The 114,422-nt window shown below is 64.2% G+C and carries 102 protein-coding genes and 1 tRNA gene (2 of these 103 cut by a window edge); 52 read left to right on the forward strand and 51 right to left on the reverse strand.

The genetic code is table 11. The features are described from left to right. From mctP to PPGU16_RS11780, 5 genes are all read right to left on the reverse strand, one after another. Positions 1-241, reverse strand: partial view of a monocarboxylate uptake permease MctP gene (gene mctP / locus PPGU16_RS11760; RefSeq protein ID WP_180720138.1) — the 5' end (the start) only. It extends 1,310 nt beyond the left edge of the window; the window shows 241 of its 1,551 coding nt (coding positions 1-241); it begins with the start codon at positions 239-241; its stop codon lies off the left edge, out of view. Then, complete coding sequence (locus PPGU16_RS11765) at positions 238-465, reverse strand: DUF3311 domain-containing protein (RefSeq protein WP_036003627.1); 228 nt, start codon at positions 463-465, stop codon at positions 238-240. The genes mctP and PPGU16_RS11765 overlap by 4 nt, the downstream gene beginning before the upstream one ends. 360 nt (positions 466-825) lie before the next feature. Next, a complete protein-coding gene (locus tag PPGU16_RS11770) occupies positions 826-1,743 on the reverse strand; it encodes a class I SAM-dependent methyltransferase (protein WP_180720139.1) in 918 nt (305 codons plus the stop codon). Beyond that, positions 1,740-2,213 carry a DNA-deoxyinosine glycosylase gene (locus PPGU16_RS11775; protein ID WP_180720140.1) on the reverse strand — a complete coding sequence of 158 codons (474 nt, stop codon included), beginning with the start codon at positions 2,211-2,213 and terminating at the stop codon, positions 1,740-1,742. Before PPGU16_RS11775 ends, PPGU16_RS11770 begins: the two co-directional genes overlap by 4 nt. Then, complete coding sequence (locus tag PPGU16_RS11780; protein WP_180720141.1) at positions 2,213-2,890, reverse strand: chorismate--pyruvate lyase family protein; 678 nt, start codon at positions 2,888-2,890, stop codon at positions 2,213-2,215. Before PPGU16_RS11780 ends, PPGU16_RS11775 begins: the two co-directional genes overlap by 1 nt. Positions 2,891-3,086: 196 nt before the next feature. Here PPGU16_RS11780 and PPGU16_RS11785 point away from each other — a divergent pair, with 196 nt between their 5' ends. Then, positions 3,087-3,353: a hypothetical protein gene (locus PPGU16_RS11785; protein ID WP_180720142.1), complete on the forward strand. Its 267-nt coding sequence runs from the start codon at positions 3,087-3,089 to the stop codon at positions 3,351-3,353. 74 nt (positions 3,354-3,427) lie between these two features. Here PPGU16_RS11785 and PPGU16_RS11790 read toward each other — a convergent pair whose 3' ends face one another. The 4 genes from PPGU16_RS11790 to PPGU16_RS11805 form a co-directional block, all read right to left on the reverse strand. Beyond that, positions 3,428-3,721: an addiction module antidote protein gene (locus tag PPGU16_RS11790; RefSeq protein WP_180720143.1), complete on the reverse strand. Its 294-nt coding sequence runs from the start codon at positions 3,719-3,721 to the stop codon at positions 3,428-3,430. 3 nt (positions 3,722-3,724) lie between these two features. Further along, entirely contained in the window at positions 3,725-4,024 is a 300-nt protein-coding gene (locus PPGU16_RS11795) for a type II toxin-antitoxin system RelE/ParE family toxin (protein ID WP_180720144.1), read from the reverse strand. A 158-nt stretch (positions 4,025-4,182) separates the two neighbouring features. Beyond that, positions 4,183-6,075, reverse strand: coding sequence for a molecular chaperone HtpG (gene htpG / locus PPGU16_RS11800; protein ID WP_180720145.1), 1,893 nt, complete (start codon positions 6,073-6,075; stop codon positions 4,183-4,185). 136 nt (positions 6,076-6,211) lie between these two features. Further along, the gene (locus PPGU16_RS11805) at positions 6,212-7,672 is read right to left on the reverse strand and encodes an aminotransferase-like domain-containing protein (protein WP_180720146.1); all 1,461 of its coding nucleotides are present in this window, start codon (positions 7,670-7,672) and stop codon (positions 6,212-6,214) included. 393 nt (positions 7,673-8,065) lie between these two features. Between PPGU16_RS11805 and PPGU16_RS11810 the strand changes: the two genes are divergently transcribed. The 7 genes from PPGU16_RS11810 (at position 8,066) to PPGU16_RS11840 (ending at position 16,871) form a co-directional block, all read left to right on the forward strand. Further along, positions 8,066-8,746 carry a VOC family protein gene (locus PPGU16_RS11810; RefSeq protein WP_180720147.1) on the forward strand — a complete coding sequence of 227 codons (681 nt, stop codon included), beginning with the start codon at positions 8,066-8,068 and terminating at the stop codon, positions 8,744-8,746. Positions 8,747-8,779: 33 nt separating this feature from the next. Continuing rightward, entirely contained in the window at positions 8,780-9,685 is a 906-nt protein-coding gene (locus tag PPGU16_RS11815) for a DMT family transporter (protein WP_180720148.1), read from the forward strand. A gap of 63 nt (positions 9,686-9,748) precedes the next feature. After that, positions 9,749-10,945, forward strand: a complete 1,197-nt coding sequence (locus PPGU16_RS11820; RefSeq protein ID WP_180720149.1) for an aminotransferase-like domain-containing protein — start codon at positions 9,749-9,751, stop codon at positions 10,943-10,945. Positions 10,946-10,982: 37 nt separating this feature from the next. After that, on the forward strand, positions 10,983-11,447 hold the full coding sequence (locus PPGU16_RS11825; protein ID WP_054929978.1) for a RidA family protein: 465 nt from the start codon (positions 10,983-10,985) through the stop codon (positions 11,445-11,447). Between the two features lie 220 nt (positions 11,448-11,667). After that, positions 11,668-12,558, forward strand: coding sequence for a PhzF family phenazine biosynthesis protein (locus PPGU16_RS11830; protein WP_180720150.1), 891 nt, complete (start codon positions 11,668-11,670; stop codon positions 12,556-12,558). Between the two features lie 525 nt (positions 12,559-13,083). Beyond that, on the forward strand, positions 13,084-15,450 hold the full coding sequence (locus tag PPGU16_RS11835; protein WP_180720151.1) for a bifunctional diguanylate cyclase/phosphodiesterase: 2,367 nt from the start codon (positions 13,084-13,086) through the stop codon (positions 15,448-15,450). A 185-nt stretch (positions 15,451-15,635) separates the two neighbouring features. After that, a complete protein-coding gene (locus tag PPGU16_RS11840; RefSeq protein ID WP_434064396.1) occupies positions 15,636-16,871 on the forward strand; it encodes a chromate transporter in 1,236 nt (411 codons plus the stop codon). A gap of 81 nt (positions 16,872-16,952) precedes the next feature. Here the strand turns inward: PPGU16_RS11840 and PPGU16_RS11845 are convergent, their stop codons facing one another. The 3 genes from PPGU16_RS11845 to PPGU16_RS11855 all read right to left on the reverse strand — a co-directional run bounded on the left by PPGU16_RS11845 (position 16,953) and on the right by PPGU16_RS11855 (position 21,984). Beyond that, complete coding sequence (locus PPGU16_RS11845) at positions 16,953-17,411, reverse strand: CopD family protein (RefSeq protein WP_054929974.1); 459 nt, start codon at positions 17,409-17,411, stop codon at positions 16,953-16,955. Positions 17,412-17,591: 180 nt separating this feature from the next. Then, entirely contained in the window at positions 17,592-19,913 is a 2,322-nt protein-coding gene (gene parC, locus PPGU16_RS11850; protein ID WP_180720152.1) for a DNA topoisomerase IV subunit A, read from the reverse strand. 85 nt (positions 19,914-19,998) lie between these two features. After that, entirely contained in the window at positions 19,999-21,984 is a 1,986-nt protein-coding gene (locus PPGU16_RS11855) for a DNA topoisomerase IV subunit B (protein ID WP_180720153.1), read from the reverse strand. A gap of 384 nt (positions 21,985-22,368) precedes the next feature. Between PPGU16_RS11855 and PPGU16_RS11860 the strand changes: the two genes are divergently transcribed. Further along, positions 22,369-22,659, forward strand: coding sequence for a nucleotidyltransferase family protein (locus PPGU16_RS11860; RefSeq protein ID WP_180720154.1), 291 nt, complete (start codon positions 22,369-22,371; stop codon positions 22,657-22,659). Beyond that, a complete protein-coding gene (locus tag PPGU16_RS11865; RefSeq protein WP_180720155.1) occupies positions 22,656-23,015 on the forward strand; it encodes a HepT-like ribonuclease domain-containing protein in 360 nt (119 codons plus the stop codon). Before PPGU16_RS11860 ends, PPGU16_RS11865 begins: the two co-directional genes overlap by 4 nt. 19 nt (positions 23,016-23,034) lie before the next feature. Here PPGU16_RS11865 and PPGU16_RS11870 read toward each other — a convergent pair whose 3' ends face one another. Both PPGU16_RS11870 and PPGU16_RS11875 read right to left on the reverse strand, forming a co-directional pair. Next, positions 23,035-24,960 carry an ATP-binding cassette domain-containing protein gene (locus PPGU16_RS11870; RefSeq protein ID WP_180720156.1) on the reverse strand — a complete coding sequence of 642 codons (1,926 nt, stop codon included), beginning with the start codon at positions 24,958-24,960 and terminating at the stop codon, positions 23,035-23,037. A 274-nt stretch (positions 24,961-25,234) separates the two neighbouring features. Continuing rightward, complete coding sequence (locus PPGU16_RS11875; RefSeq protein WP_180720157.1) at positions 25,235-25,636, reverse strand: DUF4399 domain-containing protein; 402 nt, start codon at positions 25,634-25,636, stop codon at positions 25,235-25,237. A gap of 273 nt (positions 25,637-25,909) precedes the next feature. Between PPGU16_RS11875 and PPGU16_RS11880 the strand changes: the two genes are divergently transcribed. Continuing rightward, positions 25,910-26,092 carry a rubredoxin gene (locus PPGU16_RS11880; protein WP_274599968.1) on the forward strand — a complete coding sequence of 61 codons (183 nt, stop codon included), beginning with the start codon at positions 25,910-25,912 and terminating at the stop codon, positions 26,090-26,092. Positions 26,093-26,190: 98 nt separating this feature from the next. Here PPGU16_RS11880 and PPGU16_RS11885 read toward each other — a convergent pair whose 3' ends face one another. After that, complete coding sequence (locus PPGU16_RS11885; protein ID WP_180720158.1) at positions 26,191-26,931, reverse strand: class I SAM-dependent methyltransferase; 741 nt, start codon at positions 26,929-26,931, stop codon at positions 26,191-26,193. Positions 26,932-27,054: 123 nt separating this feature from the next. On the opposite strand from PPGU16_RS11885, the gene PPGU16_RS11890 reads away from it, so the two are divergent. After that, a tRNA-Arg gene (locus PPGU16_RS11890) sits at positions 27,055-27,129 on the forward strand. 116 nt (positions 27,130-27,245) lie between these two features. Here the strand turns inward: PPGU16_RS11890 and PPGU16_RS43065 are convergent. Next, the gene (locus tag PPGU16_RS43065) at positions 27,246-27,371 is read right to left on the reverse strand and encodes a hypothetical protein (RefSeq protein ID WP_007587913.1); all 126 of its coding nucleotides are present in this window, start codon (positions 27,369-27,371) and stop codon (positions 27,246-27,248) included. A 232-nt stretch (positions 27,372-27,603) separates the two neighbouring features. On the opposite strand from PPGU16_RS43065, the gene PPGU16_RS11895 reads away from it, so the two are divergent. The 7 genes from PPGU16_RS11895 (at position 27,604) to PPGU16_RS11925 (ending at position 33,685) form a co-directional block, all read left to right on the forward strand. After that, positions 27,604-27,873 carry a hypothetical protein gene (locus PPGU16_RS11895; RefSeq protein WP_180720159.1) on the forward strand — a complete coding sequence of 90 codons (270 nt, stop codon included), beginning with the start codon at positions 27,604-27,606 and terminating at the stop codon, positions 27,871-27,873. A 464-nt stretch (positions 27,874-28,337) separates the two neighbouring features. Then, complete coding sequence (locus tag PPGU16_RS11900; RefSeq protein WP_180720160.1) at positions 28,338-28,661, forward strand: hypothetical protein; 324 nt, start codon at positions 28,338-28,340, stop codon at positions 28,659-28,661. 295 nt (positions 28,662-28,956) lie between these two features. Beyond that, complete coding sequence (gene dcm, locus PPGU16_RS11905; protein ID WP_180720161.1) at positions 28,957-30,234, forward strand: DNA (cytosine-5-)-methyltransferase; 1,278 nt, start codon at positions 28,957-28,959, stop codon at positions 30,232-30,234. Beyond that, positions 30,234-30,680 (forward strand): very short patch repair endonuclease, encoded by a 447-nt coding sequence (locus PPGU16_RS11910; protein ID WP_180720162.1) that lies wholly within the window; start codon positions 30,234-30,236, stop codon positions 30,678-30,680. Before dcm ends, PPGU16_RS11910 begins: the two co-directional genes overlap by 1 nt. 158 nt (positions 30,681-30,838) lie before the next feature. Next, the gene (locus tag PPGU16_RS11915; RefSeq protein WP_180720163.1) at positions 30,839-31,348 is read left to right on the forward strand and encodes a YbhB/YbcL family Raf kinase inhibitor-like protein; all 510 of its coding nucleotides are present in this window, start codon (positions 30,839-30,841) and stop codon (positions 31,346-31,348) included. A 171-nt stretch (positions 31,349-31,519) separates the two neighbouring features. Beyond that, positions 31,520-32,962: an MFS transporter gene (locus tag PPGU16_RS11920; protein WP_180720164.1), complete on the forward strand. Its 1,443-nt coding sequence runs from the start codon at positions 31,520-31,522 to the stop codon at positions 32,960-32,962. A 132-nt stretch (positions 32,963-33,094) separates the two neighbouring features. Then, complete coding sequence (locus PPGU16_RS11925) at positions 33,095-33,685, forward strand: glycine zipper domain-containing protein (RefSeq protein ID WP_180720165.1); 591 nt, start codon at positions 33,095-33,097, stop codon at positions 33,683-33,685. 103 nt (positions 33,686-33,788) lie between these two features. On the opposite strand, the gene otsA is transcribed toward PPGU16_RS11925, so the two are convergent. From otsA to PPGU16_RS11955, 6 genes are all read right to left on the reverse strand, one after another. Further along, complete coding sequence (gene otsA / locus PPGU16_RS11930) at positions 33,789-35,210, reverse strand: alpha,alpha-trehalose-phosphate synthase (UDP-forming) (protein ID WP_180720166.1); 1,422 nt, start codon at positions 35,208-35,210, stop codon at positions 33,789-33,791. A 201-nt stretch (positions 35,211-35,411) separates the two neighbouring features. Further along, positions 35,412-35,624, reverse strand: coding sequence for a hypothetical protein (locus PPGU16_RS11935; RefSeq protein WP_180720167.1), 213 nt, complete (start codon positions 35,622-35,624; stop codon positions 35,412-35,414). Between the two features lie 195 nt (positions 35,625-35,819). Beyond that, a complete protein-coding gene (locus PPGU16_RS11940; RefSeq protein ID WP_180720168.1) occupies positions 35,820-36,041 on the reverse strand; it encodes a hypothetical protein in 222 nt (73 codons plus the stop codon). Between the two features lie 151 nt (positions 36,042-36,192). Beyond that, positions 36,193-37,599: a sigma-54-dependent transcriptional regulator gene (locus PPGU16_RS11945; protein WP_180720169.1), complete on the reverse strand. Its 1,407-nt coding sequence runs from the start codon at positions 37,597-37,599 to the stop codon at positions 36,193-36,195. A 336-nt stretch (positions 37,600-37,935) separates the two neighbouring features. Further along, a complete protein-coding gene (locus PPGU16_RS11950) occupies positions 37,936-38,196 on the reverse strand; it encodes a hypothetical protein (RefSeq protein ID WP_180720170.1) in 261 nt (86 codons plus the stop codon). 70 nt (positions 38,197-38,266) lie between these two features. Continuing rightward, on the reverse strand, positions 38,267-38,584 hold the full coding sequence (locus PPGU16_RS11955) for an ElaB/YgaM/YqjD family protein (RefSeq protein WP_180720171.1): 318 nt from the start codon (positions 38,582-38,584) through the stop codon (positions 38,267-38,269). 432 nt (positions 38,585-39,016) lie between these two features. Here PPGU16_RS11955 and PPGU16_RS11960 point away from each other — a divergent pair, with 432 nt between their 5' ends. From PPGU16_RS11960 to PPGU16_RS11970, 3 genes are all read left to right on the forward strand, one after another. Continuing rightward, positions 39,017-40,072 (forward strand): sigma-54 interaction domain-containing protein, encoded by a 1,056-nt coding sequence (locus PPGU16_RS11960; protein WP_180720172.1) that lies wholly within the window; start codon positions 39,017-39,019, stop codon positions 40,070-40,072. A gap of 419 nt (positions 40,073-40,491) precedes the next feature. Continuing rightward, entirely contained in the window at positions 40,492-41,031 is a 540-nt protein-coding gene (locus PPGU16_RS11965; RefSeq protein ID WP_238269559.1) for a hypothetical protein, read from the forward strand. Further along, positions 41,028-41,582: a hypothetical protein gene (locus PPGU16_RS11970; RefSeq protein ID WP_180720174.1), complete on the forward strand. Its 555-nt coding sequence runs from the start codon at positions 41,028-41,030 to the stop codon at positions 41,580-41,582. Before PPGU16_RS11965 ends, PPGU16_RS11970 begins: the two co-directional genes overlap by 4 nt. Positions 41,583-41,666: 84 nt before the next feature. Here the strand turns inward: PPGU16_RS11970 and PPGU16_RS11975 are convergent, their stop codons facing one another. Both PPGU16_RS11975 and PPGU16_RS11980 read right to left on the reverse strand, forming a co-directional pair. Further along, the gene (locus tag PPGU16_RS11975) at positions 41,667-43,010 is read right to left on the reverse strand and encodes an ABC transporter ATP-binding protein (RefSeq protein ID WP_180720175.1); all 1,344 of its coding nucleotides are present in this window, start codon (positions 43,008-43,010) and stop codon (positions 41,667-41,669) included. Between the two features lie 22 nt (positions 43,011-43,032). After that, positions 43,033-44,787: an ABC transporter permease gene (locus PPGU16_RS11980; protein ID WP_180720176.1), complete on the reverse strand. Its 1,755-nt coding sequence runs from the start codon at positions 44,785-44,787 to the stop codon at positions 43,033-43,035. A 719-nt stretch (positions 44,788-45,506) separates the two neighbouring features. On the opposite strand from PPGU16_RS11980, the gene PPGU16_RS11985 reads away from it, so the two are divergent. Continuing rightward, a complete protein-coding gene (locus PPGU16_RS11985; protein WP_180720177.1) occupies positions 45,507-47,186 on the forward strand; it encodes a sensor domain-containing diguanylate cyclase in 1,680 nt (559 codons plus the stop codon). A 176-nt stretch (positions 47,187-47,362) separates the two neighbouring features. Further along, the gene (locus PPGU16_RS11990; protein WP_036003535.1) at positions 47,363-47,629 is read left to right on the forward strand and encodes a double-stranded DNA-specific endonuclease; all 267 of its coding nucleotides are present in this window, start codon (positions 47,363-47,365) and stop codon (positions 47,627-47,629) included. Positions 47,630-47,737: 108 nt separating this feature from the next. Here the strand turns inward: PPGU16_RS11990 and PPGU16_RS11995 are convergent, their stop codons facing one another. Then, entirely contained in the window at positions 47,738-49,066 is a 1,329-nt protein-coding gene (locus PPGU16_RS11995) for an ATP-binding protein (protein WP_042310402.1), read from the reverse strand. Beyond that, the gene (locus PPGU16_RS12000) at positions 49,050-49,775 is read right to left on the reverse strand and encodes a response regulator (RefSeq protein ID WP_007587938.1); all 726 of its coding nucleotides are present in this window, start codon (positions 49,773-49,775) and stop codon (positions 49,050-49,052) included. The genes PPGU16_RS11995 and PPGU16_RS12000 overlap by 17 nt, the downstream gene beginning before the upstream one ends. Positions 49,776-49,998: 223 nt before the next feature. Between PPGU16_RS12000 and PPGU16_RS12005 the strand changes: the two genes are divergently transcribed. After that, the gene (locus PPGU16_RS12005) at positions 49,999-50,547 is read left to right on the forward strand and encodes a Spy/CpxP family protein refolding chaperone (protein ID WP_180720178.1); all 549 of its coding nucleotides are present in this window, start codon (positions 49,999-50,001) and stop codon (positions 50,545-50,547) included. 165 nt (positions 50,548-50,712) lie between these two features. Here the strand turns inward: PPGU16_RS12005 and PPGU16_RS12010 are convergent, their stop codons facing one another. Further along, on the reverse strand, positions 50,713-51,420 hold the full coding sequence (locus PPGU16_RS12010) for a pirin family protein (RefSeq protein ID WP_180720179.1): 708 nt from the start codon (positions 51,418-51,420) through the stop codon (positions 50,713-50,715). A 535-nt stretch (positions 51,421-51,955) separates the two neighbouring features. Between PPGU16_RS12010 and PPGU16_RS12015 the strand changes: the two genes are divergently transcribed. From PPGU16_RS12015 to PPGU16_RS12035, 5 genes are all read left to right on the forward strand, one after another. Beyond that, positions 51,956-52,732: an ABC transporter substrate-binding protein gene (locus PPGU16_RS12015; protein WP_180720180.1), complete on the forward strand. Its 777-nt coding sequence runs from the start codon at positions 51,956-51,958 to the stop codon at positions 52,730-52,732. Between the two features lie 301 nt (positions 52,733-53,033). Next, complete coding sequence (locus PPGU16_RS12020) at positions 53,034-53,723, forward strand: ABC transporter permease (protein ID WP_180720181.1); 690 nt, start codon at positions 53,034-53,036, stop codon at positions 53,721-53,723. Beyond that, positions 53,720-54,433, forward strand: coding sequence for an ABC transporter permease (locus PPGU16_RS12025; protein WP_180720182.1), 714 nt, complete (start codon positions 53,720-53,722; stop codon positions 54,431-54,433). The genes PPGU16_RS12020 and PPGU16_RS12025 overlap by 4 nt, the downstream gene beginning before the upstream one ends. A gap of 30 nt (positions 54,434-54,463) precedes the next feature. Then, the gene (locus PPGU16_RS12030; protein ID WP_274599969.1) at positions 54,464-55,249 is read left to right on the forward strand and encodes an ABC transporter ATP-binding protein; all 786 of its coding nucleotides are present in this window, start codon (positions 54,464-54,466) and stop codon (positions 55,247-55,249) included. A gap of 579 nt (positions 55,250-55,828) precedes the next feature. Next, complete coding sequence (locus PPGU16_RS12035; protein ID WP_180720183.1) at positions 55,829-56,977, forward strand: porin; 1,149 nt, start codon at positions 55,829-55,831, stop codon at positions 56,975-56,977. A gap of 247 nt (positions 56,978-57,224) precedes the next feature. Here PPGU16_RS12035 and glnK read toward each other — a convergent pair whose 3' ends face one another. Continuing rightward, positions 57,225-57,563: a P-II family nitrogen regulator gene (glnK, locus tag PPGU16_RS12040; RefSeq protein WP_007587958.1), complete on the reverse strand. Its 339-nt coding sequence runs from the start codon at positions 57,561-57,563 to the stop codon at positions 57,225-57,227. 132 nt (positions 57,564-57,695) lie between these two features. Continuing rightward, positions 57,696-59,753, reverse strand: coding sequence for an NAD(+) synthase (locus PPGU16_RS12045; RefSeq protein WP_180720184.1), 2,058 nt, complete (start codon positions 59,751-59,753; stop codon positions 57,696-57,698). Between the two features lie 319 nt (positions 59,754-60,072). Between PPGU16_RS12045 and PPGU16_RS12050 the strand changes: the two genes are divergently transcribed. The 3 genes from PPGU16_RS12050 (at position 60,073) to PPGU16_RS12060 (ending at position 62,108) form a co-directional block, all read left to right on the forward strand. Further along, positions 60,073-61,245: a GNAT family N-acetyltransferase gene (locus tag PPGU16_RS12050; RefSeq protein WP_180720185.1), complete on the forward strand. Its 1,173-nt coding sequence runs from the start codon at positions 60,073-60,075 to the stop codon at positions 61,243-61,245. A gap of 19 nt (positions 61,246-61,264) precedes the next feature. After that, positions 61,265-61,618, forward strand: coding sequence for a GIY-YIG nuclease family protein (locus PPGU16_RS12055; RefSeq protein WP_180720186.1), 354 nt, complete (start codon positions 61,265-61,267; stop codon positions 61,616-61,618). Positions 61,619-61,781: 163 nt separating this feature from the next. After that, complete coding sequence (locus PPGU16_RS12060) at positions 61,782-62,108, forward strand: H-NS family nucleoid-associated regulatory protein (RefSeq protein ID WP_180720187.1); 327 nt, start codon at positions 61,782-61,784, stop codon at positions 62,106-62,108. A gap of 107 nt (positions 62,109-62,215) precedes the next feature. On the opposite strand, the gene ppa is transcribed toward PPGU16_RS12060, so the two are convergent. Next, positions 62,216-62,743, reverse strand: coding sequence for an inorganic diphosphatase (gene ppa / locus PPGU16_RS12065; protein WP_007587974.1), 528 nt, complete (start codon positions 62,741-62,743; stop codon positions 62,216-62,218). A 252-nt stretch (positions 62,744-62,995) separates the two neighbouring features. Between ppa and PPGU16_RS12070 the strand changes: the two genes are divergently transcribed. The 3 genes from PPGU16_RS12070 to PPGU16_RS12080 all read left to right on the forward strand — a co-directional run bounded on the left by PPGU16_RS12070 (position 62,996) and on the right by PPGU16_RS12080 (position 66,779). Beyond that, a complete protein-coding gene (locus PPGU16_RS12070; RefSeq protein WP_180720188.1) occupies positions 62,996-64,435 on the forward strand; it encodes an aldehyde dehydrogenase family protein in 1,440 nt (479 codons plus the stop codon). A 58-nt stretch (positions 64,436-64,493) separates the two neighbouring features. After that, positions 64,494-65,252 carry an SDR family oxidoreductase gene (locus PPGU16_RS12075; protein WP_180720189.1) on the forward strand — a complete coding sequence of 253 codons (759 nt, stop codon included), beginning with the start codon at positions 64,494-64,496 and terminating at the stop codon, positions 65,250-65,252. Positions 65,253-65,459: 207 nt separating this feature from the next. Continuing rightward, positions 65,460-66,779 (forward strand): MFS transporter, encoded by a 1,320-nt coding sequence (locus PPGU16_RS12080; protein WP_180720190.1) that lies wholly within the window; start codon positions 65,460-65,462, stop codon positions 66,777-66,779. A 788-nt stretch (positions 66,780-67,567) separates the two neighbouring features. Here PPGU16_RS12080 and PPGU16_RS12085 read toward each other — a convergent pair. From PPGU16_RS12085 to PPGU16_RS12100, 4 genes are all read right to left on the reverse strand, one after another. Then, complete coding sequence (locus PPGU16_RS12085; RefSeq protein ID WP_180720191.1) at positions 67,568-68,758, reverse strand: heme biosynthesis protein HemY; 1,191 nt, start codon at positions 68,756-68,758, stop codon at positions 67,568-67,570. A gap of 2 nt (positions 68,759-68,760) precedes the next feature. Next, complete coding sequence (gene hemDX, locus PPGU16_RS12090; protein ID WP_243460591.1) at positions 68,761-70,821, reverse strand: fused uroporphyrinogen-III synthase HemD/membrane protein HemX; 2,061 nt, start codon at positions 70,819-70,821, stop codon at positions 68,761-68,763. Further along, on the reverse strand, positions 70,821-71,804 hold the full coding sequence (hemC, locus tag PPGU16_RS12095; RefSeq protein ID WP_180720192.1) for a hydroxymethylbilane synthase: 984 nt from the start codon (positions 71,802-71,804) through the stop codon (positions 70,821-70,823). The genes hemDX and hemC overlap by 1 nt, the downstream gene beginning before the upstream one ends. A gap of 171 nt (positions 71,805-71,975) precedes the next feature. Then, positions 71,976-72,155, reverse strand: coding sequence for a hypothetical protein (locus tag PPGU16_RS12100; RefSeq protein WP_224032119.1), 180 nt, complete (start codon positions 72,153-72,155; stop codon positions 71,976-71,978). A gap of 114 nt (positions 72,156-72,269) precedes the next feature. Between PPGU16_RS12100 and ppc the strand changes: the two genes are divergently transcribed. Then, positions 72,270-75,365 (forward strand): phosphoenolpyruvate carboxylase, encoded by a 3,096-nt coding sequence (ppc, locus tag PPGU16_RS12105; protein ID WP_180720193.1) that lies wholly within the window; start codon positions 72,270-72,272, stop codon positions 75,363-75,365. 786 nt (positions 75,366-76,151) lie between these two features. Here the strand turns inward: ppc and PPGU16_RS12110 are convergent. Next, positions 76,152-76,904 (reverse strand): class I SAM-dependent methyltransferase, encoded by a 753-nt coding sequence (locus tag PPGU16_RS12110; protein ID WP_180720194.1) that lies wholly within the window; start codon positions 76,902-76,904, stop codon positions 76,152-76,154. A gap of 151 nt (positions 76,905-77,055) precedes the next feature. On the opposite strand from PPGU16_RS12110, the gene PPGU16_RS12115 reads away from it, so the two are divergent. From PPGU16_RS12115 to PPGU16_RS12125, 3 genes are all read left to right on the forward strand, one after another. Next, positions 77,056-77,868 carry a helix-turn-helix transcriptional regulator gene (locus tag PPGU16_RS12115; protein WP_180720195.1) on the forward strand — a complete coding sequence of 271 codons (813 nt, stop codon included), beginning with the start codon at positions 77,056-77,058 and terminating at the stop codon, positions 77,866-77,868. A 117-nt stretch (positions 77,869-77,985) separates the two neighbouring features. Then, positions 77,986-79,392 carry an argininosuccinate lyase gene (gene argH / locus PPGU16_RS12120; RefSeq protein WP_180720196.1) on the forward strand — a complete coding sequence of 469 codons (1,407 nt, stop codon included), beginning with the start codon at positions 77,986-77,988 and terminating at the stop codon, positions 79,390-79,392. Positions 79,393-79,590: 198 nt separating this feature from the next. Next, on the forward strand, positions 79,591-80,511 hold the full coding sequence (locus PPGU16_RS12125; protein ID WP_180720197.1) for a bestrophin family protein: 921 nt from the start codon (positions 79,591-79,593) through the stop codon (positions 80,509-80,511). Between the two features lie 89 nt (positions 80,512-80,600). On the opposite strand, the gene PPGU16_RS12130 is transcribed toward PPGU16_RS12125, so the two are convergent. From PPGU16_RS12130 to apbC, 5 genes are all read right to left on the reverse strand, one after another. Next, positions 80,601-81,347, reverse strand: coding sequence for a lysozyme inhibitor LprI family protein (locus PPGU16_RS12130; protein WP_434064397.1), 747 nt, complete (start codon positions 81,345-81,347; stop codon positions 80,601-80,603). Positions 81,348-81,349: 2 nt separating this feature from the next. Beyond that, entirely contained in the window at positions 81,350-83,632 is a 2,283-nt protein-coding gene (locus PPGU16_RS12135) for an arginine/lysine/ornithine decarboxylase (RefSeq protein ID WP_180720198.1), read from the reverse strand. Positions 83,633-83,714: 82 nt separating this feature from the next. After that, on the reverse strand, positions 83,715-84,284 hold the full coding sequence (gene dcd / locus PPGU16_RS12140; RefSeq protein WP_180720199.1) for a dCTP deaminase: 570 nt from the start codon (positions 84,282-84,284) through the stop codon (positions 83,715-83,717). Positions 84,285-84,592: 308 nt separating this feature from the next. Next, positions 84,593-85,126: a superoxide dismutase family protein gene (locus tag PPGU16_RS12145; protein ID WP_180720200.1), complete on the reverse strand. Its 534-nt coding sequence runs from the start codon at positions 85,124-85,126 to the stop codon at positions 84,593-84,595. A gap of 174 nt (positions 85,127-85,300) precedes the next feature. Then, positions 85,301-86,389 carry an iron-sulfur cluster carrier protein ApbC gene (gene apbC, locus PPGU16_RS12150; protein WP_180720201.1) on the reverse strand — a complete coding sequence of 363 codons (1,089 nt, stop codon included), beginning with the start codon at positions 86,387-86,389 and terminating at the stop codon, positions 85,301-85,303. Positions 86,390-86,658: 269 nt separating this feature from the next. Here apbC and PPGU16_RS12155 point away from each other — a divergent pair, with 269 nt between their 5' ends. The 3 genes from PPGU16_RS12155 (at position 86,659) to PPGU16_RS12165 (ending at position 92,207) form a co-directional block, all read left to right on the forward strand. After that, the gene (locus PPGU16_RS12155) at positions 86,659-87,309 is read left to right on the forward strand and encodes a YiaD family glycine zipper/OmpA-like lipoprotein (RefSeq protein ID WP_180720202.1); all 651 of its coding nucleotides are present in this window, start codon (positions 86,659-86,661) and stop codon (positions 87,307-87,309) included. Positions 87,310-87,828: 519 nt separating this feature from the next. Then, positions 87,829-90,009 carry a methionine--tRNA ligase gene (metG, locus tag PPGU16_RS12160; RefSeq protein ID WP_180720203.1) on the forward strand — a complete coding sequence of 727 codons (2,181 nt, stop codon included), beginning with the start codon at positions 87,829-87,831 and terminating at the stop codon, positions 90,007-90,009. 299 nt (positions 90,010-90,308) lie between these two features. Beyond that, a complete protein-coding gene (locus tag PPGU16_RS12165) occupies positions 90,309-92,207 on the forward strand; it encodes an adhesin (RefSeq protein ID WP_180720204.1) in 1,899 nt (632 codons plus the stop codon). Positions 92,208-92,288: 81 nt separating this feature from the next. On the opposite strand, the gene PPGU16_RS12170 is transcribed toward PPGU16_RS12165, so the two are convergent. Together PPGU16_RS12170 and PPGU16_RS12175 are read right to left on the reverse strand one after the other, a co-directional pair. Continuing rightward, entirely contained in the window at positions 92,289-96,704 is a 4,416-nt protein-coding gene (locus tag PPGU16_RS12170) for a translocation/assembly module TamB domain-containing protein (protein WP_180720205.1), read from the reverse strand. A 31-nt stretch (positions 96,705-96,735) separates the two neighbouring features. Then, the gene (locus PPGU16_RS12175; RefSeq protein ID WP_180720206.1) at positions 96,736-98,583 is read right to left on the reverse strand and encodes an autotransporter assembly complex protein TamA; all 1,848 of its coding nucleotides are present in this window, start codon (positions 98,581-98,583) and stop codon (positions 96,736-96,738) included. Between the two features lie 313 nt (positions 98,584-98,896). Between PPGU16_RS12175 and PPGU16_RS12180 the strand changes: the two genes are divergently transcribed. The 4 genes from PPGU16_RS12180 to panD all read left to right on the forward strand — a co-directional run bounded on the left by PPGU16_RS12180 (position 98,897) and on the right by panD (position 101,540). Next, positions 98,897-99,082 carry a DUF3460 family protein gene (locus PPGU16_RS12180; protein WP_180720207.1) on the forward strand — a complete coding sequence of 62 codons (186 nt, stop codon included), beginning with the start codon at positions 98,897-98,899 and terminating at the stop codon, positions 99,080-99,082. Beyond that, complete coding sequence (locus tag PPGU16_RS12185; protein ID WP_180720208.1) at positions 99,083-99,955, forward strand: segregation and condensation protein A; 873 nt, start codon at positions 99,083-99,085, stop codon at positions 99,953-99,955. Positions 99,956-100,301: 346 nt separating this feature from the next. Further along, positions 100,302-101,135 carry a pantoate--beta-alanine ligase gene (panC, locus tag PPGU16_RS12190; RefSeq protein ID WP_180720209.1) on the forward strand — a complete coding sequence of 278 codons (834 nt, stop codon included), beginning with the start codon at positions 100,302-100,304 and terminating at the stop codon, positions 101,133-101,135. An 18-nt stretch (positions 101,136-101,153) separates the two neighbouring features. Beyond that, positions 101,154-101,540 (forward strand): aspartate 1-decarboxylase, encoded by a 387-nt coding sequence (gene panD, locus PPGU16_RS12195; RefSeq protein ID WP_007588587.1) that lies wholly within the window; start codon positions 101,154-101,156, stop codon positions 101,538-101,540. A 60-nt stretch (positions 101,541-101,600) separates the two neighbouring features. On the opposite strand, the gene PPGU16_RS12200 is transcribed toward panD, so the two are convergent. After that, positions 101,601-102,260, reverse strand: a complete 660-nt coding sequence (locus tag PPGU16_RS12200) for a ParA family protein (protein ID WP_180720210.1) — start codon at positions 102,258-102,260, stop codon at positions 101,601-101,603. Between the two features lie 225 nt (positions 102,261-102,485). Here PPGU16_RS12200 and PPGU16_RS12205 point away from each other — a divergent pair, with 225 nt between their 5' ends. After that, positions 102,486-102,905, forward strand: a complete 420-nt coding sequence (locus PPGU16_RS12205) for a PaaI family thioesterase (RefSeq protein WP_180720211.1) — start codon at positions 102,486-102,488, stop codon at positions 102,903-102,905. A 100-nt stretch (positions 102,906-103,005) separates the two neighbouring features. Here the strand turns inward: PPGU16_RS12205 and PPGU16_RS12210 are convergent, their stop codons facing one another. Further along, complete coding sequence (locus tag PPGU16_RS12210) at positions 103,006-103,440, reverse strand: DoxX family protein (RefSeq protein ID WP_180720212.1); 435 nt, start codon at positions 103,438-103,440, stop codon at positions 103,006-103,008. Between the two features lie 122 nt (positions 103,441-103,562). Then, complete coding sequence (locus PPGU16_RS12215) at positions 103,563-105,023, reverse strand: cobyric acid synthase (RefSeq protein WP_180722619.1); 1,461 nt, start codon at positions 105,021-105,023, stop codon at positions 103,563-103,565. A 152-nt stretch (positions 105,024-105,175) separates the two neighbouring features. Here PPGU16_RS12215 and cobU point away from each other — a divergent pair, with 152 nt between their 5' ends. From cobU to PPGU16_RS12235, 4 genes are read left to right on the forward strand one after another with little or no spacing between them, the layout of a single operon-like run. Then, positions 105,176-105,724 carry a bifunctional adenosylcobinamide kinase/adenosylcobinamide-phosphate guanylyltransferase gene (gene cobU / locus PPGU16_RS12220; protein WP_180720213.1) on the forward strand — a complete coding sequence of 183 codons (549 nt, stop codon included), beginning with the start codon at positions 105,176-105,178 and terminating at the stop codon, positions 105,722-105,724. After that, positions 105,721-106,662, forward strand: coding sequence for an adenosylcobinamide-phosphate synthase CbiB (gene cbiB, locus PPGU16_RS12225; RefSeq protein WP_180720214.1), 942 nt, complete (start codon positions 105,721-105,723; stop codon positions 106,660-106,662). Before cobU ends, cbiB begins: the two co-directional genes overlap by 4 nt. A gap of 3 nt (positions 106,663-106,665) precedes the next feature. After that, complete coding sequence (gene cobD, locus PPGU16_RS12230; RefSeq protein WP_180720215.1) at positions 106,666-107,667, forward strand: threonine-phosphate decarboxylase CobD; 1,002 nt, start codon at positions 106,666-106,668, stop codon at positions 107,665-107,667. A 5-nt stretch (positions 107,668-107,672) separates the two neighbouring features. Continuing rightward, positions 107,673-108,584, forward strand: a complete 912-nt coding sequence (locus PPGU16_RS12235; protein WP_180720216.1) for a cobalamin-binding protein — start codon at positions 107,673-107,675, stop codon at positions 108,582-108,584. A 6-nt stretch (positions 108,585-108,590) separates the two neighbouring features. Here PPGU16_RS12235 and cobC read toward each other — a convergent pair whose 3' ends face one another. From cobC to PPGU16_RS12265, 6 genes are all read right to left on the reverse strand, one after another. Beyond that, positions 108,591-109,181, reverse strand: a complete 591-nt coding sequence (gene cobC / locus PPGU16_RS12240; protein ID WP_180720217.1) for an alpha-ribazole phosphatase — start codon at positions 109,179-109,181, stop codon at positions 108,591-108,593. Next, on the reverse strand, positions 109,166-109,915 hold the full coding sequence (locus PPGU16_RS12245) for an adenosylcobinamide-GDP ribazoletransferase (protein ID WP_180720218.1): 750 nt from the start codon (positions 109,913-109,915) through the stop codon (positions 109,166-109,168). Before PPGU16_RS12245 ends, cobC begins: the two co-directional genes overlap by 16 nt. Before the next feature lie 72 nt (positions 109,916-109,987). Next, a complete protein-coding gene (gene cobT / locus PPGU16_RS12250; RefSeq protein WP_180720219.1) occupies positions 109,988-111,040 on the reverse strand; it encodes a nicotinate-nucleotide--dimethylbenzimidazole phosphoribosyltransferase in 1,053 nt (350 codons plus the stop codon). A 37-nt stretch (positions 111,041-111,077) separates the two neighbouring features. Then, positions 111,078-111,899, reverse strand: a complete 822-nt coding sequence (locus PPGU16_RS12255; protein ID WP_180720220.1) for an ABC transporter ATP-binding protein — start codon at positions 111,897-111,899, stop codon at positions 111,078-111,080. Further along, complete coding sequence (locus PPGU16_RS12260) at positions 111,896-112,945, reverse strand: FecCD family ABC transporter permease (RefSeq protein ID WP_180720221.1); 1,050 nt, start codon at positions 112,943-112,945, stop codon at positions 111,896-111,898. The genes PPGU16_RS12255 and PPGU16_RS12260 overlap by 4 nt, the downstream gene beginning before the upstream one ends. A gap of 6 nt (positions 112,946-112,951) precedes the next feature. Next, on the reverse strand, positions 112,952-114,422 hold the 3' portion of the coding sequence (locus PPGU16_RS12265) for a TonB-dependent receptor domain-containing protein (protein ID WP_243460541.1). Its footprint extends 512 nt past the window's final position; 1,471 of the gene's 1,983 nt are visible here — the last part of the coding sequence; the start codon falls outside the window, past its right edge — the gene reads right to left on this strand; the stop codon is at positions 112,952-112,954.

Here is a 114,422-nt window from a genome sequence, read left to right on the forward strand (position 1 = left end):
GCGCGAAGAAGCCTGTCGCGCCCGCGCCGAACACGAGCGCGGGGACGGCGATGAAGGTGTAGGCGGTGTACAGGTCGCCGCCCAGCAGAAACCACGTGACGATCGTGCCGAAGCGACGGCCGCCGAGGCCCCACTCTTCCAGATGCGCGAGATCGCCTTTACGCCAGTGTGCGGCGATGAAGCCGAGAATCGTGACGCCGATGAAGAACAGTACGAAGACGAAGGTTGCGGTGGCGTTCATCGAGCACCTCCCTTCGAACGGGTTTTGGTCTTGAAGTACACGACGGCCGTAATCACCGCGCTGATCAGCACCCACAGGAGCTGATACCAGTAGAAGAACGGGAAGTCGAACAGTACGGGTTCGATCTTGTTGTAGGACGGCACCCAGATCATCGCGATCCAGGGTAACAGCAACAGCCACAGCCAGTGCTTGCTGGCCTTGTTGGCGTCGGCGTCGTGAGCCATGACGTCTCCTCTTACCTTTTATTGAATTGTGTCCCGCGTCTGGCGGGCAGATGGACCCGGCTGCGGATAGCAGACTGGGCGCCCCGAAAGCCTCGAAAGAGTATCGGAGTCGCGAACGACCGGTCAAGCAGGGGTGACCCTAAACGCAACGGTGTTGTCAATAGACGGAACGTCGCAGAGTGTGAGATCGGATACGAAAGCGGACATCTCCGCTGCTTCGTTGAGACGCGCGGCGTGATGCTGGCTGAGTGAAAGTGGAAGCCGCCATGCCGGCCGGGGCACGGCGGTTGCGCGAGCACGCTGGCGTTGCACCAGCGCGGGGATTGTCAGATCGCGATGCGCTTCGGATCTCGATGCGCTTCAGATCGCAAACGTATCGTTCTGACCCGTCGATTCCTGCAGGCCCTTGACCCATTTGCGCGCGGGCAACGCGAGCTTTGCCTCGATCAGCTTTGCGCGCTCCTGCAACTGCTTGAACGGCACGTCGATTGCCGGGCCCGAGAACGCGAGTGCGATGCGGTTGCCGTCGTGCACTTCGGGCAGCGCGATCACACGTCCATCGAACGCTTCGTTCAGGCGCTTCATGTTGCGCACGAAGCTCGGATGATCGCCGAACAGGTTGACCGTGACGACGCCCGCTTGCGTGAGGCAAGCGCGTGCGGCGCGATAGAACGCGACGCTGTCGAGCACCGGGCCGCGCGCCGTCGCATCGTACAGATCGATCTGCAATGCGCCGATCGTGCCGTGGTTCGCGCGGTCGTTGACGAATTCCCAAGCGTCGGTTTCGCGCACGGTGAGACGCGCGTCGTCGGCGGGCAGGCTGAACATCGTGCGCGCGGCGATCACGACGGCGGGATTCAGTTCGACGGCTTCGACCTGCGCGCGCTTCAGGTAGCGATGCGCGAACTTCGTCAGCGAGCCGGTGCCGAGGCCGAGCTGCACGATGCGTTCCGGCGTTTCGAGGAACAGCAGCCATGCCATCATCTGCTGCGCGTATTCGAGTTCGATGTGATCGGGCTTCGACAGACGCATCGCGCCTTGCACCCATTCCGTGCCGAAGTGCAAGTAGCGCACGCCACCCTCTTCCGAGAACGTGACGGGCGCAAAGCGCGGCTTGCGCGGCGCTTCGATCAGCGACGCCTTCGCGATGTCGTCGAAGTCGTCTTCGTCACGCGACGCACGGGTTTTTGCGCGCGAAATGCGTTGCTTGGGTGCCGCGGATTGCTGGTTGCGGAAAGCACGCGCCTCGGCCGAAGCGCGCTTGATCAGTTTCGTCATGTGAGGATCTCGCGCCACAGGCGCAATTTTTGGTCGAACGAGAGCATAGCATTGGCGGGGCTGGACGACGGCAGCACCAGCGTCTCGTAGCCCGCTTCGGCGATCACAGGCGCGAAGCGCCCCGCCGTCTTGCCGTTGAAACAGACCTTCTTGAGCTTCGGCGCGTACTCGCGAAACGATGCGAAGTCATTGGGTGTCGCGTTGCGGATCGCCACATCGAGACTGCCTTCGCGCGTGCACGCGGCCAGCACGTCCCACACGCCGATGCCATGCTTCAACACGTGTTCGAGCCGCGTCGGGTAATCGAATTCATGCAGCGGCTCGCCGATCACCGCGCCGAGCAATCGCCAGAATTGATTGCGCGGATGCGCGTAGTACTGCGTCGCCGCAAGCGATGCCTCGCCGGGGAAGCTGCCGAGTATCAGCGTGTGCGTGCTTTCGGCGACGACGGGAGGAAAGCCGCGCAGCATCAGCGTGCCTCTGTGTGTTTGCCGACGCGCTTTGCATTGACGTCAGCGCGCGATGCCGTGTGATCGAGCGCCTGTCCATGATCGCGCGGCACCGGTAGCGTCGCTGCATGCCTGTGATCGCGCGTTGAGAGACGCGTCCACAGCGCGGGCAGCATGACTTCCGTGACCATCAATGGCTCGCCGTAGCGCTCGAATACCGAACGTCGCGCGAGCAACGCATGGACACGCGCTTCATCGATTTCTCGCAAAGCAAGCCCATGCAGTGGATGCCGCGCCGTCAAGCGCCGGCTGACCAGCGACGAACGCGACACACTGCTATCGCTATACAGCAACTCGGCGAGCGGCCGCGTGCGCAGACGGCGCATCGCTTGCCACACGCCCGTGCTCGCCGCGAGCGGCACGATACTGTGCGCGGCGACGAACGGCTTGCCGTCCACCGATAGCACGACTTCACGTACCCACACGGGCGTGCGCGGCGCGATGGCGAGCGCGGTGTATTCGTCGTCGAAGGGCAGATCGACGGCCTCGCGTGTGACGCGTACCGCGACCGCGCCGAGCGCGCGCAAGTGCGCCGTCAGCGAACCGCCGCGTGTGAGCCAGTCTTTTTGATCAGGCGAGAACACTGGAAGGGGCGCGACGCGCCAATGCGCGTCGGCAGCATCGAAACGGATAGGCATGGGCCGCATTATAGGATGCGCGGCGTGTCCGCTCCTTTCAGGCAGAAATCTCCGGACCCATGCGCAGACTCATCCGCCGTGCAGTTCAGAACGCGCTGCTACCCGTGCCGCGAGCCGCCGTTGAAGATGAGAGCGAGTCGATCCATCCCGTCGATGGCAATCGCTCACTCAACCCACTTGAACTACGGAGGTTCGTATGACCGCTCACGACAAAGCCACATCGGATCGCATTGCCCATCTCGCCGCTATCGTGTTGAAACGAGCGAACGTATCGGAGACAGAAAAAGAACTCGCGGGTTCGGCGCTCGCGCAGCATCACACCAGCAAACACACGAGCGCGCGGATCGGCAAGGTTGCCGGACACGTGCTCGGCGATCCGCACGCGTGCGCCGAAGCGAAGGAACTGGCGGGCTCGGTGCTCGCGCAGGTGCGTCAGCATGACGGCAGGTCGCCCGAGCGCTGAGTTCGTCGAACGCGAAATCTGATTGCAACAAAGCCCCAAAATGACGCTGTCTGCGAACGCAAACCGCGCCTATTTCATGTAGTCGATGCATGCAGTCGAATACCGAGCGCCCGGACGACCTTCCAGATCGTTGCGAACTCCGGGTTCCCTTCGCCAGACAAAGCGCGGTACAGGCTTTCGCGCTTCACACCGGTTTCGCGTGCAAGTTGCGACATGCCACGGGCACGCGCGATAACACCCAGAGCATGAGCGATGAATCGAGGGTCATCACCCGCTTCTTCGAGGCATGCATCGAGATAGGCCGCCATTTCCTCTTCGGTGCGAAGATGTTCGGCGGAGTCCCAAGCGGTCGTCTTGGTTTTAGGCATGATTCACTCCATATCGAGGTTCGCAGCGAGATCCTTGGCTTGGGCAATGTCGTCCCGTTGGGACGATTTGTCCCCGCCGCACAAGAGGACAACCAGAATCGACCCTCGCTGGGTGTAGTAGACCCGGTAGCCGGGACCGTAATCGATCCGCAATTCGGTGACACCTGCGCCAACGCTCTTATGGTCGCCGGGGTTGCCCATAGCGAGCCTGTCGATCCGCGCCTGCACTCGCACGCGCGCACGTAAATCACGGATGCGAACAAACCAGTGGTCAAATACATCGGTAGTGCGGATGCTCGGCATAGACAAGTGTAATCCATAGGGGACAACATGCCAAGCCTATATCATCTGGCTTGCAACGTCCTTATCGAATGAACGATCCATGACGCAAACCAATATCGCGCCTCACAAACAAAAAAGCCTGGCGCGCAGCCAGGCTTTTTCAGCAACGCTCTAACGCATCACCGCGCCAGCAACAACGCATTCGTCCGCTTCACAAAACTCGCGGGATCTTCGAGCGCACCACCTTCCGCCAGCAGCGCCTGATCGAACAACAGATGACACCAGTCATCGAAATTCGCGTTATCGGTGCTGAGATTCTTGACCAGCGCGTGCTCCGGATTCACCTCCAGAATCGGATGGAACGCGGGCGCGTTCTGCCCTGCAGCCTTCAGCATGCGCTGCAAGTAACCGCTCATATCGCCTTCATCCGCGACGAGACACGACGGTGAATCCGTCAGGCGGAACGTCAGCCGCACGTCCTTCGCCTTGTCCTTGAGCGCTTCCTTCATGCGCTCGACGAGCGGCTTCAGTTCTTCGCCGACCTTCTCCTGCGCCTGCTTTTCTTCATCGTTCAGCTGGCCCAGATCGAGGTCGCCACGCGCGACGCTTTGCAGCGGCTTGCCATCGAACTCATTGAGGAACGACAGCATCCATTCGTCGACGCGATCCGTCAGCAGCAGCACTTCGACGCCCTTCTTGCGGAACACTTCGAGGTGCGGGCTGTTCTTCGCTGCCTGATAGGTATCGGCCGTGACGTAGTAGATCTTCGACTGCTCGGGCTTCATGCGCGCGACGTAATCCGCCAGCGACACGTTCTGCTCGGATGAGTCGTTATGCGTCGACGCGAAACGCGCGAGCTTCGCAATCCGCTCCTTGTTCGAGAAGTCTTCGCCGATGCCTTCCTTCAGCACCTGACCAAACTCCTTCCAGAACGTCGCGTACTTTTCCTTTTCGGCCGCTTCTTCCGAGTTCGCCAGTTCTTCGAGCATCGACAGCGCGCGCTTGGTCACGCCTTCGCGGATCGCCTTCACGTCGCGGCTTTCCTGCAGCAGTTCGCGCGACACGTTCAGCGGCAGATCAGCGGAATCGACCACGCCCTTCACGAAACGCAGATACGCAGGCAGCAGTTGCTCGGCGTCGTCCATGATGAACACGCGCTTCACGTACAGCTTCAGGCCGCCGCGATGATCGCGGTTCCACATGTCGAACGGCGCGTGCGACGGCACATACAGCAGTTGCGTGTACTCGCTGCGGCCTTCGACGCGGTTATGCGTCCACGTCAGCGGGTCCTGATGATCGTGCGACAGGTGCTGGTAGAACTGCTTGTATTGCTCGTCGGTGATGTCGCTCTTCGAACGGGTCCACAGCGCGCTCGCCTGGTTGACGGTCTCGTCCTCGTCCTTCGCGACCATCTCGCCCTTCTCGGCGTCCCACTCTTCCTTCTGCATCAGGATGGGCAGCGCGACGTGATCCGAGTATTTCTGAATGATCGACTTGAGCTTGTGCGAAGACAGCAGTTCGTCTTCGTCGGCGCGCAGGTGCAGCGTGATCGTCGTGCCGCGTTGCGCGCGCTCGATCGTATCGACCGAGAAGTCGCCCTCGCCCGCGCTCGTCCAGCGCACGCCTTCCGACGCCGGCAAACCGGCGCGGCGCGTTTCCACCGTGATCTTGTCCGCGACGATGAAGCCCGAATAAAAACCAACGCCGAACTGGCCGATCAGCGCCGCGTCCTTCTGCTGGTCGCCCGACAGCTTGCCGAAGAATTCCTTCGTGCCCGAGCGCGCGATCGTGCCGAGATTAGAGACCGCTTCGTCGCGGCTCATGCCGATGCCGTTGTCGTCGATGCTGATGGTGCGCGCGTCCTTGTCGAACGACACGCGAATGCGCAGGTTCGGATCGTTCTCGTACAGCGCGTTGTTTTCGATCGCTTCGAAGCGCAGCTTGTCCGCCGCGTCGGATGCGTTCGAGATCAGTTCGCGCAGGAAGATTTCCTTGTTGCTGTACAGCGAATGGATCATCAGGTGCAGAAGCTGTTTCACTTCTGCCTGAAAGCTCATGGTTTCTTGTGCCATGGTCAGTTTTCCCCTTCTATTGCAGGTTGATTCGTGGATTCGAAGCTGAATGTGTCTGTCAGCGTAAGGCGTTTTTCAGACGTTGCCGGCTCAAATGGGGGCGCGCGCCGCCAATTCAAGGGGCCTCATGTCGCCCTCACGACGCCCGCCGCGCGACGCCGTCCAGATAACGGCACAGGAACGCGGGCAGCGCCGGGTCGCCGCAATTCGCGACGTTGAAGCGCATCCAGGTGGTCGGCGACTGCTGCGGCGAGAACAGGCTTCCCGGGGTCAGCAAAAAGCCTTCCTCGTGGCCTGCGGCCGCCAGCGCGTCGGCGTCGACACCCGTATCCGCCCACACGAACATCCCGGCCGCGGGCGTCTGAAACATGCGCAAGCCCGTCTTTTCGAGCATCCGCACGGATTTGTCGCGCACGCTGTCGAGCCGCGCGCGCAGCCGCTCGACGTGCCGCCGGTAGTGGCCTTCCGTCAGGATCTTGTACAGCACGCGCTCGTTCAGTTCGGGCGTCGTCATGCCGACCAGCATCTTCTGGTCGGTGACGGCCTTCGCGACGTCCAGCGACGACGCGATGAAACCGACCCGCAGATTCGCCGCCAGCGTCTTCGAAAAGCTGCCCAGATAGATCACGCGCTTCAGCTGGTCGAGGCTCGCGAGGCGCGTCGCGGGAAAGCCCGGCGGGCACAGGTCGCCGTAGATATCGTCTTCGACGACGATGAAGTCGTACTCCTCAGCTAGCCGCAGGATGCGGAACGCCTGCGCCGCCGTCAGCGACGTGCCCGTCGGGTTCTGCAGCACGGAGTTGATGACGAGCATTTTCGGCCGCCAGGTCTGCACGAGCGTTTCCAGCGCGTCGAGGTCGGGCCCGTCCGGCGTGTAAGGCATACCGACCAGGCGCGCGCCCTGCGACGCAAAGCGCCCGAACATCTGGAACCACGCCGGATCGCCGACGATCACGGAATCGCCCGGCTGCACGTAGAGTCGCGCGATCAGGTCGATGGCCTGTGTGATGCCCGACACGAGCACGATCTGATCGGGCGATGCGCCGATTTCCAGTTCTTCGAGCCGCGTCTGCAGCTGCTGCCGCAGCGGCAGGAAGCCTTGCGGCGTGCCGAAGCCGAGCATTTGCGCGCCGCTTTGCCGGCCGAGCGTGCGCAGCGCGCCCGTAATCAGTTCGCCGTCGAGCCAGCGCGACGGCAGATAGCCGAGGCCGGGGCCGCGCTCGGGACGCGTCGAAGTGTGCAGCATGTTGCGCAACAGCCAGACGACGTCGATCGTGCTCGGCGCGGGCGCCGCGTCGGGCGCGGCGGCGCGGCGCTCGACGGGCAGCGGGCCGGCCGCAAGCCGCTCGCGTACGTAAAAACCCGAGCCGCGCCGCGAATCCAGATAGCCCTGCGCGACAAGGCGCTCGTACGCCTCGACCACCGTGAAACGCGACACGCCCTTATCGAGGGCGAGCTTGCGGATCGACGGCATGCGCATACCGGGGCGGAACACGCGCTCCTCGATGCGGCGGCGCGCCCACTGGACGAGCTGATCGACGAGCGTCAGCGCCGAAGCGTCGTGCGGGGCGGGAATCAGGTCGAGCGGGACGGACATGGCGAACTCCAGCTGGTGCTGCAAGGGCAACGTCGGGAACGGCGTGCAGCGGGCGCTACCCGTTGCGAGAACGGAAGTCCATCAGACGCATGGACAACTGTACCGAATAGTATCGAAGCGATTGTACCGTTACTGTGCCGGTCACTGTCGGTACATTTGATTCGACGCTCAGCCTTTTGCGACTGACTTTCGACCCGTTTCAACCCCGTTTTTGCCCAATTTTGCGCGCTCCAACAGACGCTGCGCGAAGCCCGCTTCATCCGGCCATGCCGCACTGCGCATGGTCCGGCCGCAAGCCGAACGGTATTCTTACGGATTCGTCTGGTCGCCGGCACGCCACTCACCAGCGCCTGCCGCAGCGGCCTTCAGCAGAACGACCGTCCTCTTGCAGCCATGACCGCACAAACGCTACGCATCGATCACCTCGTTGTTTCCGCCCGCACCCTCGACGAAGGCACGCAATACGTCGCCGATACGCTTGGCTTCGCGCCGTCGGGCGGCGGCGCGCATCCGTCGATGCGCACGCATAACCGGCTGCTCAACCTGTGGGGCGGCGCGTATCTGGAAGTGATCGCGATCGATCCCGACGCGGCGCAAGCCGCCGACGCCCGCCCACGCCTGTTCGCGCTCGACGATCCCGCCGTGCACGCGCGCCTCGCGAAGGGCCCGTATCTGTCGCACTGGGTCGCGCGCGTCGAGCGGCCGAAGAATCTGGCGCTGTGGCAACAGCAGTATCCGGAGCGCATTTCGACCGTCGTGCCGATGACGCGCGGCGATTTCACCTGGAGCCTGACAGTCGCCGACGACGGCGCTTTCCCGTCGTGGCAAGGCGTGGGCGACGGTGTCGTGCCGTCGCTGATCCAGTGGGACACGCCGCGCCATCCGTCGGACGTGCTGCCGGAAACCGGCCTCGCATTGAAGGCGCTGAAGGGCTGGCATCCGCGAGCCGACATCGTCGCGCAGCAGTTGCAATGGCTCGGTGCGGCCCATCTGATCGCGCTGGACAGCACGGACGGCGCGCCCACGTTGACCGCTGAAATCGAAACCCCGAGCGGGCTGCGCACGCTCAAATAATCAGATAACCCTAACTAAAGAGAGACAGAAGCAATGAAGCGCGAAACCCAGGGCATGCTGCTCGGCCTGATCGGCGTGGTGATTTTCAGTCTGACGCTGCCGATGACCCGCATCGTCGTCGCCGAATTCAGCCCGCTGCTGAACGGCCTGGGCCGCGCGCTCGCCGCTGCCGTTCCCGCCGCCGTGCTGCTCGCAGTCCGCCGCGAAAAGCTGCCGACGTGGCCGCAACTGAAGAGCCTCGCCGTCGTGTCGCTGGGCGTGATCGTCGCGTTTCCGGTGTTTTCCGCGTGGGCAATGAAGACGGTGCCGGCTTCGCATGGTGCCGTCGTCAACGGCTTGCAGCCGCTGTGCGTCGCCATCTATGCGGCGTGGCTGTCGCACGAGCGTCCGTCGAAGGCCTTCTGGGCGAGCGCCGTCGCAGGCAGCGCGATCGTCATCGCGTTCGCCTTGCAGGCGGGCGGCGGCGCGCTTCAGGCGGGCGACCTGCTGATGCTGGTCGCCGTCGGCATCGGCGCGCTCGGCTATGCGGAAGGCGCGCGGCTCGCACGGCAGATCGGCGGCTGGCAGGTGATCTGCTGGGCGCTCGTGGTGTCCGCGCCGTTCCTGCTCGTTCCCGTCGCGTGGCTCGGCTGGGAACAGCATGTCACGCATCCCGGCCCCGTCGCGCTGAAAACGTGGCTCGCGTTCGGCTACGTCACGGTGTTCTCGCAGTTCATCGGCTTTTTTGCGTGGTATGCGGGCCTCGCCATGGGCGGGACGGCGCGCGTCGGCCAGGTGCAACTGCTGCAGATCTTCTTCACGATGGCGTTCTCCGCGCTCTTCTTCGGCGAGACCGTCGCGCCCGTCACGTGGATTTTCGCGGCCGCCGTGATCGCCACCGTGATGCTGGGCCGCAAGGCCGTCGTACATACGGCCGTGCGGCCGGTTCGCGCCGCCTGACGAGTTCGCGCGATAATCCTTCTTTTGACCGACCACCTGTTCCGCTACATCGACGAGGAGACCATGAATCAAAGCGACCTCAATGCCCCGACCTGGCAATTGTCCGAACGCGCTCGCAAGCTCACCAGCTCGGCGATTCGCGAAATCCTGAAGGTCACCGAGCGGCCCGAGGTCATTTCGTTCGCGGGCGGTCTGCCGTCGCCGGCCACCTTCCCGGCCGAAGAAATGCGCGCGGCCTCCGACCGCATCCTGCGCGACTCGCCCGCCGCCGCGCTCCAGTACAGCGCGACGGAAGGCTATCTGCCGCTGCGCGAATGGGTCGCGCAACGCTATTCGGTGAACGGCGCGCAGATCCGTGCTTCGCAGGTGCTGATCACGACGGGCTCGCAACAGGCGCTCGATCTGCTCGGCAAGGTGCTGGTCTGCCCGGAAAGCCCCGTGCTCGTCGAAACGCCGACCTATCTCGGCGCGCTGCAATCGTTCTCGATGTACGAGCCGCGCTACGTTCAGGTGCCGACGGACGATAACGGCCTGATCCCCGAAGCCCTCACGCCCGAACTCACCAAAGGCGCGCGTCTGCTTTACGCGCAACCGAACTTCCAGAATCCGACGGGGCGCCGCCTGCCCATCGAGCGCCGCCGCGCGCTCGCCGAATTCGCGAAGTCGGCGCCCTTCCCCGTCATCGAAGACGATCCGTACGGCGCGCTCGACTACCGCGGCGAACCTCTGCCGACCATGCTGTCGATGTCGCCCGATCACATCGTGCATCTCGGTTCGTTCTCGAAGGTGCTGGCGCCGGGCCTGCGCATCGGCTACATCATTGCGCCCGAAGAACTCCACTTCAAGCTCGTGCAGGCCAAGCAGGCCACGGACCTCCACACGCCGAGCTTCACGCAGCGCATCGTGCATGAAGTCGTGAAAGACGGCTTCCTCGACACGCATGTGCCGAAGATCCGCGCGCTGTATCGCGACCAGTGCGAAGCGATGCTCGGCTCGCTCGAACGCTACATGCCCGAAGGCGTGACATGGAACCGGCCGGAAGGCGGCATGTTCATCTGGGTGTCGCTGCCGAAGCATATCGATACGATGAAGCTGCTCGAAGCAGCCGTCGCGCAGAACGTCGCGTTCGTGCCGGGCGGTCCGTTCTTCGCGAACGAAGCGCAGCACAACACGCTGCGCCTGTCGTTCGTGACCGTGCCGCCCGCGAAGATCGACGAAGGCGTTGCGCGTCTCGCGGAACTGATCCGCGCACGCGTTTAAGCAAACACCATTTTCCATTCATCGACGAGGACACGTCATGGCTCAATCGAATGTGTATGACAAGCTGAAGGAACTGGGCATCGAGTTGCCCGTCGCGGGCGCGCCCGCTGCCGCGTATGTGATGAGCGCGCAAAGCGGCAACACGGTGTACCTGTCGGGTCACATCGCGAAGAAAGACGGCAAGGTGTGGGCCGGCAAGCTCGGCGACAACGTCAGCACGGAAGAAGGCAAGACGGCCGCACGCTCGGTCGCGATCGATCTGCTCGCCACCTTGCACGCGCATGTCGGCGATCTGAACCGCGTGACGCGCATCGTCAAGGTGATGAGCCTCGTGAACTCGACGCTCGATTTCACCGAGCAGCACATCGTCACGAACGGCGCATCGGAACTGATCGCCGACGTGTTCGGCGAGCGCGGCAAGCACGCGCGTTCGGCATTCGGCGTTGCGCAGATTCCGCTTGGCGCATGCGTCGAGATCGAACTGATCGCCGAGGTGCAATAAGCGGCGCGGATCAACGCGCGAGGCGTTCGTGGTTGCGAGCGCCTTGGTCGCGAATCCGTACCGACGCTAACGCGCCGTCGATGATGTGAAAGCGTCATCGGCGGCGTTTTTTTATCTGCGTCTGACCTCGCATGCGCCGCTGCGTTGTGCCGTCACAACACGGCACGCGCACATCGCACTGGGCACAAACCCCAGGTCGGACACCGAACAAGGACACACGATGCAAGAGCAAACCGTCCGCTTCAAACAGGTCGATGTCTTCACGTCCGTGCCGTTCAAAGGCAATCCGCTCGCCGTGGTTTTCGATGCGGACACACTCGACACTGAACAGATGCAGGCCATCGCGCACTGGACGAATCTGTCGGAAACGACGTTCCTGCTAAAGCCGACCGACCCGTCGGCCGATTACCGGGTGCGCATCTTCACGACCCACGGTGAGTTGCCGTTCGCCGGCCATCCGACGCTCGGCACCGCGCACGCATGGCGCGAAGCGGGCAACCAGCCGAAGCAGCCGGGCCGCCTCGTGCAGCAATGCGGTGCGGGTCTCATCGAACTGGCGGAAGAAGACAGCGCGCGCAATGTGTGGGCATTCGCTGCCCCGCCCGCGCGCGTCTCGCCGCTCGCACAAAGCGAATACGCCGCGCTCGCCGACGCATTGCGCAGCGATGCAATCGATTACACGGCGCAACCGTGCGGCGTCGACAACGGTCCGAAATGGCTCGTCGTCCGTATGAAATCGGCGGACGCATGTCTCGCGCTCGATCCCGATGCGGCAGCGCTGCGGCGTGTCGCGCAAACGGCAGGCGCGCTAGGTCTCGCGGCTTACGGCCCCCATGACGCAAACGGCCCGGCGACTTTCGAGTTGCGCTGCCTGCTATTGGGCGGCAACCTCGGTGTAGGGGAAGACCCTGTCACGGGCAGTGCGAACGCCGCGGTCGCGGGGTTGCCGACCACACAGAATATGCGGCCCGGCAATCAGTACACCGTGCGCCAGGGCACCGCGATCGGCCGCGCCGGCGACGTCTATGTGCGCTATGACGACGCAGCAGGCAAGACGTGGATAGGCGGCGCGTCGGTGACGATTATCGACGGCACGTTCCGTCTGCCGTAAAACTGCAGGCGTAATCAATGGAAATGAGCGGCGACTGAATTGACATTTGCGCGTCACCTGGATGCTCTAAAAATCCACTCGATGCGCACACATAAAATGCCCCAATCCAGCGCAAATGCGGCCATTCATGCACACTGCATGAATGGCCGCATTGCCATGATGGCTGTCGAACTATCATTGCGGCAATCCATCATGCTTGCCGCGGCTTCGACAAACGCTTTCAAACGCCCGCCTGATGCGCCTGTTCGGGCAGCTCACGCGTTGGCGAGAAGCTTGCCCGTATGCCCGCGAAGGACAGCGTATACCCGATGCGCGAGCCCTTCCTTAATTATTGCCCATTCAGTAATATCAAATCGTAACCGATGACCAATGGGTGGTCTGGCTCGCCACCACGCCCCTGCTCCCACGTCGCAACAGCGGCGTGCCAATTCGTCGAAGCAGCCGGTTGCTTTAACATTCGCGCAGTCGAAACGCAAACACCGCAACACAAGCACAGCCGCAAGGCACAGGGTCACGGTCCAGCCGATGAATCAGTTCCGCCACGCTTCCGCTCGCGACGTCAGGCACCGCCTCGATCCGGCGGGAACGCGCCGTCGCGCGCTGCTCGCGATTCCCGCGCTTGGCGTGCTGGTGCTCGTGCTGCTGTGGACCGTTATCTTCGCGCGGCTGTCGGTTGAAAAGGAAACGACTTATCGCGAAGCGATGGCCTCGGCGGCGATCCTGTCGGCGGCACTCGAACAGCACACGGTGAAGGCGATTCACCAGGTCGATCAGATCACGCGCTTTGTCAAATTCGAATTCGAAAAAACGCCGGGACATTTCGATCTCGGCAGTACGGTTGAAAAAGGCGTCGTGCAAAGCGAAACGCTCGTGCAGGTTTCGCTGATCGACGAGCACGGCAAGCTCATCGCGAACACGGCAGACCCCAATCCGAAACCGATCGACCTGTCGGACCGCGAACACTTCAAGGTGCACGAACACGAGAACGACGACCAGCTGTTCATCAGCAAGCCGGTGCTCGGCCGCGTCTCGGGCCATTGGACCTTGCAGATGACGCGCCGTTTGAATCACCCCGATGGTTCGTTCGCGGGCGTGGTGGTGGTGTCCGAAGATCCGAGCTATTTCACGAGCGACTTCTACAACAACGCGGCCATCGGACGTGAAGGCGTGATCGCGGTGATCTCCGATAGCGGCGCCGTGCTCGCGCGCCGCACGGGCAACGCCGATCACGCGCAAGGCGTGTTCACGGCGACGGGCGTCTATCCGACCTCGGAACATGTGTCGGGCACCTATGTCGATTCGATCGACAACGTCACGCGCATCGTGTCGTACCGGCATATCGACGGCTATCCGCTCGGCGTGCTGGTCGGTCTGTCGCAGGCCGAAGAATTCGCCGACTACAACCACACGCGCAACGTGTATCTGCTGATGGCGAGCTTCATTTCGCTCGCCATGCTCGGCTTTTTTGCCGTCGCCACAGGTCTGATCGGCAAGCTGCTGGGACGCGAGCGCGAGATGACGCATCTGGTCGAGTTCGATCTGCTCACGGGCCTGCGTAACCGCTATTCGACGTTGCAGAGCCTGCGTCACGACGTGGCGCAGCCGGTCAACCTCGGGCATCTTGCGATTCTCTTCATCGACCTCGACAACTTCAAGACCGTCAACGACACGCTCGGCCACAACGCCGGCGACATCGTGCTGCAGATGACAGCCGCGCGTCTCGCGGATGCCGTCGCCGACGCAGGCGCGTTGTCGCGTATCGGCGGCGACGAGTTCGTCGTGGTGATCAAGGGCGAAGATGTCGAGAAACGCTCGGTGACGCTCGCGGAAGCGATCTCCGACGTATTCGCGAAGCCATTCGAAGTACGCGGCAGTTCGTTCGTACTGCATGCGAGCATCGGCATTGCGCTCTATTCGGTCGCGAACGAAAGCGAAATCGATCTGCTGAAAAAAGCCGACCTTGCGATGTACAGCGCGAAGGACGCGGGCAAGAACTGCTATCAGTTCTACTCGCCGCATCTGTCGCATCGCGCGGACCATCTGATGAAGTGGGAACAGCAGCTGCGCGTCGCGCTTGCCGACCAGCAACTGTTCCTCGCCTATCAGCCAAAGATCGATCTGGCGCGCCGCTGCATCACGGGCTTCGAAGCGCTCGTGCGCTGGAACCATCCGCAGCACGGCCTGATTCCCGCGAACGAGTTCATCCCTGTGGCGGAGTCGACGGGCCTGATCGTGCCCATCGGCGACTTCGTGATTCGCACCGCGTGCCGCCAGCTCGCGCAATGGCAGCAACAGGGTTACGACACGCTGTCACTTGCCGTGAACATTTCGGCCGTACAGTTCTGGCGCGGCGATCTGTTCGAGACGATCTCGCGCGCGATCGAAGAAACAGGCATTGCCGCGCGTCGCCTCGAACTCGAAATCACGGAGACGGCGATGATGGAGTATCCCGATCTCGTCTCCGAAAAGATCTTCGCGTTGAAGCGGCTGGGCGTACGCATCGCGCTCGACGACTTCGGCACGGGCTATTCGTCGCTGTCCTATCTGAACCGCTTCTCGGTCGACACGCTAAAGGTCGACCGCTCGTTCGTGCAGGCCATTCCCGGCGACCGGAGCGTGTGCGTGATGGTGACGGCCATCGTCAATCTCGCGCGCTCGCTGGGGCTGACGGTGGTGGTCGAAGGCACGGAGACGGAAGAACAGATTGCGTGGCTCGCGGCATTGGGGCACATCGAGGCGCAGGGTTTTCTGTTCTCGCGGCCCGTGCCCGCCGACGCCATTCCAGCGTTGCTCGAACGTTTCGGCGTCTGCGGCACCGCACGTCATGCGCACGCGAGCGACGTGGACAACAGCGACGCCGCGAGCACCAGCACGAGCAACGAATCGGCCTGAGCGGAGCGGCTCGCTTCCACGCCGCTTTGCTGCGATGAGGGCTGCCTCACGGCATCGCGCGGGCAGACGATAGCGGTATCGACACATATCGAGCGAGCCCGCTCGACCTCGCATGACCTCAGCGCGCGCCGTCGCGGCCATCGGCGGTGCGCGCCGGATAAGAAACCAGCCCAACAGGGGTTCACATGCAGCCAGCCCGGCAGATGACGGCGCTCCATGCGTCGGCGGGAGACGAAGCCACGCGATGCCACGAGCGCGAGCCGCTCTGGACGCTCTTTCGCGTCGTGTTTGGTTTGTCCGCGCTGTCGTGGGGCGGACTCGCGCTGATGGCGCAACTGGAAAACCACTACGTCGAGCGCGAGGAGCGCCTCACGCGTCTCGCGTACTCGGACATCGTGGCCCTGGCGTGGATGGTGCCGGGTCCTGTCGGCTGCAACGTCGCGGTGCAGCTCGGTCATGTGTTGCGCGGACGCGCGGGCGCGTGGGTGGCGGGCGTCGCGAGCGTCCTGCCGTTCTTCATGCTGATGACGGCGTTCGCGATCTTCTATCGCACGCCGATCGTGCGCGAAGTCGCCTCGCAGACGCTGCTCAGTCATTTCAGCGTCGTGCTCGCGACGTTGATCGGTGTCACCTGGTACAAGCAGACGCGCGCGCTCGTGCGCGGACGGCTCGAATGGACGGCAGCCGTGCTCGGCAGCATCGCGCTGGTCGGCGCGCATACGCCTGCCGCGTATATCGGCATACTCGGCGCGGCGTTCATGTCGGGCTGGGTGCGCAGCGACGCGCGCGGCGCCCGCCTCTCGACGACCCTCAGTGCCGGCGACTGGCGCCTGCTGATCGGCCTGTGCGTGTTGCTGGTGATCTTCGCGGTGCCGCTGCCGCATCGCTATGAACTCGCGCTGTTGTGGCCGCGTCTCGCGGGTGCGGGACTGACGCTGTTCGGCGGCGGCTTCTCCGCGTTGCCCGTGTTAAAGACGCTGTTCGTTACGCCCACGGTCGGTGTGACCGACAACGACTTCACGCTGGCGTTTTCGCTATCGCCCTTGTCGCCGGGACCGCTCCTGAACGTGGTGCCGTTCTTCGGCTATCTGGTCGAAGGATGGCGCGGCGCGCTGATCGCGACGATCGCGCTCTTCCTGCCGTCGGGCTGCCTCGTCGTGCTCGCGCAGCGCCACCTGCATCAGTTGAAGACGAACCCGCGTTTCGAGCACGGCATGCGCGTACTGCGCGCGGTGACGACTGCGTTTCTGGCCGTCGCGGTGCTGCGTATCGTGCGCAATGTGCCGTTCGAACCGGCGTATGCCGTGACGGCCCTGTTCTCGGGCGTCTGCTTCGCCAAGCTGAAGCTGCCTGTTTATGCCGTGTATGGGACTGTGGCTATCGTGTGCGGCGTGTGGCTGTACTTCATGCCAGCAGGTTGATGCGACGTTACCATTCGCCAATAGAAAAGCGCCGCATCAGCGGCGCTTTCGTTTGAAACGTCGTGCGTGTTGCAGCCGCGCTCAGAAGCCGCGCGACAACGCAGCCACACCGATCGTCACGACGCCCAGCACCAGATTGACGACGACCAGTCGCCGCACGGTCGCAACAGCGCGTGCGCCATCGGGCCATTTCTGCGCCTGCACCGCGCGACGGATACGCGGAAAGACCGCGAAGCGGATATGCCCGAAAATCAGCATCATCACGATGCCGATACCGGCCATCGCGTGCAGCTGCCACGTGGCGTGGCCACCGCCGAACTGCATCAGCAGGAAGCCGCCCGTCAGCAGAATGACCAGCACCGACACGCCGACCCAGTTGAAGAACCGGCCAAACACCGATTCCCACAGCGGCAGCCGCAATTGCGGCGAGAGATCTTCCAGTGCCGGACGCAGGCAGAAATGCGCGAATACCATGCCGCCGATCCACACGGCGACACCCAGCAGATGCAGAAAGAGCGCGAGTTCGATCGCCTTGTTCATAGTTGTTTTCCTTTCCCGATGTAGCGCGCGGCCGTTATGTCCTGTCGAAATACGCGGCACTGACATGCGCCAATGACCGCGTTCGACTCGTGACATGATGCGCAGTTCATTCGCTGCGCTGATTTCTTCGTTGTTTTTGTGTTGCGCCGTGAGACACCCCGCTCACGGCGTTCGCCTTCGTTACGCGCCCATCACCGGACGCAGCGACGTCACCTCTTTCAGCTTCGTATCCGGCGCGCGGCCCTTGCGGGCCCGCTTGCCGACATTCGGAGCCAGCGTGGCACCCGACAGCTGTTCTTCGGTTGGCTTGTTGCGATACATGCCTTCCAGCACGACGCCTGCCTTGGTGATGGCAAGCGCCTGCTTCAGCGCTTCGTTCGGATCGAGCGCCATCAGGATCACGCCACGTCCGCCGCCCGAGAGCGTCTTCATCTCGTCCAGGCCGAACACCAGCAGACGTCCGCCGCCCGACAGACACGCCACTTGCGTCGCATCGGGCAGCATCGGCATCGGCGCGAGCGGCGTCGCGCCCTCGTCGATCGTCATGAACGCCTTGCCCGCCTTCACGCGGCTCACCATGTCGCCGACCTTCGCGATAAAGCCGAAGCCGTTCGACGACGCCAGCAACAACGCCTGTTCCGCCGAGGCCGCGTAGTAGTGCATCAGATGCGTACCCGATTCGAGCTCGATCAGCGACGTGACAGGAACGCCGTCGCCGCGGCCGCCCGGCAATTGCGACACCGCCACGGAATACACGCGGCCCTTGCTGCCCCACGCGATCAGCATGTCGGGCGTACGGCACTGGAACGCGGCATAAAGATGATCGCCCGCCTTGAACGTGAAGCCGGCGGGATCGAGCCCGTGGCCCTTCAATGCGCGTACCCAACCTTTCTGCGACACGACCACCGTCACCGGCTCGTCGACGACGCGCGCTTCGAACGTTGCTCGCTTTTCCTGCTGGATCAGCGTGCGGCGATCGTCGCCATATTGCTTCGCGTCCGCTTCGATTTCCTTGATGATCAGGCGCTTCATCGCGGATTCGCTGCCCAGCAACTCTTCGAGCTTGGCCTTCTCGTCGCGCAGTTCGGACAGTTCCTTCTCGATCTTGATCTTTTCCAGGCGCGCCAATTGACGCAGCCGGATTTCAAGAATGTCCTCGGCCTGACGCTCCGACAGACCGAAGGCTTCGATCAGCGCCGTCTTCGGTTCGTCGGATTCGCGAATGATGCGGATGACTTCGTCGATATTCAAAAAGACGATCATCCGGCCTTCGAGGATGTGAATCCGGTCGTTGACCTTGCCCAGACGATGCTGCGTGCGGCGCGTGACCGTCGTGAAACGGAAACCGACCCATTCGCGCAGGATCTCGCCAAGACCCTTCTGACGCGGACGGCCATCCGCGCCGACCATCACCAGATTCAGCGTCGCATTCGACTCGAGGCTCGTATGCGCGAGCAGCGTGGTGACGAACTCGGTTTGATCGATGGTGCGCGACTTCGGCTCGAATACGAGACGCACGGGCGCATCCTTGCCGGACTCGTCGCGCACGGCGTCGAGCAGACCGAGAAGGGTTTGCTTCGTCTGCAACTGCTCCGGCGTCAGCGACTTCTTGCCGAGCTTGATCTTCGGATTCGTCTGTTCCTCGATCTCTTCGAGCACCTTCTGGCCGGAGGTATTCGGCGGCAACTCGGTGATGACGAGCTGCCACTGGCCGCGTGCGAGATCTTCGATCTTCCAGCGCGCACGGACCTTGAGACTGCCGCGGCCCGTTTCGTACGCCTGCGAGATTTCCGTTTCGCTCGAAATGATCTGACCGCCGCCCGGGAAGTCCGGGCCGGGCACATGCTGCATCAACTCGGCGTGCGTGATGTGCGGATGACGGATCATCGCGACGGCGGCCGCGGCGACTTCGCGCAGGTTGTGCGACGGGATTTCCGTTGCCAGGCCAACCGCGATGCCCGACGCGCCGTTCAGCAGCACGAACGGCAGCCGAGCGGGCAGCAGCTTCGGCTCTTCGAACGAGCCGTCGTAGTTCGGCATGAAATCGACGGTGCCCTGATCGATTTCGTCGAGCAGCAGTTTCGCGATCGGCGTGAGACGCGCTTCCGTGTATCGCATCGCCGCTGCGCCGTCGCCGTCGCGCGAGCCGAAGTTGCCCTGGCCGTCGATCAGCGGATAGCGCATCGAGAAATCTTGCGCGAGACGCACGAGCGCGTCGTACGCCGACTGGTCGCCGTGCGGGTGATACTTACCCAGCACGTCGCCGACCACACGCGCCGACTTCACCGGCTTTGCGTTGTCGGCGAGACCCATCTCGTTCATCGCGTACAGGATGCGGCGCTGCACGGGCTTCTGGCCGTCGCAGACGTCGGGCAGCGCGCGGCCCTTCACCACGCTCACCGCGTATTCGAGGTACGCGCTTTCAGCGTAGTCGCCGAGCGTCAGCACGTCGCCTTCGGGCGTTGCCGGCGCGGCAAAAAGATCAGGAGTGTTGTCGTCCATCTAGATTCCGTGTCCTTGTTCGGCGGCGCGCGCTTCGTGCTTCACATGCATTGCATGGGTTCGCTGGCACGAAGCGCGGCGGCGCTCAGATATCCGCTTCGACCTGGTTGCCCTTGTCCTCGAGCCAGCTGCGGCGCGACGCCGCTTCGCCCTTGCCCATCAGCATCGTCATTCGCGCGACGGTCGCGTCGAAGTCGAGCTGGCCGAGCGCGACGGGCGACAGGCGCCGCGTGTCAGGGTTCATCGTCGTGTCCCACAGCTGCTCGGCGCTCATTTCACCCAGCCCCTTGAAGCGGCTGATCGACCATTGCGATTCGCGCACGCCGTCCTTGCGCAGCTTGTCGAGGATCGCCTCGAGTTCGCCTTCATCCAGCGCGTACAGCTTCTGCGCGGGCTTCTTGCCGCGCGCGGGCGCATCGACGCGGAACAGCGGCGGACGCGCAACGTGCACGTGACCGCGTTCGATCAGTTGCGGGAAGTGCTTGAAGAACAACGTGAGCAGCAGCACCTGGATGTGCGAGCCGTCGACGTCCGCGTCGGACAAGATACAGATCTTGCCGTAGCGCAAGTTGGAGAGATCGACGGTGTCATCCGGGTTGTGCGGATCGACGCCGATGGCCACCGAAATGTCGTGCACTTCATTGTTGGCGAACAGGCGGTCACGCTCGGTTTCCCAGGTGTTCAGCACCTTGCCGCGCAACGGCAGGATGGCCTGATATTCCTTGTCGCGCCCCATCTTCGCGGAGCCGCCCGCCGAATCGCCCTCGACGAGGAACAGCTCATTACGGCCGATTTCCGTCGATTCACAGTCGGTCAGCTTGCCCGGCAACACGGCAACGCCCGAACTCTTGCGCTTCTCGACCTTCTGGCCAGCACGCGTGCGCGCCTGCGCCTGCTTGATGACGAGATCGGCGAGCTTCTTGCCGTGCTCGACGTGCTGGTTGAGCCACAGTTCCAGCGCGGGACGCGCAAACGACGACACCAGCTTCACGGCATCGCGGCTATTCAGACGTTCCTTGATTTGCCCCTGGAACTGCGGGTCGAGCACCTTCGCGGACAGCACGAACGACACGCGCGCGAACACGTCTTCCGCCAGCAGCTTCACGCCCTTCGGCTGCAGGTTGTGCAGTTCGACGAAGCTCTTCACGGCCTGGAAGAGACCGTCGCGCAAGCCCGCTTCGTGCGTGCCGCCAGCGGGCGTCGGAATCAGATTGACGTAGGACTCGCGCGTGAGCGGCCCTTCTTCGCTCCACGCGACGACCCACGCCGCGCCCTCGCCTTCGGCGAAGGTCTCTTCATTCGAGCGCGAGCTTTCCGCGTAGCGCTCGCCTTCAAAGAGAGGAATCAGCAGGTCGCTGCCCGCCATGCCTTCCATCAGATAGCCACGCAGGCCGTCTTCGTACTTCCAGCTTTGGCGTTCGCCTGTTTTCTCATTGACGAGCACCACTTCGACGCCCGGCAGCAGCACGGCCTTCGAGCGCAGCAGGCGCTGCAACTCGCCGAGCGGAAGATTCGGCGAATCGAAATATTTGGCGTCGGCCCACGCGGTCACGCGCGTGCCGGACTTCTTGTCGCTCTTCGCCGCGGCGCGCACCTGCAGTGGCTTGACGACGTCGCCATGCGAGAAGCTCAGTTCGGCGACCTTGCCGTCGCGCCACACGGTGACGTCGAGGCGCGTGGACAGCGCGTTCGTCACCGACACGCCGACGCCATGCAGGCCGCCCGAGAAGGTGTACGCGCCGCCCGCCGCCTTGTCGAACTTGCCGCCCGCGTGCAGGCGTGTGAAAACGATTTCGACGACGGGCACGCCCTCTTCGGGATGCATGCCGAACGGAATGCCGCGGCCGTCGTCTTCGACGGATACGGACTGGTCGGCGTGCAGCGTGACGGTGATCTGACGGCCGTAGCCGCCGAGCGCTTCGTCGGATGCGTTGTCGATGACTTCCTGGATGATGTGCAGCGGATTTTCGGTGCGCGTGTACATGCCGGGCCGCTGCTTGACCGGCTCCAGGCCTTTGAGCACCTTGATCGATGCTTCGCTATACGCGGCGTTAGGCTTTTTCGTTGACATGGCTTGCTCGGGTCCGTCGGTTCATCGTTGTCCACACGTCCTGTGGACAGGTGCGTGGACAATGCGTTGAGTTTTCAAAAAAAGCGAAACGAAACAACGGAGTGTGTACGCTGCGCGACTTGCGTGCAGCAGTTATCGGTTTGCCTTGCCTGCTTTCCGCGGTTTTCCGGCAAGCCCGGTTTCGGGCGATACGCTGGAACGACCGTGGGAAGCAGGTTCGCGGGTATTTTACTGATTTCGATGCGCGGGGCAATTTAGATGAAGGGTGTAGGACGGTTGGCACAGACCGACTGTCGCATCACCGCCTACGCGCGCCGCCAGGTATAGTTACGCTATTGTCAGTTTTTGATGCCTGTTTCCGACCCTGCGTCCAGGAGCGTTGAGATGAAACCCTCCGAAGCGATGCGCGAACATCGCGCCGAGATCAGAACCATTGTCGCCGAACATCACGCGCGCAACGCGCGCGTGTTCGGCTCGACCTTGACAGGCGAGGACCGCGACGACAGCGATCTCGACCTGCTCGTCGACCCGACACCGGAAACCACGCTGTTCGATCTCGCCCGTATCCAGCGCCGGCTCGAGGCTCTACTGGGGGTGTCCGTTGACGTGTTGACGCCCATGGCGTTGCCCGAGTCGTTTCGCGCCCGCGTCATCAGCGAAGCGGTGCCCGTGTGAAGAAAAGCGACCTGCGCATTGTCGATTTTCTCGACCATATTCTGGAAGCAATTGGCAGAATCGAGCGCTACACACGTGGTATCACAGACGACGCGTTTGCCGCTGATTCTCTCATTCAGGATGCTGCAATCCGTAATCTTGAGATCATCGGCGAAGCCGCGCGCAACGTCGAGCGCGTCTCCCCGGAATTCGCCGCTGCACACGCTGATGTGCCTTGGGAAGACATGTACTTGATGCGAAACCGTGTCTCGCACGGCTATTTTTCGGTGGACGCGGGCGTTATCTGGCAGACGATCGTACGCGACCTTCCTGTTTTGAAGCAGCAAATCGCTGCAATTCGCGAGCAGACACCGTAACATCCGCTCGCGCTACGCGTCACTTCCGCTTGCTCTCCAACTCATCCCACCGCTCAATCGCCACGAGCAGTTCCTCGTCGATCGCCGCGTAACGCTCGGTCAGGCGCGCGCCTTCCTGGGCGTCCTTCACGAAGATCGAGCCGTCCTCGATCTGCGCGCCGATCGCCTTCTGCTCCGCTTCGAGCGCAGCGATCGTCTCGGGCAGCGCTTCCAGTTCGCGCTGTTCCTTGAATGAAAGCTTCACCGTGCGCTGCGCGTTGCGGCCTGCCGCGCTGTCCTTGGCGACGGCTTCCTTCGGCGGCTCTTTCGGCACATCCTGTTGCGCGATCTGCTCGGAACGCTCGCGCTGGATCTGCCAGTCGGTAAAGCCGCCGACATATTCCCGCCACTTGCCCTCGCCCTCCGACGCAATCACCGACGTCACCACGTTGTCCAGGAACGCGCGGTCATGGCTCACCAGCAGCACCGTGCCGTCGTAGTCCGTCAACAGTTCTTCGAGCAGTTCGAGCGTCGGGATGTCGAGGTCGTTGGTCGGTTCGTCGAGCACCAGCACGTTCGCCGGACGCGCAAACAGACGCGCGAGCAGCAGGCGGTTGCGCTCGCCGCCCGACAAGGACTTCACGGGCGAACGCGCGCGCTCCGGCGCAAACAGAAAGTCGCCGAGATAGCTCATGACGTGCTTTCTCTGACCATTGATCTCGACCCAGTCGCTGCCGGGGCTGATCGTATCGCCGAGGCTCTTGTCCAGATCGAGCTGTGCGCGCATCTGGTCGAAGTAAGCGACTTGCAGGTTGGTGCCGATGCGTACCTTGCCATCATCCGGCTGAAGTTCGCCGAGAATCAGCTTGAGCAGCGTCGTCTTGCCCGCGCCGTTCGGCCCGATGAAGCCAATCTTGTCGCCACGCATCACCGTCGCCGAAAAACGGTCGACCACCGTGCGCTCGCCGTACCGCTTCGTCACGTCCGTCAGTTCGGCGACGATCTTGCCGGACTTTTCGCCCTGCCCGACGTCGAGCTTTACGTTGCCCTGCACATTGCGGCGTTCCGCACGTTCGTTGCGCATCTGCACGAGCCGCGCAATGCGGCCGACACTGCGCGTGCGTCGCGCCTCGACGCCCTTGCGAATCCAGACTTCTTCCTGTGCGAGCAGCTTGTCGAACTTCTCGTTTTCGACCCGCTCCACTTCCAGTTGCTGCGCCTTGCGCGTCTGATATGCGGAGAAATTGCCCGGATACGACAACAGACGCCCGCGATCCAGTTCGACGATGCGCGTCGCGACGCGATCGAGAAACGCGCGGTCGTGGGTGATGAACAGCAAACCGGCGCGCTGCGAGATCAGCAGTTCTTCCAGCCAGCGAATGCCGTCGAAGTCCAGATGATTGGTCGGCTCGTCCAGCAGCAGCACGTCCGGCTGCACGACCAGCGCCCGCGCCAGCGCGACGCGCTTTTGCATGCCGCCCGACAGCGAGCCGACCCGCGCGTCGCCATCCAGACCGATCTGCGCGAGCGTCGTGGCGACGCGCGTGCGCCAGTTCCACGCGTCGGTGGCATCGAGCGACGATTGCAGCGCGTTCATGCGCGCAAGCAACGCGTCGTGCTGCGCGCCTTCCGGCGTTTCCGCCAGCTCGTGCGCGACCGTGTTGTATTCGTCGAGCAGCGCGCTCGCATGCGTGAGGCCCGCCGCGACCGTGTCGAACACCGTCACGTCCGCGTCGAACTCGGGCTCCTGCGGCACGTATACGGTGACGAGATCCTGCTGGCGCGTGACGAGGCCATCGTCCGGTCTGGCGAGCTCGGCGACGATCTTCAGCAGCGACGACTTGCCCGCGCCGTTGCGGCCGATCAACCCGACGCGCTCGCCGGCTTCGAGAGAGAAATCCGCGTGATCGAGCAGCGCGACGTGGCCGAACGCCAGTTGCGCGCCCGTGATGGTGTAAAGCGACATGGGAAAGGAGGAACCAGCGATGAGTCGGAAGCGCTCATTGTACCGGTCGGCGGCGCGAACACTGACGGGATGCGGCCCGGCAGGATGGCATAGGACGAATGACGCATGCCGCGCCCGCCCGCGGCGCTCGAACGGGAGGGCCAGCATGAGCAGGCGCTCCGCACACTCAAGGACGGAACAGAGCGCGAACGCCTGTCCCGGCAGACGTTCGCAGCGACAAACCGTTCCGTGCAGTGAAGGTGAGCAGCAAAAGGCGCGACCAGCGCGCCCGGGCTTACTTCACGTGAATCGTGATCGTCTTGCTCATCTCCGGGCCATACGAGCGGTGCGCGCCGTCGCCGAAATCGAGGGTCAGCGTGTGATCGCCCGGCGGCAGCGTAATCTCCGTTTCCGTCTGGCCCTTGCCGAAATGCAGTGACTTGTCATTGGCGGGAATGACTTCGCCCTTCGGCAGCGGCTGCCCGTCGATGATCAGATGATGATGCCCCGTGCCATCCGCGATCGTGCCCGCGGGAACGACCTTCATGCCGTCGACGGCAAATTTCACGTGAACGGGATTGCTCACGGTCGCGCCGTCCTTGGGCTCGACGAACGAGACGCCCGCGGCATGCGCTACGCCCGACATGACCAGCATGCCCGCGCACGCTGCGCCGGCCAACCATCTGTTATTCAGCATCGTTTTTCTCCTTGGCTAAAGCGGCTCGATGGACACGGCGCACATCAGCGTTCGCGCACGGCTGCATCGTATGGAAAGAATACACGCTGGAGCCGGGCCCGCCGGACGCGGGATCGCCGGGATGCACGCTGCTTCGCGTTGATCTGAAACGGTAAACGGAACGGACGACGTGGGTCTTCCGGCGAATTCCGGTAATATTGCGGGTCGCCGCCAAATGCACTAAAAAGGGGCAGATTGGCGGATTTTGCATTGAATCAATGAAGAGCGTGTGTCGTGAGTGAAGTGATCGAATATAAGAGCTGGGTCTGTCTGATTTGCGGCTGGATCTATAACGAAGAAGAAGGTTTGCCCGAGGAAGGTATCGTCGCCGGTACGCGTTTCGCCGATATCCCCGAGGACTGGCGCTGCCCGCTGTGCGACGTGGGCAAGGCTGAGTTTGCTGTAGTCGAGTTCTGATCGGCAGTTTTCTTACAGAAACGTCGTTCGTATAGAGCGGTCCGCGGTTCAATGCCGGCGGACCGTTTTGTTTTTGGCGGCCCAACCGCTTTCCTGAGTCAGTCGCGTGTTGCGACGACGATCAGTTCGCGGCTCGCGTGATCGACGGACGATCGTGACCAGTCTCCGAACCATTCCATCTCGCTGAAACCGGCTCTGACGAGCGCTTCGGTCAGCGCGGCCTGGCTGCGAAAGTGCAACTCGCTGGGCACGACGACGGTGTCGCCGTCTCGAAAGAAGCGATAGCGAGTGTCGAAGCGGACGCGGTCATGCCTCGCTTCGGTGAGTTGCTGCCAGATTTCGACGGCGCCGTAGCGCGGGTCGTCGATCACGCGGCGTGACAGATCCGGCGTCCACGCCGCCCACGGCGACACGGCTGGATTACGGCTTTCGAAAGCGAGCCGTCCGCCTGGGCGCAGTGTGGCTCGTGCAACGGCGAGCGTCGCCTCGAAGCTCGCGTCGTCGAGGAAAACCTGCGCGACGTGGCCTGTCATCATGGCGAGATCGGCGGTCGTTGCGCCCAGTTGCGCCGCGTCGCCTTCGATCCATTCCACCCGATCGCTGCCCGGCCGTCGGCGCGCGATATCGAGCATCGCGTGCGACGGATCGACGCCCGTCACCGTGTAACCGCGCCGCGCCAGTTCACAGGCGAGCAGCCCCGTGCCGCAGCCGATATCGACGATGCGCGAAGCCTCCGTTCGGGCGGCGAGGTCGATATAGAACTGCGTGTCGGCGGCGAAGGGGTTGAGCGCGTCATAAAGGGCAACGAGACGCGGATCGGCGTAGTGAGCATCGGTCATCGACCGATGGTAGCCGGGCGGCGCGCCAGCCGCCACCGCGCGGGTGCAGGCAAGGCAAAGCCCGCATCGAAAGCCGCTTTGGCCAACGGGCGATTTGCTATACTCTGCGCTCGTCGGCGGCCCCTCCCCGTAGTTCAATGGATAGAACGAGTGCCTCCTAAGCGCTAGATACAGGTTCGATTCCTGTCGGGGGGACCACATCGGCGACGGACGACGTCACAAAAAAACCCGCAACAGCTCACGCTCTGCGGGTTTTTTGTTTGCTACAGCCGAATTGCCATGCAATGCGGCGAACGGCCACAACGATCAGCCGTTCACCGATGGCGGCGCACCACTACCTGAATCTTGGCCAGTTGCTGGTCGCGCTGATCGAAGAATTTGGCGAGCGCAAACAGCGACGCGGCGGCAAACGGCCAAAGAACAAAGAAAGTAGCGAGCATGATCGACTCCGGGGGCGAAAACATTTGAACCAAGTGTACCGCCGCGATAAACAAAGAAAACTACCGTAATCGCCAAAACACAGTTCTCTTTTTTGGAAGGGAATGGCGAACGAGCCCGCACAGCACGGCTGGACGGGGTGCCCACGGACCGTCCGGGTCCGACCGGCCTCGCCCGACCGTGACAAAATTACGCATTTCGCGCAACACAAGCCAGCACAACGAAGGACAACCCATGGATATCAACAAGCAACTCGCCGCTCTCACCACTTCCGAACTGCAAACGGCGGGCGCCAGCCAGGCGACGGCCATCGCCGTCAGCGTGCTGCTGCGTCATCTGAACTCACCGGAACTGTCGAAGCTGCTGAGCACCGCGTTCGAGAATCACCAGGCTGTCATGCTGCAAACGCCGTGGCCGGATCAGATGCTGCAATCGTTCGAAGCGACGCGCCGTTTTCTCGAAGGCGCGGCCAACCCAGCCCCGACCCCCGACCAGCCCGTCTGACACAGCACGCGTCGCGCTGTGCCGGGCCGTGTCGAGCACGCCGCGCGCGACGCAAAAAAGCCACACGTGCTCCCGCCCCGGCATGCGCCGGAAGGCCGCCCAGCGGGGCTCGCGCGCGAGCGCGGCGAGCCAGTGTGCGCTCTCCCACCTAACGCGCCATTTGTCTGCGGACGGACTCGCGGCGTCCTTCTATCATCTCGTCACTCCTCGGATACGTCAGTAGGTTGAGAGATGCCCTACCCGTACAACCTTGCAATCGCCGCTGGCCTGATGATCGTCGTGCTCACCTGCAGCCTCGCGCTCGCGCTGACATGAACCGACCCGTTCACGGCCTGCAAACAGACGGCCACTCGCCCGCAGCCCGCGTCCACCTCACGCGCGTCCGATCCGCGTAAAACGCGCCGCGGCACAAATATTTTCAAACTGACCCTAAAGTTTCCCAAATCCCTGCCGTAGTGCGGGGCATGGACCATTACCTCACTTCGTCGGCGGGATCGTTCAAATCGACTCTGATCGATCAGGACATCGCGCACATTGCCCGCGTCATGCGGCCTTCGATGCATGGCGACCTGGGTGGGGCCATCCTCCCGGCCGCCTACTGGCGCAAACGCCTCTTCGAACTGCTCGACGCCGATCACCTGACCAATTCGCAGCTCTGCTCGATCGACGATCTGCTGTTGCAGCTCGACGAGCTGTGCACGAAGGAACTGGCGCCGCTGCCCGTGACGACGGCGCGGCCCGCCGCGTCGCGTGACGCGAACCGGCACCGCGTACGCCGCAAGCGCTGAGCAAAACCGCGGGGGCCTGCGCGGCCACGCCGAGCCGCGCGGATCGACGCACCGCGTGCATTTAACATTCATTGACCCGCCGCGCTTCCTTCCATGATGCTGCAACCAGCAGCGCGAACACCCGGCGACACAGCGACAGGATGATCTGGCGCGTCGCCGGGGCTGCCTTCCCCTTCCGTCAAAAAGCGCTCACCCGCCTCAGCGCAGGAAAATTTGTCTGCGGAACACGCTGCAGTCGCAAATCAGGGACATTCGTAGGTCATAATGTCCGCAAAAATTCCCAGCAAGGATTCCTGTGACTCAGGCTTCACCGCTTGAACTGCTGAAGCAGGCGCGCACCCGCTTCACACAAAAAGAAATCGCCGCGCATGTCGGCAAGGACATCAAGACGGTGCGCCGCTGGGAAAAGGGCGAGACGCCTTGCCCCGCGATGCTCGAACCCGCGCTGCAAGCGATGCTCCGCCCGTCCACGGTGCGCAACGCCGGCGCGCACGACAACGAAGCAAACACGCGCATCATCGATCTGTTCGCCGGCATCGGCGGCATCCGCATGGGCTTCGAGTCGCACGGCGGACAATGCGTATTCACCAGCGAGTGGAACGACTTCTCGCAGAAAACGTATCAGGAGAACTTCCGCGACGGCGCCGTGCAGCACACGCTGATCGGCGACATCGTCACGTTTCCCGCCGAAGCCGTTCCCGAGCACGATATTCTGCTGGGCGGTTTTCCCTGCCAGCCGTTTTCGATCGCCGGCGTGAGCAAGAAGAATGCGCTCGGCCGCCCGCACGGGTTCGAATGCGCGACGCAGGGCACGCTGTTCTTCGACGTCGCGCGCATCATCGCCACGTGCCGCCCCGCCGCGTTTCTGCTGGAAAACGTGAAGAACCTGCTGTCGCACGACAAGGGCCGCACATTCGACGTGATCCTTCAGACACTGCGCGACGAACTCGGCTACGAGGTGCATTACCGCGTGATCGACGGCGCGCATTTCACGCCGCAGCATCGCGAGCGGATCATCATCGTCGGGTTTCGAGGCAAGACGTCGTTCTCGTGGGACGATCTGCGGCTGCCGGAAGAAGGTCCGCGGCTCGCGTCGATCCTGCATCGGACGGACGGCTGCGAGCCTGTCCTGCCATGGGACGGCGACCGTTTCTTCGATCACGCCGCCCGTCAGGTGCAGCCCAAATACACACTGACGCCCAAGCTCTGGACCTACCTGCAGAACTACGCGGAGAAACATCGCGCGGCGGGCAATGGCTTCGGCTACGGGATGGCGTATCCGCAAAGCGTGACGCGCACGCTGTCGGCGCGCTATCACAAGGACGGCTCAGAGATTCTCGTCTATCAGGGCGAGAAAAAACGCCCCCGCCGTCTGACGCCGCGCGAATGCGCGCGTCTGATGGGCTTTCCCGACACCTACCGCATCCCCGTCAGCGATACCCAGGCGTATCGCCAGTTCGGCAACAGCGTCGTGGTGCCCGTGATGCGCGAAGTCGCACGCATCATGCTGCCGCATGTGCGCGCGCTCACACACGCGGCGCAGGCTGAAAGCGCGGCCGAGCTTGCGCACTGATGGTCGATATCGTCGACGCGGCCACGCGCAGCCGGATGATGTCCGGCATTCGCGGCCGCAACACGAAACCTGAAATCCTGATCCGCAGCCTGCTGCATCGCCGGGGCTTCCGCTTCCGGCTCGATGCGCGCGATCTGGCCGGCCGGCCCGACATCGTGTTGCCACGCTATCGCGCGGTGATCTTCGTGCACGGCTGCTTCTGGCATGGTCACGACTGTCACCTCTTCAAATGGCCCCAGACGCGCGCCGAGTTCTGGCGCGACAAGATCGGTCGCAACCGCGCCAACGATGCAAAGGCTCAGGCCGCGCTGCTCGACGCGGGTTGGCGCGTCGCGACGGTGTGGGAATGCGCCTTGCGCGGAGCGAACCGGGATATCGACGGCGTCCTGCAACGGCTGATCGACTGGTTGCACGGCGACGCGCCGCTGCATGAAGAGCGCGCATAAAGCGCTCGCATGAGGTTGCGTCTTCAAGCGACGCGACGAATTTTGCAAGATGCCGGTGCTACACTCGATTAGCTAACTGGGAGTCTCCAGGCTATCTTCCGAGCGGTCTCTCAACGGCTCCCGCCTATCCTGGAACCATCCACCGAAGGAGGCGCATGATGGCTGATTTTCGAATCTGGTCGGACGACTTCCCTGCGAACGGCTTCATGCCTAAGGCGCAGGAAATGAACGACAAGTCGTTCGGCGTCTCTGGCGATGGCGAGAACGTGTCGCCCGCGCTGCAATGGGACGCGCCGCCCGCCGACACGCAAAGCCTGGCGCTCACCGTCTACGATCCCGACGCGCCAACGGGCAGCGGTTTCTGGCATTGGGTCGTCGTCAACATTCCCGTCGACGCCCGCTCGCTGCCCCGCAATGCTGGCAAAGCCGACGGCAGCCTGTTGCCGGCAGGTGCGCTGCAGTTTCGCAACGACTACGGCACGGTGGGGTTCGGCGGCGCAGCGCCTACGCGTGGCGACAAGCCGCATCGCTTCATCTTCCGCGTGCATGCGCTGAAGGTGGCGACCCTGCCGCTCACCGCCGATACGACGAACGCCGTCGCGCGCTACATGACGCATCTGAACGAAATCGATTCGGCCACGTACACGGGGCTGTACGAACTGAAGTAACGGCGGCACTCCAGGCTCTACGGCCCGGCATGGCCGCCGCGCGAGACGCGTGTCATGCCGGCCCGAAGCGGTTGCCATCTGTTACGGCCGTTGTCGCGGCAACAGGAATCACAATCCTGGACTCGAGTACCGACGAGAATCGACCGCCTCGCCGCTCATCACAACAACACAATGCAAGCTTCTTCGTCGACCGACAATCGCCATCCACCGGGCGCTTCCAACCGCGCGCCTCCCTCCCCCGCCGCCGCGCCGGAACCCGAACTGGGGCTGCCGATTCCGCAGCGCTACTGGGCGATCCTCGTCGTCGCGCTGGGCATCACGCTCGCCGTGCTCGATAGCGCGATCGCCAACGTCGCGCTGCCGACCATCGCGCGGAACCTGCGCGCGAGCCCCGCAAGCTCGATCTGGGTCGTCAACGCGTATCAGCTATCGGTGACGATCTCGCTGTTGCCGCTGTCGTCGCTGGGCGATCGGATCGGCTACCGGCGCGTGTATATGGGTGGGCTGGTCTTGTTCACGGTCGCGTCGCTCGGCTGTGCGCTCGCCACATCCCTGCCGACGCTCGCGCTCGCCCGCGTGATCCAGGGCTTCGGCGCGGCGGGCATCATGAGCGTCAACACTGCGCTCGTGCGCATGATCTATCCGCCGACGCACCTCGGGCGCGGTGTCGCGATCAACGCGATGGTGGTGGCCGTTTCGTCCGCCGTCGGGCCGACGGTGGCCTCCGCCGTGCTCGCCGTCGCGGCGTGGCCGTGGCTCTTCGCGATCAACGTGCCGATCGGAATCGCCGCCATCGCGGTGGGCTGGCGCGCGCTGCCGCACAACGCAGGCCACCCGTCGCCGTACGATTATCCGAGCGCCGTGATGAACGCGTTCGTATTCGGGCTTCTGATTTTTGCCGTCGATGGCTTCGGTCACGGCGAGCGCTACGGCTTCGTCGCCGCCGAACTGATCGGCGCGATCGTGATCGGCTATTTCTTCGTGCGGCGTCAACTCACGCAGCCCGCGCCGCTGCTGCCCGTCGATCTCTTGCGCATTCCCATCTTCGCGTTATCGGTCGGTACGTCGGTGTGCTCGTTCTGCGCGCAAATGCTGGCGTTCGTGTCGCTGCCATTCCTGCTGCAAAACAATTTCGGCCTGTCACAGGTCGAGACGGGACTGCTGATGACGCCGTGGCCGCTCGTGATCGTCGGCGCGGCGCCGCTGTCGGGCGTGCTGTCGGACCGGATCTCGGCGGGCTGGCTGGGCGGCCTCGGGCTCGCGACGCTGGCGCTCGGCCTGTTGCTGCTCGCGACGCTCGGCGCGCACCCCACATCGTTCGATATCGTATGGCGCATGGCGCTGTGCGGCGCGGGCTTCGGCATTTTCCAGTCGCCGAACAACCGGACCATGCTATCGGCGGCGCCGCGCCACCGCAGCGGCGGAGCGAGCGGCATGCTCGGCACCGCGCGCCTGACGGGACAAACGCTCGGCTCGGCGCTGGTCGCGCTGATCTTCGGCATCGCGCCGCAGCACGGCCCCGTGCTCACGCTTTACGTGGCAGCGTGCTTCGCGGGCGCGGGCGCGCTCGTCAGCACGATGCGTGTCCGACACAGCGCGCCGACATCCGCGTGACGCCTACCTTCCAACGCCCCGCTTTCCGCCTATTCTTGTAGACGAAGCCTTCAGCCGCCGACGTCCGTCGCGACGTCCGGTGCGGGTTTCGCTCTGGCCTTTAACCTCGGCCTTTGAACGATAGGGGGCACCATGTCACTCATCGTCGCTGGACGTTTCACCACTTTCCCCGCCGCCGAAGACGCCGCCCAAACGCTCTTCGACAACGGCTTCCCCGGTGAAGACGTCACGCTGTTTTTCGTCAATCCGCGCGGCCAGCACGCGCGCCATCCGCTCGACGAACACGCTGCCGCCGCGCCCACGATCTCCTCCGCGCCACCGCCGACGCGCCCCCGTCATCACCGCGCGGTGACGATCGGCGCCGTCGCGGGTGCAGTGATCGGCGTCGCGGTGTTCACTGCGTTTTCGGCGTCGATGCCCGTCGTCGTGATTGCGGCGGGCGTCGGCGCGTATCTCGGGTTGGTGGTGGGCAAGATGGTCCATGCGCAGAGCGGCCCGCACGAACATCATGACGTCGTGCATCATGAGCTGCGCAATTCGGGCGTGCTCGTCGCGGTGCATGTGTGCCCGGAAAACCAGCTGGAAGCGGCGCGCATCCTGCGCGAAGCGGGCGGCGCCGATATCGAGCGCGCGACCGGCCAGTGGCAACGCGGAAGGTGGGCGGATTTCGATCCGCGTCAGACGCCCGTGCCGCTCACCGAGCTGAACCAGCAGCAGGCGTGACGGGCTCGATGGTTTGAAAGACGCCTGGCCGGAAACGAAAACGGCAGCCTGCAAAGGCTGCCGTTCGTGAAGCTGCGCGCCCCGCGAGGTTGAGCACGTTAGCTCAGACAGTCACGTCCGCGCGCTTGACGGCCTTCTCCGTCACCGACGAAGCCGTCGCGACATGCCGCAGATCGGCAAGGAACGTATCGCGCCATACCGACAGATTGTTCTCGCGCAGCGGCGCCATCATGTCCGCGTGACGCGCCTGACGCTCGGCGAGCGGCATCGACAGCGCGCGCTCCAACGCCTCGGCCATCTGCGACAGATCGAACGGATTGACGACCAGCGCGCCGGGCAACTGCTCGGCCGCGCCCGCAAATTGCGAGAGCACCAGCACGCCAGGATCGGCTGGGTCTTGTGACGCGACGTATTCCTTCGCGACGAGGTTCATCCCGTCGCGCAGCGGCGTCACATAACCCACTTGCGACTGTCGGAACAGCGCCATCAGCAGATTGCGTTCGTACTTGCGGTTCAGGTACTGGATAGGCGTCCAGTCCAGCTGCGCGAAGCGGCCATTGATACGCCCCGCCTCACCTTCCAGCGTCTGCCGGATGCGCTGGTACGTCTGTACGTCGGCGCGCGTCGGCGGCGCGATCTGCACGAGCGACACGCGGCCATGCCAGCCGGGCGCGCTCTGCAACAGACGCTCGAAAGCCTGGAAGCGCTCCACCAGCCCTTTCGAATAGTCCAGCCGGTCCACGCTCATGATCAGCTTGCGGCCGCGCATGCCGTCGCGCAGGCTACGCACCGGCTTGCGGTCGGTGAACTGCTCGGCGGCCTTGGCGATCGCGTCGGGATAGATACCAATCGGATACGCCGCCACTTTCAGGAAGCGGCCGTACGCGTGAATCATGTTCTCGTCGCTCGACGTGCCGTGCTTGCCGCGCTCGATGTAATCGACGAACGACTGCCGGTCCGCGTCCGTCTGGAAACCGACCACGTCGTAGCTGCACATGCACTTCACGAGCTCTTCGTGCGGCGGCACCGTACGCATCACCTCCGGCACGGGAAACGGAATGTGCAGGAAGAAGCCGATCGGATTCTTCACGCCCAGATCGCGCAGGCAGCGCGCGAACGGCAACAGGTGATAGTCATGAACCCAGATGATGTCATCGGGCTTGAGCAATTCCTTCAGCTGCTTCGCGAGCGTCACGTTCACTCGCAGATAGCCGGCATATTCCTGCCGGTCGTAGCGCGACAGATCATTGCGGTAGTGGAAGGTCGGCCATAGCGTCGCATTCGAGAAACCGCGGTAGTACTGGTCGTAGTCGCGCTTGGTCAGCCCCACGGTGGCGTAGGTCACGTTGCCCTGCTTCTCGATGACGGGCGGCGACGACTCGGCGACGGTCTCCCCACTCCATCCGAACCACACCCCTCCCGTTTCCTTCAGGGCGTCCAGCACTCCGATTGCGAGACCGCCCGCTGCGGGGCGTCCTTCCTGAGTCGGCGCGACGCGGTTTGAAACGACGATCAATCTGCTCATTGCGGCTCCACCTCATTCAGTTGACTGTACATGCGGTGATACTCCGACTTACGGCATGCAAGTCCTATGCCGTCAAACAGGAAAAGACGGAATAAAAATGTATGCAAATGTGACAAGCGAGCAAAAACCAGCTGCGCGCAAGCTCGCACGCAGCAGATTTTTCGCTCGACGATCCAGCCGGAACCGACTGGAAAAGTGGCTTCAGGCGTCCTGCTCGGAGCCCAGATCGCGCTGGTAATCCAGCCCTTCCTGACGCGTGCCGCCCTGGTTGTGATCCCCGTCTGGCGGTGCGCCGGGCGCCGGGCGGTTCTGCTGCGCCGGGTCCGGTCCGACGGGTGGATTGCCCGAGCCGCCGGCTGGGCGCTGATCGCGCTTCGAATGGCGCGCCGAGCGCCGCAATGCGGGATGTCTCATGATGGAACGCCTCCAGGGGAAGGCCACTACCCGGACACGGTTTGCCCGGGACGCATCACATTAGTCTAGGCCGATGAACGTAAATTGCCGGTAAAAAGTTCGGCGGTTTTGTAACGCGTACAGGGCGCGGGCCCGTTGATTGCGTTCGGCGGCGCGCGCAAGTCTGACCGCACCGCGCCATTCCTGAACCAGAAGTCAGAATTCCGGCAGCAGGGTCATGCGCGCGCTCGTATGCGGCGTTTGAGAAGGCTGCGACGGCGGATCGCCGATAGCGGGCGTATCGGGGTCGGTCGGTTCACGCGTCGGATCGGGCACCGTATCGGGCTGATTGGGCTCGGGTGGCGTGCTCGGCGTGGTGGGTTCGGGGCGGTGCGCGTGGATTTCGTAGACAGCGTGGACGGCGTCATGGTCCGGCATGGTTGGGCTCCCTGTTTTCGTTCGATATCGCCAGCGCTTCGCGCGCAGGCAACTGTTGAACCAAACCAGCAAGGCATGTGCCGTCGTGACGCCGTCCGCCGGAGCGGACAGCGGCTAATCCGTCTTTTCGCCTATATCACCAGCGGCGCGCTTACGCGTCCGCCTTGCCGAGCGCCTGCGGCTCGTCGCTGATGTCGTCGCCGTCGGCGCGCCCGGCATCGTTGCCGTATTCGACGAGCCGGTTATACAGCGTCTTCAGGCTGATGCCGAGAATCTCGGCCGCGCGCGTCTTCACGCCGCCGCATTGTTCGAGCGTCGCCAGAATCAGCTGACGGTCCGCCTCGGCGAGCGATGTGCCGAACGGAATCGTGATCGCCGTGCCTGCCGTCGGCTTCGACAGCGAAATCTGCAGCGGCACGGTGGCCGTGCTGTCCGAATCCGTGCCCGACATGATGTGCGCGCGCTGCACGTAGTTCTTCAGTTCGCGCACGTTGCCGGGCCACGGGTACGACAGCAGCATTTCCTTCACGGCAGGCGGGAAGTGCTTCTTCGTAGTGTGTTTCTCGTTGAGATCGTCGAGGAACGCCTGCGCCAGCAGCTCCACGTCCTTGCCGCGCTCGCGCAACGGCGGCAGGCTGATCGGAAACACGTTCAGACGGTGATACAGATCGAGGCGCAGCTTGCCTTCGAGCACCGCCTGCTCCGGATCGCGATTGGTCGCGGCAATCAGGCGCACGTCGGTTTCGATTTCCTTCGTCGTGCCGACGCGCATGAACATGCCCGTCTCCAGCACGCGCAGCAGCTTCACCTGCAACTCGATCGGCATTTCGGTGATTTCGTCGAGGAACAGCGTGCCGCCGTTCGCGCGTTCGAAATAGCCTTTGTGCTGCCGGTCGGCGCCCGTGAATGCGCCGCGCTCGTGGCCGAACATCTCTGATTCGATCAGATTCGGCGAGATCGCGCCGCAGTTGACCGCGAGAAACGCGTGCTTGCGACGCAGGCTCAACTGATGCAACGTCTGCGCGGCAACTTCCTTGCCGGTGCCCGATTCGCCGACCAGCATCACGGAAGCCGCCGTCGGCGCGACGCGGCTGATCTGGTCGTACACCTGCTGCATGATGGGCGAATTGCCGAGCATCAGGCCGAACCGGCCCATGCGGCGCAGTTCGCCGCGCAGCGTGCCGATTTCGGCCTTCAGGTCGCCCGCGCGCGGCAGGCGGCTCAAAATGGCCTTCACGCGCTGCATGTTGATCGGCTTCACGAGGTAATCGGCGGCGCCCATCTTCAGCGCGCTCACCGCCGACTCGACGGTCGCATGCCCCGTGATCACGACGAATTCGACGCCCGAGCGCGGATCGAGATCCTCGAACAGGTCGACGCCCGAGCCATCGGGCAGTTTCAGATCGGTGAACACGACATCGGGCGTTTGCCGCACCAGCTGGATGCGGGCTTCGCGCAGATCGCCCGCTGTCGCCGTGGTCAGCCCGTCTTCCGCGATGATGGCCGCCAGCGCCTCGCGGGTACTCGGATCGTCATCGACAATCAATACATGTGGCATCGCGTATGGAAAGCTCGTAAATGCTGGTCATGGATACGCGCAGCCTGCGTCTCGCCGGAAGGTTGCGAACGACGAAAGCGCCCGCGCGCTGCGATTTTCAAGCATACGCTTGCATCGCGGCGCCGGACGTCTCAACCGGAAAAACTTTCCGAATCAACGCATCTACGCAACAATTGCCGTAAATTTTGCTATAAAAGCCACTTATTGTTGTGCTTTTTGCTCATTATAAGGCTTCGGGTCGAAAAAACATCAACCCGCATAGGTGGTGGCGCACGGTCGTATCGAAACGCCTTCGCCGTGCGCGTGAGTGACCGGTCGGTGCCCGCTCAGTTCACGTTAGCTGCGCGGGAACGGCCACGCATCACCGTGATCCGCGCCGTTGCCGTTGCGCAGATGCGTCGCGGGCGCGACCTGTGCGCCGGGCGCGCCCGCCGCGGGTTGCGCGGGCTCCGTCACAGTGCCGCCCTCGCCTTCCCAGCGCGTCAGGTCGCGCGCAAGCGGCTGTTGCGCGGCGCGCTGCTTTTGCACCCAGCGCCATGCCAGTACACCGCCCACGGCGAACAGGGCGCCAAATATGCCGATCCTGGGTCGTGCCATGTCGAACTCCTTGCTGTCGTGAATGGAAATGGACGGCGGCCACACAGCCGCATTGCCGGATTGGCGTCGCTCAGCGCGCGGCCAGCATGCCGAGCACGAAGCCGACGCCGGCCGCGATGCCCAGCGATTGCCACGGATTCTGGCGCACATATCGCTCGGTCTGGACGGTCGCGCTGCGGTAACGTCGCTGGGCCGAGGTCTGAGCGTCGGCAAGCGCGTTTTGCACGGAATCGACATGCGTGCGAAGCCGCTCACGCAGCGCGTCGAGACCTTCGCCCGGCACGGCTGCCGCAAGCCGCAGCATTTCTTCTGAATCGGTCAACAGCACGTTGAGATCCTGGACAAGTTTTTGTCGGCCCAACGCGAGCTGTTCAGTGGTTTCCGTCATTGCAATCTCCTGTTCCGGCGCGGGGACCGGATTTGTCCCATCTGTCGACGGGCGGTTCCGGTGTCATGCGCCATTTCCTGTCCGTCGCAACGGCCGTTCCTGGCTTCCTCGTGCGATCCACGGGTTCTCATCGAGTTCCGCAAAACGCGGCGCACCGGAAGACCACGACGCAGGCACGCGCAATGCAGACAAAGTTGCCGACGCGTTTCCATGCGCTGCAACTTTTGCCGGCATCTCGTGTTGATCGTACGTTAACGTTTGCGAACTTCCAGCGAACACCAAACCTGCATGCGCCTTGCCGGATATAGCGCGTGAGTGGTTAAATTGCCTTTTGTGAGATAGTGGACCACTCTTACAAGGCAATCCGCGCTCTCGATATTGGCCTGCGCCATTCACGACACCCACCCGAAATTGCACAGGACACCCTTGCCTATGTCGTCAACCGATCTGGACTCGCCCGCCACCGAAGCCGATGGCGGCGGTGCGTCTCAGGCGAAGCAACGCGCGGCGGAAAACGTCCCGGGACTGAAGTCGTACGGCACGCTGTACGGCTCGTCGCCCGTCATGCTGGATCTCTACGAACAGATCGACCGCGTGGCCGCGACCGATGCGACCGCGCTCATCATCGGCGAATCGGGCACCGGCAAGGAGCTGATCGCCCGCACGATTCACGACCACAGCGCACGCAAGAGCGGCGCGTTCGTCGCCGTCAACTGCGGCGCGATCCCCGACGAACTGATCGAAGCCGAACTGTTCGGCCATGAAAAAGGCAGCTTCACAGGCGCGGTCCAAGGCCGCATCGGCTACTTCGAGCACGCGAACGGCGGCACGCTGTTTCTCGACGAAGTCACTGAAATGGCGCCCGTGCGCCAGGTGAAACTGCTGCGCGCGCTGGAGACGGGCACCTTCTATCGCGTCGGCGGCACCGAACTGATTCGCGGCGACGTGCGCGTGATCGCCGCGACCAATCGCGACCCCGCCGTGGCGGTGAAGGAAAACGGTCTGCGCGAAGACCTGATGTACCGGCTTGCCGTGTTTCCGCTGCGCGCGCCGCCGCTGCGCGAACGCGAAGGCGACCGCGAACTGCTGGCCGTGCATTTCCTCGACGAACTCAACCGGCAGGAAGGCACGAACAAGGTGTTCAGCAAGCGCTCGATGGAAACGCTGCGCACCTGGTCGTGGCCCGGTAACGTGCGCGAGCTGAAGAACGCGGTGTATCGCGCGTTCATTCTGGCCGAGAAGGCAGTCGAACTGCCGCATCCGCATCTGATGTCGCGCGTGAAGAAGCCCGTGACGGTGGGCGACTCGATGAGTGTGTGGATCGGCACGCCGCTCGCCGACGCGCAGAAGCAGATCATTCTGGGCACGCTCAAGTATTGCGGCGGCGACAAACGACGTGCGGCGAAAGCGCTCGGCGTGAGTCTCAAGACGCTCTACAACCGCCTCAGCACCTACGGCGACGAAGAGTCGAGTCACGAGGAAAACTGACTTGCAGCGACGCGCGCAGCTCGTTGCGCGCTAGTCGTTTTTACGGTTCTTGCACGTCGTTCTTCGCGCCATTTTTCCTCGCTCGGGTTCGCGGCTTCCTATCGAGCCGCGTCATATCTCCTGTCCCGCCACGCTGTTCGCGAACACTCGCACCAGCCCCGCCTCACGCCTTGCTCAGGCATGCCGACTGCTCCTCACGCCAAACAGAAAGGCCACGGCGACGCAGCATCTTTTGCAATTGCTTGCATTTTCCCTATGCCAATTACAAAACGCATCCTGCACAATGCCGCAGCGAAAAAATCAGATGTAGTCTGCCTTCGCGCTGGCGCGCTCCACGCGCGAGAGGCACGAGCAGGAGCGATGACGAAGAAATGCAAAAAGCAATGCACCGTGACAAACAAGCCGCGCAGCCCAGCGCAATGCGGCGATCGATCTTCCCGAGCGCCACGCTGATTGCAGCCCTGGCCGTCGCCGTCACCACGACGCTGAGCGGATGCGGATCGCTCTACTCGGAAGGTGCCACGGCAGGCGCTGGTATCGCGGGCGCGGCCATCGCGGGGAGTGTGACGAACAACGCCGCCGTCGCCACGGGTATCGGCCTGGGTGCCGTCGCCGCAGCGCGCGCCGGCGTGCAGTACTCCGAACGCGTCATCCATCGCAACACGCAGGACAGCATCGCTGTTGTCGCCGGCCCGCTCGCCGTCGGCGCGGTCGCGCCTTGGAGCATTACGCATTCGGTGCCGCTCGAAGAAGACGAGCATGGCCGCGTAACGGTCAGCCGTACGATCAGTGCGGGCGAACTCGACTGCAAGGAAATCGTCTTCTCCGTGGATAAAACCGCGACGAAGAACGTGCCCGCGTCGAGCGCGTTCTACGTCGCCTCGATCTGCCGCGACGGCACCGCGTGGAAGTGGGCGTCGGCCGAGCCCGCGACCGAACGTTGGGGCTCGCTGCAATGAGCGCGCGCCCGTCAACCCGAAGCCTGAGCGCGGCGACGGCGGTGCGGCTCGCGCTCGTCGGCGCGTTGTGCATCGGCGGGGGCGCGATCGTCGGCGGCTGCAGTTCGGCTTCTGTCGGCGCGGCGGCCGGCGCTGGCGCCGGCGCAGCGACGGGCATCGTCACCGCGAACCCCGCTGTGGGCATCGGCGTCGGCATTGCCGTGCAGGCCGCCACCAACGAAGCTGTCGCCCGCTATCTTCGCGTGATGCATTCCGATCAGCAGAACGTGATTGCGGCACTGGCGGGCGCGATGCCTGTCGGCGAGACACGCGACTGGAGCGTCAAGCACACGCTGCCCATCGAGAACGGCCACGGCCAGGTGCGCGTGACGCGTGCGTTTGCGTCGTCGCTCGCGATCTGCAAGGAGTTCGTGTTCTCCGTCATCGACGGCGACAAGCCCGACGCGAAGGTCGACTGGTACACGGCGAGCGCCTGCCAGCAGGACAACAAGGGGTACTGGAAGTGGGCGTCGGCGGAACCGGCTGTCGAGCGCTGGGGCAATCTGCAGTAACGCTGCTCACTGCGCGGCAAACAAAACAAAGGGGAGCCGCGCGGCTCCCCTTCTTTTTTCACAAACGCGATTCACACGTTGCCGTCAGGACTCGACGTCCTCGAGGCTGAAAATTTCCGTCTGGTCGTTATACGAGAATATCTCGGCATAACGGCCCCAGTTGATGACGGCATCGAGCGTCTCTTCGGCGGCGCTATCCGACAGGAAGTCTTCCAGTTCCTGCTCGAAGCGCACGCGCGGCGCGCGGTGTCCCGGCCGCTCGTTCAGCACCTTCTTGATCCGTGCCGCGAGCGGCACGTGCTTGAGCAGATGGTCGGCGAACATCAACTTGCGCTCCTGCGTGCCGAACTCGGCGAACACGCGCGCGGGCGGCGTCAGGAAAATGTCGCCTTCACGCACGTCCGCGAAACCGAGATGCTGCAGCACTTCGGCGATCGGGAACAGATCGTCCACCTCCAGATGCAGCGAGCGCGCGATTTCCGGCATGTCCGCGCGGCCATGATACGGCGCGGCCGCGAGCGTTTCGATCAGACCCGCCATCAGGTTGGTCGACACATGCGGCAGCCAGCTGTGCAGCTCCAGCCCCTTCTTCGTCGATTCGTCTTTCTGACGCGCCGTCATCTTCGCGTAGATGTCGTCGACGAGGCGCCGGAACGCCGGGTCCAGACGGTTGCGCGGATGCTTGAACGGCACCTTGATCTCGGCGATCACGCGGCCCGGATTCGACGACAGCACGAGGATGCGGTCGCACATGAACACGGCTTCCTCGATGTTGTGCGTGACGATCAGCACCGACTTGATCGGCATGCGCCCTTGCGTCCACAGATCGAGCAGGTCGGTACGCAGCGTCTCGGCCGTCAGCACGTCGAGCGCGGAGAACGGCTCGTCCATCAGCAGCAGCGTCGGATCGACCACCAGCGCGCGCGCAAAGCCGACGCGCTGGCGCATGCCGCCCGACAGCTCGCGCGGATACGCGTTCTCAAAGCCGTCGAGACCGATCAGGTCGATCGCCGCAAGCGCGCGTTCGCGGCGCGCACGCGCGCCGACGCCGAGCGCCTCGAGACCTGCTTCCACGTTCTGCAGCACGGTCAGCCACGGAAACAGCGCGAAGGTCTGGAACACCATCGCGACGCCTTCGGCGGGCCCCTTGAGCGGCTTGCCCATATACGTCACTTCACCGCCCGTCGGCTCGATCAGGCCGGCGATGATACGCAGCAGCGTCGACTTGCCCGAGCCCGAACGGCCGAGCAACCCGACGATCTCGCCTTCACGAAGCGACAGATTGGCGTCGTCGAGGACGAGCAGTTCGCCCTGGGTCTTGTTGAATCCGCGGCACACGTCCTTGACGCGCAGGATTTCTTCACCGAGGCGCGGCGGCATCGGCGGCGTCTGGATCGGCGCGGCGGTTACGGTTTTCGGATTTTGCATCGCGTTTTGCCTTCAATGAATCTCAATCGAGCCGCAGGCGGCTTTCGGCGTAGGCGTACAGCGGACGCCACAACACGCGATTGAAGAGGGACACGAACAGGGACATCACCGCGATGCCCAGAATGATCTTCGGATAGTCGCCCGCGGCCGTGTACTGCGCGATATACGCGCCGAGACCGTGCGCGGCGAGTCGGGTATCGCCCCACTGCACGGCTTCCGCGACGATGCTCGCGTTCCACGCGCCGCCCGAGGCGGTGATCGCGCCCGTCACGTAGTACGGGAACACGCCCGGCAGCATGGCCTGGCGCCACCATTGCCAGCCGCGGATGCGGAAGTTCTTCGCGGCTTCCCTGTAGTCGTTCGGATACGCGCTTGCGCCCGCAATCACGTTGAACAGGATATACCACTGCGTGCCGAGCACGATCAGCGGCGACAGCCAGATGTCCGGGTTCAGATTGAACTTGACGATCACGATCACGAAAACCGGGAACAGCAGGTTCGCCGGGAACGCCGCGAGGAACTGCGCGACCGGCTGGATCTTCTCGGCGAGCGCGGGACGCAGCCCGATCAGCACGCCGATGGGCAGCCACACCACCGACGCAAGCGCGATCAGCACCGTCACGCGCAGCAGCGTGATGAGGCCGAGCACGAACACATGGCCGACCTCATCGAGCGTCACGCCCGTGCGTACATACGCAACCACGCGATACACGACGAAGGCCGTCGCCAGCACGACGATCACGGCCCAGATGATGTCGCCCGTCCTGGACGGCTTGAGCACGGCCGGCTTCGCGAACTTCACGGGGCCGACGCTCGGCCAGCGGATCGGCACGCGCGCGGCCTTCGCGAACATCCAGCCGATGGGGACGAGCAGCCGGTGAATCAGCCGCGTGCGGCGGATCAGGTCGAGCAGCCACGATTCGGGCGCATCGCCGGAACTCGTGTTCTCCATGCGGAACTTGTCCGACCACGCGACGAGCGGGCGGAACAGGAACTGGTCGTAGGCGAGAATCACGACCGTCATCGTCAAGATCACCCAGCCGATCGCGTGCAGATTCTTCTCGGAGATCGCCGCCGCCAGATACGCGCCGATGCCCGGCAACGTGATGGTGTGATTGCCGACCGTGATCGCCTCGGAGGCGACCACGAAGAACCAGCCGCCCGACATCGACATCATCATGTTCCAGATGAGGCCCGGCATCGAGAACGGCACTTCGAGCTTCCAGAAGCGTTGCCACGACGTCAGATGGAAGCCCTTCGACACCTCGTCCAGATCGCGCGGCACGGTGCGCAGCGACTGGTAGAAGCTGAAGGTCATGTTCCAGGCCTGGCTGGTGAAGATCGCGAAGATCGCGGCCAGCTCGGCGCCCAGCACGCGCGACGGAAAGAGCGCGAGGAAGAACGTCACCGTGAACGAGATGTAGCCGAGCACGGGCACCGACTGCAGGATGTCGAGAATCGGCACCAGCACCTGGCCCGCGCGGCGGCTCTTCGCAGCGAGCGTTCCGTAGACCAGCGTGAAGGTCAGCGACGCGACCATCGCGGCGAGCATGCGCAGCGTGGTACGCAGCGCGTACTCGGGCAGGTTCGCCGGATCGAGCGAGATCGGCTCGCTTTGCAGCGTCGAGATGGGCGCCAGCGTCTCGTGGAAGCCGACAACGGCCATCGCGATCACGCAGATGATGAGCGGAAACGCAATGAAATCCCAACGATTGGGCAGTACCCGCCACGCCGACGCGTTGGCGGTGCGATTCAGGGTGAAGCTGAACAGATCCATCAGGCGGCCCTCCCTTCCCGGTGGGATACAAACTTGCCGCAAGCCATGATGGCTACGCGCGCGCCGGCATGGCTGGCGGCGGCGCGACGGTCCGAGGATCGATCCGGAAAGCGGAAATCAGGCATGGCAAAACGCTAATGCGCGGTAAATCGTTGGCGTTCAATACGCATTGGCCGGCGACGGATACGTCGCGCGGCGCCCCGTGCGGCCTGCACTTACGGCCGGCGCAATCGTGTTGCGCGGGCCGCCGCCAGCAGGCCAGCGAGCTTTCCTCATTTTGGACGGCACGACACTACTACAACCTGTGTGACAGAAACAACCGTTGACATTCAAATGTCACGCTGGATGGTTACCGGAATGGATCTGTAAGCAGCAGGCCGCGTGCATCAACAGGCCGGCTCGCGCGCCCGCTTCGTACGAACCGTCGCGTGCGAGCCACAATCCGATGACCGCGCCGCTATTCAGAAAGTCCCGCTGCAGGCCGTTAATACCCCACACGGGACATTCGCACGCGCAAATCCTGGCTAGCGTCGGGCCGTACGGCGGTTAAAATCGGGATGCGGCGAGACCTGCTGGCCGACGGCGACGAGGACGGCGGCGCAGCGCATCTATCCTGGCTCCGTGCGGCGCACGGTGAAAATCGGCAGGAACGGCCCAGCGCCAGCGCGTTGCAACGAAAGACGTTGTTGCATGAATCAGTCAGACGGATCAGAGGGTCGATGAAAAGGACAACCTTGCGCCAGGCATTGGGACCGGCCAGTTTCGTACTGGTCGTGCTCGCATGCTGGTTCGCCTCCGGCCTGGTCGCGGACCGGATGGTACAGCAAGAACTGGATACCGCCCTGCGCCAGCAGCGGCAAATGTCCGCCTCGATCGTCTACAACATGGCCGAAGTGATCGCGAGCGACCTGGCGATGTCCCGGGCGATACCCGCCACCATGGCCGAACTCGGCGTGATCCAGCAGGCGCTGACGCACTCGCAGAATTATGCCGCGTCGGGCGTCGACCTGGAACCCGCGCATCGCGAAGAACTGCTGAAGTCGCCGGAACTGGCGGGCATCAACGGTTTCCTGCGCGACGCCCAAGGCTTCTCGGGCCTCGACATCATCTGGCTGGTCAACGCCAACGGACTGTGCGTCGCGGCGAGCAACGCGCAAAACGCGCATTCGTTCGTCGGGCTCGACATGCGCTCGCGCAGCTACCTGACCAACGCCCTCCTCGGCGCGTTCGGCGAGGCATACGGCGTGGGCCGCATGAGCGGCGAGCCGGGCATCTTCATCTCGGCGCCCGTCTACGACGACGGCCTGCTGGTCGGCGCGATCGTCGCCAAGGTCGGCATCGCGCGGCTGCGCCACTGGGTCGCGCATGCCGGCACCTTCGTCACCGACGACAACGGTGTCGTCATCATGGCGCACAACGCGTCGCTCGAAGGCCAGGCCATGCCGAACTCGCGCGTCACGCAGATGAACGCGGTCGAGCGCATGGGCACTTACCATCGCGACCAGTTTTCGACCATCCAGATCCAACCCGTCAAGAGCCAGGTTCGCGGCGACGCGCCGTGGGTGCCGACCGCGATCGCCGACCAACTGTTCGACATGCCCGGCCAACCGATCCCGACGCTCTACCAGTCGCGCAGCGGGTTGAATTCGGGTCTGTCCGCGCATCTCGTCGATCCGCTCGTCGCGTGGCCCGAGCTGATGCGCAACCACAAGCGCGACCATCTGCTGGTGTTCCTGACGCTCGCGGGCACGGTGGCGCTCGCCTGGGTCATCACCGTGTCGTATCTGCGCGAGCGGCGCCATCACCGCGCCACCCGCGTGCTGGCCGAGCAGCTGCAGTCGGCGAACACGCTGCTATCGGCGGAAGCCCGTCACGACGCGCTGACGGGCGCGCTGTCGCGCCGCTATTTCCTCGATCTGCTGCGTCATGAGATCGACCGCGCACGCGCGACGGGCGAACCGCTGTGCATGGCGATCGCCGACCTCGATCATTTCAAGCAGATCAACGACCGCTTCGGTCACGCCGCCGGCGACCGCGCGCTCGAACACTTCGTCGATACCTGCCGCACCGAGTTGCGCGGCAGCGACGCGATCGGCCGGCTGGGTGGCGAGGAATTCGGCATTCTGCTGCCGTCGACGCCGCTCGGCACCGGCCTCGAAGTAGTCGAGCGGCTGCGCGTGCGTCTGAAGGCGACGCCGTCGGCGAAGCTGCCGCAATCGGTGGGCTTGAGCGTGAGCATCGGCATTACCGAACTGTCGGCGGAAGATCTGCCCGAGCGCATCATCAGCCGCGCCGACCAGGCGCTCTATGCCGCGAAACAGGGCGGACGAGACCGCAGCGAGGCCGTGCCGCCCGATGACACCGCGCCGCCCACACGCACGCCCGCCAATGCCTGGTGACGCCTGCTGGCCGAGTCTGGCGACGCCGGGTAAGTCAACGAAACACTCTCTGACCAGTCAGCGATGCACAATGCATCGCGCATGTCGAAGCCGCCGGGCAAGCGGAGCTTAAGCAGGTATCATCGACTTTCATCCGAAAGTTGTGATCACCGCTTTACGCTCCCCCGGAGGTTCGCATGAAGGGAAATCTGGTCATCGTCTGCCGCGATCAGGACGCTGACGCTTTCGATCATCTGCTCGCAGAGTACGGCGCGTTTCAGACGCGCCTGTCGTCGACCGCGTGGTATCTGAAGCTGGAAGTGGCGCCCGAAGTAATACAGGAAGAAATTCTCACGCGTCTTGGCAAGTACACGACGCACTACATCTTCGAGGCGGACACGGTGACGTGGAATACCGTGGACAGCGAAGCCGCTGCCGCGCTCAACACGCTCTTCACCGAATAGGCAGGTTGACTGCCTGAACGACCGGGATTAAAGGGGCAGTCGATTCATTCATTTGGCCCCAGCCCGCTCCTGACATGCCGCGCAGACGAAGCGCGCGGCGCATCACACTCACCAGACGATTTCCGACGCTGCCACCGTGCGCGACACCGCTTCCAGCGGGAACGTCATCTGCACGCGCAAGCCTCGCCCGCCATTTGGCGCATCGTTGTTGCCGATCTGCCATTCGCCGCCCGCACGCCGCACGAGCCGCTCGACGATCGCGAGGCCAAGGCCGCTGTGGCCATTGCCGCCGCGCGCCGGATCGAGCCGCACGAACGGCCGGCTTGCGTTGATCAGATCCTGCGCGGCGATGCCGCTGCCGTTGTCCGTGACCGTCAGCGTGAAGCCCTGCGACGTGCGCGCCGTCGCGACGGTGACGGGCGGCGCGCCGTACGCATGCGCGTTGTCGAGCAGATTGGACAGGATGCGGTCGAGCGTCGCGGCGGGCAGCATGAAACCCGGGCCGGCACGCAGATCCGTCTGCACCGTCGGCGCGCCGCCCGACACCGCGCGATAGCTGCGCACCACACGCTCGCACTGCGCGTCGACTTCGACAGGCTCGCTGCGGTCGCCGCCGTCGTGCGCGAACACGAGAAACTGCTCGACGATATGCGTCATCGAATCGACGTCGCGTACGACGCCGTCACGCGTCTTCGCGTCGTCCATCATCTCGGCGCGCAGCCGCAGACGCGCAAGCGGCGTCTTCAGATCATGCGCGACGCCCGCCAGCATCACCGCGCGATCGTGCTCGGTACGCGCGACCTCCTGCACCATCTGGTTGAAGCCGTGCGTCAGTTGCCGCAATTCACGCGGGCCGCGCTCACGCACGGGCGGCACGGGCAGGCCGCGCCCGAAGCGCGTCACCGCCTGCGCCAGCGAGCGCAGCGGCTGCTGCAGCTGCCACGCGGCGAAGAGCGCCGCCATCACGCCCGCCGAGAAAATGATGCCGAGCCACAGGACCATCCGGTCGAGCGAGCGAGGCGGCCGCAACGGCTGCACGGGCACGACGATCCAGCTTGGGTCGCTCGCCGCGCGAACCCACAGCGCAGGCGGTTTGCCCGGCGTGCCGACACGCACTTGCGTCGAAGTAGGGAGACGGTCGCGCACATCGTCGACGAAACGGTCGAGCGGCGCGGGCAAATTCGACACGTCGGGCGGCACGTCGGCGCTCGCGGGATCGACGAGACGCACGCGCGAAGGCAACGGCTGATCCGGCTCGCGCCTGACGTGGTCACGCACCGCGTCGACGAGGAACACGGCCTCTTCGACGGCATAGCGCGTCTGCGACTGGTTGCGCTCGAAGCGCACTAGCAGGTACCACGCGAAATGCGACACCAGCAATACACAGACGACGAGCAGCGCGAGCCGCCCGAACAACGAATCAATTGGACGCCGCATGTTGCTCGCCATCGGGGACGAACACGTATCCGCGCCCGCGTACGGTCTGAATGAAGCGCGGCACGGACGGATCGGTTTCGAGAATGCGGCGCAGGCGCCACACCTGCACGTCGATGCCCCGGTCGGTGCCGTCGTATTCCGGTCCGTGCAGCAGTTCGAGCAGGCGCTCACGCGTGAGCGTTCGCATAGGATGATTGACGAAAATCTTCAGCAGCGCGAATTCACTGCCCGACAACGTGAGCGGCTTGCCTTCCTGATGCAGTGTGCGCGACTGGAAGTCGAGCGTGAAACGGCCGAACGAGAACGGCTCGCGCTGCTCGGGCGCAGCCGCCGAGGGCAGCGTCTTGCGGCGGCGCAACACCGCCTGCACACGCGCGAGGAGTTCGCGCGGGTTGAACGGCTTGCCGAGGTAATCGTCTGCGCCGAGCTCCAGCCCGACGATACGGTCCACGTCGTCCGCGCGCGCCGTCAGCATGATGACGGGGATATCGTCGCCCGACGCGCGCAGCTTGCGCAGCGCCGTGAGACCGTCGACACCCGGCATCATCAGATCGAGCACGATCAGGTCGGGCCGTTCGCGTTCGATGCGGCGCTCCAGTGAACTGGCGTCGTGGAGCACCGACACTTCAATGCCTTGCCGGGCCAGATAATCGCGCAGCAGATCGCGCAGTTCGACGTCGTCATCGACGACAAGAATTTGAGTAGCCATGGTTTGAAGTGTAACGCGCGCCCCGTTGCGTTTCCGCCCCTACTGACCCCTAAAGGGTTACCGGGTGTTACCGCGAAAGGCGCACGTAATGTCACGTAACTTCCGCAAGGATACGCGTAACACGACCCGCATTCGATCCCTCTACGCTGTGCCTTACCGAATGCGCGCTGGTCCACCTTCGAGACGGGCGGCATCGTCGGCTAGTTGATCAAGGAGCACAGTAATGTCCAAAAAAACATCACGCTTTCTCGCCGTTGCCGCTGCATCGCTTGCACTGAGTCTCGGGGCCGCCTTCGCTGCCCAGCCGGAAGGTGGCCCCGGCGGTCCTGGCATGACCCATGGCGGCCCGGGCTGGCACCACGGCGGCTTCATGAAGGAACTGAACCAGTTGCACGGGCAACTGAAACTGAACGCGGACCAGGAAAAGGCATGGCAGGCCGCGCTCGACACGATGAAGCAAAGCCATGAAGCCGAGCGCGCGAACCATGAGCAGATGCGCCAGCAGTTCAAGCAGATGCAGCAGCAGCCCATTCTCGACCTGAACGCGATGCACGCCGCGCATCAGCAGATCGAGCAGAAGGACGCGCAACTGCGCGAGCAGACCTCGACGGCATGGCTCAACTTCTATAACGGCCTGAACGACCAGCAGAAGACCACCGTCAGCACCGCGCTCAAGCAGCACTTCGCGAAGATGGAGCAGCGTCATCAGAAGATGCACGAGCGCTGGGAAAAGCATCGCGGCGACGCAGCGGCTTCGGCGGTGAAGCCTTAATCGAGTGCAGACGCGTTGCCTCGCGCGCGTCGCGCATGTCGATGAATGCCCTTTGCCGGGCGTGACGCGCGCAAGAGAAAACGCCACGGAAGTTACCTTCCGTGGCGTTTTTTCATTAGTCGTCCGGCAGACGAGCGGACGACATGAACGATCGCGCCGCCGCGCTTAACGCAACTGACCGAGGTCGAACAGCAGCACTTCCGCGCCCTCGCCGTTTTCGACCGTGACGCTCGCGGTATCGGTGATCATCGCGGCGTCGCCCGCCTTCAGCGCTTCGCCGTTGACCGTGACGGCGCCGCGCGCGACGTGCACATACGCCTGGCGTCCCGCCGCAAGCGCAAGCTCCGCGCGTTCTTCGCCATCGAACAAACCGGCGTAGATCGACGCATCGGCGTGGATCGTCACCGAGCCGTCGCGCCCTTCCGGCGACGCAACGACGCGCAACTGCCCGCGCTTGTCGGCATCGGTGAAACGCTTTTCTTCATAGCCCGGCTGGTCGCCCGCGCGCTTCGGGATGATCCAGATCTGCAGCAGATGCAGCGGATCTTCCTGCGATCCGTTGAACTCGCTGTGCATCACGCCCGTGCCCGCGCTCATGCGTTGCACGTCGCCGGGACGGATCGTCGAGCCGTTGCCGAGGCTGTCGCGATGCGACAAGGCGCCGTCGAGCACATAGGTGACGATCTCCATGTCGCGGTGCCCGTGCGTGCCGAAGCCCTGCCCCGCGGCGATCCGGTCCTCGTTGATCACGCGCAGCGGACCGAAGTGCATGTGCTCGGGATCGTGGTAATCGGCAAACGAAAAGCTGTGTTTGGCGTTCAGCCAGCCGTGGTTGGCATGGCCGCGCTCGTCGGAACGACGAATCCTGATCATCTGGGTCTCCCGTGAAAAATTTCCGATGACGGGAATGTATGGGCTGCGCCCGCAAGGCACAATCCGCGCCGCCGCACCGGATCGTTTCATAAATGATGGCAATGCCCGCGTACCGCGCCATGCACGCTGCATCGGCCGCTGCGCTGCGGCGAGAAGGCGCGGCAACACCCCGCCACCGTGCGTCGCGCGTGCATGTCTCTGGCGGCAAAGGGCTTTTTCCCTCCTCGAAGACTGCCACCGCGCGCGGGTTCGGGTAAAATACCGCGCTTTTTGGAATGGGTCGACGCGCGGGCCATGTCCGGACGGCGCACCCGGCGAGGCGCGCCCTGGGCGGAACCCACGGCAACAAGGCGCAGCGCGCGAAGTGGACAGCGTCAAGACGCCATCGGGCGACGTGGAACGACCTCCGGGTCAAAACAATCCGCGGCCAGATCGGGCAGCCTAATTTTGTCCGCCTAGAATGGCGACGGCCGGCCGCACGCGGGCTGCCGTCACCGCGAGCAGGCACGCGGCGACCGGGGAAGTCAGGAGAAACATGAAGAAGTACGCACTGTGCGTGGCGCTCGCCGTCATGGCTTCGGGGGCCATGGCAAAAGAATGGAAAACCGTGCGTATCGGGGTCGACGCCAGCTATCCGCCGTTCGAATCAGTGGCGCCGGGCGGCCAGATGGTCGGTTTCGACGTCGATCTGACCCGCGCGCTGTGCGCGAAGATGAACGTCAGGTGCGTATGGATCCCCCAGGATCTCGACGGCATCATTCCGGCGCTGAAGGGCAGGAAGTTCGACATCATCGTGTCGTCGCTGACCGTGACCGACAAGCGCCGCGAGCAGATCGACTTCTCCGACAGGCTGTTCGACGCGCCCGCGCGCATGATCGCGAAGAAGGGCTCGCCGCTGCTGCCGACGGTCGAATCCCTGAAAGGCAAGCACGTCGGCGTCGAACAGGGCTCGACGCAGGAAGCGTACGCGAAGGCGTACTGGGAGCCGAAAGGCGTGACGGTCGTGCCTTACCAGAACCAGGATCAGGTCTACTCGGATCTGGCGACGGGGCGTCTCGACGCCGCGCTGCAGGATGAGCTGCAGGCCGACGCAGGCTTCCTGAAGACGCCGCGCGGCAAGGATTTCGCGTGGGCGGGTCCGGAAGTGAAGGACCCGAAGACGCTCGGCGAAGGCACGGCCATCGGCGTGCGCAAGGAAGACGGCGAACTGAAGGCGAAGCTGAACAAGGCGCTTGCCGAGGTCCACCAGGACGGCACGTTCACGAAGCTCGAAAAGCAGTATTTCGACGTCGATATTGACCAGAGCCGATAACAGGCACTGAAAAACGGCTGCATCGCGTGCGATGCGGCAAAAGCTCGGGGCTGGCCCGGATGGGCCGGTCTGCAGGCTTCGTAATAAAGTCGGACAGAGTCGCAACGCAGCAGTAGAACAAGGCAGGAAAACGCGCTGCCGGCCAGCCAAGGTATGAACGGCCAGGCAGTCATGATTCGCACAGCGGCATGCTGTGCGCCGCACGGGAGACATCGAAGGCCTGCCGCCTTCGGACGAACCGCCGCAGCGTACGGACTGCCGCGTCTTTCGCGGCGCGCGGGAGCGTCGTCAAGGACCCACTATGCTCTTTCAAGGCTACGGCCCGATCATCTTTGCCGGCACGGTGCAAACCGTGAAGCTGGCGATCCTGTCGCTCGCATTCGCGTTCGTGCTGGGCTTGCTCGGCGCGGCAGCGAAGCTGTCGAAGAACCGGATCACACAGGGCGTCGGCACGGTCTACACGACGCTGATTCGCGGCGTGCCCGACCTCGTGCTGATGCTGCTGCTCTTCTACAGCATCCAGATCTGGCTGAACAATCTCACCGACATGCTCGGCTGGGATCAGATCGACATCGATCCATTCGTCGCCGGCGTCGCCGTGCTCGGCTTCATCTACGGCGCGTACTTCACGGAGACCTTCCGCGGCGCGTTTCTCGCCGTGCCGCGCGGCCAGCTCGAAGCGGGCGCCGCGTACGGCATGACGGGCTGGCAGGTGTTCACGCGGATCATGTTCCCGCAGATGATGCGCTTCGCGCTGCCCGGCATCGGCAATAACTGGCAGGTGATGGTCAAGGCGACGGCGCTGGTATCGATCATCGGCCTCGCGGACGTCGTCAAGGCTGCGCAGGATGCCGGCAAGGGCACGCTGCGGTTCTTCTTCTTCACGCTGATGGCGGGCGCCATCTACCTGCTCATCACGACGGCCTCGAACTTCGTGCTGATGTACCTCGAAAAACGCTACTCGACTGGCGTGCGCAAGGCGGAACTATGATCGAGCTGATCCAGGAATACTGGCGCAACTATCTGTATACGGACGGCTACCGCTTCACGGGCGTCGCCATCACGCTGTGGCTGCTGGTCATTTCCATCGGCCTCGGCTTTTGTCTCTCGGTGCCGCTCGCCGTCGCGCGCGTGTCGAAGCGGAAGTGGCTGTCGACTCTCGTCTGGCTCTATACGTATATCTTCCGTGGCACACCGTTGTACGTGCAACTGTTGCTCTGCTATACAGGTCTGTACAGCCTCGAGATCATCCGCTCGAACGCACTGACGAACGCGTTCTTCCGCGACGGCATGCATTGCACGCTGCTCGCGTTCACGCTGAACACCTGCGCGTACACGACGGAGATCTTCGCGGGCGCTATCAAGGCGACGCCGTATGGCGAGATCGAAGCGGCGCGCGCGTACGGCATGTCGCAATTCACGCTGTATCGCCGCGTGATCCTGCCGTCGGCGCTGCGCCGCGCGCTGCCGTATTACAGCAATGAAGTGATACTCATGCTGCACGCCACTACGGTCGCCTTCACCGCGACGGTGCCTGACATCCTGAAGATCGCGCGCGACGTCAACTCAGCGACCTACCGTTCGTTCGACGCCTTCGGCATCGCCGCCCTCCTCTATCTGATTATCTCTTTTGGGCTCGTCTGGCTGTTCCGCCGCGCCGAGCGCCGCTGGCTCGCTTATCTGCGCCCGCAAGGCAAGTAAGGCGCCGACCCTGGCTAGTCAAGGAACCCGATGAACACTCCAGCTACACCGCAAATGCTTTTCGTCGACAACCTGCATAAGCAGTATGGCGACAATGAAGTTCTCAAAGGCGTCACGCTGCGCGCGAACCGCGGCGACGTGATCAGCGTGATCGGCTCGTCCGGTTCAGGCAAGAGCACGATGCTCCGCTGCATCAACTTTCTCGAGCAGCCGAACTCGGGCCGCATCTTCGTCGAAGGCCAGGAAATTCGCACGGCGAAGGACAAGCACGGCGCGCTGCGCGTGTCGGACCCGAAGCAGTTGCAGAAGATGCGCACCAAGCTCTCGATGGTGTTCCAGCACTTCAACCTGTGGACGCACATGACGGTGCTCGAGAACATCATCGAAGCGCCGCTACATGTGCTCGGCATTCCGCGCAAGGAAGCCGAGGATCGCGCCCGCACGTATCTCGAGAAAGTGGGTCTCGCGCCGCGTCTCGAGAAGCAGTATCCGTCGCATCTGTCGGGCGGCCAGCAGCAGCGCGTGGCGATCGCCCGCGCGCTGACGATGAACCCCGACGTGATGCTGTTCGACGAGCCCACTTCGGCGCTCGACCCGGAACTCGTCGGCGAAGTGCTGAAGGTCATGCAGACGCTTGCCGAGGAAGGCCGCACGATGATCGTCGTCACGCATGAAATGGCCTTCGCGCGCAACGTGTCGAATCACGTGATGTTCCTGCATCAGGGACGTGTCGAAGAAGAAGGCCGTCCTGACGAAGTGTTCAGGAACACGAAGAGTGAGCGCCTGAAGCAGTTTCTCTCCGGCAGCCTGAAATAAGGCTGCAATGTAGTTTATGTAGTATTACAGGGCGCTTACCGGGCGCCCTTTTTCATTTCTGCGCGGCGTCGCCCTTCCCCCTCCCGCACGCCCAAAAGCTTCGGCATCCCAACATCTGCGCGAACAGCGGCCAAAACGCGTTTACTCCCGACGATTCTCTCCGTCAATAGTGGCAATCCTTGACGCAAGTCATTAACAACGGTGTGTCCCTTGCGCGACAAGGCGTGGAGAGGCCTTCGCAGCCCTCTGTCCCCCACTTGTCCCATATTGGTATTGCAATTTAGAGACATCTTTACCGAGCATCACTAATTTATTCGCCAACCGAAGGGTATTTTGCTAAATTAGTAACGAAAGTAGCAAAACAAAGTTCAAGAAAAGTAGTTTCACTTCAAAACGAACGAACAGGAGATACCGGTCGCGAGGGATCGGAATGACGATCAGACAGCCCATAAGGCTGCGCGTCAACATCACAACCGGCCACCGCGCATCTCCCTGGAAAAGATTCCTGCTCGGCGCCGCTGGCGTCCGGGCACCACTCGCAGTACTGGCTTTACTTTTTGACAGGGTATGGAGGAGAAGATGAAGAAAGCTTTGGCTGCCGCAGCGCTGCTGACTTTCGGCGTTGCCGCACACGCACAGAGCAGCGTGACGCTGTACGGGCGTCTGGACGCTGGTCTGGAGTATATGTCGGGTGTGCCGTCGAACCAGGTCAATGGCTCGGCAACGAACAGCACGCACCGCTTCCGCGCAGAAAGCGGCGACTGGGGTACCAGCCTGTGGGGCTTGAAAGGTGCTGAAGATCTGGGCGGCGGCTACAAGGCCGTGTTCCAGTTGGAAGGCTCGTTCAATACGATGACGGGTGCTGGCCCTGGCGGCGGCGGTCTCTTCAATCGTTGGGCGACGGTTGGTTTCGCGAGCGACCAGTACGGTACGTTCACGATGGGCCGCATGCTCTTCATCTCGAACGGCGTGTGGGACTTCGATCCGTTCGGTCAGTCGAACTGGTCGTCGGCATCGCTGGTGCGTGGCCGCAACTGGCCGCAATCGAGCAACAACGTAGCCTACCAGTCGCCGAAGATCGCCGGCTTTGACTTCTACGGTCAATACGCGCTGTCGAACGCAACGAACTGGAACGGTAACGGCACGACGCCGCAAGGCCGTGAAGCGGGTGCGCAGGTCACCTACACGTCATCGCTGTTCCAGATCCGCGGTCTCTATGACGAAATCCGCAATCCGGCAAACGGCGGTCTGTTCGGTCCGGCAGGCGATGCCACGAACACGGGCAACATCGGCACGGGCGTATTCGCAGCATCGCGCGAATACTCGGCTCTCGTGAACGTGTTCCTCGGCCAGTTCAAGATCCAGGCTGCTTACCAGGCGGTTCGCACGTCGGGCGCAACGGCAGTTCTGCCGGGCACGCCGACGACGCTCGATCACGAATGGGGCGGTGTGACGTGGCAAGCTACGCCGGCTGCAGCTCTGATCGCTGCCGTGTATCACGTGAACGGCAACAATGGCGCGGGTAACGCGACGATCTACACGGTCGGCGGCTCGTACAACCTGTCGAAGCGCACGCTGCTGGACCTGCAAGTCGCAACGGTGCAGAACAGCAAGGGTGCTAACTACGGCCTGAACGCCAACAACTCCGGCACGGCAGTCGCAACGGACAACCCGTTGCCCGGCCACAGCCAGACGGGCGTGTACGCAGGTATCCAGCACTCGTTCTAATCGAACGGTGCAAACAGAACAGCTTTAACAGAAACGGTTTTCACGCTGCTGCGAGAGGCGCGTATCGGTGCGATGTCCGAAAGGGTGTCGCACCTTTTTTTATTTGTGCGCGCGGCACAGTGCTGAGCATCTGAGTCATTTCGCACGAGCACTTCCGGCGTGCACCAAAGCACCGGCGCGGTGCAACGCCGATGCTTCCACTTCGAAGACCTTTGTGAATCGACGGGCGCAACGCCCGCTGTGATGCTCACACAGCCGCTTCGTTCTCCTCACCCGTACGAATGCGGATCACGCGTTCGACATCCGCGACGAAAATCTTGCCGTCGCCGATCTTGCCCGTGCGCGCCGCGCCGATGATGGCATCGATCACCTGATCGCATTGATCGTTCGCGACGACGACTTCGATCTTCACTTTCGGCAGGAAATCGACGACGTATTCAGCGCCGCGATACAGCTCGGTGTGACCTTTCTGGCGGCCAAAGCCTTTGACCTCGGTGACGGTCAACCCGGTCAGGCCGACTTCGGCGAGCGCTTCGCGGACTTCGTCGAGCTTGAAGGGTTTGATGACGGCAGTAATGCGTTTCATGGCGGGCCTCGTCTCGGTTCGGAAAAAGGAAGGTTCAGATGCGTTGATTCTACGCCGCAGCGCACACGTTGCCAGCAATCGACATGACAACGCGTGCGGCCACGCGCGCTCAACGGCAGATAAAGACAGAATTCAGGCGGCTTTGTCCGGAACCGTTGCGAGATCATCGGTCCAGACGGTCGCTTCCGAATCGCTCGGCGCGCGCCAGTCGCCACGCGGCGACAGCGAACCACCCGAGCCGACCTTCGGCGAGTTCGGCACGCAACTGCGTTTGAACTGGCTCGTCTTGAAGAAGCGCCACAGGAAAATGCCGAGATTGCGCTTGATCGCGGCGATATCGTATTCGTTGCGCTCCACATGCGCGCCTTCCGGCCAGCCGCCCTGCTCCTTGTCGCGCCACGCGTGCAGCGCGAGGAACGCGACTTTCGACGGCGAGAAACCGTAGCGCAGGATGTAGAACAGATTGAAGTCCTGCAGCTCGTATGGCCCGATGAACGATTCCGTCTTCTGCTCGATCGCGCCCGCCGATTTGGCCGGCACGAGTTCGGGGCTGATTTCGGTGGCGAGCACGTTGAGCAGCGTGTCCGAGCCGCTTTTACCGACAGCACCCGTCTCCGCGACCCAGCGCACCAGATGCGTGATCAGCGTCTTCGGCACGCTTGCGTTCACGCTGTAGTGCGACATGTGATCGCCCACGCCATACGTGCACCAGCCGAGTGCCAGTTCGCTCAGATCGCCCGTGCCGATCACGATGCCGTTGTGGAAATTGGCGAGACGGAACAGATGATTCGTGCGCTCGCCCGCCTGCACGTTCTCGAAGGTAATGTCGTACTTCGCCTCGCCCGCAGAATACGGATGGCCGAGGTCATTCAGCATCTGCTCGCAGCTAGGCCGGATATCGATTTCCATCGCGGTGCAGCCCACCACGCTCATCAACTCGCGCGCCTGCTTGAGCGTGCGATCGCTGGTCGCGAAGCCCGGCATCGTCACACCGATGATGTTGGTGCGCGGCAGCTTCAGCCGGTCCATCGCCTTCGCGCAGACGAGCAGCGCGTGCGTCGAGTCGAGCCCGCCCGACACGCCGATCACGACCTTCTGGATATTCGACGCCGACAGCCGTTGCACGAGCGCCTGCACCTGAATGTTGTAGACCTCGTTGCAGCGCTCGTCGCGGCGGCGCGAATCGGCGGGCACGTACGGGAAGCGCTCGAGCTTGCGTGCGAGCGGCAGCGTTTGCGCCGTATCGAGGCCGATCGCGAAGCGCACGATCTGGAACTTCGCCGCCTCGTCCTTGTGACGTTGCACCGACATGCCGAACGTGGTCTGCCGCATGCGCTCGTGCGAAAGCCGTTCGAGATCGACGTCCGCAAAAATCATGTGCGAGTCGTCGAGAAAGCGTTCGGACTCGGCGAGCATTTCGCCGTTCTCGTAGATCAGCGCCTGGCCGTCCCAGGCCATGTCCGTCGACGACTCGCCGCGTCCCGCCGATGTGTACAGATACGCCGCAAGACAGCGCGCCGATTGCTGGCCGACGAGTTGATGCCGGTAGCCGGACTTGCCGACCACGACGTTCGACGCCGACAGATTCACCAGCACCGTCGCGCCCGCGAGCGCCGCGAACGACGACGGCGGAATGGGCACCCACACGTCCTCGCAGATCTCGACGTGAAAGCGGAAGTCCGGCACGTCGGTCAGTTCGAACAGCAGCGACGCGCCGAACGGCACGCGCTGGCCGAGCAGTTCGATGTCGCGCGCGACGGCGCTGTCGGCGGGCGTGTACTGACGCGCCTCGTAGAACTCGCCGTAGTTCGGCAGATAGGTCTTCGGCACGGCGCCCAGCACGGCACCGCGCGCGACGACAATCGCGCAGTTGTACAGGCTGTGATCCACCTGCAGCGGCATGCCGACAATCAACGCAACGGGCAGCGTCTTCGATGCCTCGACGATCTTTGCCAGCGCTGTCTTGCATGCGTCGAGCAACGCGCGCTGATGGAAGAGGTCGTCGCAGGTATAGGCGGGCAAGCCGAGTTCGGGGAACGCGACGAGCGCCGCGCCTTTCGCCGCGGCCTCGCGCGCGAGCGCGAGCGTCTCGTCGGCATTGAAGGCCGGATCGGCGACGCGGCAGCGCGGCACGCCCACCGCGACACGCGCAAAACGGTGCGAATACAGGTTGAAGAAGTTGCCTTTCATGTCCGGGATTCCTAATGCGCGCGAACGGGGAGAAACGGCCGCGCGCGAAACAGCTGCTATCGATCAGCGTAGATGATAAGCCGTAAGCGCATTCAAGGTCTCGATCGCGTGTATCGGCGGGCCACGCCGTGCACTTCGCGCGCGCATTTGCTTTAACATGGCCGTTCGCCGCGCCGCGGTCAGGCCTGCGCCCATCGCCGATGCATCAGGGCGCCAGCAAAACGAAGCGCGCGACAATCGCCTATCAGCCTCATCAGATCCTTCCGCCGCACGATGCACGCAAGTGAGTGCGGCCCGGGATCGCCAACGGTCGAACAGATTGAACCAGGAACGTTTTGATTACCGCGCGGGCATTCTCGCTTCGCCGCTCGAAGTCGATGCCGCCGAATGGAATGCGCTGCTCAACCAGCAGGCGCAACCGACGCCCTTCTTGCGCCACGAATTCCTGAGCGCGCTGCACGCGACGCGATGCGCCGTCGCGGATACGGGCTGGGCGCCGCAATTCGTCACACTGACCGATCCGCGCACGGGCAAGCTCGCCGCGGCCGCGCCTGTCTACGCCAAGGGACACTCGTACGGCGAGTATGTGTTCGACTGGGCGTGGGCCGACGCGTACAAGCGCAACGGCCTGCCCTACTATCCGAAGCTGCTGTGCGCGGTGCCTTTCACGCCCGTGCAGGGCACCCGCCTCATGGCCGCCGACGCGCACGCGCTGCGCCATCTCGCCGCGACGCTCGTCGCGTTCGCGGAGCAAGCCGACGTCTCGTCACTGCACGTGCTGTTTCCGACCGAAAGCGAGGCTGAGGCGCTGACCGGTCTCGGCATGATGCAGCGCGAAGGCGTGCAGTTTCACTGGCTCAACGACGGCTACCGCGACTTCGACGATTTTCTCTCGACGCTCGAACAGAAGAAGCGCAAGAACATCCGCGCCGAGCGGCGCAAGGTGCGCGACGCGGGCGTCACGTTCCGGCGCATCCTCGGTGAAGACATCAGCGATGCCGACTGGCGCTTCTTCAGCAAGTGCTACCGGCAGACGTACCGCGAGCACTTTTCGAGTCCGTATCTGAACCTCGACTTCTTCCGGATGATCGGCGCGTCGATGCCCGAGAATCTGATGATGGTGACAGCCGAGTACGAGGGCAAGCCGATCGCAAGTTCACTCGTCGTCTATCAGCGCGACGGCGCGAACGCGGGCGGCACGCTGTACGGCCGCTACTGGGGCGCGCTCGAACACGTGCCCTGCCTGCACTTCGAAACCGCGTACTACCAGCCGCTGGAGTTCTGCATCGAGCAGAAGCTCGGCGTGTTCGAAGGCGGTGCGCAGGGCGAGCACAAGATGGCGCGCGGCTTCATGCCCACCGTCACGCGCTCGACGCACTGGCTGGCGCATCCCGCGTTCTCGGACGCTGTCGGGCACTTTCTCGACAACGAGAAGAATCATATCCACGCGTATGTCGACGAACTGCGCGAACACAATCCGTTCAAGGAATAACGAGGAACAGGCGCGCGCCATGCCGTGGTTTCTGTATCTGATCGAATGCTCGGACGGCAGCGTCTACACGGGCATCGCCACCGACGTCCAGGCCCGTTTCGACAAGCACTGCAGCGGCACGGGCGCGCGCTATACGCGCTCGCGCAAGCCGGTGCGGCTGCTGGCGTCGTTCGAACTGGCCGACCGTTCGAGCGCGTCGCGCGCCGAATATCGCGTCAAGCAGCTCACGGCCGTGCAGAAGTGGGAACTGGTGTCGGGCGCGCGGACGCTCGAATCCGTGTTGCCCGCCGTGATCGAGGAAGTCGCGGCCGACGAAGTAGTGGCTGGCAATCTGGCGGCTGGCGAACCAGCGGCTGGCAACCCGGAGACCTGACACGGCACGGCTTTTCCGTCGCCAGCAACAGTGTTTTCAAGATAAGCATCTCGACGCCGGTTTCACGCGATCAGATACTTTCGTCACTGCAACGCGTCGCTGAATCCAGAACGGGCGACGCTCCAACACCCGACGCGATACCCAGACACCTTGAGGTGAAAAAATGGACGAAAGAAAGCGTGACAGCATGATTGCCTATCTGCGCGGTCGCATGGCTAAGGTCGGCATCAAGGTGACCGACCTGGCCGCGGCACTGGCCGAAGAGCGTCGGCGGCAGCAATCGGTGCGTTATCGCAGCCCGTTCGGCGAAACGTGGGACGGCAACGGCGCGATGCCCCAGTGGCTCGCCAACGCCGTCAGCGCCGGGCAATCGCCGGAACATTTCGCCGTCGGCAAGGCGGCGAAGCAGGCCAAACAGGAACGCCAGACGGTCGACTGGCGCAACGACCCGTTCGCCGGCAGCCGCCTCGCGACGGTCAGCCCGCGCTGATGCGGCGCGGCATTTGATCGGTCTGCGCGCCGCGCCCGATCGATCGCGCAAAAAAAGACGCTCCCGAAGGAGCGTCTTTTTGCAAACAGGCTCGAAAACCGCGCAAATTACTTCTTGTAGTTCGCCGCGCCTTCCGTGATTTCCTTGTGCGCGGCTTCGATGCCCGCCCAGCCTTCCACCTTGACCCACTTGCCCTTCTCGAGCGCCTTGTATTGCTCGAAGAAGTGCTTGATCTGGTCTTTCAGGTACTGCGGCACGTCGTCGATCGACTTCAGGTCTGCCGTCATCGGGCAGATCTTGTCGTGCGCAACGGCGATCAGCTTGGCGTCAACGCCCGACTCGTCCGTCATCTGCAGCATGCCCAGTGCGCGTGCGCGCACCACCGAGCCAGCCAGCAGCGGGAACGGCGTGATCACCAGCACGTCGACGGGATCGCCGTCGCCCGACAGCGTCTGCGGAATGAAACCGTAGTTCGCGGGATAACGCATACCCGTGCCGATGAAACGGTCGACGACGAGCAGACCCAGGTCCTTGTCGGCCTCGTACTTCACCGGATCGCTTTGCGCCGGGATTTCGATGATGACGTTGAAGTCTTGCGGGAGGTCTTTACCAGGGGGAACGTGATTGAAGCTCATGGCGCTCTCTGATCAGGAAGAAATGGGAATAAGGCGCACGGCGCGCGCTGCGTCTCGATACGGGACGCTGCGCCGCAACCCGGACACTGCGGAATGCGCCATTATAGCCAATCGGCCGATGACACCCGCGTGGCGATCGGCGCGATAATCGCCTTACCCGTCTGGGCACTGCCGTTCGCCCGACACTTCTGCTGTCACTTTCGTGGTCTCTTTCGTCCTCTGCTTGACCGCCCGACCGGGCAAGGAGCATGTGTGGAAGAAGCGAAACACTTCATCGGCGGTGAATGGGCCGCCTCCTCGAATGGGGAGACGATCCCCGTCATCGATCCTTCCGACGGCCAGCCGTTCGCCACGCTCGCGCGCGGCACGGCCGCCGACATCGACACCGCCGTCCAGTCCGCGCGCCGCGCCTATGAAGGCGCATGGGGTGCCGTGAGCGCCGCCGAGCGCGGGCGGCTGCTGTACCGGCTGTCGATGCTGGTCGCCGCCTGCCACGAAGAACTGGCGCAACTCGAAGCGCGCGACACGGGCAAGCCGCTCAAGCAGGCGCGCGGCGACGCGGCCGCGCTCGCGCGCTATTTCGAGTTCTACGCGGGCGCCGCCGACAAGCTGCACGGCGAAACGCTGCCCTATCAGAACGGCTACACCGTCTTCACGATCCGCGAGCCGCATGGCGTCACGGGTCACATCGTGCCGTGGAACTACCCGATGCAGATCTTCGGGCGCAGCGTCGGCGCGGCACTCGCGGCGGGCAACGCGTGCGTCGTGAAGCCCGCCGAAGATGCGTGCCTCTCCGTGTTGCGCGTCGCCGAACTCGCGGCCGAAGCCGGCCTGCCTGCAGGTGCGCTCAATATCGTCACCGGGTTCGGACATGAAGCGGGCGCGGCGCTCGCGCGCCATGCCGGCATCGATCACATCTCGTTCACCGGCTCGCCCGATACGGGCAAGCTCGTCACGCAGATGGCCGCCGAAAACCACGTGCCCGTTACGCTCGAGCTGGGTGGCAAGTCGCCGCAAATCGTCTTCGCGGACGCCGATCTCGACGCCGCACTCCCCACGCTGGTCAACGCGATCGTGCAGAACGCCGGGCAAACCTGCTCGGCGGGCAGCCGCGTGCTGATCGAGCGGAGCATTTACGAGCCGCTGCTCGACCGACTCGCCACCGCGTTCAACGCATTGCGCGTCGGACCCGCGCATGCGGACCTCGATTGCGGGCCGCTGATCAGCGCGAAACAGCAGCGACGCGTATGTGATTTCCTCTCCGACGCGCAGCATGACGGCATCGCGATGGCGGCGCACGGCGAAGTGATCGCGGAAGCGCCGGAAACCGGCTTCTATCAGGCACCGACCCTGTTGCGCGACGTGCCGCCCACGCATCGGCTCGCGCACGAAGAAGTGTTCGGCCCCGTGCTCGCCGCACTGCCCTTCGCCGACGAAGACGAAGCGCTCACGCTCGCGAACGGCACGCCCTACGGACTCGTCGCAGGCGTCTGGACCCGCGACGGCGGCCGGCAGATGCGCATGGCGCGCCGCGTGCGCTCGGGGCAGGTGTTCATCAACAACTACGGCGCGGGTGGCGGCGTCGAGTTGCCGTTCGGCGGCGTCAAGCATTCGGGACATGGCCGCGAGAAAGGCTTCGAAGCGCTGTATGGCTTCACGGTGCTGAAGACCGTTGCGATCAGGCACGGCTGACGCACGATTCACTCGCAACAACCCAAGCGTTTCTGCACTTACAACAACAGGAGACATCATGCGGTTGACCGGCAAAACGGCTATCGTCACGGGCGGCGGCTCGGGCTTCGGCGAAGGCATCGCGAAGACTTATGCGCGCGAAGGCGCGAACGTCGTCGTCAACGATCTGAACGGCGCGGCGGCCGAACGCGTCGCCAGCGAGATCGCGCTGGCGGGCGGCAAGGCCATTGCGGTCGCGGGCGACGTGACGCGCGCGAGCGACTGGAGCGCGCTGCGCGCCGCCGCCATCGAAGACTTCGGCAGCGTGCAGATCGTCGTCAACAACGCGGGAACCACGCATCGCAACAAGCCCGTGCTCGACGTGACGGAAGACGAGTTCGACCGCGTGTACGCCGTCAATGTGAAGAGCATCTACTGGAGCGTGAACGAGTTCGTGCCGTACTTCCGCGAGCAAGGCGGCGGCGTGTTCGTCAACATCGCGTCGACGGCGGGCGTGCGGCCGCGTCCGGGGCTCGTCTGGTACAACGGCAGCAAGGGTGCGGTGATCGTCGCCAGCAAGGCGCTGGCCGTCGAGCTCGGGCCGGACCGCATCCGCGTGAACTGTGTCAACCCGGTGATCGGCGAGACGGGTTTGCTGGCCGAATTCATGGGTGTCGAGGACACACCGGAGAACCGGCAGAAGTTTCTGGCGGGCATCCCGCTGGGCCGCTTCTCGACGCCGCAGGACATCGCGAACGCCGCGCTCTATCTCGCTTCCGACGAAGCAGAGTTCATCACGGGCGTGTGCCTCGAAGTGGACGGCGGACGCTGCGTGTGACGCACCGGGCGGCGCGTGCGCGCGCTGCCCCGAAAAAGACGCGTTAACCATTGAAAACTCGGGGTTTTTCCCGACGCCGAGTGGCTTTTCAGCGCGCGTTGAAAGTTTAGAATCGCGAACGGCGGTACGACATTTCCACAATAACGAGCTTTGCGTAAGACCAGCGTGAAGCGCCACCGCGCCGACGCCGGTCGATAGGAGACAAGCGTGTCCAGTCCTGCGAATCCGCTCCACCATCCCGGCGCAGGCGCGCCGCCTTCCACCTTCGAAGAGGCGACCTACAGAAAGGTCGCGTGGCGTCTGACGCCGCTGTTGATGCTCAGCTATGTCGTGGCTTATCTGGACCGCGTGAACGTCGGCTTCGCGAAGCTCGGCATGAGCGCCGATCTGGGTCTGTCCGACGCCGTCTACGGCTTTGGGGCGGGCATTTTCTTCATCGGTTATTTCATCTTCGAGGTGCCCAGCAACATCATCCTGCACCGGGTCGGCGCGCGGGTCTGGATCGCGCGGATCATGGTGACATGGGGCATCGTGTCGATGCTGACGATGTTCGTCACCACCCCGACGATGTTCTACGTGATGCGGTTTCTGCTCGGTCTTGCGGAAGCGGGCTTCTTCCCCGGCATCATCCTGTATCTGACCTACTGGTATCCGGCACACCGGCGCGGCCGCATGACGACGTGGTTCATGACGGCGATCGCGATTTCGGGCGTGGTCGGCGGGCCGATTTCGGGCTACATCCTGAAGTCATTCGACGGCGCGAATGGATGGCACGGCTGGCAGTGGCTGTTCCTGCTCGAAGGGATACCTTCGATCGTCGTCGGCATTCTGGTGTTCATCGTGCTCGATGACCGCATCTCGAAGGCGAAGTGGCTCACGCAGGAAGAGCGCGAACTGCTCGAGCGCAACATCGCCGCCGAGGATGCGACGAAGGAGGATCACGCCATCGGCAAGGTGATGTTGAGCCCGCGCGTGCTGATGATGAGCCTGATCTATTTCTCGTTCGTGATGGGGCTTTATGGCGTGAGCTTCTGGTTGCCGACCATCATCAAGTCGACGGGCGTCACGGACGCCTTCATGATCGGGCTGTTGTCGGCGATTCCGTTCGCCGCTGCCGTGGTTGCGATGGTGTTCGTTGCGCGGAGCGCCGACCGTATGCGGGAGCGGCGTTGGCACGTTGCTGTTCCGGGATTCGTGGGGGCGCTCGGGCTGGTGCTGTCTGTCGTGTGGGCGCACGACACGATGCTCGCGATGACTGGGCTGACGCTTGCGACTATGGGGATTTTGACTACGCTGCCGCTGTTCTGGAGTTTGCCTACTTCGTTTCTTGCAGGTACGGGCGCGGCCGCTGGGATTGCGCTGATTAATTCTATTGGGAATCTGGCGGGGTTTCTTAGTCCGTATGCCGTTGGATGGCTGAAGCAGGCTACTTCTACCAATGCGGCTGGGATGTATATGCTTGCGGCGTTTATGGTTCTTGGTGGGGTGCTGGCGGTTAGTGTGCCTTCCAGGCTAGTGAATAGGTGAGCACTGCCGGTGCTTTTGCCGGTTTTTTTGGTTTTGGTTTTGGGTTGGTTTTGGTTTTGTACTGGCGTTCGCGGATTGCCTTTTCGCTGGCATCCGCGTGATGCCTTCGTGCTTCAGGCGTCGCCCCTGTGCGGGGCGGCACCTACTTTTCTTTGCCGCCGCAAAGAAAAGTAGGCAAAAGAAAGCGGCTCACACCGCCAGCCCATGTCCCTATCCACGGGCCCCCATCGTCCCCATCCCTCACACGGCAATGCACGTGTTTGCATTCGTTGCCAACGCTCTCAACGTGCGCCTCACCCGCTTCGAATACCCGCGTTCAGGCAAGCGGCAGCGAATGGTCTATGCCGCCCAGGTGGCAAACTGTGTGTAGGTTGTCGCGTCGTATAGCCTGGCGCTCTTACAGGGTGGGACGCGTGTGCTATCGGTTCGAAGTGAGGCGTGTGGAGTACGACGGCCTACACACAGTTTGCCACCTGGGCGGCGGTGGACTGTCTGGCGCGGCGTGTTGTAGTGCGGGAGCGTAAGGCGGGTGAGGCGCACCCCAAGAGCGCTGGCAACGGACGTGAGCCACGTGGTTGCCGTGTGAAGTGTAAGACCGGTTGGGGGCCCTCAGGCAAATACTAGAACTGGCGGTGTGAGCCGCTTTCTTTTGCCTACTTTTCTTTGCGGCGGCAAAGAAAAGTAGGTGCCGCCCCGCACAGGGGCAACGCTAGCAGACCAATAACATCACGCGGACGCCAGCGAAAACACAAAAAACACCGCCCCAGCGTCGCAGACACAAAAAAACCTCAAACCACATTCATAGCCAGCGCACTCTCCCGATAATGCGCGCTAGCCTTATCAGCATCTCCGAGCTGCTCATGCAAACGAGCCAACGCCCGATGCGAACGAATCTTCAGCGTCTCGTTATCAGCAAGCTTGAGCGCCTGCTCAAGAAACGACTGCGCCTTCCCCCAAAGCTGCTGATGCAAACACAACCGCCCAAGCGCAAACATCAGATCCGCGTCGTCGGGACGCTCCTTCCGCCACGCCTCAGCCTTCTGAATCAACGGCAAAGCATCGCCCCCCGTGGTATCCGGATAACGCCGCAACAACCTCGCATCCCAATTCTGCGCAAGCGCCTCTTCAACGATCTTCCGCGCATCCTGCGGACGACCCAGCGCGACCAGCAACTCAGCCGCAACATCCGCCAGCCGCGGCGAATGCCGCTCGACCGCGGTCAGCGAATGCCACAGTTCGAGCAGCGCATCGGCATTGTGCCTGCGGTCCCGCAACAGATTCTCCGCCGCTAGCTGCCGCAACCGCACGGCAACCGCAGGATGAATCGCCTCGCGCTTTTCCAGCGTCTTCACGAGCTTGAGCACTTCGCCCCAGTTCTTCAACTGCTGCTGCGCCCGCAACGCAATCTGCTGCGCGTGAATGCGCCGTCCACCCTGCGACTGCATTTCAGTCAGCGCGAGCAACGCGCCATCCGCATCGCGGCCGTCGGCACGCATGTCCGCCGTCGCCATCAGGCGTGCGTCCTGCCAGTCGGCTGAATCGATCTGCGCGAGATATTCATCGCGGCGCGCGTACTCGTGCATCCGGTGCGCGGCATTCGCGGCGATCAGGCCCGCCGCACCCTTGTTGTCGGGATTGGTGAGCGAGTCACGCGCAGCCTTCTCCGCACGCGAGAAGCGGCCCGCATACAGATTGCCGATCGCATCGCGCAACGCCGCATGCGCCTTCGCGACCCGCTGGCGCGTGCGATACGCGGCGACGCGCTGCGGCATGCGCCAGATGTTGCGCACGATGCGCAGCACCGCGTAAATCACGATGAACGCGACGATGATGCCGACGATGAACAGGTTCAGCGAAATATCGATCCGATACGGCGGATAGACGAGCAGCACCTGCCCGGTGTCGAAGCGCCCGACGATCGCGAGCACCACGGCAATCGCGAACAGGAAAGCGAGCCAGAGAAGTCCACGCAGCGCCATGACTAACCCCGCGTCCGGTATTGATGCACGGCCTGCAGGCTCGTATCCAGGTTCGGCACGTCGACCGCGCCCGAGCCGTCGTCGACCTGCTTCACGAGGTCGCGCACCGTCTGCACCTGCTTCGACGACGCGTCGAAGTAGCGCGCGAGCGCGTTGTCCGCAGCGTGAAGATCGGACTTGAGCGTCGTCTGGTTGCGCGCGAGCAGCGCGAGTCGCGCGGACAGCAGGCGCATCTTCAGGTTTTCGCGCACGAAATAGCCCTGATCAGGCGCGACGAGCATCGCGTCGGCGTGGTCGATGCGACGCACCTGCACGAGACTCGTCAACTGTTCGCCAATACCCGCGACGAGCTGGTGCCACCACACTTTCCACTTCGGCTCGCCCGTGGCGGCCGCGAGGCGGTCGACATCCTTCGGCGTGGAGGCACGCGGCGTGGCGTGCTCGATCGGCGCCTCGCCCGAAAGCGGCAGCTGGTCGATCTGATCGATCGCGTTGTCGAGCTTGATGGCGAGACCCGTCAGGTCAGTGGACGGCGCGGACTTCAGCTTGTCGATGTCCTGCGCGATCGCCTTTCGCACGGCCAGCACCTGCGCGCCGTCCGACGCGGCGAGGCGCGTGTCGGCGCTTTGCAGCGCGAACAGCGCGAGCTGCGTGTTGCCCGTCAGCTGCAACTGCTCGCTCGCGGCCGACAGCATCTGGCCGACTTCGGCCATCGTCCAGTCGTCGCGATTGCGCGCGAGGTCCGCGTATTGTTGCTGCAGCGCCTGTTGCGCGCCCTGCGCGTCGGCGAGCTTGCCTTCGAGCTGCGCGATCTGCGCATCGGCCTGACGCACGGTGGCGACGGCCTGCTCGGTCTTCACGCGCAACTCGGCGGTCTGCGAATCGTTGGCCTGCTGGCGGTGCGACAGCTGCTGATCGAGCTTGATGATCCTGCGGTTCAGCGCGATGCCGCCCGCGATCGCCGCGAACAGCACCAGCGCGATGACCACCCAGAGCAGCCCGTTGCCCTTGGGCTTGGCCTGCTGCATTTCATAGGGCGTAAAGGGTTGATTCGGCGGCAGCGCAGTGGCGGGCCGCGGCGCGGAGCTGGACGTCGGGGGCGTGGGGGTCGTGGATGCGTTGGTATCAGACATGCGTTCTTGTGCCGGGTTGGACTGGACCGGTTGAACTTCAAAAGGTGCCGCGAGAGACAACAGCGTACGGGCGATCCGTTCGTCGCCCGCACCGGACACCGTAATGCTATCAAAACCCAATGCCCGCGCGGTTTCCGCGATGCGCGGATGGGGCGCGACGAACATCGCGCGCTTCAGTTGCGCCTGCTCGCTCGCCGTGAGGTGGTCGTGCGCGAGTTCGGCGAGATTGCGCACGCCCTCGGAACTCGTCACGAGCCACGCGTGCGGCGTCCGGGATTCGTCCGACAGCAGCGTGTGGATGCGCGACCACGCGCCGATCGACGGGTCGGGCACGAGGCGCCGGTAAGCCGCAACCGTCTCGACTTCGGCGCCCGCTTCGCGCAGACGGTCCGCGAGCCATTCCCGGCCGCCGTCGCCGCGCACGATCAGCACGCGCTTGCCTTCGAAGGCGTTCTCTCCAAGCAAGGTTTCGAGCGCCGCATACAGCGCCTCGGAGTCGAAGCGCGCGCCATCGTGGTCGTCGGCCGATGCGCCCGGGCTGATCACCTGGTACGCGGGCGCTTCGACGCCGTGCTTCGCGAGCGCCGCGACGCTGCCCGGCCCGACCACGCCGACGGGCAGCGCGTGTGGCCAGATCGCATCGTGGCTCGCGAACGCGTAATCGACGGCGTTCGGCGACACGAACACGACCAGCGCGTATCGGTCGAGCGACGCGAGCGCCGCGCGCAATGGAGCTTCGTCGTCCGCTGCGGCGATATCGATCAGTGGAAAGTCGACGGTGACGACACCCGCGTCGTGCAGGGTCTTCGCGAGCGCGTCGGACTGTCCCGCCGGACGGGTCAGCACGACGGTCAGATGCGTCGCATGCGATGCGCCTATGCCGTCCCGGGACGGCAATGCGTCGGGTGTCGGGTTCGAGTCGGCCGCCATCACGCGGAAGCAGCCGGGCCGCTCGCCGTGGTGAGCGCGCGGACGATCTCGAGTGCGCCCTGCGCTTCGAGCTGGCTCGCGACCTCGCGGCCCAGTTCGAGCGCGGCGCCCGTGGTCGGCGCGGGCGCCGAAGCTTGCGCGGACAGCACGCGCTGGCCGTCGGGCGTGGCCACGACGCCGCGCAGATGCAGCGCGCCGTCATGCCAGGTCGCGTACGCGGCGAGCGGCACTTCGCAGCTGCCGCCGAGCGCGCGCGACACCATGCGCTCCGCTTCGACCGCGGCCGCCGTGTGCTCGTGATGCAGCGGCGCGAGCCATGCGGCGAGATCGGCGCGGTCCGCGCGGATCTCGATGCCGAGTGCGCCCTGACCGGCGGCGGGCAGGCTGTCGGCAGGATCGAGCAGCGAACGGATGCGGTCGCCGAGTCCCAGACGCTTGAGACCGGCCGCCGCCAGAATGATGGCCGCGTAATCGCCGCGGTCGAGCTTCGCGAGGCGGGTGTCGAGATTGCCGCGCAGCGGCTTCACCACGAGCTCGGGATAGCGGATGCGCAGCATCGCTTCACGGCGCAGGCTCGACGTACCGACCACGCTGCCGGGTGGCAGTGCGGCCAGCGAGTCGTACTGGCTGGAGACGAACGCGTCGCGCGGATCTTCGCGCTCCATGATGGTCGACAGCGCGAAGCCTTCGGGCAGTTCCATCGGCACGTCTTTCAGCGAATGGACGGCGAGATCGGCGCGGCCGTCGGCCAGCGCGTTCTCCAGCTCCTTCACGAACAAGCCCTTACCACCGACCTTCGACAGCGTGCGATCGAGAATCTGATCGCCGCGTGTCGTCATTCCGAGGATTTTTACGTCACAAGATGGATATAATTTGTGCAGCGCACACCGCACATGCTCGGCCTGCCACATGGCAAGCCGGCTTTCCCGCGACGCAATGACCAGCGTGGCGGGCGGAGTGGGCGCAAGCGTCTCGGAATTCATTGTTTGATTCATTGAACGACGGGATGTGATAACAAACAATGTTAGCACGCGCTTTGGCAACCTCTCGCTGGCCGCACGGCCATGCTGAAGCAGCGCGAAGGCAGTTGCAAGGGACGGCAGTCAGCGCTAAAGCGCTCGCTTCCGTCGACCGCCATGGAACTGGAGCAGGCGTTATGCCGCCCGCTCCGGTCGACCGCCATGGGACCAGAGGAGACAGGCCTGCAGGTTCGATCCACGCAGACCCGTTGCCGCATCGATCGTGACTCGCGTGGCCACCAGAAGCCCCAGCACGGTCGTGCGCGCGTCGATGCGCCGCATGCGCGATGATTTAATGCGGCGCAGCACGCGCATGCGGCCCTCCTCCGCCGCGCGCGCCGCATGCTGACAGGCTTTGAGCGCAGTTCCCCGCTGTACCCGCAGTTGCAGTCCATCATTCTTAGACCCTGGCTTTCCTGAGGAAACATCGTGACGTCTTCCGGATCGGCGCGCCCTGCCCGCCGCACTACTGCCTCGCCCGATGCCGTCAATACCGCATCGGCCGCTCCCGCCGCTTCCGCTGCCAAGGCCACCAAGGCCATGAAAGCAGCGCAGGCTCTCGACTCCGGCAAAACCGGCAAATCCACGAAGACCAAGGCGCCCGCCAACGGCGCCTCGAAACGAATGAAACCCGACGGCGCCGGCAAGCAGGAGGCCGCGCGCGCGTCGAAAGAAATGAAGAATGGCGCCGCGTCACAGGCGAAGGACAACGCCCGCACGCGCGAAGACAAGGACCAGCCGCTGTTCGAAGACATCCGCTATCTGGGGCGGCTGCTCGGCGACGTGGTGCGCGAGCAGGAAGGCGACGCCGTGTTCGACGTCGTCGAAACGATTCGCCAGACGGCCGTGCGCTTTCGCCGCGAGGACGACAGCGTGGCCGCGCAGGCGCTCGACAAGAAGCTGCGCGCGCTGTCGCCCGAACAGACGGTGAGCGTGGTGCGCGCGTTCAGCTACTTCTCGCATCTCGCGAATATCGCTGAAGACCGTCATCGCAATCGGCGGCACCGCATTCACGATCTGGCCGGCTCGACGTCGCAGCCGGGCACGATCGCGCATGCGCTCGACCGGCTCGTCGAAGCGAACGCCGCCGCGACGCCCGTGCTGCAGCAGTTCTTCAACGACGCACTGATCGTCCCCGTGCTGACGGCACACCCGACGGAAGTGCAGCGCAAGAGCATTCTCGACGCGCAGCACGACATCGCGCGGCTGCTCGCCGAACGCGACCAGCCGCTGACGGCGCGCGAGCGTCTGCAGAACGAATCGCTGCTGCGCGCACGGGTGACCTCGCTGTGGCAGACGCGCATGCTGCGCGACTCGCGCCTGACGGTCGCCGATGAAATCGAGAACGCGCTGTCGTTTTACCGCGCGACGTTCCTCGAAGAGATTCCGGCGCTCTACGCCGACATCGAGGAAGCGCTTGTCGAGCACGGCCTCGATGCGCGCCTGCCGCCCTTCTTCCAGATGGGCAGCTGGATTGGCGGCGACCGCGACGGCAATCCGAACGTCACGGGCGAGACGCTCGAAAACGCGATCACGCGCCAGGCCGCGGTGATCTTCGAGCACTATCTGGAGCAGGTGCACAAGCTCGGCGCGGAACTGTCGGTGTCGAACCTGCTCGCGGGCGCAAGCGACGAACTGAAGGCGCTTGCGGAAGGATCGCCCGATCACTCGCCGCACCGCACGGACGAACCGTACCGGCGCGCGCTGATCGGCATCTACACGCGGCTCGGCGCGAGTGCGCGCGTCAGACTCGGCGAAGGCGTGGTGCCGCTGCGCAGCGCGGGCCCCGGCGTGCCGAAGATTCGCGCCGTCCCCTATGACGATTCGTCCGAGTTCGTGCGCGACCTGCACGTGCTGATCGATTCGCTCACCGAGCATCACGGCGCGTCGCTCGCGACGCCGCGTCTGTCGCCGCTGACGCGCGCCGCCGAAGTGTTCGGGTTCCATCTCGCGAGCATCGATCTGCGCCAAAGCTCCGACATTCACGAAGCGGTGATCTCCGAGTTGCTGCGGCGCGCGGGTGTCGAAAGCGACTACGCGGCGCTTCCGGAAGCCGACAAGCTGCGCGTGCTGCTCGCCGAACTTGCGCAGCCGCGCCTGCTGCGCTCACCGTATGTCGAGTACTCGGATCTGGTGAAGAGCGAACTCGGTGTGCTCGAACAGGCGCGCGTGACGCGCGAGAAGTTCGGCGCGCGCGCGGTGCGCAACTACATCATTTCGCACACGGAGACGGTGAGCGATCTGGTCGAAGTGATGCTGCTGCAAAAGGAAGCGGGACTGCTGCAAGGCGCGCTCGGCAACCCGGTCGATCCGGCACGCGCGGGCCTGATGGTAATCCCCCTCTTCGAGACGATTCCCGACTTGCGCAACGCGTCGCACATCATGCGCGATCTGCTGGCGCTGCCGGGTATCGATGCCATCGTCGAAAATCAGGGCAACGAGCAGGAAGTGATGCTCGGCTATTCGGACAGCAACAAGGACGGCGGCTTCCTGACGTCGAACTGGGAGCTGTACCGCGCGGAACTGGCGCTGGTGTCGCTGTTCAACGAACGCGGCATCACGCTGCGGCTGTTCCATGGCCGCGGCGGCACGGTTGGACGCGGCGGCGGCCCGACCTATCAGGCGATTCTTTCGCAGCCGCCGGGCACCGTCGACGGCCAGATCCGGCTGACGGAACAGGGCGAGGTGATTGCGAGCAAGTTCGGCAACCCGGACATCGGCCGACGCAATCTGGAAACGGTCGTTGCGGCGACGCTGGAAGCGTCGTTGCTGCCGCATGGCAATGCGCCTTCGCAACTGCCCGACTTCGAAGAAGTGATGCAGACGCTGTCCGATGCGGCGATGGCGTCGTACCGTGCGCTCGTCTACGAAACCCCGGGCTTCACCGAATACTTCTTCTCGTCGACGCCGATTGCGGAGATCGCGGAGTTGAACATCGGCAGCCGGCCGGCGTCGCGCAAGCTGCAGGATCCGAAGCAACGCAAGATCGAGGACCTGCGGGCGATTCCGTGGGGTTTCTCATGGGGACAATGCCGGTTGCTGCTGACGGGCTGGTATGGGTTCGGCAGCGCGGTTGCTGGATGGCTCGAGGCCGCGGGCTCGAATATCGAACGTGAGCGTCGTGTAAATCTGCTGCGCAAGATGCATAAGGCGTGGCCATTTTTCTCGAACCTGCTGTCGAATATGGATATGGTGCTGGCGAAGACCGATCTCGCGGTGGCGTCGCGTTATGCCGCGCTTGTCGCTGACAAGAAGCTGCGCAAGCATGTGTTCGAGCGCATTGTTGCGGAGTGGGAGCGCACCTCCAATGTGCTTTCCGAGATCACGGGGAGGAAGGAACGTCTAGCGGATAATCCTTTGCTGGCGCGGTCTATTAAGAACCGGTTCCCTTATCTTGATCCTTTGAATCACCTGCAGGTCGAGTTGCTTAAGCGCCATCGCGCTGGGGATGATAATGTCCGCGTGCGGCGCGGGATTCATTTGACTATCAATGGGATTGCGGCTGGGCTAAGGAATACGGGCTGAGGTTTTTGCTTTTTCTTGTCCTGCGGACGGCGGTTCTCTTTTTTTGAGGCCGCCGTTTTTTCTTTTTGGCTTGCTTATGTTTTTTGCTGGCATCCGCGTTTTGGTATCTAGCTTCACGCGTCGCCCCTGTGCGGGGCGGCACCTACTTTTCTTTGCCGCCGCAAAGAAAAGTAGGCAAAAGAAAGCGGCTAACACCGCCAGCACGTGTGCCTATCCACGGACCCCCAACGTCCCCACCCTTCACACGGCCGTGCCCTGGCTGGTGCTCGTCGCCAACGCTTCGAATGAACGCCTCACCCGCTTCGAATACCCATACTCGGACAAGCGGCAGCAAATGGTATGTGCCGCCCAGGTGGCAAACTGTGTGTAGGCTCAAGTACTCCACACGCCTCACTTCGGACCGATAGCGCACGCGCCCCACCTTGTAAGAGCACTACCCTATACGACGCGACAACCTACACACAGTTTGCCACCTGGGCGGCCGTGGACTGTCTGGCACGGCGTGCTGTACCGCGGGAGCTTGAAGCGGGTGAGGCGCACCGCAAGGACGCTGGCAACGGACGTGGGTCACGTGGTTGCCGTGTGAAGCGTAAGAACCTGTGGGCGCCCTCAGGCAAACACTAGAACTGGCGGTGTTAGCCGCTTTCTTTTGCCTACTTTTCTTTGCGGCGGCAAAGAAAAGTAGGTGCCGCCCCGCACAGGGGCAACGCTAGCGAACCAGAAGCAAAACGCGGACGCCAATGAAAACACAAGCAAACCACTCAAAGCGTCGCAGACAAAAAAACCTCAATACGCCTCAACCATCAAAGCATCCAGCTTAAACGACCCATCACTCTGAACACCGAAGTACTCACGAACTTCATCCGGGGCGGAAGCCCAGACAGCCCGAATCGCCTCAACCCGCGCCGTCGGCGTCCTCATCCTTGCGACCCACGACGCAAACTCGATATCCAGCCGCCAGCGCTCCCGCACCACAGCCTCAAACCCTGCGGCAGCAAAAAACGCCACCCACTCATCCGCACGATAATCGCGAATATGCGAGCCATCGCGCAACACCTCGACGGCCTGAAGATGCGTATCGAGCAACGGATGCTCGCTCCCCGCGATATCGATGAACAGCACGCGCCCGCCGGGCTTCAAAACCCGCCGCACTTCGGCGAGCGCCAACGGCACATCGTGCCAATGATGCGCACTCATCCGGCTGACGACCCAATCAAACGAAGCATCATCGAACGGCAGCTTTTCAGCCGCGCCCTGCTGCGTCCGGATATTCGACAACCCACGCTCAACAGCAGCAGCAGCCACGGTAGCCAGCATCTGCGGCGCAATGTCATACGCAACAACCGACGCAACATGCGGTGCAACCGCAAAGCTCGCATGCCCCGCCCCACATCCCATATCGAGCACCGCCGCGCCCGGCGTCGCGGCCACGGCGGCCGCCAGCGTCTGCAAGTCCGCGCCCGTCGCATGAACCTGGCTCGTCAGATACGAGGCCGCCGTCGAGCCGAACGCGTCGGCTACCTGATCGTGATGCTTCATCGTGTGCTCCAGTGCCTTCAGGCCTGTTCGTGAGGATCGTGTCGAGGTCGCGAAGCGCCCCGCCTGTCGCTACAATAGAGCCCGCCCTGTACCAGTACAAGTCAAGCAATTATTCTGGTATCGACATTACCCGCCATCGTCGTCCCGCCACATGACCACGCCGTCTTCCGCCGATTCCGCCCCGCCGCTCGACGCGTCGCCCGCCCGCGCGCTCGGCGAGTTCATCCGCGCGCATCGCGAGCGCCTGTCGCCGCAAGCCGTCGGCCTGCCGCCCGGCCCGCGCCGCCGCACGCCCGGCCTGCGGCGCGAGGAAGTCGCGCAGTTGTGCGGCGTGAGCCCGACCTGGTACACCTGGATCGAACAGGGACGGCCCGTGTCCGCGTCCGCTGACGCGCTCGCCCGCATCGCCGTCGCGCTGCAGCTGTCGCGCGCCGAACGCGCGTATCTGTTCGAACTGGCCGCGCAGCGCGACCCGGCCGAGCCGGACCCCGCCGCAGCCGACACCCCCGCCATGCTGCTCAAGACGGTGCAGCTCGTGAGCGCGCCCGCCTACGTGCTCGACCGCCAGTTCACCGCGCTCGCGTGGAACGAGCCGGCCGCGGACCTGTTCGTCGGCTGGCTGGACGGCGAGCACGACCGCAACCTGCTGCGCTATACGTTCCTGTCGCCGGATGCGCGCAATCTGATCGTCGACTGGGAAATCCGCGCCCGGCGCCTCGCCGCCGAGTATCGCGCCGATTCGATCCGCCACCAGAACGACGCGCCCACGCGCTCGCTGATCGACGAACTCTCCGCTTCGAGCGACGCGTTCGCGCGCTTCTGGGCGTCGCAGGACGTCAACGAGCGCGAAGGCGGCCAGCGCCGCTTCAATCATCCGCGCGACGGCCACGTCGTCTACAACCAGATCACCTTCAAGCCCGCGCACCGCGAAGATCTGAAGCTCGTCGTGCTGATGCGCGAATGAGCTTGCGCGGCCACCTGAAAGCGGCCCGCACGGCGGGTGTTAAAATCGTTGTCTCCTTCGAGGCGGCGCCGTCTCCACGCGCCGTCCGCGTCTTCACCTCGCACATTGCCCATCATCATGACGTCCCAACTGCATAAAAAAGGCGAAGCCTGGTCGGCTCGCTTCTCCGAGCCGATGTCGGAACTCGTCAAGCGCTACACGTCGTCGGTCTTCTTCGACAAGCGTCTGGCGTTCGTCGATATCGAGGGCTCGCTTGCGCACGCGTCGATGCTGGCCGCGCAAAAGATCATCAGCGCCGACGACCTCGCGGCGATCCAGCGCGGCATGGCGCAGATCAAGGGTGAAATCGAGCGCGGCGAGTTCGAATGGCAACTCGATCTCGAAGACGTGCACCTGAACATCGAAGCGCGCCTCACGGCGCTGATCGGCGATGCGGGCAAGCGCCTGCACACGGGCCGTTCGCGCAACGACCAGGTCGCGACCGACATCCGCCTGTGGCTGCGCGGTGAAATCGACCGCATCCGCGATCTGCTGAAGGATCTGCGCGTCGCCCTGCTCGACCTCGCCGACAAGAACGCCGGCACGATCATGCCGGGCTTCACGCATCTGCAGGTCGCGCAGCCCGTGACGTTCGGCCATCACCTGCTCGCTTACGTCGAAATGTTCTCGCGCGACGCCGAGCGCATGGTCGACTGCCGCAAGCGTGTGAACCGTCTGCCGCTCGGCGCGGCGGCGCTCGCGGGCACGAGCTATCCGATCGACCGCCACGCCGTCGCGAAGACGCTGGGCTTCGACGGTATCTGTGCGAACTCGCTCGACGCCGTGTCCGACCGTGACTTCGCAATCGAATTCACGGCAGCGTCGGCGCTCGTGATGACGCACGTGTCGCGCTTCTCCGAAGAACTCGTGCTGTGGATGAGCCCGCGCGTCGGCTTCATCGATATCGCCGACCGCTTCTGCACCGGCTCGTCCATCATGCCGCAGAAGAAGAACCCGGACGTGCCCGAACTGGCACGCGGCAAGACGGGCCGCGTGAACGGCCACCTGATGGCGCTGCTCACGCTGATGAAGGGCCAGCCGCTCGCGTACAACAAGGACAATCAGGAAGACAAGGAGCCGCTGTTCGATACCGTCGATACCGTCGCCGATACGCTGCGTATTTTTGCGGAGATGGTCGCGGGCATCACGGTGAAGGCGGACAACATGCGCGCGGCTGCGCTGCAAGGCTTCTCGACGGCAACCGATCTCGCCGACTACCTCGTCAAGCGCGGCCTGCCGTTCCGTGACGCGCACGAAGCCGTCGCGCATGCCGTTCGTTTCTGCGAACAGCGTGGCTGCGATCTGGCCGACCTGTCGCTCGACGAGATGAAGGCCGAATTGCCGAACGTCGCTTCGTTGCTGGGCGACGATGTGTTCGGCTACCTGACGCTCGAAGGATCGGTGGCGAGCCGCAATCATCCGGGCGGCACCGCGCCGGATCAGGTGCGCGCCGCGATCGCTGCCGCACGCGCTGCGCTCGGCTAGGCCGCTTCCTTTCGGCTGCTGAAAGGCGGACTCTCTGGCGAGGGTTCGCCTTTTTTGTTTTTGGCACGGGTTGTCTGCGGCTTCGAACGCGGGCGCCTTCCTTGCGACGCAGAGACAATCGGCCACGCTCACCTCGCCCTGCCGCTGCGCCTCGTCGGCTACTATCACGGCAACCATCGGCTTTCATCGTTCACCGTCATGATCATCCGCCCACAACTCCGCTGGTTCCGCATGCTGCTCGCGTGGCGCGGTTCCGTGCTGCCCGAACTGCTGCCGCGCCTGTGCGTCATTCTGCTCATTTCGCTGGTCGCGCTCGGCGTGCATGTGCACCTGCTGAAGATCAGCATCAACATGACCACCACGCCGTTCTCGCTGATCGGCATTGCGCTCGCGATCTTCCTCGGCTTTCGCAACAGCGCGAGCTATGACCGCTACTGGGAAGCGCGCAAGCTCTGGGGCAGGCTGCTCAACGAGACGCGCTCGCTCACGCGCCAGGTGTTGACGCTGCCGAACGCTCATATCGACCCGAGCGAAACGCAGGCCTTCGTGCAAGCCTTGTGCGCCTTCGCGCACGCGCTGCGGCATCAGTTGCGATGCACGGACCCTTCAGAAGATCTGTCGACGAGACTCGACAAGCCGCTCTTCGAGCGCGTCATGATGTCGCGCTATCGGCCCGCGACGATCATGCTCTGGCTCGGCGAATGGACGCAGCGGCAGGCGCGCGACGGCAAGCTGGACGCATGGACGGTCCAGGCCATCGATCGCAATCTGAACGGGCTGTCGGATGTGGTCGGCGGCTGCGAGCGGATCCTGTCGACGCCGCTGCCGTTCGCGTATTCGGTGATGATTCACCGCACCGTGTACTTTTTCTGCGCGGCGCTGCCATTCGGGCTGGTGGAAACCGTCGGCGTGTTCACGCCGGTCTTCTCAGTATTCGTCGCGTACACGTTCATGGCGCTCGACGCGATCGCATCGCAGATCGAAGAGCCATTCGGCACCGACGACAACGACCTCGCGCTCGATGCGCTGTCGGCGTTCATCGAAGATGCCGCGCGCGATCTGCTTGCGCAGCCTTCGCTGCAGAAAACGGCCGCGAAAGATGGTTATCTGCTCACCTGACGCGTGATCAGGACACGCGCGCGGCCGCTCGACAGCAGCTTGCGGCGCGTGCCGTGAGAAGCACTAACGGGTGTCGAAAAAAATCCGGCTTAGTCGTTGCCGGCTGTGTCGCCCATGCGTTTGAGCTGCGCGACGCGCGCGCCGACAATATCCACTTGCGAGCGCGCGTCCATCAACGGAACGGTCGCGTCGCGGTAGGCCGTCCACGCGCGTTGCGCGCGCGACAGCACCGGGCGCGCGTGCGGAGGGAGCTTCGCATGCAGGCGCCGGTAATAGCGGTTCAGGTCGAACATCGCGTGCTCGCACTGCGCGTCGAACGAGCAGGCTCGTGGGCGCTTCTTCGGGTCCTGCCTGCCGGCGTCCATCGCCGCCGCGCGCAGCGCGAGTGCGCGATCGCGCACCGGCTGCAACTGCATGTCGGCGACCGCGAGCTGGTACGACGTGCCGCGCGTCGTGGCGAGCACGTCGGCCAGCAGCTTGCCGTCCGCTTCGCGCCACGCTTTCCAGCGCTTCTGGCTTTCTTCCCACTTCTTGCGCTGCGCGTCGGGTGCTTTCGACAGCAACTGCTGAAACGACTGATCCATCGACGCCTGCCACGCGAGCCGCGCCGAGTCCATGCACTGCACCTGGCCGATCGTCGACGACATGTCGGCGCGCGCGAGACAGGTACGCATCGATGCGTCGATGGGATCGGCGGCGGCGACTTCGGCATGCGCCGCGCCGGGCGCGATCATCAGCGCACCCGCCAGCGTCACTGCCGATGCGAACGCGCACCACGCCGCCGGCACGCCGACGCGCGCACGACCCCACAACCCGGAGCGCAGTGCCGTCGTCATGATCAGGAATCGCGCACGCAATCGACGAAGTACTCGATGCGCCCGTTGATCGTTTCACCCACCAGCCCGTGGATATCCGTATGGAAGCCCGGGAAGCGCTCGTTGAACTCGCGCGCGAAACGCAGATAGTTGACGATGGTCCGGTTGAAGCGCTCGCCCGGAATCAGCAGCGGAATGCCCGGCGGATACGGCGTCAGCAGGATCGACGTGACGCGGCCTTCGAGCTCGTCGATGGGCACGCGGTCGATTTCGCGGTGCGCGAGCTTCGCGAAAGCGTCGGACGGCTTCATGGCGGGCTCCATGCTCGACAGGTACATCTCCGTCGTCAGGCGCGCGATGTCGTTCGCACGGTAGACGCTGTGGATCTGCTCGCACAGATCCCGCAGGCCGATGCGCTCGTATGCCGGATGCTGCGCGACGAACTCGGGCAGCACGCGCCACAGCGGCTGGTTGTTGTCGTAGTCGTCCTTGAACTGCTGGAGTTCCGTGACCATCGAGTTCCAGCGGCCCTTCGTGATGCCGATCGTGAACATGATGAAGAACGAGTACAGGCCCGTCTTCTCGACGATGATGCCGTGCTCGGCCAGATACTTCGTGACGATCGCCGCGGGAATGCCCGTCTCGCCGAATTCGCCATCCACGTCGAGCCCAGGCGTGATGATCGTCGCCTTGATCGGGTCGAGCATGTTGAAGCCGTCCGCAAGCGGGCCGAAGCCGTGCCAGCGGTCGTTCGGGCGCAGCATCCAGTCGTCGCGCGAGCCGATGCCCTCTTCCGCGAGTTCTTCCGGGCCCCAGACCTTGAAGAACCAGTCGTCGCCGTATTCGGCATCGACCTTGCGCATCGCGCGGCGGAAATCGAGCGCCTCGGCAATCGATTCCTCGACGAGCGCGGTACCGCCCGGCGGCTCCATCATCGCCGCGGCCACGTCGCACGACGCGATGATCGCGTACTGCGGCGACGTGGACGTGTGCATCAGATATGCCTCGTTGAAGCGGTGGCGGTCGAACGTGCTGTTCTCGCTGTCCTGCACGACGATCTGCGAAGCCTGCGAAATGCCTGCGAGCAGTTTGTGCGTCGAGTGCGTCGCGAACACCAGCGCGCCCGTGCGCGGACGGCCCGCGCCGATCGCGTGCATGTCCTGGTAGAACTCGTGAAACTCGGCGTGCGGCAGCCACGCTTCGTCGAAGTGCAGCGTGTCGAGCAGATCGCCTAGCAGATCCTTGATCATTTCGACGTTGTAGATCACGCCGTCGTACGTGCTCTGCGTGATCGTCAGGATGCGCGGCTTGAGGTTCGGGTTCTTCGCGAGCGCCTCGCGCGCGAACGGGTTCGCCTCGATCTTCTTGCGGATGTTTTCCGGCTTGAACTCGTCGCGCGGAATCGGGCCGATGATGCCGAAGTGATTGCGCGTCGGCGTGAGGAACACGGGGATCGCGTGCGTCATCGTGATCGCGTGCAGGATCGACTTGTGGCAGTTGCGGTCCACCAGCACGATGTCGCCCGGGGCAACCGTTGCGTGCCAGACGATCTTGTTCGAAGTCGACGTGCCGTTCGTCACGAAGAACAGATGATCCGCGCTGAAGATGCGCGCCGCGTTGCGCTCCGACGCTGCAACGGGGCCCGTGTGATCGAGCAGCTGGCCGAGTTCGTCGACGGCGTTGCAGACGTCTGCGCGCAGCATGTTCTCGCCGAAGAACTGGTGGAACATCTGGCCGAGCGGATTCTTCAGGAACGCGACGCCGCCCGAGTGGCCCGGGCAGTGCCACGAGTACGAGCCTTCGTCCGCGTACTGCACCAGTTCCTTGAAGAACGGCGGCGCGAGCGAATCCAGATACACCTTCGCCTCGCGGATGATGTGCCGCGCGACGAACTCCGGCGTGTCCTCGAACATGTGGATGAAGCCGTGCAGTTCGCGCAGGATGTCGTTCGGCAGATGGCGCGAGGTGCGCGTTTCGCCGTACAGGAAAATGGGAATGTCCGCGTTGCGCTTGCGCACCGCCTCGACGAACGCGCGCAGGTCGATGATCGCGGGCGCGATATCGGGCGTTTCACCGTCGCCGTTCTCGACGTAGGGCAGCAGTTCATCGTCGTCGATCGACAGGATGAAGCACGACGCGCGGCTCGACTGCTGCGCAAACGACGTCAGATCGCCATAGCTCGTGAGACCCAGCACTTCCGCGCCTTCTTTTTCGATGGCCTCGGCAAGCGCACGGATACCGGAACCCGAGATGTTCTCGGAGCGGAAGTCCTCGTCGATGATGACGACGGGAAAGCGAAACTTCATGGGCGATTCTCCAAAAAGAACGACCGCTGCTTCTGATGCGCAGCGGTCACCCGGATAGCTGGTGATTCAATGCGCGGTCGCGTTACGTCTTCGGTAACGTCACGCCATGCTGTCCTTGATATTTGCCGCCGCGATCCGCGTACGACACGTCGCAGATCTCGTCGCTTTCGAAGAACAGCACCTGCGCAACGCCTTCGTTCGCGTAGATTTTCGCAGGCAAAGGTGTCGTATTTGAGAATTCGAGCGTCACGTGCCCTTCCCATTCCGGCTCGAACGGCGTCACGTTGACGATGATGCCGCAGCGCGCATACGTCGATTTGCCCAGGCAGACCGTCAGCACGCTGCGCGGAATGCGGAAATACTCGACCGTGCGCGCGAGCGCGAACGAGTTCGGCGGGATGATGCAGACGTCGCCCTTGAAATCGACAAACGATTTCTCGTCAAAGTTCTTCGGATCGACGATGGTCGAGTTGATGTTCGTGAAGATCTTGAATTCATCTGCACAGCGGATGTCGTAGCCGTAGCTCGACGTGCCGTAGCTGACGATCTTGCGACCGTCTTCCGTCACGCGCACCTGGTCTGGCGCGAACGGCTCGATCATCTTGTGCTCTGCGGCCATGCGCCGGATCCACTTGTCGGATTTGATGCTCATAGGTGAACGCTGCTGACGGGGTGAAATCGGGCCGGCTGACGCTTGCACGCCGCTTTCGCAACGCGCGCCGCCGGACGAAAGGCGCTTATTTTACGCGAACCGGGCGGGCGTGCCCGATGCAAGCTGAATCGCGTGCGCGGACGTGCAGCGCGACGGCCCGACGGCCTTCGACGATGCGACTCGGATATCTGCTGGAATTGAAGCGGAAACAGGCGAAAGAGCGAGTGTTTGCATGCCCCGCAAACGATTGGCGGGCGAAAGGCGGTGGTGATGCAGGACGAACGCCGCCGCGTGAACGGCACTGCTGCTTACTGGCGGATCAGCCCGCACGCGATTGCGGGACCGGCGCCGTGTTGCGGGTAGGCGTAGGGATCGGACGGCTCGCGGTGAACCAGCACGGCGCGCTGCAGCACGGAACGCACGCCATCGAGCGAAACATCCGGCGCGACGATGAAGCCGGCCGCCACGCCCGCCGCGTCTGCGTGGATATTGCCGAGATCGCCCTCGACGCGCGCGCCCGACTTGAGGCGCTCCGCAGCGGGCGCGAACACGGCGCCCGCGCCGGCGCCATCGGCGGAATTGCAGTCGCCGCGTTCGTGCACCTGCAACGCGTGATCGGTGTTCGGCGGCAAGCCCGTGAGGTTGTAGGTGACCTGAACGCCGTCCGAACGCTCGATGAACGTAACCATGCCGCGCGCCTGGTTACCCAGCGTCGGCAGCAGTTGCGCGTCAGCGCGTTTCTCCTGTGGCTTCAGAAAGCCCATGCACCCTGACAGCAGGGCGCTGGTCGCAGCCAGGACGACGATTGCCTTGATCGCCTCGCCGCCGATTCGTTTTCTCATGCGATCCTCTTGTCGAGCGCCGGCCGCCCCCGCGACCGCGTTGCCGGACCTGATGAAGCCGACATGATACCGCGAGCGGGGCCGCATTCAGACCCCTTTCTCCCCGCTCCTGAAGAGTTGTTCGACGAGTTGTTCAGACTCCGCCGCGCCCGCCAGACTGGGCGTTTTCGCGCCTTATGTGTTCTGCACGACGATGGTCGGAAACTTCGAACTCATGTCGCGCGAGCGCTCGGCGATATGAATCGCGACCTTGCGCGCAATCGTCCGATAGATCTCCGCGATGCGGCCGTCCGGGTCCGCGGCCACCGTCGGCGTGCCCGAGTCGGCCTGCTCGCGGATCGCGATGTCGAGCGGCAGGCTGCCGAGCACGTCGACGCCATATTCCTTCGACATCCGCTCCGCCCCGCCCGTGCCGAAGATATGCTCTTCGTGGCCGCAGTTCGAGCAGATATGCATGCCCATGTTCTCGACGATGCCGAGAATCGGAATGCCCACCTTCTCGAACATCTTCAAGCCTTTCTTCGCATCGAGCAGCGCGATGTCCTGCGGCGTCGTGACGATCACGGCGCCCGTGACGGGCACGCGCTGCGACAGCGTGAGCTGGATGTCGCCCGTGCCCGGCGGCATGTCGACGACCAGGTAGTCGAGATCCTTCCAGTTGGTCTGGCGCAGCAGCTGCTCCAGCGCCGACGTGGCCATCGGGCCGCGCCACACCATCGGGTTGTCCTGTTCGACCAGAAAACCGATCGAGTTCGCCTGCACGCCATGGCCGGTCATCGGGTTCATCGACTGGCCGTCGGGCGATTCGGGGCGGCCTTCGATGCCGAGCATCATCGGCAGCGACGGGCCGTAGATATCGGCGTCGAGAATACCCACTGACGCGCCTTCGCTCGCCAGTGCAAGCGCGAGGTTCACGGCCGTCGTGCTCTTGCCGACGCCGCCCTTGCCCGATGCGACGGCGACGATATTCTTGACGTTCGGCAACAGTTTGACGCCGCGCTGCACCGTATGCGCAGCGATGTCCTGCGACACTTGCACGCGCGCCGCTTCGACGCCAGGCACCGCGCGCAGCGCCTGCTCGACGAGCGCGCGGATCGCGTCGAACTGACGCCTGGCCGGATAGCCGAGTACCACGTCGACGCCGACCGTGGCACCATCGACGCTGACGTTCCTGAAGTTCTTCGCTGCCGCGAAGGGCCGCTGCGTGTTGGGGTCGGTGATGGCCGCGAGGGCCGCGTCTACCAAAGCCCGATCGATGCTCATTGAGTCTCCGTGGGAACGCCTGGCGCGGTGCGCGATCGAAGTCTGCGCCACACGCCTGAAATATTGAAAGAAATTGTTAGCCGGCATTGCCTAAAACCTGTCTCATTGGCACGCTTGCCGCGCAAGTTTTGCAATAGGGCCGAATCGTCGCCTGCCTAGTCGTCATTGTAGTGGCTGGCGCAGGGGCCTGCCGGAAGACCCTTCCGGCTGTCGGCACGATTCGCGAGCCCTTGCATCTGTCGACCGTTTAATTGAAGAGAGGAACCAGAATGAATGCAAAAATCATGACCCGTCTGTCGGCACTGGCTGTCGTCGGTGCGCTGCTCGGCGGTTGCGCGACCCAGCAAGGCACGGACACGGCCGTCGGCACGGGCGTCGGTGCAGGCACGGGCGCCGCACTCGGTGCGATCTTCGGCGGCGGCAAGGGCGCTGCGATCGGCGCGGGCGTCGGCGCAGCCGTCGGCGGCGTGACCGGCTACAACTGGCAGAACATCAAGAACAAGCTGTCGGGCGCGACGAAGGGCACGGGCACGCAGATCACCGAGCAGCCGGACGGCTCGCTGAAGCTGAACATCCCGAGCTCCGTTACGTTCGACACGAACAGCTACGCGATCAAGCCGTCGTTCGCTCCCGTGCTGACGCAGGTTGCGCAAACGCTGAACCAGAATCCGGAAGTCGTCGCGCAAGTCGTGGGCCACACGGACAGCACCGGCCAGCCGGCATACAACCAGACGCTCTCCGTCAACCGCGCGCAAAGCGTCGTGAACCAGCTCGCGCAAGACGGCGTCGCGCAGCAGCGCCTCGCGGCTTCGGGCATGGGCGCCAACCAGCCAATCGCCGACAACAACACGGAAGCTGGCCGCGCGCAGAACCGTCGCGTGGAAATCTACCTGCGCGCGATGGCGCAGCACGCGCAGTAAGTTTTTCGGGGAAGGACAGACCAGGAATCCGCCTGACAATTCGCCAGGCGCGTCGAGGCGAACCTCGGTGGGTCCCACAAGCTGATCGAAAAATTTTTCGAACTCTTGCGAAATTCCACGGTCTGTCTTTACGGTACGTGTGCGGCGATGCCGCCGCGTCACCATTCTCCTCTTGTCGTTGTTGCTCCGGGGCCTATAGCCCCGGTTTTTTTTTGCCCGCGTTTTGCCCGCTTTATGCCCCTCCCCGGCGTGCTTTCCGCGAGCGATGCCTCCCCATTCTTCCCCGCATCACCCAGAAGCCAGGCGTCATCCTTCCTCACGCGCTGCCGCTAACAGTTCACACTGGTAAAATCGCCGATTCGGGCCGGTTCCGCGCGCGACGAGAGTCCGCGAAACCGCGTTCGACACCCGAGCTGCACGAGCGGACACCCCGCCCATGCGGTCCTGGGCACAGCGCCGTCCGCCGACGCCGAAACGTCGTGACGGCCGCCCGTACCTTCCGCCAGTCCATAGACCCACATGTCAGCAACCGACGCCACCGCGGTTCAATCCGCGGACCTCACCGCCGCCGGCGCGCCGAAGGGCCGCCGCCAGATCCTCGTCACGTCTGCCCTGCCGTACGCGAACGGGCAAATCCATATCGGCCATCTGGTCGAATATATCCAGACGGACATCTGGGTCCGGGCGCTGCGAATGCACGGGCACGAGGTCTACTACGTCGGCGCCGACGACACGCACGGCACCCCGATCATGCTGAAGGCGGAGCAGGAAGGCATCACGCCGAAGCAGCTGATCGAGCGTGTGTGGCAGGAGCACAAGCGCGATTTCGACAACTTCGGCATTTCGTTCGACAACTACTACTCGACCGATTCCGAAGAGAACCGCGTGCTGTCCGAGTCGATCTACACGGCGCTGCAGGCGGCCGGCCTGATCGAAGCGCGCGACATCGAGCAGGCATACGACCCCGTCAAGGAAATGTTCCTGCCGGACCGCTTCATCAAGGGCGAATGCCCGAAGTGCCACGCGAAGGACCAGTACGGCGACAACTGCGAAGTGTGCGGCTCGACCTATCAGCCGACCGAGCTGATCAACCCGTACTCGGTCGTGTCGGGCGCGACGCCCGTGAAGAAGACCTCGACGCACTACTTCTTCAAGCTGTCCGATCCGCGCTGCGAGAATTTCCTGCGCGGCTGGGTCGGCGGTCTGGCGCAGCAGGAAGCGACCAACAAGATGCGCGAATGGCTCGGCGACGCGGGCGAAGCGAAGCTCGCCGACTGGGACATCTCGCGCGACGCGCCCTACTTCGGCTTCGAGATTCCCGGCGCGCCGGGCAAGTATTTCTACGTGTGGCTTGACGCGCCCGTGGGCTACTACGCGAGTTTCCGCAATCTGGCGGAAAAGCGCGGCCTCGATTTCGACGCGTGGACGAAAAAAGGCTCGACGACCGAGCAGTATCACTTTATCGGCAAGGACATCCTGTATTTCCACACGCTGTTCTGGCCGGCGATGCTCGAATTCTCGGGCCACCGCACGCCGACCAACGTGTTCGCGCACGGCTTCCTGACCGTCGACGGCGCGAAGATGTCGAAGTCGCGTGGCACCTTCATCACGGCCAACAGCGTGATCGAAACGGGCATGAACCCGGAGTGGCTGCGCTACTACTTCGCGGCCAAGCTGAACAGCACGATGGAAGACATCGACCTGAACCTCGAGGACTTCCAGGCGCGCGTGAACAGCGACCTCGTCGGCAAGTACGTGAACATCGCGAGCCGCGCGGCGGGCTTTTTGATCAAGCGTTTCGACGGCCGCGTGCAGGACAGCGCGATGCAGCATCCGCTGCTCGCGTCGCTGCGCGCCGCGATTCCGCAGATCGCCGCGCACTACGAAGCACGCGACTATGGCCGCGCGCTGCGTCAGACGATGGAACTCGCGGACGCCGTCAATGCGTACGTCGATTCGGCCAAGCCGTGGGATCAGGCGAAGGACCCGGCCAATGCCGTCGCGCTGCACGAAACGTGCAGCGTGTCGCTGGAGGCGTTCCGGTTGCTGTCGCTGGCGCTCAAGCCCGTGCTGCCGAAGGTCATCGAAGCGGCCGAATCGTTCCTCGGCATCGAGCCGCTGACGTGGTCGCACGCGGATACGCCGCTGAGTTCGGCGCGCGCGATCAACGCGTACAAGCATCTGATGACACGCGTCGATCCGAAGCAGATCGAAGCGCTGCTCACCGCGAACCGCGGCTCGCTGCAGCCGACTGCGTCGCCCGAAGCGCAAGCCGCCGACGCAAAGACCAAAGCCAAGGCGCACGCGAAAGCGGCGGCAGCCGCCCACGGCGACGCGCAAGCGAAGCCCGACGACAGCGGCATCATCACGATCGACGACTTCGCGAAGATCGATCTGCGCATCGCGAAGATCGTCGACTGCCGCGCGGTCGAAGGGTCGGACAAGCTGCTGCAACTGACGCTCGACGTCGGCGAAGAGAAGACGCGCAACGTGTTCTCAGGCATCAAGTCGGCGTATCAGCCGGAGCAGCTGGTCGGCAAGCTGACCGTGATGGTCGCGAACCTCGCGCCGCGCAAGATGAAGTTCGGGCTGTCGGAAGGCATGGTGCTCGCGGCATCGGCGGCTGACGAAAAGGCCGAACCGGGCATCTATGTGCTCGAACCGGACAGCGGCGCGAAGCCCGGCATGCGCGTGAAATAACGCAAACGCAAGACTGGCGCTGCATGCACGGCGCCACACGAAAAGCACGTCGCCCGACGTGCTTTTTTTTCGTCCTTTGCGGCCCAATCGGTCGACACAATAGGACTGCTCCTAGATTCATTCGAATCGAATTCTTTGACAATCATGGCCACCCGGCGAGGCGCGCGTCGGACGATGCGTCGCGCGCAATCGACGAGGCCGTCTCGAGCGCTCGTGTCTCATGGCGGCCCGCCGCCCAGTCTCCGCCTTCAACCCGCCGCGGCTTCATTGCGGCACGCTGTTTGAACCCGACCACTGCCATGAGCACTGAATTTTCCCTGGACCAGTTCGAATCCCTTGTCGCACGTTGCGACTACGACGCCGCGCACGAAGCATTGATTGCGCTGCTCAACACGTTCATCTCGAAACGAGGCCGGCTGCCGGGCGTCGATCTGGCATTCGCCGACCCGACGGTTGCCCGGAGCGAAGCGGGCGCAAACACGCTGCAGCGCATCGCCGACGCCGTCACCACGCTCCTTGCCGATCCGCGCTTCGTACTCAGCAATCTGCAGTTCAATCAGCTGTTCGCCGGCCGTCATTGGCTCAACATGATCTTTGTGGCGTCGTCGTACGGCAATTCGGATCACATTCTTCGCGCATTGCTGGCGCACCCCGCAGACCCGGCGGCGCAGGCCGACGCGACGGCGCTGATCCGCAAGCAGATCGTGTTGTACACCCTCGAATCCGCGTACGACATCGACCTCGCCGATCTCGCGAAAGCCGAGCCGGTGCTCGCGGCGAGCCTTGGCATGTCCGTGGTGGCTTCCGCCGTCGTGATCTCGCCCATCGCTCACGCCAAGCGCGAACGCATGATCGAATGGCTGCCGGGCGCGCTCGAATCGATCGACGATCTCGACGACCTGCAAGGCACGGCCGTATGCGGCGCCTACATGCATTGCAGTTATTCGGACCTGCCGGGCCGGCATGAGATCAAGCGCGGTATCAGCCATCTCGTGCGCGCGAAGCTCGGCACGCTCGGACTGCTCGACGGTGAAGCCCACGTCGCGCGCGCCACGTCGTCCGGCGCGCAAGGCACGCGCAAACCGCTGATGATCGTCGTGCTCGAATGGTTCAACGGCGGTCATTCGATCTACCGCACGCATTCGCGCACCATGCTTGCCGCACGCGAGCACTTCGAAGTCGTCGCCTTCGGCGAAGCGCAACACGTGGACGAAGCGGGCCGCGCGGTGTTCGACCGCTTCATCCCGTTCGACTACCCCGAATATGTCGGCGATATCGTCCGCCAGGTGCAGGACTTCGCCCAGGCGCATCAGGCACAGGTGCTGTACATGCCGAGCGTCGGCATGTTCGCGCACACGATCTTTCTGACCAATGTGCGCATCGCGCCGTTGCAGATTGCCGCGCTCGGCCATCCGGCGACGATGCACGCGTCGTGCATCGACTATGTGAGCGTCGAAGAGGACTTCGTCGGCGACCCGGCGTGCTTCAGCGAAAAGCTGATGCGTCTGCCGAAGGACGGCCAGCCGTATGTGCCATCCACCTTGCTCGCCGACATCACCCCGGGCATTCCCGAGCGCGGCGAGTTCGTCGACATCGCGGTGACGGCGAGCGCGATGAAGCTCAATCCGCGCTTTCTCGATGCCTGCCGGCGGATCATCGATACGGCGGACATCCCTGTGCGCCTGCACTTCATGACGGCGTGGTCGGAGGGACTCGACATCGCGTATGTACGTCGGCTGATCGAGGCCGCGCTGCCGCGCGAGCATGCATGGGTCTATGGCGGACTGGCCTATCCGGGCTATCTGAAGGCCATCAACGCGATGGACATGTTCGTAAGCCCGTTCCCGTTCGGCAATACCAACGGCATCGTCGATGCGCTCACGCTTGGCTTGCCTGGCGTCAACCTGTGCGGTCGCGAGGTGTTCGAGCATATCGACAGCGGACTCTTCGGACGCGCCGGCATGCCCGCGTGGCTGACCACCTATTCGGTGGAGGAATACGTTCGCGCGGCAGTGCGGCTCGCCACGCAGCATGAGGAACGGGACAGGTTGCGCCGCAGATTGATCGAAGAAAAGGCCGTCGAGCGCATTTTCGAGGGACGACCCGAGGCATTCGGCAGGAACGTGCTTGCGCTCCTGAACGCTCAGGCACGCGAAACGCGGAAGTCTAACGAGAAATCGAAAGCGAAGGCGAAGTAAGCCGCCGCGCTTCGCCTCGTCGCGTCCAACAGTAGAACCTCCGCCTGCGATCCGGCAATTCGCAGGCATCCGGTTTGTTCATCACCACCGCAGACGGTCGAAACGACGCGTGTACTGCAGGTCCATCCCCTGGAACGTGCCGCCGTACGCGGCCACCGACCAGTAACGCGTCAGATTCACCGTCGCCTTGATCGCGTTGCTCGCCGACTGCAAGCCCTGTTCGTAGCCGATCACGAGCCATTCGCTCATCGCCTTCGACACCATCACGACCTGCGGATCGGTCAGCCCCACTTCGCTCCGCCCGATCGAGAACTCGTCGAGCCCGAACTCCTGCGCGATGCGCTTGCCGCTCGCGCTGCCGAGCAGCGCGAGCGCCGTCGTCATCGTGCTTTGCTGGCCGACGTTGTTGCCCTGATCGGTGCCGTGTCCGAACAGCAGCCACGACAGCTTTTCGTTGTCCGGCACGTTCGGCTCCGAGACCAGCTTCGCGACGGGCGACTGGATCGTGCCCGTCACCTGCACGCCCGCTTCGACCTGCTGGTTGCGGCGCATCGCGAGAATGTTGATGCCAGGGTTCGCGACCGGCCCGTTGAACGTGAAGAAGCCGTTTTCGATGCCGAGCTTGCGGCCGAACGCCGTATAGGTCGAACCTTCCGTCACGCGCACATTGCCGACGGCGCGCAGCGGCAGATTCGGCGCGGACAGCGCCGTGATCGTGCCGCGCAAGCCAACGTCCGCGCCCTGGCCGCGGAAGCGGAATTTCTGGCCGAGATCGATATCGATGTTCGCGCGCGGCGCAAACGCGCCGACGGGCTTGTTCGAATTGCCGACTTCCTGCGGCTTGCCGCTCGCCACCGATCCGTCCGGACGCACCACCACGACGTCGTCGCCCAGCCGCGGCTCGGACTTGTCGGGCATGTCGAACAGTGCGTGATCGATGACGAACTTGCCGTTGATCGCGAGTCCGCCCTGGGTGCCCGCGTTGGCAACGCTCGCGCTGCCCGACATCGTCAGCTGCCGGTCCGGCGACGCGAAGAGTTCGAGCTGATCGGCGACGATGCTGGCCGTCAGATCGGGCTCGGTGTTATCCAGCCGCACGCGGCCCGTCGCGCGCAGCGTGCCCGTTGCGCCGTGGAACTCGACCTGCTGGAAATCGACGAGATTCTCGGACAGTGCGATGCGCACCACGCCGTCCTTCAACTGCACGCCGAGATCGACGAGCGTCGCGGACAACCCGTCGCCCACCAGCGAGCCCGACAGATTCGGCTTTGCGACCGTGCCGCCGAGTGCTAGCTTCAGCGCCAGATGGCCGTCGAGCAGATAGCTCGGCCCGAACAGGCCGCCCGTCGTTTTCAGAGACGGCACATTCGCGTTGATCGAGCCCGACAGCGGCCCTTCGTCGCTGACCGTCAGCACGCCGTCGCGCGGCACGAGCGTCGTGTGCGCCGACGCGTCGACCACGCCGATGCGGCTCGCCTGCGCATGCACGGTCGCGTTCAGCTGATTGCCGCCGCTGAAATCGGCGCGCGCCGCGACGTCGGTGATGCCGAGCGGCGCGAAGCCGCGTCCCACTTCGATCGTGATGTCGCCGCCGCGCCGCTTCAGCTCGATATGGCCCGTCGCCGTCTCGCCGAGCGCAAAGTCCCAGTTGCCGTCGAACACGACGTCCGTCTTCAAGTTCGACGGCACGCCCGTAAATTCCTGGCGCAGTTCGAGCATGCGCGCCACCGATACACCCGTCAGCGTGCCCGCCGACTTGATGCGTCCGTGATCGAGCGCGAACGACTTCAGGTCGAGCACCGACCCTTCCAGCGTGAGCCGGGTCGGGCCGAGCGTCACGCGCTGGCCGCCGGCGCTGACGGTCAGCGGCGTCTCCATGTTCAGCGCGGGCGTGCCCTTGTTCGACAGGCGCGTGACGGTGCCGTCCCAGTGCGTGCCGTCGCGCGCATCGGTGAGCTTGCCGTTGGCGGCCACGGCCAGATCGAGCGGGCGGCCTTGCAGCGTGCCCGTCGCGGCAGCGTCGAGCGTGTGCTTCGCGCGCGTGCCGTTCAGGCGCGCGGTGAGCGTGTTCAGTTCGACGCCCGCCGTGCTGATGTTGCGCGCATCCGTCGTGAAGACCATCGCGCCGTTCGCGCCGTCGCGCAGCTCGGCGTGACCTTCCGCGTGGCCGACCTTGTTCGCGCCGAACACGACGCTGTCGGCCTTGTAGTCGAGCGCGACATTCGGATGCTCGAAAGTACCCGTCACGTCGCCCTGCGCCGCGACGAGGCCGGCGAGGCCGAAGCCGAGCCGCTCGAGTTCCGGCGCGTCGATATGAAAGCGCAGCCGGTCGCCGCGCGCGCCGAAGCTGCCTTGCAGATCGACCTGATTGCCCGCCACCGACAGATTCGCGCGGCTCGGCAGGATGCGCGAACCGGCCAGCTGGATGGTGCCGCTGCCTGTCATCGGCAGGCCGTCGTAGACGCTTTCGCCCAGACGAAACTCGGCTTTTGTCGTGAAGGTCGGCGCGAGCAAGCCCGCCGCCGTCAGCGTGCCGTTCACGCGCGCTTCGATCTTGCGCGATGCGGGTGCTTTCACGGGCGCTTTCGGCGGACTCGCCTGGGCACGCTTGCCCTTGCCCTTGCTTGCGCCGTTTGTGCCGCTCCCGCCGGCTGGCGCCGCCGCGCGCGACGGCGTTTGCGTCGTCAGCGACAGCGGATCGAAGTCGGTCAGCGTCGCCTTCAGGTTGTAGGTGGAACTGGCATCGCGCTTGATCGCGCCATTCAGGTCGATACGCCCTTTGCCTGAACTCACGCGCACGTCGTTGAAACTGGTGCGTGCGGGATCGAGCGTGACCTTGCCTTGCACGCGCAGCGCAGCCTTCGGATCGTTCAGATCGAGTGTGACGCTTTGCACGTCGTCGTTCAGCCGGATCGAGACGGGACCGGCGAACTGCGTCGGCCGCACGCTGGATTGCAGTGCGTTCAGATCGAGCTTCGCGACCTTCAGGTCGAACTGGCCGCGCTTGCCCATCAGCGCGCCGCCGCCCGTGACGGTCGCTTCCTTGACCAGACGCACATTGAGGTCCGAAATGCGCTGCGCCCTGGCGTCGAGCTGCACATCGGCGCGCGCGTCGATCAGCGGCAGCAGATGCGCGTCGATCGAACCGGGCTTCGCGTTCACGATCGACACCTGGCCTTGCACCGCGAAGCCCGGCGAACCACGGGTCGCGTCGCCCTGCACCTGAGAGGCCGCCAGCGGTGCGCTTGCCGCACTCGCTGCACTCGCGAGGACTGCGGAACTTGCCGCGCGGCCGGCTTTTGGCGAACTGGCCGAGCTGGCGGCACGCGCAGATTTCGCCGCGCTCGCCGGACGTGCCGCACGCGCGGATTTCACCGCGCTCGCCGTACCTGCCGAACTCGCCGCCGCGACCGGGCTTGCAGCCGCTACGGCACTCGCCATGCTCGCCACGTCCGCCCCGCTCGCCGGCACCACATGCCCCGCCGCATCCCGCTGCACCGGCTGGAGTTCCGCGCGCACCGCGAGATCGGCCAGCGGCGCGCCGGGCGCGAAGGCTTGCGGATTGACGTGATCGAAGACCAGCGTCGCGCGCTGCAACGGCACCTCCGCGAACGGCGTCGCCTCGACCCGCGCGTGGCCCGTCAGCTTCATCCCCGATGCGTCGAGTTCGGCGATCAGCGTTTCGAGCGAACCGGAAAGATGCGCGCGCACCTGCACGGCTTCGTCGTTGACCTTGCCGGAATAGCCGGCGTCGCCCGTCAACGGAAACGGCCGCACGCCGTCGAGCTTCGCCGCTGCCGTCACTGCGCCGAACGGCGTGTCGAGGCGGTCGACGGAGGCTTCGTGATGGCGCCCGTCGCTGCGCCCATGAAACAGCAGCCGCGCGTATTCGGAGGTCGATGCGCCCTCGTGGAGGATCAGCTTCTCGACGCTCAGATCGCGCACGGCCAGTTGCAGCGGCAGGCGCAGGTCCTTCGGCAGGCTCATCGGCTCGGACTTCGACGTCGACGGCGCGATACGCGCATCGACGGTGCCGATATGCAGATAATCGACGATGAAACGCCACGGCTTGTCGGACAGCGCCCATTTCCCGTCGATGCGGTCGATGCGAATGTCCGTGCCGCTGCCGTCGAGGCTGCGCCAGCGCACGTCGCGCATATGCAGCCCCGTCGCGATCGCGCCGCCGTCGAGCTTGCCTTCGAGCTGGCCGTGCAGCAGCTTCACGGCCGTCTGCCACGCGTACGCGGTGCCGCGTTCGGTAACCACCAGGCCGTACAGCAGACCGCCCACCAACGCCACGAGCACCGCCGGCACGGTAATCGCCCACACGATCTTTTTCCACAGGCGCCCACGCCGCCGCGGCTTCTTGCCCGGCGGTGCACCATCAGGCGGCGAACCATCCGGACCGCGCGGCGGAGTGCCGCCCGGCGGCTCGCCGCCTGGCGCTGCGTCGCCGGGCGGGTGGTCGGATGGGTTCTCGGATGGTTCCGTCGTCATGCTCAAGAAGTGCCGTCGATTCAGTGTGATGTCAGAACGCGATGCCGAGCGTCAGATACGGCCGCACGCTGCCGTTACGCGTGCCGTATGCAAGATCGACGTTGACCGGGCCGACGGGGCTGCGCCAGCGCGCGCCAAAGCCGACGCCCGGATAGAAAACTTTCTCGCCCCACGCGTCGGTGGCCGTGCCGATGTCGAAGAACACGGCCGCGCCCCAGTCGCGGTTGAACCAGTGCTGATACTCGGAAGTCGCCGTCACGAGGTACTTGGTCGGCAGAATCGAGCCGCCGACGTTGTTACCGATGCTCTGATACCCATAGCCGCGCACCGAGTTCGAGCCGCCCGCGCGGAACAGCAGCGACGCGGGCACGCCGCTCGACGGGCCGCTGGTGAACACGCCGCCCAGCTCCGCGCGAAACAGGACGAGGTCACGCGCGCCGACGGGCAGGTATTGCTGGCCGCGGGCATAGCCGCGAATGAAGGTCTGGTCGGTCGCCACACCCTTGACCGCGAAGCCTGCCTCCACGTGGATCAGGTTGCCCGAGCGGGGAAACAGCGGGTCGTCGGTATTGCGGCGCGTCCATGACCACGCGGGCACGAGCGCGCGGCTCGTGGTCGGCGCCTGGGTATTCTGGTCCAGCCTGTCCTGGTAGTAGAGCAGCGAGTACGCGTAGTCGATGTATTGCGACGTCCGCGTGCGCTGCACGCCCGCGCGCAAGCTGTAGATGCGCGTGTCGGACACGTTGGTGCTGGTGTACGACACCAGCGCGCTGTTGGTCCAGCCTCGCAGGCCGGGCGGCATCGCTAGCGTCACCTGACCGTACTGCTGGATCTGGTCGAGCCGGCCAGCGACGGTAAACGGCCAGGCCGCGCCAAACGTGTCGAGATACGAATACGAGCCCTGCACGTGCGCGCCCGTATCCGTCGAATAGCCGACGCCGCCGCGCACGCTGTTGTACGGAAACTCGCTGACCTTCACGTGCACGGGTGTTTCGAGTGGCTTTTCCGTGTCGTTGCCGACATCGATTGCGACGCTCGCGTAGTACGGCGTGTTCTGCAACTGGCGCTGCAGTTCGGTCACGCGCTGGACATCGTAGACTTCGCCCGGCGAGATCGGATTCACGTTCGTCACGATACGTTCCGGATAGCGGCGCGTGCCCTCGACGTCCAGCTTGCCCATCGTGAACGTGGGTCCGCTGTCGTAAGTGACCGTCAGCTTCGCGTCGTGCGTGCGCGGATCGATCCGCGCCTCCGAGCGCGAGATCTTCGCGCCAAGGTAGCGGCGCGACTGCAGCGCCTTGAGCGACGCGTCCTTCGCGTCGTCCCAGTCCGACTGCGTGAACGGTTCGCCCTCGTGCAGCGAGAACGCAAAGCGGGTCTTGTTTTCCTGCTCGGGGTCTTCCGTCAGCACGGGGCCGCGAAACGATAGCGAAATCGACGAAATGATCGTGCGCGGGCCGGGATCGACGGAGACGCGCACCACCTTTTTGTCGTCGACGGTGCGCACGTCGGTGCGCACGACGGGCGTGAAATAGCCTTGCGTCGACGTCAGATCGCGCACCTGCTGCGGCGTCGCCGTCACGAGGAATTCGAACTGGTCGGGGCTGATGTCCTCGCGTTTCGCGAAGCGGGCAATGTCCAGATGCTCTTCGAGCAGCTTGCGCAACGAGCGCGGCTCCGCTTCCACGTCGACCTCGTACGACGGCTTCGCGCGCGCGGCGTGAGCATGCGTCGCGACGAGCAGCAGCACGCAGAACCCGCACGACAGACATGCGCGCAACAGCATCGCCGCAAACGATGCGCGCGGCATCGCGCGACGGCCTGTCACGGTGCTTTCGGTGCGATGCTTGCGCGACCGCTCGATGGCCCACCCCGCCAAACACGACCTCCGGCTCTTATTGACCATTGTTGATGAATGCCGACACCCGGCCCGTCTGGGCGCGAGGGGAACGAGCGCTATTTGAACACATCGGTGGCGACACGCGATTGACGGGACGCGCCGTGAATGCCCCGCAGCCACGCGGCGAGCCGGACGCCCGGCTTGGACGCCACCGGCCGCCCGCGGTTCCGTCCGGTTCCGCCGACTTTTCGCTTGGGGTGGGCGAGCTTGCGGTAAAATCCTGTCCTGCACGAGCGGCCCCGCGTCATCAGCACTTCGCGGCGCCGTCATCTTCATTCACGGACGTCGAGCCATGTATCAATCGGATATCACGCAGTTCCTGAATCAACTGAAGGCGCAAAAGCCCACTCTGGAAGAAGAACAGCGCCGCGGCCGCTCGCTGCTGTGGGACAAGCAGCCGATCGACCTCGACGAGCGCGCATCCAACCAGGCTGCCCGCGTGCAGCAGAATCCGTACGTCTACTACCAGAACTTCTAAGTGACCACCGCCGACGAGGCCCGCGCCGCTTCGGGACAGCCCGACGCAGCGCTCGCCGCGCCCGCTACCGATTCGACGCCCAACACCGTCGACGGCATCGCTTTCGCTCGCCTGTACGGCGAGCCGCTGTTCAAGCTGCCGCAGGATCTCTACATCCCGCCCGACGCGCTCGAAGTCTTTCTGGAGACTTTCGAAGGCCCGCTGGACCTGCTGCTGTACCTGATTCGCAAGCAGAACTTCAACGTGCTCGACATTCCGATGGCCGAGGTCACGAACCAGTATCTCGGCTATGTCGAACAGTTGCGCAAGACCAATCTCGAGCTCGCCGCCGAATATCTGCTGATGGCCGCGATGCTCATCGAGATCAAGTCGCGCATGCTGCTGCCCGTGAAGAAGGCGGACACGGGCGAGGAAGCGGAAGATCCGCGCGCCGAACTGGTCCGCCGCCTGCTCGAATACGAGCAGATGAAGCTCGCGGCACAGCGTCTCGACCAGTTGCCGCAACTCGGCCGCGATTTCCTGCGCGCCGAGGTGTACATCGAGCAGAGCATCACGCCGCGCTTCCCCGACGTGAACACGGACGACCTGCGCTCCGCGTGGGCCGACGTGATCAAGCGCGCCAAGCTCGTCCAGCATCACAAGATCTCGCGCGAAGAGCTGTCGGTGCGCGAGCACATGAGCGTGATCCTGCGCAAGCTGCAGGGCGCGCGCTTCATGGAGTTTTCCGAACTGTTCGACACGACGCGCGGCGTACCCGTCGTCGTCGTGAACTTCATCGCGATGCTCGAACTGTCGCGTGAATCGTTGATCGAGATCACGCAAGCCGAGCCGTTCGCGCCGATTTACGTGCGGCTGGCTTATCTGCCGGCCTGACGGGCTGCCGGCCGCGGCGCGGGGATGTCATTGCAGCATGCCGTTTTCCCGCTGTCGCAGCCGTTCACGGAACCGAAATCAGGCTGTCCGGACGCCGTAGCGCGTGGCTTATCAGGCCTGCGTCGCGTCCCAGTATCCGGAATGCCAGGCGTTTACCCCGCCGCCCAAACTCGGTGCAGCACGACAATAAATCCACTACAATCCCGCGCTCGAAGCCAGCCCCGGATGGCCGGCCTCAGGCTTGACGTGGATTCCCGACACCGCGCGCACCGTCGCGTGAACGAGACAACCGCGAGCCTCGCTGCCGCCCGCCGGCGGTCGGCGTGACTCACAACATCGCCCGATCATGAAAGTCATCAGCTCGATCCAGGAATTGCGCGACCAGTTGCGCGGCCAGAACCGCACCGCCTTCGTGCCGACGATGGGCAACCTGCACGAGGGCCATCTGTCGCTGATGCGCCTGGCGCGCCAGCACGGCGACCCGGTGGTGGCGAGCATCTTCGTGAACCGCCTGCAGTTCGGACCGAACGAAGACTTCGACAAATATCCGCGCACGCTCCAGGACGACATCGACAAGCTGCAGAAGGAAAACGTCTACGTGCTGTTCGCGCCCACGGAACGGGACATGTACCCGCAGCCGCAGGAATACCGCGTGCATCCGCCGCACGATCTCGGCGACATCCTCGAAGGCGAATTCCGGCCCGGCTTCTTCACGGGCGTCTGCACGGTCGTGATGAAGCTGATGTCGTGCGTGCAGCCGCGTGTCGCCGTGTTCGGCAAGAAGGATTACCAGCAGTTGATGATCGTGCGCGCCATGACCGAGCAGTTCGCGCTGCCGTGCGACATCGTCGCCGCCGAAACCGTGCGCGATGCCGACGGCCTCGCGCTCAGCTCGCGCAACCGCTATCTGCAGGAGGCCGAGCGCGCCGAAGCACCGATGCTCGCGGTCACGCTCGGGCGTGTGCGCGAAGCCGTGCTGTCGGGCAACCGGGACTTCGCGAAGCTGGAGCAGGAGGCGGTCGCCTCGCTGGCTGCGCGCGGCTGGAAACCGGACTACATCGCAATCCGCAAGCGTTCGAACCTCGTCGCGCCCGCCGCCCACGAACTGGACGCGCCGCTCGTCGTGGTCGCCGCCGCGAAGCTCGGCGCGACGCGCCTGATCGACAACCTCGAAATCTGACGGCCAGAAGGACAAGCCATGCAACGCAATATGCTGAAGTCGAAGATTCACCGCGCGGTGGTCACGCACTGCGAACTGCACTACGAAGGCTCGTGCGCAATCGACGAAAACCTGCTCGAAGCGGCGAACATCGTCGAGAACGAGCGCATCGATATCTGGAACATCAACAACGGCGAGCGCTTTTCGACGTATGCGATCAAGGGCGAGCGCGGCAGCGGCATGATCTCGCTGAACGGCTCGGCGGCACGGCGCGCGCAACTGGGCGATCTGGTGATCATCGCGGCGTTCGCGAACGTCGACGAAGAAGAATTGAAGGCGGGCTGGAAGCCGGATCTGGTGTTCGTCGACGAAAACAACGTGATCAAGGGCAGCCGCGACCACGTGCCGACGCAAAGCTGGAGCTGATCGCCCCGGCCGCCTGAATCACCTGCAGAAACACAGCTAAAGGCGCTTGCGAAAGCGCCTTTAGCTTTTCTTGGCGCCGCCCTTCCCGTTCGCGGCTTTACCGTCGACCCACTCGGTGATCGACGCCCACTGTTCCAGATCCTTCTCGACGCGGCTCTTCGCGACGTCCCACAGCGTCAGCCCGTGCGCCGCGAGCTGCACGTAGTTCTGCGTGTCGCGCAGATAGCCGAGCACGGGCAGATCCAGCCCTTCGACGAAGCGATGCAACTGGTCCGCCGACTTCGTGCGCGCATCCACCCGCATGCCGACCACGCCGATTTCGATGGCACCCTTGCGCACGGCCTTTTCTTTGGCGAGGCGCTCGAGAAATTCCTTGGTCGCGAGAATATCGAAGATGGACGGCTGCAGCGGCACGATCACCTTGTCCGCCAGCGACAACGCCACGTTCAGCCGGTTGCCGTGCAGCCCGGCGGGCGTGTCGATCACGGCCTGCTCGAGGCCTTTGGGCGGCTTCGCGGGCGCATCGGGATCGACCTCCCAGGTTTCGATGGCCGGCAGGGTCTCCGGACGCAGATCGAGCCATGCGTGCGCGGACTGCTGCCGGTCGAGGTCGGCGAGCGCGACCCATTGGCCTTCTGCCGCGAAATAGCCAGCCAGATTGGTCGACAGCGTGCTCTTGCCCACGCCGCCCTTTGGATTCGCCACCACGATCACCGTCATGAATTCTCCCGGGAAGATGGCTGGCGCTGGCCAGCCGGTTTGCCGCTCGACTTCCGGCCCGCCCGCGCGTTGAAGCTCGCTGCGACGGTTCGTGCCGATCCGTTGCCTGCGCGCGCGGCGTGGCCGATGGGTTCCAGGCGTTGATAATATCGGCAAAACCCGTCAGGCCGAAGTCCCTACACGCCTGAGGGACGCTTCCAGCCCCTTTTTTCGAGAACGATGACCATGAGCAAACTGCGCAGCGAATACACGATCGAACGGCTTCACGAACGCCAGAAAGGCTCGCTGCCGGGCTTGCTGGGCGTGCGCGTCACCGGCCTCGAGGAAGGCACGCTGACGGCCGAACTGACCGTGCGCAGCGAACTGCTCGCGCCGAACGGCTTCCTGCACGCGGCCACCGTGATCGGTCTCGCCGACACGGCCTGCGGCTACGCGTGCCTCGCGCACCTGCCCGATAATGCGCGCAATTTCACGACGATCGAGCTGAAGAGCAATTTTGTCGGGACATCGACGGAAGGGACGATCCGCGCTGTTGCGAAGGCCGTGCATCTGGGCCGCAGCACACAGGTATGGGACGCGACCGTGACGGCGCCCGACGGCAAGACGATGGCCTTGTTCCGCTGCACGCAGATTGTCTTGTACTGAGCATTGATGCTCTGAAACGGCAAAACGGCGCGAGGCGGGAAGGCCTGCGCGCCGTTTCAATGGCAGGCTGGCGTTGCTGCGCCAGCCGTCTGCTGCAAGATCAGGCCGCTTTGCGCGACTGGCCAATCGACGCCGCCTTCACGCCGCCCACCGCATACAGGCCATTGCCGAGCAGCGACTGAACGATCAGCGTGACCGCCCAGAACGCCGGGTACTCCCAGCCGCCGTGCGGCGACGCGAAGCCCCAGCCGTTCGGCAGATGCACCGACAGCGCGCCGAGCATGAACGGCAGCAGCACCAGCGCGACCCAGCGGACCTGCACGCCGAGCAGCAGCGCGATACCGCCCGCCAATTCGACGAAGGCCGTCAGATAGCCGAGCCAGCCCGGATAGCCGATCGACTGGAAGAATTGCGCCGTGCCCGGCAGCGTGAAGACGAAGATTTTCTGGAGGCTGTGCGCCAGGTACATCACGCCGAGGGCGAGGCGCAGGATCGTGGCGGCAAGCTCGGGTTTGCTGTCGACGGTCGGGTTCATGTCGGTTCCTTAGGATCGGGTTTGACCGCGCGGAATGCGCCGTCGATGGAACGGACTTTATTCGAACCCATGCGTGAGAAAAATCGCCTGGACGGCTTAGATTAATTCCTGTCGAGAACGAATCAACCGACAGCCGCCCACAACCGCTTCAGATCGAGATGCTCGGCGAGCGTATCGGCGAGGCGCTCCAGCGACGCCTCGCGCAGCGCCGGATAGTCGATCGCCTCGGCTGCCTTCAGCCCCGCCCACTCGAGCAGCGCAGCGCACGCGGCCGGCGTGTCGAACAGACCGTGCACGTAGGTCGCGAGAATCTGGCCGTCGGCGGAACGCGCGCCGTCGGGGCGCAGACTGCCTGTCTCGTCGGCTAGCAGCAGCGCTGGAGCATCGAGCGCGGGCCCTTGCGTCTCACCCATGTGAATCTCGTAGCCGGCGATGTCGGCGGCCGCTTCGGTGGCTAGGCGTCCCGTCACGTTCTTGAGTGTCTTCTCGCGCGTGAGCGTCGTCGAGAAGTCGAGCCAGCCGAGCCCCGCGACCGTCGCGGGCGGCCCTTCGACGCCATACGGGTCCGCCACTTCGCGCCCGAGCATCTGCATACCGCCGCAAATGCCGATCACCCGCCCGCCGTAACGCAGATGCTTCTGGAGCACGGCATCCCAGCCCTGCGCGCGTAAGAACGCCAGGTCGCCCTGCACGTTCTTCGAGCCGGGCAGGATGATCAGATCGGCTGCCGGTGGCGTGCCGCCCGCGCGCACGTAGTGGAAATCGACTTGCGGATGGGCGCGCAGCGCATCGAAATCCGTGTGATTGCTGATGTGCGGCAGCACGGGCACGACGACGCGCAGCATGTCCGCCCCGTTCGCGTTAGCGGCGCGCAACTCGCGCGGCAGCATGTCTTCGGCATCGAGCGTGAGGCCATGCAGATACGGCACGACGCCGAGCACGGGCTTGCCCGTTTTCGCCTCCAGCCAGTCGAGCCCCGGTTGCAACAGGCTCACGTCGCCGCGAAAGCGGTTGATCACGAAGCCGCGCACGCGCGCCTGCTCGGTCTCGGACAAACAGGCGAGCGTACCCGTCAGATGCGCGAACACGCCGCCGCGATCGATGTCGGCGACGAGCACGACGGGGCAATCCACCGCCTCCGCAAAACCCATGTTCGCGATGTCGCGCTCGCGCAGATTGATCTCGGCGGGACTGCCCGCGCCTTCGACGAAAATCGTGTCGTACGACGCCTTGAGCCGCGCATACGATTCGAGCACCGCTTCGAACGCGACGGGCTTGTAGTCGTGATACGCGCGCGCGTCGAGATTCATGCGCGCCTTGCCGTGGATGATCACCTGCGCGCCGCGGTCGCTGGTCGGCTTGAGCAGCACGGGGTTGAGATCGGTATGCGCGTCGATGCCCGCGGCCACCGCCTGCAATGCCTGTGCGCGGCCGATCTCGCCGCCATCGACGGTCACGGCGCTGTTGAGCGCCATGTTCTGCGGCTTGAACGGCGCGACCCGCGCACCCGTGCGCCGCGCGAGACGGCATAGGCCAGCGACGAGCGTGCTCTTGCCCGCGTCGGACGTCGTGCCTTGAATCATCAGCGTGCCGCGTGGCACTTCGAGCGGTTCAGATGGAACGTCGGGAATGGAAGACACAGTGTGCGCGAACAGGGTGACAGAGGAAGCCCGCATTATCCCATCGCACTGAAGCCCACGCGCTTCAACGATGGCACTGTCGGTACAATCACGCGATGATTTCCCGCGACCTCACCTTCGTCCTCGGCGGCGCACGCTCAGGCAAGAGCCTGCACGCCGAACAACTCGCGAGCGCGAGCGCAATGCCCGTGACCTATGTCGCGACCGCGCGCATCGGCGACGACGAATTCGCTGCGCGCGTCGCGCGTCATCGCGAACGTCGGCCCACGCAGTGGGCCTTGCTCGAGGCGCCGCTCGATCTGCCGCAAGCGATCGCGTCGATCGATCGGCCCGAGCACTGTGTGCTGATCGACTGCCTGACCTTGTGGCTCGCGAACCTGCTCTGCCCTGCCGACGGCTCGCCGCCGCTGGCCGATTATCTCGACCGATTCGCCGCGCTCGAAACGACGCTTGCACAAGCACGGGCGAAGATCATTGTCGTCAGCAACGAGATCGGCCTTGGCGTCGTGCCGCTCGGTGCGGCGACGCGTCTTTACGTCGACGAGCTTGGCCGCCTGAACCAGCGCATTGCCGCGATCAGCACGCAAGCAACGATGATGGTCGCGGGCCTGCCGCTGCAACTGAAACCCGCGAGCCGCGCATGATGCTGCTGTCCTTGCCGCTTGTCGCGACACTCGCCACGGCCGCCGTCGCCGTCGACAAATGGCTCGGCGAACCGCGCCGCGCGCATCCGCTGGTCGGCTTCGGCAAGCTCGCGGCCAGACTCGAAGCCGCGCTGAATACGGGGCGGCGCGGCCGGTTGTTCGGCATTCTCGCGTGGCTGCTCGCGGTCGCGCCGCCCGTACTGATCGCCACGTGGCTCGTGCTGACGCTGCCGTTGATCTGGTCATGCGCGCTGCACGTCGCGCTGCTTTACTTCGCGCTCGGCGCGCGCAGTTTGCACGATCACATCGAGCCAATCGGCCGCGCGCTCGCGAAACGCGATCTCGCGCAGGCGCGCGTGTTGACGGCGCGCATCGTGTCGCGCGAAACATCGCATGCGGACGAAAGCGCGCTGTCGCGTGCCGCCGTCGAGTCCGCCCTGGAAAACGGCAACGATGCGATCTTCGGCGCGCTGTTCTGGTTTGCGATTCTCGGCGGTCCGGGCGCGCTCGCGTTTCGTCTCGCGAATACGCTCGATGCGATGTGGGGTTATCGCACGCCGCGCTACCTGCGCTTCGGCTGGGCGGCTGCGCGCTTCGACGATGTGCTCAACTACGTGCCCGCGCGCCTGACGGCGCTCAGCTATGCGTTGCTCGGCGACACGCGCACCGCATTGCAATGCTGGCGCGAACAGGCGCCGCGCTGGGACAGTCCGAACGCGGGACCCGTGATGGCATCCGGCGCGGGCAGTCTCAATGTGCTGCTCGGCGGCGCGGCCGTCTATCACGGCGTGATAGAACAGCGTCCGACGCTCGGCGCGGGTCACACGGCGAGCGCGCGGCATGTCGACGCGGCGCTGATACTGGTCGAGCGCAGCGTGATCCTGTGGCTCGCCATGTTCATCGCGCTCGCGCTGTTGAGCGTGCCGTTTCAGAGCTAGACGATGACGCAAACCATTCAGCACGGCGGCAATCTGCATGAAGCGGCGCGCCGCTATGCAATTCCTTACGACGCGTGGCTCGATCTGTCGACGGGCATCAATCCGCACGGCTATCCGGTGCCGCCCGTTCCCGCCGATGCGTGGCGGCGTCTGCCCGACAACGGCGACGGCTTCACCGAACGCGCGGCGCGCTACTACGGCGCACCGGACGCATCGCATGTGCTGCCTGTCGCGGGCAGTCAGGCGGCGATCCGCGCGCTGCCTCGTCTGCTGCGACACGGCACGGTCGGCATTGCGCCGCTGACGTATGGCGAATACGCGCCTGCGTTTGCACGCGCGGGACATCGCGTGACGACGCTCGACGTCACACGTTCGGCCTTGCCCGACGACATCACGCATGCCGTCGTCGTCAATCCGAACAATCCGACGGCCGAACATCTACGCGCCGCAACGCTGCTGCAATGGCATGAAACGCTGAGCGAACGCGGTGGCACGCTGATCATCGACGAAGCGTTCGCCGATGCGATGCCGGCCGGGTCGCTTGCTGCGCAGACGCATCGCGAAGCACTCGTCGTGCTGCGCTCGCCAGGCAAGTTCTTTGGTCTCGCGGGCGTGCGCGCGGGCTTCGTGCTGGCGTGCCCTTCACTGCTCGGATCGCTCGATGAAACGTTGGGCGCATGGACCGTCAGCGGCCCCGCGCGACACGCCGTCAGCGCCGCATTCGCCGATACGGCGTGGCAGCAGAACATGCGCGCGCAGCTTGCAGACGAAAGCGCGCGTCTCGTTGCACTGCTGTCGGCGCGCGGCTTCGTCGTGCATTCGACACCGCTCTTCGCGTGGATCGCCGATGCGCGCGCCGCGCAACTGCACGATGCGCTCGCGAGGCATGGCATCTGGACACGCTTCTTCGCCGAGCCGGCGAGCGTGCGCTTCGGCCTGCCTGCAACGGAAAGCGAGTGGGCCCGCTTTGAAACCTGCCTGCAGCAGGCGATGACGGCGCTATAAGAACGATGCGACTTTCCCGATCTCTTCGCGCACTGGCCGCAACCGGCGCGCTCGCCATTACGGCACACACGCACGCGGCCATCACCGTCGTCGACGACACGGGCGCGACCGTGACACTCGCGCAACCCGCGCAACGCGTGATCAGCCTCGCGCCGCACGTGACGGAAATGATTTACGCGGCGGGCGGCGGCGCGAAGCTCATCGGCGCGGTCGCCTACAGCGACTATCCGCCGGAAGCGAAACAGGTACCGCGTGTCGGCGACAACAAGTCACTCGACCTCGAACGCATCGTCGCGCTGAAGCCGGATCTGATCGTCGTATGGCGGCATGGCAATGCGCAGCGGCAAACCGATCGCCTGCGCGAACTGCACATTCCGCTTTACTTCAGCGAGCCGTATCGTCTCGACGATATCGCTGTATCACTAACGAAGCTCGGCACGCTGCTCGGCACCTCGTCATCCGCCGACGCAGCGGCACGTAACTATCGCGGCGAGATCGCACGGCTGCGCACGCGCTATTCGACGCAGCCGGCCGTCAGCGTGTTCTATCAGGTATGGGACGAGCCGTTGATGACGCTCAACGGCGAGCACATGATCAGCGATGTGATCGCGCTATGCGGTGGTCGCAACGTGTTCGCGAAGCTCGAACCGCTGGTGCCGACGGTATCGACGGAAGCGGTGCTGGCCGCCAATCCGGAAGCGATCGTCACGGCCGCGCCGGGCGCGACGCAACCCGACCGCCCGCTGCCGTCGCTCGACAAATGGAAAGCGTGGCCCGCCATGACGGCGGTGGCGCGCAACAACCTGTTTGCCATTGACGGCGATCTGATCAATCGCCCCGCACCGCGTCTCGCGCAAGGCGCGGCGCAACTATGCGACGACCTCGATATCGCGCGCTCGCGCCGCGCGGGTCACTGAGCAAGGTCACGCGTTCCAGCGCACGATCGACCATTGCTGGTTCGTATCGTCGCGGCGCAACCAGACGCAACCCGACATATCGATCGACCATGTCAGGCAGCGCTCGATGGGCAACCCGAGCACGGTCGCCGCAATCACGCGCATCACGCCCGCATGCGTGACGACGTAAGCGGGCGTCAATTCGCGCGTCTGCTGGAACACGTCGAACCATGCGCGCACGCGGCCCACGAACTGCTCGACACTTTCGCCGCCATGCGCGCGGGCGCCTTCGAAATCCTGGGCCCACGCATCGAGCAACGCGCGATCGATATCGTCCCAGCGCTGCAGTTCCCACGTGCCGAAGTCCATTTCCTTCAGACTGTCGTCGATGCTATAGGCGCAACCGAAGTTAGCGGCGAGCGCAGTCGCGACCGTCGCGCAGCGAGTGAGCGGACTCGACAGCAGCACGCGTGGCGCGGGCACCTGCAAGGTCGCGAGACGCACGGCGACGGCCGCCGCCGACGCCTCCGGCGCATCGGCGAGCGCGACGTCGCTCTGGCCGTAGCACACGCCCTCTTCTACGGAAACAGCCGGATGGCGGATCAGAACGATATCCATGCGAGTCCCACCAGGTAGATGGCCAGTTCGAAGATCTGTTGCGCAAAGCCAAGGCAATCGCCCGTATATCCGCCGATGCGTCTGACGAAATAGCGGCCCAGCATGAAGCGCAACACGATGAGCACGAGCAGCGCGACACAACCGGCACGCCACTGCGGCCAGAAGAGCCACGGCATACCTAGAACGATAGCGCAGCCAAAAGCATTGCGTGACATGCGCTGTGCAACCGGCTTGGCCTTGCCTTCCGCGCGCACGTAGTCGAGCGTCACGAGATAGCTGATCGCGCAGGCGCGGCTCGCCGCATGCGCCGCAATCATCAGCCAAGCCGCGTAGAGCGGCGGCAAGGCGGCGAGCGTTTGCCACTTCAATGCCAGCGCGACCATCAGCGCAATCGCACCGAATGCGCCGATGCGCGAGTCATGCATGATGCGCAGCGTATCGTCGCGGGTATAGGCGCCGCCGAACGCATCGACGCAATCGGCCAGCCCGTCTTCATGGAATGCACCTGTGATGAGCAGCGTCGTTGCCATCGACAGCAACACCGCGACGCCCGGCGGAAAGATGCGCAACGCAGCCATGTATACGATTGCGCCCGCTGCGCCGACCAGCGCGCCGATCAATGGAAAGTAGCGCGCCGCCGCGTTCAGATAATGCGGTTCGTAGCCGACCCAGCGCGGCACGGGCACGCGCGTGAAGTAGCCGAGCGCGGTGAAGAAATAACGCAGCTCATTCATAGCTGATTCGACGCATTTTTCTCACCACGGTTCTTTCGCCTAGCACGCATGAATTGATGCACGCGTCGCGCATCATGCATCGCGTTGCGCGACGCCAGCCGATTCGAAGCTGGCCATCTCGTTGACGAAAGCAACGGCTGCGCGCAGCAAAGGCATAGCAAGCGCCGCGCCCGTTCCCTCGCCGAGACGCAGATCGAGTGCGAGCAGCGGCACCGCGCCGAAGTGATCGAGCATGCGCCGGTGCCCCGCTTCGTTCGATGCATGCGCGAACACGCAGTATTCGCGCACGGCAGGCGCGAACGCGTCGGCCACCAGCAGCGCGGACGTCGCGATGAAGCCGTCGACGACGATCGTCATGCGTGCCTCTGCCGCTGCGAGATACGCGCCCGCCATCATCGCGATCTCGAAGCCGCCGAAGGTTGCGAGCACATCGAGCGGATCGTCCGATGCCGGGTGATACGCGAGCGCCGCAGCCAGCACGTTGCGCTTCTTCACGAGGCCGGCATTGTCGAGACCCGTGCCGCGCCCGACGCAATCGTCGACAGGCACGCCGCACAGCCGGCTCATCAAACAAGCCGACGACGACGTGTTCGCAATGCCCATCTCACCAAAGCCGATCACGTTGGTGCCGAGCGCCGCGTGATGACGAACCCGGTCCGCGCCCGCGCGCATTGCCGCAAGTGCTTCGTCGCGCGTCATCGCAGGCTCTTGCGCGAAGTTGCGCGTACCGCGGCCAATGGGGATATCGACGAGCTTCTTGTGCGGCGCGAACTCGTGCGCGACGCCTGCATTCACCACTTCGAGTTCGAGTCCCGCGACGCGGCTGAACGCGTTGATCGCGGCGCCGCCCGCGAGAAAGTTGAGCACCATCTGCGCCGTCACCGCTTGCGGATACGGACTCACGCCTGCGTTCGCGATGCCGTGATCGGCCGCGAAGACGATCATTGCGGGACGCGTGATGGCAGGCCGTGTGCTGCGCTGGATCATGCCCATCTGGCGTGCGAGCGCTTCGAGCTGGCCGAGGCTGCCGGGCGGCTTGGTCTTCAGGTCGATGATGCGTTGCAGCTCGGCGCGCAAGGTCTGTTCGAGCGGCTCGACGATGGGCAGGGAAGGCGTAGTGGTCATGTTCGTGTTTGCTTGAAGAGTTCGGTTCAATGCGTGTTCAGTTGCGAGACGTTGCGCGCAGCGCAGGAATCAACGCTTCATCGCCGCCGTCGCGGATCAGTACGAGCGGATAGCCGAACGCGCGGCTGGCCAGCTCGGGCGTCAGCACGTCGCGCGAGGGTCCCGCATGGGCGACGCCGTTGCCTTCGAGCAGCAGCGCGTGCGTCGCGAAACGCCGCGCGAGATTCAGATCGTGGCACGAGAACATCACTGTACGCCCGGCGCCGCGCGCCCATCCACTCAACGCTTCGAGGCAATCGATCTGATGATGCAGATCCAGATGCGCGAGCGGCTCGTCGAGCAGCAACAGCGGCGTGTCCTGGCACAGCACGGCCGCGAGCGCGACGCGCTGCCGCTCGCCGCCCGATAGCGACAGCACGTCGCGCGCAGCGAAATCCGCCAGACCGAGCGCGTCGAGTGCTGCATGCGCGGCCGCGCGATCTTCTTCGCGCTCCCAGCCCCAGCCGGCCAGATGCGGGAAGCGGTTCAGCAGCACGATGTCGAGTACGCTCGCGCTGAATGCATCGTGCGAGGTTTGCGGCATCAATGCACGGCGCTGCGCGAGGCGCGCGAGCGGCCATGCGTTCACATGCATGCCGTCAAGTTCAATGTGGCCTTTCGCTGGACGCATGAGACCGGCGAGCGTCGAGATGAGCGTGGTCTTGCCCGCGCCGTTCGGCCCGGCAATGCACCAGACTTCGCCCGGATAGAACGTGTGCGTGAAGTCATCGAGCAAGGTGCGCGAGCCGGCGCGCAAGGTCAGTTGATCCGCGTGCAGCGTGGCAGCAGCGCTTTTGTGCGCGCTTGTGCGTGCGTTCATGCGCGCCTCCGCCTGAGCAGCATCCACAGGAATACGGGCACGCCGATCAACGCGGTAATCACGCCGACAGGCAACTGCGCTGGCGCGATCACCGTACGCGCGATCAGATCGGCGCCCATCACGGCAACCCCGCCACCGAGCGCCGCTGCCGGCAGCAGCATCCGCTGATCGTTGCCGAATGCGAGACGCAGCATGTGCGGCACGACGAGCCCGACGAAGCCGATCGTGCCGCCCGTCGTCACGGCAGCAGCAGCGGCAAGCGACGCGACCAGGTAGACGCGCAACCGCGCGCGCATCACCGGCACGCCGAGCGCTTGCGCCGCGGCATCGCCGCGCAACAGCACGTTGAGTTGCGGCGCGATGGGGACGATTGCGAGCACGGCGATGCACAACGCAGCGAGCGCGAGCCACGGCGTGCCGCCGCCGTTCAGATCGCCTGTCAGCCAGAACAGCATGCCGCGCAGGCGGCTGTCGGGCGCGATCGTCAATAACAGTGTGATGACGGCGCCCCACCCCGCTGCGATCACCGCGCCCGTCAGCAGCAGACGCGGCGAGGCGTCCTGCGGCTCGCCGCGCCACAGCGCGCCGCGTGCGAGACCGAGCACCAGCAGAATCGACACGAATGCGCCGGCGAACGCCGATGCATCGACGATCCACCACGCGCAGCCCGCGATCATCGCGACCAGCGCAAAGCTCGCCGCACCGCCCGACACGCCGAGCACATACGGTTCGGCAAGCGGATTGCGCAACAGCACCTGAAGCAACGCGCCAGCGAGCGCTAGCAACGCCCCGCAACCGAAGCCGGCGAGCGCGCGCGGCAGGCGCAGTGTGCGCACGATCTGCACGGCGAGATCGGACGATGCGTCAGCCGACGGCAGCAATGCGTCGAATACGCGCGTCGGCGCGACGCTCACGCTCCCGAGCGCAAGCGACGCCACGAAGACCGCGAGCGCCGCGACGGCGAGCGCCGTCCAGATGGCGAGCGCGCGCTTCGCGCTCATGCCTCGCGCGATGTGGATCGGCTGACGTTGCACGAGGCCGTTCATCGCGCGTTATTGCTGCTGCCAGCCGACGGTGATGTAGGCGCCACGCCTTGGCGTGTTATACGTGTAGGCGAGTTCATAGTCCTTGTCGAAGAGATTCTGGATTTGCGCGGCCACGTACCACGCCTTCGTGACGTTGTAGCGCGCCGACAGGTTCACGATGCCATAACCGCCAAGCGCCGTGCCGCTGTCGTCACGCTCGCCGCTCACGAGCCATTCGCCGCCCACCCGCCAGTTGCCGATATTACGGTTCGCCGCGAACGAAGCGAAATGCCGCGCGCGACGATTCAGATCGGTATGCGTGTCTTCATCGACGGGATTCTGGAACGTCACGGCCGCGCGCACGTCGGTCTTGCCGACATGGCCCTGCCACGATCCTTCGATGCCCTGCACTTTCGCATGCCCCACGTTCTCCGCCACGAAGATCCCAGGCGTGGTCTGCACATAGTCGATCAGGTTCGTGTAGCGCGTCTGGAATGCCGTGAGCTTCATCAGGCCGAGCGCATCGGACGCGTACTGCAACGCGGCTTCGACGGAATGGCTGTGCTCCGGCTGGATCAGCGGATTGCCGCTATACGGGTAGTACAGATCGTTGAAGCTCGGCGCGCGAAACGCATCGGACCAGCTTGCAGTCACCTTCCAGTGCTCGTTGAAGTCGTAGCCATAGCCCAGATAGTAACTGTTGGCTCCGCCGAAATCCGAGTACTGGTCGCGTCGCAGGTTCGCCTGGATCTGGCTGTTGCCGAAGCGCCCCGTATAGCCCGCAAACACCGAGTTCACGTGACGATCGGGCGCGCTGTACTGGTTCGAGTCGAGCGTCTGGTCGAGATGCTCGTAGCCCAGTTGCAGCTTTTGATCGCGCGCAAACGTGAAATCGTTTTGCCACGTGTACTGCCGGTTGTCCGAATCGTAGCGATACAGATAGTCGCCATTGAGCGACGTGTTGCTGCGATCGTTACCCGTCGCGACGACGAAGCGTGTCGTCCACCCGTCGGTGAGCTTGCCGTTCGCGAACGCCGAGGCTGTCTGCACCTTGCTGTGCAGGTTGTTGAGATCGGTGGGCAGGCCGAAGGGATTGTCGAAGCTGTCGTTGCCGTTCGACTGGAAGTAGCGCAGACCGATGTCCCACTGGTCGTTGAGCTTGTGACGCAGCGACGCGCTCACGCTCTCGTTGAAGTAGCCGTTGGCGTTCGGATTGACGGGCGCGAGCGCCGGGTCGATCGACGAGAAACCGTCCGTCTTCGCACGCGCGAGCGTGACGCTGAAGGTCGTGCGGCCGTCCTTGTCGAGCGCGCCGTCGACGCCCGCCGCCTGGCGCTGCGTGTGATAGCTGCCGTACTCGACGTCGAAGTGAAAACGCGGCGGATGGTTGCCGCCATCCTTCGTGAACACCTGCACCACGCCGCCGATCGCACCCGATCCATACAGCGCCGACACGTTGCCGTTGACCACTTCGACGTGATCGATCTGATCGAGCGGA

The organism is Paraburkholderia largidicola, assembly GCF_013426895.1.
GTDB classification, from domain to species: domain Bacteria; phylum Pseudomonadota; class Gammaproteobacteria; order Burkholderiales; family Burkholderiaceae; genus Paraburkholderia; species Paraburkholderia largidicola.

What these genes read in the sequence shown, in the direction of transcription:
- PPGU16_RS11765 (WP_036003627.1), bottom strand. Translation starts at nt 465, where the DNA reads ATGGCTCACGACGCCGACGCCAACAAGGCCAGCAAGCACTGGCTGTGG.
- PPGU16_RS11770 (WP_180720139.1), bottom strand. Translation starts at nt 1,743, where the DNA reads ATGACGAAACTGATCAAGCGCGCTTCGGCCGAGGCGCGTGCTTTCCGC.
- PPGU16_RS11775 (WP_180720140.1), bottom strand. Translation starts at nt 2,213, where the DNA reads ATGCTGCGCGGCTTTCCTCCCGTCGTCGCCGAAAGCACGCACACGCTG.
- PPGU16_RS11780 (WP_180720141.1), bottom strand. Translation starts at nt 2,890, where the DNA reads ATGCCTATCCGTTTCGATGCTGCCGACGCGCATTGGCGCGTCGCGCCC.
- PPGU16_RS11785 (WP_180720142.1), top strand. Translation starts at nt 3,087, where the DNA reads ATGACCGCTCACGACAAAGCCACATCGGATCGCATTGCCCATCTCGCC.
- PPGU16_RS11790 (WP_180720143.1), bottom strand. Translation starts at nt 3,721, where the DNA reads ATGCCTAAAACCAAGACGACCGCTTGGGACTCCGCCGAACATCTTCGC.
- PPGU16_RS11795 (WP_180720144.1), bottom strand. Translation starts at nt 4,024, where the DNA reads ATGCCGAGCATCCGCACTACCGATGTATTTGACCACTGGTTTGTTCGC.
- htpG (WP_180720145.1), bottom strand. Translation starts at nt 6,075, where the DNA reads ATGGCACAAGAAACCATGAGCTTTCAGGCAGAAGTGAAACAGCTTCTG.
- PPGU16_RS11805 (WP_180720146.1), bottom strand. Translation starts at nt 7,672, where the DNA reads ATGTCCGTCCCGCTCGACCTGATTCCCGCCCCGCACGACGCTTCGGCG.
- PPGU16_RS11810 (WP_180720147.1), top strand. Translation starts at nt 8,066, where the DNA reads ATGACCGCACAAACGCTACGCATCGATCACCTCGTTGTTTCCGCCCGC.
- PPGU16_RS11815 (WP_180720148.1), top strand. Translation starts at nt 8,780, where the DNA reads ATGAAGCGCGAAACCCAGGGCATGCTGCTCGGCCTGATCGGCGTGGTG.
- PPGU16_RS11820 (WP_180720149.1), top strand. Translation starts at nt 9,749, where the DNA reads ATGAATCAAAGCGACCTCAATGCCCCGACCTGGCAATTGTCCGAACGC.
- PPGU16_RS11825 (WP_054929978.1), top strand. Translation starts at nt 10,983, where the DNA reads ATGGCTCAATCGAATGTGTATGACAAGCTGAAGGAACTGGGCATCGAG.
- PPGU16_RS11830 (WP_180720150.1), top strand. Translation starts at nt 11,668, where the DNA reads ATGCAAGAGCAAACCGTCCGCTTCAAACAGGTCGATGTCTTCACGTCC.
- PPGU16_RS11835 (WP_180720151.1), top strand. Translation starts at nt 13,084, where the DNA reads ATGAATCAGTTCCGCCACGCTTCCGCTCGCGACGTCAGGCACCGCCTC.
- PPGU16_RS11840 (WP_434064396.1), top strand. Translation starts at nt 15,636, where the DNA reads ATGCAGCCAGCCCGGCAGATGACGGCGCTCCATGCGTCGGCGGGAGAC.
- PPGU16_RS11845 (WP_054929974.1), bottom strand. Translation starts at nt 17,411, where the DNA reads ATGAACAAGGCGATCGAACTCGCGCTCTTTCTGCATCTGCTGGGTGTC.
- parC (WP_180720152.1), bottom strand. Translation starts at nt 19,913, where the DNA reads ATGGACGACAACACTCCTGATCTTTTTGCCGCGCCGGCAACGCCCGAA.
- PPGU16_RS11855 (WP_180720153.1), bottom strand. Translation starts at nt 21,984, where the DNA reads ATGTCAACGAAAAAGCCTAACGCCGCGTATAGCGAAGCATCGATCAAG.
- PPGU16_RS11860 (WP_180720154.1), top strand. Translation starts at nt 22,369, where the DNA reads ATGAAACCCTCCGAAGCGATGCGCGAACATCGCGCCGAGATCAGAACC.
- PPGU16_RS11870 (WP_180720156.1), bottom strand. Translation starts at nt 24,960, where the DNA reads ATGTCGCTTTACACCATCACGGGCGCGCAACTGGCGTTCGGCCACGTC.
- PPGU16_RS11875 (WP_180720157.1), bottom strand. Translation starts at nt 25,636, where the DNA reads ATGCTGAATAACAGATGGTTGGCCGGCGCAGCGTGCGCGGGCATGCTG.
- PPGU16_RS11885 (WP_180720158.1), bottom strand. Translation starts at nt 26,931, where the DNA reads ATGACCGATGCTCACTACGCCGATCCGCGTCTCGTTGCCCTTTATGAC.
- PPGU16_RS43065 (WP_007587913.1), bottom strand. Translation starts at nt 27,371, where the DNA reads ATGCTCGCTACTTTCTTTGTTCTTTGGCCGTTTGCCGCCGCGTCGCTG.
- PPGU16_RS11895 (WP_180720159.1), top strand. Translation starts at nt 27,604, where the DNA reads ATGGATATCAACAAGCAACTCGCCGCTCTCACCACTTCCGAACTGCAA.
- PPGU16_RS11900 (WP_180720160.1), top strand. Translation starts at nt 28,338, where the DNA reads ATGGACCATTACCTCACTTCGTCGGCGGGATCGTTCAAATCGACTCTG.
- PPGU16_RS11910 (WP_180720162.1), top strand. Translation starts at nt 30,234, where the DNA reads ATGGTCGATATCGTCGACGCGGCCACGCGCAGCCGGATGATGTCCGGC.
- PPGU16_RS11915 (WP_180720163.1), top strand. Translation starts at nt 30,839, where the DNA reads ATGGCTGATTTTCGAATCTGGTCGGACGACTTCCCTGCGAACGGCTTC.
- PPGU16_RS11920 (WP_180720164.1), top strand. Translation starts at nt 31,520, where the DNA reads ATGCAAGCTTCTTCGTCGACCGACAATCGCCATCCACCGGGCGCTTCC.
- PPGU16_RS11925 (WP_180720165.1), top strand. Translation starts at nt 33,095, where the DNA reads ATGTCACTCATCGTCGCTGGACGTTTCACCACTTTCCCCGCCGCCGAA.
- otsA (WP_180720166.1), bottom strand. Translation starts at nt 35,210, where the DNA reads ATGAGCAGATTGATCGTCGTTTCAAACCGCGTCGCGCCGACTCAGGAA.
- PPGU16_RS11935 (WP_180720167.1), bottom strand. Translation starts at nt 35,624, where the DNA reads ATGAGACATCCCGCATTGCGGCGCTCGGCGCGCCATTCGAAGCGCGAT.
- PPGU16_RS11940 (WP_180720168.1), bottom strand. Translation starts at nt 36,041, where the DNA reads ATGCCGGACCATGACGCCGTCCACGCTGTCTACGAAATCCACGCGCAC.
- PPGU16_RS11945 (WP_180720169.1), bottom strand. Translation starts at nt 37,599, where the DNA reads ATGCCACATGTATTGATTGTCGATGACGATCCGAGTACCCGCGAGGCG.
- PPGU16_RS11950 (WP_180720170.1), bottom strand. Translation starts at nt 38,196, where the DNA reads ATGGCACGACCCAGGATCGGCATATTTGGCGCCCTGTTCGCCGTGGGC.
- PPGU16_RS11955 (WP_180720171.1), bottom strand. Translation starts at nt 38,584, where the DNA reads ATGACGGAAACCACTGAACAGCTCGCGTTGGGCCGACAAAAACTTGTC.
- PPGU16_RS11960 (WP_180720172.1), top strand. Translation starts at nt 39,017, where the DNA reads ATGTCGTCAACCGATCTGGACTCGCCCGCCACCGAAGCCGATGGCGGC.
- PPGU16_RS11965 (WP_238269559.1), top strand. Translation starts at nt 40,492, where the DNA reads ATGCGGCGATCGATCTTCCCGAGCGCCACGCTGATTGCAGCCCTGGCC.
- PPGU16_RS11970 (WP_180720174.1), top strand. Translation starts at nt 41,028, where the DNA reads ATGAGCGCGCGCCCGTCAACCCGAAGCCTGAGCGCGGCGACGGCGGTG.
- PPGU16_RS11975 (WP_180720175.1), bottom strand. Translation starts at nt 43,010, where the DNA reads ATGCAAAATCCGAAAACCGTAACCGCCGCGCCGATCCAGACGCCGCCG.
- PPGU16_RS11980 (WP_180720176.1), bottom strand. Translation starts at nt 44,787, where the DNA reads ATGGATCTGTTCAGCTTCACCCTGAATCGCACCGCCAACGCGTCGGCG.
- PPGU16_RS11985 (WP_180720177.1), top strand. Translation starts at nt 45,507, where the DNA reads ATGAAAAGGACAACCTTGCGCCAGGCATTGGGACCGGCCAGTTTCGTA.
- PPGU16_RS11990 (WP_036003535.1), top strand. Translation starts at nt 47,363, where the DNA reads ATGAAGGGAAATCTGGTCATCGTCTGCCGCGATCAGGACGCTGACGCT.
- PPGU16_RS11995 (WP_042310402.1), bottom strand. Translation starts at nt 49,066, where the DNA reads ATGCGGCGTCCAATTGATTCGTTGTTCGGGCGGCTCGCGCTGCTCGTC.
- PPGU16_RS12000 (WP_007587938.1), bottom strand. Translation starts at nt 49,775, where the DNA reads ATGGCTACTCAAATTCTTGTCGTCGATGACGACGTCGAACTGCGCGAT.
- PPGU16_RS12005 (WP_180720178.1), top strand. Translation starts at nt 49,999, where the DNA reads ATGTCCAAAAAAACATCACGCTTTCTCGCCGTTGCCGCTGCATCGCTT.
- PPGU16_RS12010 (WP_180720179.1), bottom strand. Translation starts at nt 51,420, where the DNA reads ATGATCAGGATTCGTCGTTCCGACGAGCGCGGCCATGCCAACCACGGC.
- PPGU16_RS12015 (WP_180720180.1), top strand. Translation starts at nt 51,956, where the DNA reads ATGAAGAAGTACGCACTGTGCGTGGCGCTCGCCGTCATGGCTTCGGGG.
- PPGU16_RS12020 (WP_180720181.1), top strand. Translation starts at nt 53,034, where the DNA reads ATGCTCTTTCAAGGCTACGGCCCGATCATCTTTGCCGGCACGGTGCAA.
- PPGU16_RS12025 (WP_180720182.1), top strand. Translation starts at nt 53,720, where the DNA reads ATGATCGAGCTGATCCAGGAATACTGGCGCAACTATCTGTATACGGAC.
- PPGU16_RS12030 (WP_274599969.1), top strand. Translation starts at nt 54,464, where the DNA reads ATGAACACTCCAGCTACACCGCAAATGCTTTTCGTCGACAACCTGCAT.
- PPGU16_RS12035 (WP_180720183.1), top strand. Translation starts at nt 55,829, where the DNA reads ATGAAGAAAGCTTTGGCTGCCGCAGCGCTGCTGACTTTCGGCGTTGCC.
- glnK (WP_007587958.1), bottom strand. Translation starts at nt 57,563, where the DNA reads ATGAAACGCATTACTGCCGTCATCAAACCCTTCAAGCTCGACGAAGTC.
- PPGU16_RS12045 (WP_180720184.1), bottom strand. Translation starts at nt 59,753, where the DNA reads ATGAAAGGCAACTTCTTCAACCTGTATTCGCACCGTTTTGCGCGTGTC.
- PPGU16_RS12055 (WP_180720186.1), top strand. Translation starts at nt 61,265, where the DNA reads ATGCCGTGGTTTCTGTATCTGATCGAATGCTCGGACGGCAGCGTCTAC.
- PPGU16_RS12060 (WP_180720187.1), top strand. Translation starts at nt 61,782, where the DNA reads ATGGACGAAAGAAAGCGTGACAGCATGATTGCCTATCTGCGCGGTCGC.
- ppa (WP_007587974.1), bottom strand. Translation starts at nt 62,743, where the DNA reads ATGAGCTTCAATCACGTTCCCCCTGGTAAAGACCTCCCGCAAGACTTC.
- PPGU16_RS12075 (WP_180720189.1), top strand. Translation starts at nt 64,494, where the DNA reads ATGCGGTTGACCGGCAAAACGGCTATCGTCACGGGCGGCGGCTCGGGC.
- PPGU16_RS12085 (WP_180720191.1), bottom strand. Translation starts at nt 68,758, where the DNA reads ATGGCGCTGCGTGGACTTCTCTGGCTCGCTTTCCTGTTCGCGATTGCC.
- hemDX (WP_243460591.1), bottom strand. Translation starts at nt 70,821, where the DNA reads ATGGCGGCCGACTCGAACCCGACACCCGACGCATTGCCGTCCCGGGAC.
- hemC (WP_180720192.1), bottom strand. Translation starts at nt 71,804, where the DNA reads ATGAATTCCGAGACGCTTGCGCCCACTCCGCCCGCCACGCTGGTCATT.
- PPGU16_RS12100 (WP_224032119.1), bottom strand. Translation starts at nt 72,155, where the DNA reads ATGCGCGTGCTGCGCCGCATTAAATCATCGCGCATGCGGCGCATCGAC.
- PPGU16_RS12110 (WP_180720194.1), bottom strand. Translation starts at nt 76,904, where the DNA reads ATGAAGCATCACGATCAGGTAGCCGACGCGTTCGGCTCGACGGCGGCC.
- PPGU16_RS12115 (WP_180720195.1), top strand. Translation starts at nt 77,056, where the DNA reads ATGACCACGCCGTCTTCCGCCGATTCCGCCCCGCCGCTCGACGCGTCG.
- argH (WP_180720196.1), top strand. Translation starts at nt 77,986, where the DNA reads ATGACGTCCCAACTGCATAAAAAAGGCGAAGCCTGGTCGGCTCGCTTC.
- PPGU16_RS12125 (WP_180720197.1), top strand. Translation starts at nt 79,591, where the DNA reads ATGATCATCCGCCCACAACTCCGCTGGTTCCGCATGCTGCTCGCGTGG.
- PPGU16_RS12130 (WP_434064397.1), bottom strand. Translation starts at nt 81,347, where the DNA reads ATGACGACGGCACTGCGCTCCGGGTTGTGGGGTCGTGCGCGCGTCGGC.
- PPGU16_RS12135 (WP_180720198.1), bottom strand. Translation starts at nt 83,632, where the DNA reads ATGAAGTTTCGCTTTCCCGTCGTCATCATCGACGAGGACTTCCGCTCC.
- dcd (WP_180720199.1), bottom strand. Translation starts at nt 84,284, where the DNA reads ATGAGCATCAAATCCGACAAGTGGATCCGGCGCATGGCCGCAGAGCAC.
- PPGU16_RS12145 (WP_180720200.1), bottom strand. Translation starts at nt 85,126, where the DNA reads ATGAGAAAACGAATCGGCGGCGAGGCGATCAAGGCAATCGTCGTCCTG.
- apbC (WP_180720201.1), bottom strand. Translation starts at nt 86,389, where the DNA reads ATGAGCATCGATCGGGCTTTGGTAGACGCGGCCCTCGCGGCCATCACC.
- PPGU16_RS12155 (WP_180720202.1), top strand. Translation starts at nt 86,659, where the DNA reads ATGAATGCAAAAATCATGACCCGTCTGTCGGCACTGGCTGTCGTCGGT.
- metG (WP_180720203.1), top strand. Translation starts at nt 87,829, where the DNA reads ATGTCAGCAACCGACGCCACCGCGGTTCAATCCGCGGACCTCACCGCC.
- PPGU16_RS12165 (WP_180720204.1), top strand. Translation starts at nt 90,309, where the DNA reads ATGAGCACTGAATTTTCCCTGGACCAGTTCGAATCCCTTGTCGCACGT.
- PPGU16_RS12170 (WP_180720205.1), bottom strand. Translation starts at nt 96,704, where the DNA reads ATGACGACGGAACCATCCGAGAACCCATCCGACCACCCGCCCGGCGAC.
- PPGU16_RS12180 (WP_180720207.1), top strand. Translation starts at nt 98,897, where the DNA reads ATGTATCAATCGGATATCACGCAGTTCCTGAATCAACTGAAGGCGCAA.
- panC (WP_180720209.1), top strand. Translation starts at nt 100,302, where the DNA reads ATGAAAGTCATCAGCTCGATCCAGGAATTGCGCGACCAGTTGCGCGGC.
- panD (WP_007588587.1), top strand. Translation starts at nt 101,154, where the DNA reads ATGCAACGCAATATGCTGAAGTCGAAGATTCACCGCGCGGTGGTCACG.
- PPGU16_RS12200 (WP_180720210.1), bottom strand. Translation starts at nt 102,260, where the DNA reads ATGACGGTGATCGTGGTGGCGAATCCAAAGGGCGGCGTGGGCAAGAGC.
- PPGU16_RS12205 (WP_180720211.1), top strand. Translation starts at nt 102,486, where the DNA reads ATGAGCAAACTGCGCAGCGAATACACGATCGAACGGCTTCACGAACGC.
- PPGU16_RS12210 (WP_180720212.1), bottom strand. Translation starts at nt 103,440, where the DNA reads ATGAACCCGACCGTCGACAGCAAACCCGAGCTTGCCGCCACGATCCTG.
- PPGU16_RS12215 (WP_180722619.1), bottom strand. Translation starts at nt 105,023, where the DNA reads ATGATTCAAGGCACGACGTCCGACGCGGGCAAGAGCACGCTCGTCGCT.
- cobU (WP_180720213.1), top strand. Translation starts at nt 105,176, where the DNA reads ATGATTTCCCGCGACCTCACCTTCGTCCTCGGCGGCGCACGCTCAGGC.
- cbiB (WP_180720214.1), top strand. Translation starts at nt 105,721, where the DNA reads ATGATGCTGCTGTCCTTGCCGCTTGTCGCGACACTCGCCACGGCCGCC.
- cobD (WP_180720215.1), top strand. Translation starts at nt 106,666, where the DNA reads ATGACGCAAACCATTCAGCACGGCGGCAATCTGCATGAAGCGGCGCGC.
- PPGU16_RS12235 (WP_180720216.1), top strand. Translation starts at nt 107,673, where the DNA reads ATGCGACTTTCCCGATCTCTTCGCGCACTGGCCGCAACCGGCGCGCTC.
- cobC (WP_180720217.1), bottom strand. Translation starts at nt 109,181, where the DNA reads ATGGATATCGTTCTGATCCGCCATCCGGCTGTTTCCGTAGAAGAGGGC.
- PPGU16_RS12245 (WP_180720218.1), bottom strand. Translation starts at nt 109,915, where the DNA reads ATGAATGAGCTGCGTTATTTCTTCACCGCGCTCGGCTACTTCACGCGC.
- cobT (WP_180720219.1), bottom strand. Translation starts at nt 111,040, where the DNA reads ATGACCACTACGCCTTCCCTGCCCATCGTCGAGCCGCTCGAACAGACC.
- PPGU16_RS12255 (WP_180720220.1), bottom strand. Translation starts at nt 111,899, where the DNA reads ATGAACGCACGCACAAGCGCGCACAAAAGCGCTGCTGCCACGCTGCAC.
- PPGU16_RS12260 (WP_180720221.1), bottom strand. Translation starts at nt 112,945, where the DNA reads ATGAACGGCCTCGTGCAACGTCAGCCGATCCACATCGCGCGAGGCATG.